102 protein-coding genes, 1 tRNA gene and 1 riboswitch (2 of these 104 running past the window's edge) are annotated in these 113578 nt (G+C 66.0%); of the genes, 26 read left to right on the top strand and 77 right to left on the bottom strand.

Features of this window, described 5'->3' with window-relative positions; genetic code table 11:
• From ACSQ25_RS08240 to ACSQ25_RS08220, 5 genes are all read right to left on the bottom strand, one after another.
• A protein-coding gene (locus tag ACSQ25_RS08240; protein ID WP_436105216.1) for a putative bifunctional diguanylate cyclase/phosphodiesterase crosses the window boundary here: on the bottom strand, positions 1-2069 show its 5' portion. 814 nt of this gene lie to the left of the window's left edge; only the first 2069 of its 2883 coding nucleotides appear in the window; its start codon is at positions 2067-2069; its stop codon lies beyond the left edge, outside the window.
• 164 nt (positions 2070-2233) lie between these two features.
• Entirely contained in the window at positions 2234-3061 is an 828-nt protein-coding gene (locus tag ACSQ25_RS08235) for an N-acyl amino acid synthase FeeM domain-containing protein (protein WP_436105215.1), read from the bottom strand.
• Positions 3062-3340: 279 nt separating this feature from the next.
• Positions 3341-4204, bottom strand: a complete 864-nt coding sequence (locus ACSQ25_RS08230; protein ID WP_436105214.1) for a PhzF family phenazine biosynthesis protein — start codon at positions 4202-4204, stop codon at positions 3341-3343.
• 38 nt (positions 4205-4242) lie between these two features.
• The gene (locus tag ACSQ25_RS08225; RefSeq protein WP_436105213.1) at positions 4243-4716 is read right to left on the bottom strand and encodes a VOC family protein; all 474 of its coding nucleotides are present in this window, start codon (positions 4714-4716) and stop codon (positions 4243-4245) included.
• Positions 4717-4803: 87 nt separating this feature from the next.
• Positions 4804-5700: a LysR family transcriptional regulator gene (locus tag ACSQ25_RS08220; protein WP_436105212.1), complete on the bottom strand. Its 897-nt coding sequence runs from the start codon at positions 5698-5700 to the stop codon at positions 4804-4806.
• 104 nt (positions 5701-5804) lie between these two features.
• On the opposite strand from ACSQ25_RS08220, the gene ACSQ25_RS08215 reads away from it, so the two are divergent.
• A complete protein-coding gene (locus tag ACSQ25_RS08215) occupies positions 5805-7007 on the top strand; it encodes an MFS transporter (RefSeq protein ID WP_436105211.1) in 1203 nt (400 codons plus the stop codon).
• 9 nt (positions 7008-7016) lie between these two features.
• Here the strand turns inward: ACSQ25_RS08215 and ACSQ25_RS08210 are convergent, their stop codons facing one another.
• Entirely contained in the window at positions 7017-7724 is a 708-nt protein-coding gene (locus ACSQ25_RS08210) for a glutathione S-transferase (protein ID WP_436105210.1), read from the bottom strand.
• Between the two features lie 358 nt (positions 7725-8082).
• On the opposite strand from ACSQ25_RS08210, the gene ACSQ25_RS08205 reads away from it, so the two are divergent.
• The 3 genes from ACSQ25_RS08205 (at position 8083) to ACSQ25_RS08195 (ending at position 13132) form a co-directional block, all read left to right on the top strand.
• Positions 8083-9054, top strand: a complete 972-nt coding sequence (locus ACSQ25_RS08205; protein WP_436105209.1) for a DUF535 family protein — start codon at positions 8083-8085, stop codon at positions 9052-9054.
• A 101-nt stretch (positions 9055-9155) separates the two neighbouring features.
• On the top strand, positions 9156-10739 hold the full coding sequence (locus tag ACSQ25_RS08200) for a CocE/NonD family hydrolase (protein ID WP_436105208.1): 1584 nt from the start codon (positions 9156-9158) through the stop codon (positions 10737-10739).
• A gap of 66 nt (positions 10740-10805) precedes the next feature.
• Positions 10806-10913: riboswitch (TPP riboswitch) on the top strand.
• Between the two features lie 89 nt (positions 10914-11002).
• Entirely contained in the window at positions 11003-13132 is a 2130-nt protein-coding gene (locus tag ACSQ25_RS08195) for a TonB-dependent siderophore receptor (RefSeq protein ID WP_436105207.1), read from the top strand.
• Positions 13133-13169: 37 nt separating this feature from the next.
• Here ACSQ25_RS08195 and ACSQ25_RS08190 read toward each other — a convergent pair whose 3' ends face one another.
• The 3 genes from ACSQ25_RS08190 to pnuC form a co-directional block, all read right to left on the bottom strand.
• On the bottom strand, positions 13170-14135 hold the full coding sequence (locus tag ACSQ25_RS08190) for an HDOD domain-containing protein (RefSeq protein WP_436105206.1): 966 nt from the start codon (positions 14133-14135) through the stop codon (positions 13170-13172).
• A 108-nt stretch (positions 14136-14243) separates the two neighbouring features.
• The gene (locus ACSQ25_RS08185) at positions 14244-14768 is read right to left on the bottom strand and encodes an AAA family ATPase (RefSeq protein ID WP_436105205.1); all 525 of its coding nucleotides are present in this window, start codon (positions 14766-14768) and stop codon (positions 14244-14246) included.
• Entirely contained in the window at positions 14765-15358 is a 594-nt protein-coding gene (gene pnuC / locus ACSQ25_RS08180; RefSeq protein ID WP_436105204.1) for a nicotinamide riboside transporter PnuC, read from the bottom strand. Before pnuC ends, ACSQ25_RS08185 begins: the two co-directional genes overlap by 4 nt.
• Positions 15359-15560: 202 nt before the next feature.
• Between pnuC and ACSQ25_RS08175 the strand changes: the two genes are divergently transcribed.
• From ACSQ25_RS08175 to ACSQ25_RS08150, 6 genes are read left to right on the top strand one after another with little or no spacing between them, the layout of a single operon-like run.
• Positions 15561-16808, top strand: a complete 1248-nt coding sequence (locus ACSQ25_RS08175) for an efflux RND transporter periplasmic adaptor subunit (RefSeq protein WP_436105203.1) — start codon at positions 15561-15563, stop codon at positions 16806-16808.
• Positions 16809-16824: 16 nt separating this feature from the next.
• Positions 16825-17487 (top strand): ABC transporter ATP-binding protein, encoded by a 663-nt coding sequence (locus tag ACSQ25_RS08170; RefSeq protein ID WP_436105202.1) that lies wholly within the window; start codon positions 16825-16827, stop codon positions 17485-17487.
• 10 nt (positions 17488-17497) lie between these two features.
• Positions 17498-18745, top strand: a complete 1248-nt coding sequence (locus ACSQ25_RS08165) for an ABC transporter permease (RefSeq protein ID WP_436105201.1) — start codon at positions 17498-17500, stop codon at positions 18743-18745.
• 50 nt (positions 18746-18795) lie between these two features.
• The gene (locus tag ACSQ25_RS08160) at positions 18796-19956 is read left to right on the top strand and encodes an ABC transporter permease (RefSeq protein WP_436105200.1); all 1161 of its coding nucleotides are present in this window, start codon (positions 18796-18798) and stop codon (positions 19954-19956) included.
• 18 nt (positions 19957-19974) lie between these two features.
• On the top strand, positions 19975-21369 hold the full coding sequence (locus tag ACSQ25_RS08155; protein ID WP_436105199.1) for a sigma-54-dependent transcriptional regulator: 1395 nt from the start codon (positions 19975-19977) through the stop codon (positions 21367-21369).
• Positions 21366-22727, top strand: a complete 1362-nt coding sequence (locus tag ACSQ25_RS08150) for a sensor histidine kinase (protein WP_436105198.1) — start codon at positions 21366-21368, stop codon at positions 22725-22727. Before ACSQ25_RS08155 ends, ACSQ25_RS08150 begins: the two co-directional genes overlap by 4 nt.
• A 103-nt stretch (positions 22728-22830) precedes the next feature.
• Here the strand turns inward: ACSQ25_RS08150 and ACSQ25_RS08145 are convergent, their stop codons facing one another.
• From ACSQ25_RS08145 to ACSQ25_RS08095, 11 genes are all read right to left on the bottom strand, one after another.
• Positions 22831-23397, bottom strand: a complete 567-nt coding sequence (locus tag ACSQ25_RS08145) for a proprotein convertase P-domain-containing protein (RefSeq protein WP_436105197.1) — start codon at positions 23395-23397, stop codon at positions 22831-22833.
• A 31-nt stretch (positions 23398-23428) separates the two neighbouring features.
• Positions 23429-25381, bottom strand: coding sequence for a rhamnogalacturonan lyase B N-terminal domain-containing protein (locus tag ACSQ25_RS08140; RefSeq protein WP_436105196.1), 1953 nt, complete (start codon positions 25379-25381; stop codon positions 23429-23431).
• A 171-nt stretch (positions 25382-25552) separates the two neighbouring features.
• Positions 25553-27691: a S46 family peptidase gene (locus ACSQ25_RS08135; protein WP_436105195.1), complete on the bottom strand. Its 2139-nt coding sequence runs from the start codon at positions 27689-27691 to the stop codon at positions 25553-25555.
• Positions 27692-27777: 86 nt separating this feature from the next.
• On the bottom strand, positions 27778-29172 hold the full coding sequence (locus ACSQ25_RS08130; protein ID WP_436105194.1) for an efflux transporter outer membrane subunit: 1395 nt from the start codon (positions 29170-29172) through the stop codon (positions 27778-27780).
• An 8-nt stretch (positions 29173-29180) separates the two neighbouring features.
• Positions 29181-32399 (bottom strand): efflux RND transporter permease subunit, encoded by a 3219-nt coding sequence (locus ACSQ25_RS08125; RefSeq protein ID WP_436105193.1) that lies wholly within the window; start codon positions 32397-32399, stop codon positions 29181-29183.
• Positions 32396-35494 carry an efflux RND transporter permease subunit gene (locus ACSQ25_RS08120; protein WP_436105192.1) on the bottom strand — a complete coding sequence of 1033 codons (3099 nt, stop codon included), beginning with the start codon at positions 35492-35494 and terminating at the stop codon, positions 32396-32398. The genes ACSQ25_RS08125 and ACSQ25_RS08120 overlap by 4 nt, the downstream gene beginning before the upstream one ends.
• A 130-nt stretch (positions 35495-35624) precedes the next feature.
• Positions 35625-36974 carry an efflux RND transporter periplasmic adaptor subunit gene (locus ACSQ25_RS08115; protein ID WP_436105191.1) on the bottom strand — a complete coding sequence of 450 codons (1350 nt, stop codon included), beginning with the start codon at positions 36972-36974 and terminating at the stop codon, positions 35625-35627.
• A 253-nt stretch (positions 36975-37227) separates the two neighbouring features.
• Positions 37228-39084 carry a signal peptide peptidase SppA gene (sppA, locus tag ACSQ25_RS08110; protein ID WP_436105190.1) on the bottom strand — a complete coding sequence of 619 codons (1857 nt, stop codon included), beginning with the start codon at positions 39082-39084 and terminating at the stop codon, positions 37228-37230.
• Between the two features lie 33 nt (positions 39085-39117).
• Positions 39118-40596, bottom strand: coding sequence for a sodium:solute symporter (locus ACSQ25_RS08105; RefSeq protein ID WP_436105189.1), 1479 nt, complete (start codon positions 40594-40596; stop codon positions 39118-39120).
• 117 nt (positions 40597-40713) lie between these two features.
• Complete coding sequence (locus ACSQ25_RS08100) at positions 40714-41142, bottom strand: hypothetical protein (protein WP_436105188.1); 429 nt, start codon at positions 41140-41142, stop codon at positions 40714-40716.
• A gap of 128 nt (positions 41143-41270) precedes the next feature.
• A complete protein-coding gene (locus ACSQ25_RS08095; RefSeq protein WP_436105187.1) occupies positions 41271-42701 on the bottom strand; it encodes an NYN domain-containing protein in 1431 nt (476 codons plus the stop codon).
• Positions 42702-42853: 152 nt separating this feature from the next.
• On the opposite strand from ACSQ25_RS08095, the gene ACSQ25_RS08090 reads away from it, so the two are divergent.
• Positions 42854-44797, top strand: coding sequence for a hybrid sensor histidine kinase/response regulator (locus ACSQ25_RS08090; RefSeq protein WP_436105186.1), 1944 nt, complete (start codon positions 42854-42856; stop codon positions 44795-44797).
• Here the strand turns inward: ACSQ25_RS08090 and ACSQ25_RS08085 are convergent.
• Positions 44794-46392 (bottom strand): PKD domain-containing protein, encoded by a 1599-nt coding sequence (locus tag ACSQ25_RS08085; RefSeq protein WP_436105185.1) that lies wholly within the window; start codon positions 46390-46392, stop codon positions 44794-44796. The genes ACSQ25_RS08090 and ACSQ25_RS08085 overlap by 4 nt on opposite strands.
• A 177-nt stretch (positions 46393-46569) precedes the next feature.
• Positions 46570-46989, bottom strand: coding sequence for a DUF1810 domain-containing protein (locus ACSQ25_RS08080; RefSeq protein WP_436105184.1), 420 nt, complete (start codon positions 46987-46989; stop codon positions 46570-46572).
• Between the two features lie 74 nt (positions 46990-47063).
• On the opposite strand from ACSQ25_RS08080, the gene ACSQ25_RS08075 reads away from it, so the two are divergent.
• The gene (locus tag ACSQ25_RS08075) at positions 47064-47276 is read left to right on the top strand and encodes a DUF3820 family protein (protein WP_436105183.1); all 213 of its coding nucleotides are present in this window, start codon (positions 47064-47066) and stop codon (positions 47274-47276) included.
• A gap of 12 nt (positions 47277-47288) precedes the next feature.
• On the opposite strand, the gene ACSQ25_RS08070 is transcribed toward ACSQ25_RS08075, so the two are convergent.
• Together ACSQ25_RS08070 and ACSQ25_RS08065 are read right to left on the bottom strand one after the other, a co-directional pair.
• Positions 47289-47717 carry a response regulator gene (locus ACSQ25_RS08070; protein WP_436105182.1) on the bottom strand — a complete coding sequence of 143 codons (429 nt, stop codon included), beginning with the start codon at positions 47715-47717 and terminating at the stop codon, positions 47289-47291.
• Positions 47704-48207 (bottom strand): GAF domain-containing protein, encoded by a 504-nt coding sequence (locus tag ACSQ25_RS08065; RefSeq protein WP_436105181.1) that lies wholly within the window; start codon positions 48205-48207, stop codon positions 47704-47706. Before ACSQ25_RS08065 ends, ACSQ25_RS08070 begins: the two co-directional genes overlap by 14 nt.
• A 171-nt stretch (positions 48208-48378) precedes the next feature.
• Here ACSQ25_RS08065 and ACSQ25_RS08060 point away from each other — a divergent pair, with 171 nt between their 5' ends.
• The 3 genes from ACSQ25_RS08060 to ACSQ25_RS08050 are packed head-to-tail and all read left to right on the top strand — an operon-like array spanning position 48379 to position 50029.
• Positions 48379-48765 (top strand): energy transducer TonB, encoded by a 387-nt coding sequence (locus ACSQ25_RS08060; protein WP_436105180.1) that lies wholly within the window; start codon positions 48379-48381, stop codon positions 48763-48765.
• Between the two features lie 9 nt (positions 48766-48774).
• Positions 48775-49515: a hypothetical protein gene (locus tag ACSQ25_RS08055; RefSeq protein ID WP_436105179.1), complete on the top strand. Its 741-nt coding sequence runs from the start codon at positions 48775-48777 to the stop codon at positions 49513-49515.
• Positions 49516-49540: 25 nt separating this feature from the next.
• Positions 49541-50029: a hypothetical protein gene (locus tag ACSQ25_RS08050; protein ID WP_436105178.1), complete on the top strand. Its 489-nt coding sequence runs from the start codon at positions 49541-49543 to the stop codon at positions 50027-50029.
• An 8-nt stretch (positions 50030-50037) separates the two neighbouring features.
• On the opposite strand, the gene ACSQ25_RS08045 is transcribed toward ACSQ25_RS08050, so the two are convergent.
• Positions 50038-51897: an ABC transporter ATP-binding protein/permease gene (locus tag ACSQ25_RS08045; protein ID WP_436105177.1), complete on the bottom strand. Its 1860-nt coding sequence runs from the start codon at positions 51895-51897 to the stop codon at positions 50038-50040.
• Between the two features lie 170 nt (positions 51898-52067).
• On the opposite strand from ACSQ25_RS08045, the gene ribA reads away from it, so the two are divergent.
• The 3 genes from ribA (at position 52068) to ACSQ25_RS08030 (ending at position 55183) form a co-directional block, all read left to right on the top strand.
• Entirely contained in the window at positions 52068-52718 is a 651-nt protein-coding gene (ribA, locus tag ACSQ25_RS08040; RefSeq protein ID WP_436105176.1) for a GTP cyclohydrolase II, read from the top strand.
• Positions 52719-52787: 69 nt separating this feature from the next.
• On the top strand, positions 52788-54230 hold the full coding sequence (locus tag ACSQ25_RS08035; RefSeq protein ID WP_436105175.1) for a S1 family peptidase: 1443 nt from the start codon (positions 52788-52790) through the stop codon (positions 54228-54230).
• Entirely contained in the window at positions 54227-55183 is a 957-nt protein-coding gene (locus ACSQ25_RS08030) for an FHA domain-containing protein (RefSeq protein ID WP_436105174.1), read from the top strand. Before ACSQ25_RS08035 ends, ACSQ25_RS08030 begins: the two co-directional genes overlap by 4 nt.
• Positions 55184-55276: 93 nt before the next feature.
• Here the strand turns inward: ACSQ25_RS08030 and ACSQ25_RS08025 are convergent, their stop codons facing one another.
• From ACSQ25_RS08025 to ACSQ25_RS08015, 3 genes are all read right to left on the bottom strand, one after another.
• The gene (locus tag ACSQ25_RS08025; protein ID WP_436105173.1) at positions 55277-55804 is read right to left on the bottom strand and encodes a phasin family protein; all 528 of its coding nucleotides are present in this window, start codon (positions 55802-55804) and stop codon (positions 55277-55279) included.
• A 143-nt stretch (positions 55805-55947) separates the two neighbouring features.
• Complete coding sequence (locus tag ACSQ25_RS08020) at positions 55948-56409, bottom strand: VOC family protein (RefSeq protein WP_436105172.1); 462 nt, start codon at positions 56407-56409, stop codon at positions 55948-55950.
• On the bottom strand, positions 56399-56953 hold the full coding sequence (locus ACSQ25_RS08015) for an NADPH-dependent FMN reductase (RefSeq protein WP_436105171.1): 555 nt from the start codon (positions 56951-56953) through the stop codon (positions 56399-56401). The genes ACSQ25_RS08020 and ACSQ25_RS08015 overlap by 11 nt, the downstream gene beginning before the upstream one ends.
• 222 nt (positions 56954-57175) lie before the next feature.
• Between ACSQ25_RS08015 and ACSQ25_RS08010 the strand changes: the two genes are divergently transcribed.
• A complete protein-coding gene (locus tag ACSQ25_RS08010; RefSeq protein WP_436105170.1) occupies positions 57176-57505 on the top strand; it encodes a hypothetical protein in 330 nt (109 codons plus the stop codon).
• Between the two features lie 15 nt (positions 57506-57520).
• On the opposite strand, the gene ACSQ25_RS08005 is transcribed toward ACSQ25_RS08010, so the two are convergent.
• The 29 genes from ACSQ25_RS08005 to ACSQ25_RS07865 all read right to left on the bottom strand — a co-directional run bounded on the left by ACSQ25_RS08005 (position 57521) and on the right by ACSQ25_RS07865 (position 84019).
• Complete coding sequence (locus ACSQ25_RS08005; protein WP_436105169.1) at positions 57521-57829, bottom strand: hypothetical protein; 309 nt, start codon at positions 57827-57829, stop codon at positions 57521-57523.
• 4 nt (positions 57830-57833) lie between these two features.
• Entirely contained in the window at positions 57834-59102 is a 1269-nt protein-coding gene (locus tag ACSQ25_RS08000; protein WP_436105168.1) for an MFS transporter, read from the bottom strand.
• A gap of 79 nt (positions 59103-59181) precedes the next feature.
• Positions 59182-59700: a 2-C-methyl-D-erythritol 2,4-cyclodiphosphate synthase gene (gene ispF, locus ACSQ25_RS07995; RefSeq protein WP_436105167.1), complete on the bottom strand. Its 519-nt coding sequence runs from the start codon at positions 59698-59700 to the stop codon at positions 59182-59184.
• 2 nt (positions 59701-59702) lie between these two features.
• Positions 59703-60422 (bottom strand): 2-C-methyl-D-erythritol 4-phosphate cytidylyltransferase, encoded by a 720-nt coding sequence (gene ispD / locus ACSQ25_RS07990; protein WP_436105166.1) that lies wholly within the window; start codon positions 60420-60422, stop codon positions 59703-59705.
• On the bottom strand, positions 60422-61117 hold the full coding sequence (locus tag ACSQ25_RS07985; RefSeq protein WP_436105165.1) for a hypothetical protein: 696 nt from the start codon (positions 61115-61117) through the stop codon (positions 60422-60424). Before ACSQ25_RS07985 ends, ispD begins: the two co-directional genes overlap by 1 nt.
• A gap of 3 nt (positions 61118-61120) precedes the next feature.
• Positions 61121-61675, bottom strand: a complete 555-nt coding sequence (locus ACSQ25_RS07980) for an NUDIX domain-containing protein (protein ID WP_436105164.1) — start codon at positions 61673-61675, stop codon at positions 61121-61123.
• Between the two features lie 45 nt (positions 61676-61720).
• Complete coding sequence (locus tag ACSQ25_RS07975) at positions 61721-62056, bottom strand: DUF2818 family protein (protein ID WP_436105163.1); 336 nt, start codon at positions 62054-62056, stop codon at positions 61721-61723.
• A 7-nt stretch (positions 62057-62063) separates the two neighbouring features.
• A complete protein-coding gene (gene nuoN, locus ACSQ25_RS07970; protein WP_436105162.1) occupies positions 62064-63578 on the bottom strand; it encodes an NADH-quinone oxidoreductase subunit NuoN in 1515 nt (504 codons plus the stop codon).
• A gap of 6 nt (positions 63579-63584) precedes the next feature.
• Positions 63585-65084, bottom strand: a complete 1500-nt coding sequence (locus tag ACSQ25_RS07965) for an NADH-quinone oxidoreductase subunit M (protein WP_436105161.1) — start codon at positions 65082-65084, stop codon at positions 63585-63587.
• Between the two features lie 25 nt (positions 65085-65109).
• The gene (gene nuoL / locus ACSQ25_RS07960; protein WP_436105160.1) at positions 65110-67173 is read right to left on the bottom strand and encodes an NADH-quinone oxidoreductase subunit L; all 2064 of its coding nucleotides are present in this window, start codon (positions 67171-67173) and stop codon (positions 65110-65112) included.
• 38 nt (positions 67174-67211) lie between these two features.
• Positions 67212-67520, bottom strand: a complete 309-nt coding sequence (nuoK, locus tag ACSQ25_RS07955; RefSeq protein WP_027863874.1) for an NADH-quinone oxidoreductase subunit NuoK — start codon at positions 67518-67520, stop codon at positions 67212-67214.
• Positions 67517-68185: an NADH-quinone oxidoreductase subunit J gene (locus ACSQ25_RS07950; RefSeq protein ID WP_436105159.1), complete on the bottom strand. Its 669-nt coding sequence runs from the start codon at positions 68183-68185 to the stop codon at positions 67517-67519. Before ACSQ25_RS07950 ends, nuoK begins: the two co-directional genes overlap by 4 nt.
• Positions 68186-68202: 17 nt before the next feature.
• Positions 68203-68691 (bottom strand): NADH-quinone oxidoreductase subunit NuoI, encoded by a 489-nt coding sequence (nuoI, locus tag ACSQ25_RS07945; protein ID WP_027863876.1) that lies wholly within the window; start codon positions 68689-68691, stop codon positions 68203-68205.
• A gap of 15 nt (positions 68692-68706) precedes the next feature.
• Positions 68707-69795: an NADH-quinone oxidoreductase subunit NuoH gene (gene nuoH / locus ACSQ25_RS07940; protein WP_436105158.1), complete on the bottom strand. Its 1089-nt coding sequence runs from the start codon at positions 69793-69795 to the stop codon at positions 68707-68709.
• On the bottom strand, positions 69795-72125 hold the full coding sequence (gene nuoG, locus ACSQ25_RS07935) for an NADH-quinone oxidoreductase subunit NuoG (protein ID WP_436105157.1): 2331 nt from the start codon (positions 72123-72125) through the stop codon (positions 69795-69797). Before nuoG ends, nuoH begins: the two co-directional genes overlap by 1 nt.
• Before the next feature lie 21 nt (positions 72126-72146).
• Positions 72147-73442: an NADH-quinone oxidoreductase subunit NuoF gene (nuoF, locus tag ACSQ25_RS07930; protein ID WP_436105156.1), complete on the bottom strand. Its 1296-nt coding sequence runs from the start codon at positions 73440-73442 to the stop codon at positions 72147-72149.
• Positions 73439-73915, bottom strand: coding sequence for an NADH-quinone oxidoreductase subunit NuoE (nuoE, locus tag ACSQ25_RS07925; RefSeq protein WP_436105155.1), 477 nt, complete (start codon positions 73913-73915; stop codon positions 73439-73441). The genes nuoF and nuoE overlap by 4 nt, the downstream gene beginning before the upstream one ends.
• Before the next feature lie 16 nt (positions 73916-73931).
• Positions 73932-75185, bottom strand: a complete 1254-nt coding sequence (locus tag ACSQ25_RS07920; RefSeq protein WP_436105154.1) for an NADH-quinone oxidoreductase subunit D — start codon at positions 75183-75185, stop codon at positions 73932-73934.
• Positions 75185-75781: an NADH-quinone oxidoreductase subunit C gene (locus tag ACSQ25_RS07915; protein WP_436105153.1), complete on the bottom strand. Its 597-nt coding sequence runs from the start codon at positions 75779-75781 to the stop codon at positions 75185-75187. Before ACSQ25_RS07915 ends, ACSQ25_RS07920 begins: the two co-directional genes overlap by 1 nt.
• A gap of 15 nt (positions 75782-75796) precedes the next feature.
• The gene (locus ACSQ25_RS07910; RefSeq protein WP_020654624.1) at positions 75797-76273 is read right to left on the bottom strand and encodes a NuoB/complex I 20 kDa subunit family protein; all 477 of its coding nucleotides are present in this window, start codon (positions 76271-76273) and stop codon (positions 75797-75799) included.
• A gap of 3 nt (positions 76274-76276) precedes the next feature.
• The gene (locus tag ACSQ25_RS07905; protein WP_436105152.1) at positions 76277-76636 is read right to left on the bottom strand and encodes an NADH-quinone oxidoreductase subunit A; all 360 of its coding nucleotides are present in this window, start codon (positions 76634-76636) and stop codon (positions 76277-76279) included.
• A gap of 167 nt (positions 76637-76803) precedes the next feature.
• A tRNA-Leu gene (locus ACSQ25_RS07900) sits at positions 76804-76888 on the bottom strand.
• A gap of 225 nt (positions 76889-77113) precedes the next feature.
• Positions 77114-77614: a preprotein translocase subunit SecG gene (gene secG, locus ACSQ25_RS07895; RefSeq protein WP_436105151.1), complete on the bottom strand. Its 501-nt coding sequence runs from the start codon at positions 77612-77614 to the stop codon at positions 77114-77116.
• Positions 77615-77663: 49 nt separating this feature from the next.
• The gene (tpiA, locus tag ACSQ25_RS07890; RefSeq protein WP_436105150.1) at positions 77664-78413 is read right to left on the bottom strand and encodes a triose-phosphate isomerase; all 750 of its coding nucleotides are present in this window, start codon (positions 78411-78413) and stop codon (positions 77664-77666) included.
• A gap of 93 nt (positions 78414-78506) precedes the next feature.
• On the bottom strand, positions 78507-79487 hold the full coding sequence (locus tag ACSQ25_RS07885) for an NAD(P)H-quinone oxidoreductase (protein ID WP_436105149.1): 981 nt from the start codon (positions 79485-79487) through the stop codon (positions 78507-78509).
• 63 nt (positions 79488-79550) lie between these two features.
• Entirely contained in the window at positions 79551-79769 is a 219-nt protein-coding gene (locus ACSQ25_RS07880) for a hypothetical protein (RefSeq protein WP_436105148.1), read from the bottom strand.
• 72 nt (positions 79770-79841) lie between these two features.
• Positions 79842-80831, bottom strand: coding sequence for an MYG1 family protein (locus tag ACSQ25_RS07875; RefSeq protein ID WP_436105147.1), 990 nt, complete (start codon positions 80829-80831; stop codon positions 79842-79844).
• 33 nt (positions 80832-80864) lie between these two features.
• Positions 80865-81719, bottom strand: a complete 855-nt coding sequence (gene fdhD, locus ACSQ25_RS07870) for a formate dehydrogenase accessory sulfurtransferase FdhD (RefSeq protein WP_436105146.1) — start codon at positions 81717-81719, stop codon at positions 80865-80867.
• Positions 81716-84019 carry an FdhF/YdeP family oxidoreductase gene (locus ACSQ25_RS07865; RefSeq protein ID WP_436105145.1) on the bottom strand — a complete coding sequence of 768 codons (2304 nt, stop codon included), beginning with the start codon at positions 84017-84019 and terminating at the stop codon, positions 81716-81718. Before ACSQ25_RS07865 ends, fdhD begins: the two co-directional genes overlap by 4 nt.
• A gap of 240 nt (positions 84020-84259) precedes the next feature.
• On the opposite strand from ACSQ25_RS07865, the gene ACSQ25_RS07860 reads away from it, so the two are divergent.
• Positions 84260-85627 carry an SGNH/GDSL hydrolase family protein gene (locus ACSQ25_RS07860; RefSeq protein ID WP_436105144.1) on the top strand — a complete coding sequence of 456 codons (1368 nt, stop codon included), beginning with the start codon at positions 84260-84262 and terminating at the stop codon, positions 85625-85627.
• Between the two features lie 15 nt (positions 85628-85642).
• Here the strand turns inward: ACSQ25_RS07860 and ACSQ25_RS07855 are convergent, their stop codons facing one another.
• Positions 85643-86254: a tetratricopeptide repeat protein gene (locus ACSQ25_RS07855; protein ID WP_436105143.1), complete on the bottom strand. Its 612-nt coding sequence runs from the start codon at positions 86252-86254 to the stop codon at positions 85643-85645.
• A gap of 111 nt (positions 86255-86365) precedes the next feature.
• Positions 86366-87148 (bottom strand): GIN domain-containing protein, encoded by a 783-nt coding sequence (locus tag ACSQ25_RS07850; RefSeq protein ID WP_436105142.1) that lies wholly within the window; start codon positions 87146-87148, stop codon positions 86366-86368.
• Positions 87149-87459: 311 nt separating this feature from the next.
• Between ACSQ25_RS07850 and ACSQ25_RS07845 the strand changes: the two genes are divergently transcribed.
• The 3 genes from ACSQ25_RS07845 to ACSQ25_RS07835 all read left to right on the top strand — a co-directional run bounded on the left by ACSQ25_RS07845 (position 87460) and on the right by ACSQ25_RS07835 (position 91744).
• On the top strand, positions 87460-88869 hold the full coding sequence (locus tag ACSQ25_RS07845; protein ID WP_436105141.1) for a M16 family metallopeptidase: 1410 nt from the start codon (positions 87460-87462) through the stop codon (positions 88867-88869).
• 11 nt (positions 88870-88880) lie between these two features.
• Positions 88881-90293, top strand: coding sequence for a M16 family metallopeptidase (locus tag ACSQ25_RS07840; RefSeq protein ID WP_436105140.1), 1413 nt, complete (start codon positions 88881-88883; stop codon positions 90291-90293).
• 122 nt (positions 90294-90415) lie between these two features.
• Positions 90416-91744, top strand: coding sequence for an IS4 family transposase (locus ACSQ25_RS07835; protein WP_436105139.1), 1329 nt, complete (start codon positions 90416-90418; stop codon positions 91742-91744).
• Positions 91745-91924: 180 nt separating this feature from the next.
• On the opposite strand, the gene ACSQ25_RS07830 is transcribed toward ACSQ25_RS07835, so the two are convergent.
• Genes ACSQ25_RS07830 through ACSQ25_RS07805 form a run of 6 tightly spaced genes read right to left on the bottom strand, consistent with a single transcriptional unit; the run spans position 91925 to position 97894 of the window.
• A complete protein-coding gene (locus tag ACSQ25_RS07830; RefSeq protein ID WP_436105138.1) occupies positions 91925-93823 on the bottom strand; it encodes an ATP-binding response regulator in 1899 nt (632 codons plus the stop codon).
• The gene (locus tag ACSQ25_RS07825; RefSeq protein ID WP_436105137.1) at positions 93823-95190 is read right to left on the bottom strand and encodes an ATP-binding protein; all 1368 of its coding nucleotides are present in this window, start codon (positions 95188-95190) and stop codon (positions 93823-93825) included. The genes ACSQ25_RS07830 and ACSQ25_RS07825 overlap by 1 nt, the downstream gene beginning before the upstream one ends.
• On the bottom strand, positions 95187-96215 hold the full coding sequence (locus tag ACSQ25_RS07820; RefSeq protein WP_436105136.1) for an ATP-binding SpoIIE family protein phosphatase: 1029 nt from the start codon (positions 96213-96215) through the stop codon (positions 95187-95189). Before ACSQ25_RS07820 ends, ACSQ25_RS07825 begins: the two co-directional genes overlap by 4 nt.
• Positions 96203-96670 (bottom strand): anti-sigma regulatory factor, encoded by a 468-nt coding sequence (locus ACSQ25_RS07815; protein ID WP_436105135.1) that lies wholly within the window; start codon positions 96668-96670, stop codon positions 96203-96205. Before ACSQ25_RS07815 ends, ACSQ25_RS07820 begins: the two co-directional genes overlap by 13 nt.
• A complete protein-coding gene (locus ACSQ25_RS07810; protein ID WP_436105134.1) occupies positions 96670-97026 on the bottom strand; it encodes an STAS domain-containing protein in 357 nt (118 codons plus the stop codon). Before ACSQ25_RS07810 ends, ACSQ25_RS07815 begins: the two co-directional genes overlap by 1 nt.
• A gap of 7 nt (positions 97027-97033) precedes the next feature.
• Positions 97034-97894 (bottom strand): STAS domain-containing protein, encoded by an 861-nt coding sequence (locus ACSQ25_RS07805; RefSeq protein WP_436105133.1) that lies wholly within the window; start codon positions 97892-97894, stop codon positions 97034-97036.
• 333 nt (positions 97895-98227) lie between these two features.
• Here ACSQ25_RS07805 and ACSQ25_RS07800 point away from each other — a divergent pair, with 333 nt between their 5' ends.
• A complete protein-coding gene (locus ACSQ25_RS07800) occupies positions 98228-99343 on the top strand; it encodes an acyltransferase family protein (protein ID WP_436105132.1) in 1116 nt (371 codons plus the stop codon).
• Here ACSQ25_RS07800 and ACSQ25_RS07795 read toward each other — a convergent pair.
• Positions 99285-99602, bottom strand: a complete 318-nt coding sequence (locus tag ACSQ25_RS07795; protein WP_436105131.1) for a hypothetical protein — start codon at positions 99600-99602, stop codon at positions 99285-99287. The two genes, ACSQ25_RS07800 and ACSQ25_RS07795, sit on opposite strands and share 59 nt — an antisense overlap.
• A 216-nt stretch (positions 99603-99818) precedes the next feature.
• Here ACSQ25_RS07795 and ACSQ25_RS07790 point away from each other — a divergent pair, with 216 nt between their 5' ends.
• Positions 99819-101021 carry an ammonium transporter gene (locus ACSQ25_RS07790; protein WP_436108040.1) on the top strand — a complete coding sequence of 401 codons (1203 nt, stop codon included), beginning with the start codon at positions 99819-99821 and terminating at the stop codon, positions 101019-101021.
• Positions 101022-101096: 75 nt separating this feature from the next.
• On the opposite strand, the gene pnp is transcribed toward ACSQ25_RS07790, so the two are convergent.
• Positions 101097-103199, bottom strand: coding sequence for a polyribonucleotide nucleotidyltransferase (gene pnp / locus ACSQ25_RS07785; RefSeq protein ID WP_436105130.1), 2103 nt, complete (start codon positions 103197-103199; stop codon positions 101097-101099).
• A 171-nt stretch (positions 103200-103370) separates the two neighbouring features.
• Positions 103371-103640 carry a 30S ribosomal protein S15 gene (gene rpsO, locus ACSQ25_RS07780; RefSeq protein ID WP_027867691.1) on the bottom strand — a complete coding sequence of 90 codons (270 nt, stop codon included), beginning with the start codon at positions 103638-103640 and terminating at the stop codon, positions 103371-103373.
• 172 nt (positions 103641-103812) lie between these two features.
• Here rpsO and ACSQ25_RS07775 point away from each other — a divergent pair, with 172 nt between their 5' ends.
• Positions 103813-104316, top strand: coding sequence for a hypothetical protein (locus ACSQ25_RS07775; protein WP_436105129.1), 504 nt, complete (start codon positions 103813-103815; stop codon positions 104314-104316).
• A 148-nt stretch (positions 104317-104464) separates the two neighbouring features.
• Here the strand turns inward: ACSQ25_RS07775 and ACSQ25_RS07770 are convergent, their stop codons facing one another.
• The 9 genes from ACSQ25_RS07770 to ACSQ25_RS07730 form a co-directional block, all read right to left on the bottom strand.
• Positions 104465-106012, bottom strand: coding sequence for a 2-isopropylmalate synthase (locus ACSQ25_RS07770; protein ID WP_436105128.1), 1548 nt, complete (start codon positions 106010-106012; stop codon positions 104465-104467).
• 57 nt (positions 106013-106069) lie between these two features.
• Complete coding sequence (gene pssA, locus ACSQ25_RS07765; protein ID WP_436105127.1) at positions 106070-106936, bottom strand: CDP-diacylglycerol--serine O-phosphatidyltransferase; 867 nt, start codon at positions 106934-106936, stop codon at positions 106070-106072.
• A gap of 73 nt (positions 106937-107009) precedes the next feature.
• The gene (locus tag ACSQ25_RS07760) at positions 107010-107780 is read right to left on the bottom strand and encodes an SIMPL domain-containing protein (RefSeq protein WP_436105126.1); all 771 of its coding nucleotides are present in this window, start codon (positions 107778-107780) and stop codon (positions 107010-107012) included.
• Between the two features lie 171 nt (positions 107781-107951).
• The gene (ilvC, locus tag ACSQ25_RS07755) at positions 107952-108968 is read right to left on the bottom strand and encodes a ketol-acid reductoisomerase (protein WP_436105125.1); all 1017 of its coding nucleotides are present in this window, start codon (positions 108966-108968) and stop codon (positions 107952-107954) included.
• A gap of 56 nt (positions 108969-109024) precedes the next feature.
• Positions 109025-109516 (bottom strand): acetolactate synthase small subunit, encoded by a 492-nt coding sequence (gene ilvN / locus ACSQ25_RS07750; protein ID WP_436105124.1) that lies wholly within the window; start codon positions 109514-109516, stop codon positions 109025-109027.
• Positions 109516-111243: an acetolactate synthase 3 catalytic subunit gene (locus ACSQ25_RS07745; RefSeq protein WP_436105123.1), complete on the bottom strand. Its 1728-nt coding sequence runs from the start codon at positions 111241-111243 to the stop codon at positions 109516-109518. Before ACSQ25_RS07745 ends, ilvN begins: the two co-directional genes overlap by 1 nt.
• Positions 111244-111637: 394 nt before the next feature.
• On the bottom strand, positions 111638-112492 hold the full coding sequence (locus ACSQ25_RS07740) for an ABC transporter permease (RefSeq protein ID WP_436105122.1): 855 nt from the start codon (positions 112490-112492) through the stop codon (positions 111638-111640).
• The gene (locus ACSQ25_RS07735) at positions 112485-113303 is read right to left on the bottom strand and encodes an ABC transporter ATP-binding protein (protein WP_436105121.1); all 819 of its coding nucleotides are present in this window, start codon (positions 113301-113303) and stop codon (positions 112485-112487) included. Before ACSQ25_RS07735 ends, ACSQ25_RS07740 begins: the two co-directional genes overlap by 8 nt.
• A 1-nt stretch (position 113304) precedes the next feature.
• A protein-coding gene (locus ACSQ25_RS07730; RefSeq protein WP_436105120.1) for an ABC transporter substrate-binding protein crosses the window boundary here: on the bottom strand, positions 113305-113578 show its end. Its footprint extends 719 nt past the window's final position; 274 of the gene's 993 nt are visible here — the last part of the coding sequence; the start codon falls outside the window, past its right edge; it ends in the stop codon at positions 113305-113307.

The following is a 113578-nucleotide window of genomic DNA, read 5'->3' as shown; positions in this document are numbered from 1 at the left end:
AGCAGGCCCTCGGTGGCCTGCGGGCCGGAGAGGCGCGCCACCATGTCCAGCTCGGCCGCGCGCTGGCGGAAGGCTTCGGCGCCGCGCTCGTACACCACCAGGCCTTCGCCCTGCCCTGTCTTGGCTTCGCGGCAGGCGCGGTCGGCGGTCGAGACCGCATCCTTCATGGCGATGCCCGGCGTGACCTCGATCAGGCCGACCGAGCCGCGCACGTGGAAGGCCTTGTCGCCCACCCGGTAAGGCGTGTTGCCGAGGCGGTCGACGATGCCGCGGCAGATGATCGAGGCGAGCGGGATGGCCGTTTCCGGCATCAGGATCACGAATTCGTCGCCGCCCACGCGGCCGATCTGCTGGCCGCCGGCGAGCATGGTCGCCATGCGTTCGCACACCTGCTTGAGCACCTCGTCGCCGGCCGCATGGCCGAACAGGTCGTTGATCAGCTTGAAGCGGTCGAGGTCGACGTAGGCCAGGGCCATCGGCTTGCCCGCGGCCAGGCCGTTCGCGGCCAGCGCGAACTCGCGCTCGATGCCGCGGCGGTTGAAGACCTTGGTCAGCGGGTCGTTGTTGGCCATGAACTGCAGCTGCTCGGTGGCTTTGTGCTTCTCGGTGGTGTCCTGCAACACGCCTTCGATGCGCGAGCGTGCCAGCGTGGCGCTGACCAGGAAGCGCTGGGTGCCGTCGCGGCTGGTCAGCTCCATCTCGGCCTCGGCCTTGGCATGGACCTGCTCGTGCAGCTCGGTCCAGGTGCTTTCGGTAAAGAACTGGCGCCAGGCGGTGCGGCCCGGCACGAAGCTGGCGATGCCGAGCATCTTCTGCAGGGCCGGATTGACGCTCAGGAAGTGACCGTACATGTCGAGCGTGAACAGGCCGACCGGCATCGCCTGGTAGGCGTGTTCCAGTTCCTGCTGGGCCGCTTCGCGCTGCTCGGTCTCGACCCGCATCTGCTCGGCCACGGCCAGCGCGGCCAGCAGGCTCGACGCGAGCGCGGCGGTGACGCTGTTGATGATGCCCAGCAGTTCGCGCATGCCGAGGGCGGCCGACGCGACTTCGGCGATGGTGGCCAGGAAGCTGACCGCGAACGAGGCCGCGAACCAGGAGGCGACCCGGTTGCGCGACTCCGCGATGATCTTGAACAGGCCGACCGTCATCACCGAGAAGCAGCACACCGTGATGCCCCACAGCAGCGGCAGGTACATGCCGTAAGGCAGGAACATGGCGGCGGCCAGCATCGGCATGCACAGCCACTGCATGATGCGGAAAGGCAGCACGTAGCGCAGCGCGGCGATGTTCTCGCGCAGCAGCGACTGGTACAGGGTGAGCGTGGCGATGCCGTACAGGGTGATGGTCACCGAACGGCTGCGCAGCAGCCAGTCGGACGGGATGGTCTGGCCCAGCCACTGGATGTCCCAGCCGGCCGACAGCGCGGCGACGCGCAGGTTCAGCACCAGCCAGCCGGCGAACAGCACGTAGAGCGGCTGGCGGTTGATCACGGCAGTGATCAGGATGAACAGGGCCAGCACCACCATGCCGCCGTCGAGCAGGCCGGACTTGCGGTGGTATTGCTCGACCGAGAGTGCATATTGATCGGCCGGCCATTGCAGCACCGACAGGCGCGCCGGGCCGGAGAAGCTGGCGCGACACAGGAGTTCAGGGGGCAGCGGGGCCAGCTTCAGGGCGAAGCCGGCCTTCGAGCCTTCGATGAAGCCGGTGCCGGCGCCGCGCGTGGCGCTGCCCAGGGGTGCCAGGCTGCCGGCATCCCAGCAGGCGACGTCGAGCGCATGGCGCGACGGGAACTCGACCACCTGCCGGCCCGCGCGCGGCATCGGCTCGAAGGCGAACCACACGGGGGCTTCCGACAAATGGGTGTCATGGCCGGTCGTCAGGCTCGACGCGCGGGCACGCGCCAGTGCGGCGCCCGGGGACAAGCTGGCTTCCTGCTGGACCGTGACGTGCATCGACAGCGGCACGTCGCCGACGGTGCGGTACTGGTCGTGCCAGAACACCAGGGCGATCAGGGAGACGAGGCCGATCCCGAGCGGGATCAGGTAGTACGAGAACAACTTCAACACCTGCTCCACCACCGCGTGCGCGGTGCCTGGAAGCGAAGAACGGTGTTGGGGTGTCGGGATGGGCATAAGCTGAATCAGTGCGGTCGAATACCGCCCCCGTTGCCGGCGGCGGCGTCAAAGCGCAAGGATACAGCTTTAAAGTGATGCCGTCATGCAATAAGTGCTCAGGCAAAGGCGAATTCGCGTGTCTGCAACGTCAGATCCGTCATTTTGCTCACTTGCATGCCCGCGGGCTTCACTTGCTCCCTCACTTGCGTCCTGGCCAGCGCCGGCGGCGTGGCGGGCCCGACATTGATGTCGGGATGGTGCGTGTTGAAGAAGAAGTTTAGCAGGGGATGGCGCTTCTCGCGGAAACGTTGTTCGAACGTTGCGATCTCGAAGGCCATCACGCGGTGCGGAATATTGCCGACATGGCGCAGCGGCACCGGTCCCTGCTCCGGGAACACGTCGGTGAACAGCAGCTGTTCATACTGGCGGTCGACCGGCGGACGGCCGGTCGCGACCGAGTAATCGATACCGTTGTCTTCGCAATACATGAAGCAGGCCTTAATCAGCGCGACCTTGACCACGCGGCCGATGCGCCCTTCATCGATGCCGAGGCGGGTCGCTTCGACCAGGCGACGGCCCTGCAGCCAGTCCGGCAGCACGATCGATTCCTCGACGCCGAGCGGGCGGACCAGGTTGGTACGGATCCGGGTGCTGCCGATCGGCGTGCCGTCGAGCTTCGACTCGGCCAGCAGCACGATGGTGTCGTCTTCATAGTCGGCCGCTTCCGGCTGCGCCAGCGAACGGGCGAAGTCAGGCACGTGGCGGGCATAGGCGGCGTGGCGGATCTTCACTGCCTGCAGCAGGTCCGCCTCGGTCTCGACCCGGCGGATGGTGAATGGCAGGCGCTCGACAGCGAGCCCGGCAGCGCGTGCCGCACGTGCATCCTGGACGGCGCGCGCATAAGCACCGGCGGAATGAGAAACGATAGGGTCGAACAGCGACATGAAGATACTCCCGGATTGAAGGTGTGAAACAGAACTTGCCTGAATCAAATTATCAATCCGTTCAGTATCTTTCTAAATGTCGAGGTGAGGCAGTTTTCCCCTTCTGTTTGTCCTACAAAACGCTAAGAGTACTCCGACAGATGTGTAATATTTATCCTACATGAACGCACGACCGTACTTAACATTGTGTTTACATTCTCCTGGGAGGATGTCACAAATACTGTCATTAAGGCATGCTGCCGGCACTGCATCCGGCAGGCTTCATGACGGTAAGCGCTCCTACATCATGCGCGCCGTCCCGGACACCCGGATCGAAGCGCCGGGCTCTGGCGGAATCTCCGCGCCCAGGCGCGAGCGCATGCCCATGTCCTCGCCCTGCACCACCTCGATGCGCCCGCCGTGCGGCCAGCCGATGTCGCGCAGGTAGCCCGCCAGCGCGGCCGTGCCGGCGCCGGTGGCCGGATCTTCCAGCACGCCGCCGGACGCGAAGGGGTTGCGGGTATGGAAGCGTTGCGGGGTTTCCGCCCAGGCCAGCACGACCGTTACCAGGCCGGCTTCGTTCATCAGGCGGCGTCCGGCGTCGAGCTCGTAGTCCATGCGGGCCAGCGCGGCGCGGCTGTTCAGGGCCAGCACCAGGTGGTCGGCGCCGCCGTGGGCCAGGGCCGGCGGGATGCGTTCGTCGAGGTCGGCGCGGGTATAGCCGAACAGGACCAGCGCGGCGTCGACCAGGGCCGCGGGCGCCGCTGCGCTGCGGGTCGGCGGCGATTGCAGGCTGGCCGCCACCCGCGTCCCGTCCAGCTTGCCCTCGACCGAGATCGCGGCCGCGTTCAGCTCCAGCGCGTAGCGGCCCTCGCCGAAGCGGCGCGCCAGCGCGGCCCCGAGCGCGATGGTGGCGTGGCCGCAGAACGGCACTTCGGACTCGGGCGAAAAATAACGGACGCGCCAGCCTCGGGTATCGTCAGCGGATTGCGGCGCGGCGAATGCGGTTTCCGAAAAGCCGATGGCATGCGCCAGCGCCTGCATCTGCGGCGCGGGCGGCAGTGCGTCGCCGATCCAGACGCCGGCGGGATTGCCGCCGGTGTCGCCATCGGAGAAGGCGGCGATGCGCAGGACCGCATCGGCATGCAGTGCGGATTCGTTCATGTCAGTCTCTCTGATAGTTGAGCGACTGACATGATAATTCAGGGACAGCCCTGCTGCATGGCCGCCGCCATCTCTTCGGGCGAGACGTCGCGGATATGGGTCGCCATCGACCAGCGGTGGCCGAACGGGTCTTCGACCACGCCGTAGCGGTCGCCCCAGAACATGTCGGCCGGCGCCATGCGCGCGATCGCGCCGGCCTCCACGGCGCGCTCGAAGGCGCGGTCGACGTCCGGCACCGACAGATGGATGGTGACCGGCGTACCGCCCAGCGCCCGGGGGCCGCTGGCATCCCAGTCGGGGAACTCGTCCATCAGCATGAGCATCGAATCGCCGATGCGTACCGCTGCGTGGGCCAGCTTGCCGCCCGGCCCCGGCAGCCGCATGACTTCGGCGGCGCCGAAGGCGCGCTCATAGAAGACGATGGCATCGGCCGCGCCGTCGCAGACCAGGTGCGGGGTGATGGTGTGCATGCCGTCTTCGACGGGCTTGACCTTGCTGTTCTCGGTATTCATGGACGGCTCCTGTGTTGGACTAGCGTACAGACACTAGCGCCGGGCGATGGTTCGGGCAATCCCCAAGAAGTTTGAGCCGGGCCGTCCCTAGCGGTCCAGCACGTCCTGCAGCCTCTGCGCCAGGAAATCCACCAGCGCCGCCACCCGCGGCGCCAGCGATCCCTGTTTATAGAACACCGCCCACACCGGCTGGGTCCAGGGCAGGGTCGCCTCTTCCAGCACCGGCACGAGGCGCCCGGCCGCGACGTCGGCGCGCGTCAGGAAATCCGACAGCGACGCCACCCCGGCCCCGGCCAGCGCCAGGTGGCGCACCGTCTCGCCGCTCGAGGCCGACACCGCCGGGGTGACGGTCCAGCCCTCCCCGCCCGCATGCCGCAGCGGCCAGGTATTCAGCGTCGCCGGCGCCGTGAAGCCGAGCGTGCGGTGGGCGTGGAGGGCGGCGGCGTCCGCCGGCACGCCGTGCTTGTCGAGGTAGGCGGGTGCGGCCAGCACCCGCAGCCGCGAGTTGCCGAGGCGGCGCGCATTCAGGGTCGAATCCGGCAGGTTCCCGATGCGGATCGCCAGGTCGGCCCTTTCCTCGATCAGGTCGACATAGGTTTCGCCGCTGACCAGCTCCAGCTGCACCAGCGGATAGGCATCCAGGAAGGCCGGCACCAGCGGCGCCAGCAGGTGGTCGAGCGCGGGCGTGGCCGCATTCACCCGCACCAGGCCCGAGGGCTGCGAGCGGCGCGCCGCCGCCTCCGCCTCGGTATTCGCCAGCTCGGCCAGCAGGCTGCGCGCCCGCCCCAGCAGCCAGCTCCCCTCCTCCGTCAGCTGCAGGCGCCGCGTCGTACGGTGCATCAGCGTCATGCCCAGCTGCGCTTCGAGCCGCGAGATCGTGCGCGACACGCCCGAGGGCGTCTGCCCGAGGCGCTCGGCGGCATGCGAGAACGAGCCCGTATCTATGACTGCAGTGAAGGCAATCAATGCCTCTACGTCGATCATTCGTGACTCCCAGTCAAAAGTAAATTGTACGCCAAGGCATTTTTCTATGTGCGCCCCGGCGCCACACTGCTGGCCTGGATCAACCGGCAGACAAGGAGAACACCATGCCACTCGCACTCTGGGCGCTGACCCTCAGCGCTTTCGCCATCGGCACGACCGAATTCGTGATCGTCGGCCTCATTCCCACCATCGCCGCCAGCCTGAAGGTGTCGGTGCCTTCCGCCGGCCTGCTGGTGAGCCTGTATGCGCTCGGCGTCGCCGTCGGCGCACCGGTCCTCACCGCCCTGACCGGCCGCGTGCCGCGCAAGCTGCTGCTGCTCGGCCTGATGATGCTGTTCACGGTCGGCAACCTGGTGGCCTGGATGGCGCCGGGTTATACCGCCCTGATGGCCGCACGCGTGCTCACCGGCCTCGCCCACGGCGTGTTCTTCTCGATCGGCTCGACCATCGCCACCAGCCTGGTGCCGAAGGAGAAAGCCGCGAGCGCGATCGCCCTGATGTTCACCGGCCTGACCGTGGCCCTGGTCACCGGCGTGCCGCTCGGGACCTTCATCGGCCAGCACTTCGGCTGGCAGGCGACCTTCCTCGCGGTGTCGCTGCTGGGCGTGGCCGCCATGATCGGCAGCTGGATCCTGGTGCCGGCCAGTATTGCAGGCAGCAAGCCGGCCAGCCTCCTGACCCAGCTCGCGGTGCTGAAGAAGCCGCGCCTGCTGCTGGTGTACGCCATGACCACGCTCGGCTACGGCGGCTCCTTCATCGCCTTCACCTACCTGGCGCCGATCCTGCAGGAGGTGTCCGGCTTTGCCGCGTCGAGCGTGAGCCTGGTGATGCTGGTCTACGGCGTCTCGGTCGCGGCCGGGAACATCTGGGGCGGCAAGCTGGCCGACCGCAAGGGGCCGCTGCCGGCGCTGCAGATCGTGTTCGCCCTGCTGGCCCTGGTGCTGCTGGTGCTGAGCTTCACGGCGCCGGACAAGTGGCTGGTGCTGGCCACCGTGCTGGCCTGGGGCGCGGTCGCCTTCGGCAACGTGCCCGGCCTGCAGGTCTACGTGGTGCAGCGCGCCGAATGCGATGCACCGCAGGCGGTGGACGTGGCGTCGGGCCTGAACATCGCCGCCTTCAACGTCGGCATCGCCCTCGGCGCCTGGGGCGGCGGCATCATCGTCGCCCGCTTCGGCCTGATGGCCACGCCCTGGATCGGCGCCCTGATCGTGCTTGGCGCCTTCCTGCTGACCACGCTGGCGCGCTGGCTCGACCGCCGTGACGGCTTGCCGGCCAAGGCCGCCCTCAGGGGGTTTGCATTGGAATGAGGCTGACGATTATTCGTCCAGTTCGGGATAGTGGCGGAAGATGCCGTTCTGGTTGAACGGGATCCGCCGCGGCGAGGCCAGGTAGGCGGCGATGTTGGGACGTGCGGCCACGCGGTCGCGCAGCGCGGCCAGGGCCGGATAGTCGCCTTCGAGCCGCTTCATCGCATTCGGGAAGGCATAGCGCAGGCCCTCGATCACCTGGAACAGCGACAGGTCGGCATAGGTCGGCTTGTCGCCCACCAGCCAGTCGCGCTGCTCGGGGTTGCTGAGGATGCGCGAGAAATAGCCGAAGAACTTGGGCAGGCGGGTCTCGATGAAGTCGGCGGCGCGCCGCTGCGCTTCCGGCTTCTGGTCTTCGTAGTACAGCGAGGTGGCGATCGGGTGGTGGGTGTCGTGGATCTCGGCGACCAGGTCGGCGATGGTCAGCTGCAGCTGGTGGGTCCACAGCCGTCCCGGATCGCTGCGCGGCGCCAGCGCATGCTGCTCGCCGAGAAACAGCAGGATGTTGGCGACCTGGCCGATGGTCAGCTCGCCCGCGCGCAGGAAAGGCGGCGCGAACGAGGGATGGGCTTCGGTGTCGAGCGCCGACAGCAGGAGGTCCATGCCGCCGGCGCGGCGCGCCACATCCACGTACTCCGCCCCGGCTTCCTCCAGGGCGAGCCGGACGAACTCCCCGCGTCCCTGGATTCCCGGCCAGTAAAAAAGTTCATACGCCATCTCGCACCTCCGGTCTGCTTCGGTTTGGCGCAATTATCGATGATGAATCAGAAGCGTGTCGCCGCACAAACATGGTAATCTTGTGTTGCCTGTCAGGCGAAAACAAAAAGTCGCAAGAAGACGCAAAAAGCCGATCAAGAGAGAGACACCATGAACGCAACCCTTTGCTGCGGTTCCCTTCACCTCACTACCCTCCCTCTGTCGTATCCAGGCACAAGTTAGCATCCACGGCTATTGCATGGCAGAATGTGATTTCTGTTGTGCAATCCCGCGCTTGGTTGTCCCCAAGCGGCGGGCAAGTTAAAGACGGAGGCGCCATCCCGGCGCCCGCAACTTTACTGCCGACTGGAGCTCTCACATGATCTTCGCTCATCTGTCCAAGAGCTGGCTCGCCCGCCGCAGCCAGTACACGCCCGCTTCGTGGATGCTGAGTATCGTGCGCAGCCTGCGCGTGCTGCGCTACTGGCGCGAGCACCAGGCCCTGTGCCGGCTCGACCTGGTGCGCCGCTTCGTCGCGGCCGCCCCCAACGACGACCTGTTCCACCACCTGAGCCACCGCAGCTACCTGTCGAAAGACCTGAGTGCGCGCGAGCGCGTGCAGTGCGTGCTGTCGCACTACCGTTTCGAGGACGGCGCCTTCGGCAACGCTTACCACCAGGCGGTCTACGGCGGCGGCGGGCTCACGCTGTGGCAGCATCAGTCGCAGCACGAAGGCGGCGAGCATGCTTTCCTCCTGCGCCTCGAGATGGCGCCGCGCCACGATGCCGAGGGCGACCTCACCATCTCGCTGGTCGCCGACGGCAAGTACCTGCACCGCCTCTCCTATACCTGGGTGGACGGGCAACTGGCGGGCGTCGACCTGCCGACCGTTCCCTTCGTCACCCGCAACCAGGGCCGCTGGACCGATTCCGGCGCCGCCTTCGACGCCTTCGAGGAAGCCTTCCCCAACAACTCGCCGAGCTTCTTCTGCTTCGCCGCGATGCAGGGCGTGGCCCAGGCGCTGGGCATCGACCAGGTGGCGGCCATCAAGTGCACCTCGCACGTCGCCTACAATCCCGTCGACGTCAAGCACTTCGAGAACGCCTATGACGGCTTCTGGAAGATCCTGGGCGGCGTCGAGATGCCGGGCCGCAGCTACCTGATCCGCCTGCCCTTCTACCTCAAGCCGTTGGCCGACATGCCGTCCAAGCACCGCAAGCGCGCCGCCCAGCGCCGCGAGTTCTGGCGCGCCATCGGCGACTCCACCCGCAGCACGATGCTGCGCCACATGGTGCCGGCAGCCAGCGCGCAGGCGCGCACGGCGACGGCGCCGGCCACGGCCGAAGCCTGATACCACGGTCCGGGAGCGGCGGATGCCGCGGTGAGAATTGGAGAGACATGGCGCCGGGGTCCCCTCCTATACTGGGCGCCCTGCCAACGCCTCCACACGCCATGACCCGCCTGCCGACTGCCTTTCTATCCGCGCTGTTGTCCGCCCTGCTGTTCTGCGCCCTGCCCGCCGCCCAGGCCACACCCCTGATACCCGAACCCGGCCCGCTTCCGGTCGGCCTCAAGGTGCTCAAGCAGTACGACCACGCGCGCGTCTACAAGACCCGTGTCTCGCTCACCACCGGCAAGCCGGCGAGCGGCGAACGGGCGCGTCCGATGCAGGTGCTGGTGTGGTACCCGGCCGTGCGCGCCGGACGGCCGCTCAGCTTCGGCGATTACCTCGCAACAAGTGTCACGGAATCCGGCTTCGACCTCTCCCCTGACGAGCTGAAGCGCCGCAGCGCACAGCAGCTCGCGCAGTTCGCCGGGGCGATCGGCAAGGAGGCCGTGCAGCGGGAGCTGGCGCAGCCGATGCTGGCAACGCTGGACGCGCCGGCACGGGGTGGCCGCTTCCCGGTGCTGATCTACGCGCCCAGCTTCAGCGCCAGCGCGGCCGAGAATGCCGACCTGTGCGAATACCTGGCCAGCCAGGGCTATATCGTGCTGTCCAGCGCCTCGCAGGGCGCACGTACGCGTGCGATGACGGACGATGTCGAAGGCCTGGAAACGCAGGCGGCCGACATCGCCTGGCTGATCGCCCAGGCCGCCGCGCTGCCGCAGGCGGACATGGAGCGCCTCGCGGTGGCGGGTTTCAGCTGGGGCGGCCTGGCCAATGTGCTGGCCGCCGCCCGCGACGACCGCATCAAGGCGCTGGTCAGCATCGACGGCTCGGTCCGCTATTTCCCCCAGTTCGTGGACGGCGGCAAGGCCGCGGTGCCCTACGTGACCCCGGCGCGCCTGCCGCTGCCGCTGCTCTACCTGGCCCAGCGCCCCCGCTCGATCGAGGCCCTGAACCGCAGCGAAAAGAGCACGGCCTTCAGCCTGCTGAACCGGATGAGCTACTCCGACGTGTTCGTGGCCACGATGCATCCGATGCTGCACCAGCACTTCGCGGCGGACGGGCTGCGCTTCGCCCGCGCCAGCGATTTCGCCGACTACGACCGGGACGAGGTCCGCGCCGCGCATGCTTGGATGGCGCGCTACGTGCATCGCTTCCTCGACGCCTACCTGAAAGGCGACAAGGCAGCGCAGGCCTTCCTGGCCAACCGGCCCGAGGCCAACGGCGCACCGAAGCGCATGATCACGATGGAAGCGAAACGCGGCAGCGGCCTGGCGCCGACCCACGAGAACTTCGCCGGCCAGCTGGCCGAACGCGGATTCGACCAGGCCTTCGAGCTCTACCAGGACATGCAGGCGCGCGGCGCCAGCTTCAAGCTCGGCCCGGACGCGATCAATTCCTGGGGCTACGAGCTGCTGCGCGACGGCATGCATGCCGAATCCATCGCCATCTTCAGCTTCGGCACCCGCCTCCTGCCCGAGGATGCGAACCTGTTCGACAGCCTGGGCGAAGCGCAGGAAGCGGCGGGCTACAAGGAAGATGCCGTGCGCAGCTACCGCCGTTCGCTGGAACTCAACCCGAAGAACAGCAACGCCGTGGCGCGCCTGAAGGTGCTGGACCTGAAAGTGTCCAGCCTGGCGCCCAAGTAAGCACAGGGCCGGCGGCCGCCGGCCCTTGCCACATTCACCACGCCCGCCCGGGTCCGTGGTACACTGCCGCCTCGCTAGGGGTCCTGGTGCGCGCAAGGTCGCGCTGCCGGGTGAGAGATACCCTTCGTACCTGATCTGGATAATGCCAGCGAAGGAAAGCGCAACGCAGTTCCCAATTTGTTTGCCCTTCCCCCACGTTGGCTCCGGCTTTTTCATCAAAAGCAGCGCGCCGCTTTGCCGTGGCGCGCGAAGACGAGCAAACCATGACTTTCAAGCTGAAGCACTCCGTTCTTGCCTGCGCCATCCTGCAGGCCTTCTCCCTTACCGCATCCGCACAGCAAACCGAAGGCGTCGCCTCGGTGGTGGTCACCGGCAGCCGCTGGGTCGCCAGCGACCGCGCCAGCATCGGTGGTTTCTCCGAGTCGCCGCTGCTCGACACCCCGGCCTCGATCACCGCCATCAACCGCACCCAGATGCTGGACCTGTCGATTCGCAACGTGAGCGACGCCGCGCGCTTCGACGCCTCGGTCGGCGATGCCTACAACGCGGTCGGCTATGCCGAGCAGTTCTCGATCCGCGGTTTCGCCCTCGACAACGCCAGCAGCTACCGCAAGGACGGCATCGCGATCCCCGCCGACACCCAGATCCCGCTGGAGAACAAGGAACGCATCGAAGTGCTGCGCGGCCTGGCCGGCCTGCAGGCCGGCGTCGCGGCGCCGGGCGGCATGGTCAACTTCGTCACCAAGCGCCCGACCAATGCGCCGCTGCGCTCGGCGCTGGTGGAAGTGAGCGAACGCGGCACCCTGCACGGCGCGATCGACCTGGGCGGCCGCTTCGACGACCGCCGTTTCGGCTACCGCATCAATGCCGCGGCCGAAGACATCAAATCCTATGTGCGCGGCGCCGACGGCGAGCGCCAGTTCGTGTCGGGCGCCTTCGACTGGCAGATCAGCCCGAACGCCCTACTGCAGCTGGACCTGGACCACCAGCACAAGTCGCAAATCACCGCGCCGGGCTACCAGCTGCTGCGCAACGAAGTCCTGCCGACCGGCATTTCGCCCAAGACCCTGCTGAACGACCAGCCCTGGACCAAGCCGGTCGAGACCGACAGCAGCAACCTGGGGCTGCGCTTCGAATACCGCCTCAATCCCGACTGGACCGCGACCGTCAACGCCAACAAGCACTGGTTCAAGCGCGACGACTACACCGCCTTCCCCTACGGCTGCAGCAACGAGGGCGACGGCTTCTATCCGGGCTACTGCTCGAACGGCGACTACGACGTCTACGATTACCAGAGCGTCGGCGAGCGCAAGACGCCGTGGGGCGCGCAGGCCATGCTGCAGGGCCGCTTCGCCACGGGCGCCGTGCGCCACCAGCTGACTGTCGGCGCGGCGATGTCGGAGCGCCACGACAGCTTCGGCACCTATGTCTACGACTACGCCGGCTACAGCAACATCTGGAACAAGCTGGTCGTCGATCCGGCGCCGGGCAATCCGCGCACCGGTCCGGTGATGGAGCGCCGCAACGACCGCGAAGGCGCGCTGTTCGTGCAGGACGTGGCCACGCTGTCGGAAGGCCTCACGCTGCACACCGGCCTGCGCTGGGTGAAGCTCAAGCGCGACGAACTGGCCGAGATCGAACAGGGCTGGGTGCACGCTGATGACAGCTTCGTGCTGCCGAGCGTGGCCCTGGTCTACAAGCCGGCGCGCGACTGGAGCGTCTACGGCTCGCTGAGCCACGGCCTGCAGCACGGCGGCATCGCCGAGATGGGCACCGCCAACGAAGACAGCGTGCTGCCGCCGAGCCGCTCGAAGCAGGTGGAGCTGGGCGTCAAGGGCATCGTCAACCAGGCCGTGATGCTGTCGGCCGCCGCCTTCGACATCCGCCAGGGCCTGGAGTACGTGAATGGCGCCAACCTGTTCGTGCGCGCCGGCCAGCAGCGCCACCGCGGCGTCGAACTGGCGGCCCAGGGCAAGCTCAATCCCGACCTGAACTACAGCCTGTCGGTGATGGCGCTCGACGCGGAGCAGACCGGCACCGGCGACGCCAGCGTGGAAGGCAAGCGCGTGACCAACGTGCCGGAATTGCGTTCGACCGCCTGGGTGGAGTATGCGGTGCCGGCAGTGGCCGGCCTGAAGCTCGACGCGACCTGGCAGTACTCGGGCAGCAAGGCCTTCGACCCGGCCAACCGCGCCATCGTCCCGGGCTACCACGTGGCCGCGCTGGGCGCCTCGTATGCACTGAAGGTGGGCGGCATGCACACCATCTTGCGCGCGCGCGTGGACAATGTGTTCGACAAGTTCTACTGGCGCGACGTGACGCAGTCGCTGGGCGGCTACCTGCTGCCGGGCGCACCGCGGACCTTCCGGGTGTCGGCGCAGTTCGACTTCTGACGCGCTTTGCCTGCCACGCTTGCCGTGGCAGGCGTCCTCAATCCGTCAGCTCGGCCAGCTTGCCCAGGCAGCGGCGCTGGAAGCCGTTCAATCCGTCGGTGACGAAGCTGTCGTCGTCTTCGATCACGCTGGCGTCGAGCAGCAGGCGCAGCTTGGCGATGCGGTCGCCCTGGGCCAGGGCCTGGGCCAGCTGCGGCCCGTCCGGGTCGCCCGCCCAGGCGATTGCCTCGACCACCTCGGCGGGGAAGTCCCAATGCCGGGCGATCACCGCCGACAGCTGGCGGCTGGCTGCGAACAGTTCGACCCCGAAGGTCCCCGAACCCGGCACCTTGCCGCCGCAGAGGCCCTCGGCCACCTGGAAGGCGACCTGCAGGCCCACGTTCTGCATCAGGCCGGCCAGGTAGGATTCGAACACGCCGGCGGACAGTCCCGGCGCCATCACGCTGGCGGCGAAGGCGCAGCGTTCGGAGTGGCGCCAGACCACCGGCGCCACCTGGCGCGCCACGCCCTGCACCTTCACCCGCACCAGGGGACGCATCGCGATTTTCGCCAGCAGCATGCGCAGGCCGTTCAGGCCCAGCATCGTGACCGCGCCGTCGATGGCTTCGATCGGCCTGGCCGGCCGGTAATAGGCGCTATTCGCCTCGCGGATCACTTCGGCGACCAGCACCAGGTCGCGTCCCACCTCGGCCGACAGCGCGGAGATCGAGATGTTCTCGTCCGACAGCGCGCCGAGCAGTTGCGTGATCAGCTCGGGTACCCGCGGCACCATCACCGAGGCCTTGTCGGGATCGTCCACCAGGGCGCGCACCGCATCGAGGATCTGCTGCTCCACTTCCGCGCTGGCGTTGGTGCCGCTCGATCTGACCAGCCAGCGGTAGAAGGCGGCATCCACCTCGGCCGTCATGTTGTCGGTTTGTACTTCCGCGGCCTCATCGGTGCCGGCAGCGGCAGCAGTCTCCTTCTCGTTGCCGCCCAGTAGGCGGCCTATCCAGTTTTTCACAGCGCACCGCCGTATTGTCAACGCAGAGAAAACTATTTTAATACCATACGGCAACAAAAAGACAAGCGTAAGAAGTTTTTCTTTGGATCTATATCAATAGCGCGACGCTTAGCGGGCCGGGCCCAGCAACAGCTCGACCTGCCGTAAGCGCTGCGGCAGGCTGCCTTCCAGCAGGACATAGGGGATGGCGCGCGCGTCCAGGGTCTCGAGCAGCATCCGGTGCACCTTCTGGCGCACCTCCTCCGATTCGCGCTGCAGGCCGTCCGGCTCCCACGGGCTGTCGGGCGCCGTCACCAGGGTCCAGGCGTAGTCGTGGCTGCTGTCGAGGCGCGCCAGCTGCGGGTCGACGCGGTTCCAGTACTGGCGGCTGTACAGCGCCGTCATCAGCGGCGAGGTGTCGCAGAACAGGAAGCGCTGCGCACGCCCGGCAGCCTCGTTCTCGCGTGCGCGCTGGGTGCAGGCGATCGGGTACTGGTCGCTCTCGAAGGGCACGCGGCCACGGGTGTCGACGAATTCGCGCAGGTATTCCGGCACCCACACGGTGCCGTAATGCCGCGCCAGGGCTTCGCACAGGGTCGATTTGCCCGAGGATTCGGCGCCCAGCACCGCGACGCGTGCGACCGCCCCGCTCATGCATCCCTCCGCGCGATGTTCGACCAGGCGCGCCAGCCGGTCCAGGCCAGCACCACGAACACGGCATACAGCAGCGCGGTCAGCATCAATCCCTTGTAGACGTACAGGCCGACGTAGAGCACGTCCACCACGATCCAGACCAGCCAGTTTTCCACCTTCTTGCGTCCCAGCAGGAGCTGGCCCACCAGGCTGCCCGCGGTGAGGAAGCCGTCCGCATGCGGCACGTCGGTGTCGGTGAGATGATCGAGGAACTGGGACAGCAGCACGAAGCCGATCGCCCAGGCGGCGATGGCCCAGCCCCGGCCCGCGCGCTGCAGGCGCGTCACCACCAGCTGCTGGTCGCCGGCGCCGTGCAGCCACTGGTACCAGCCCCAGACCGAGGCCCCGATGAATACGAACTGCAGGCCCATGTCGCCATACAGTTTAGCGTCGAAGAACACCAGCGCATAGGTCGCCGAGGAGACGATCGAGAACAGCCAGGCCCAGTGCTTCTGGCGGATGTTCAGCAGCACGGTGGTCGCCGCCAGCAGGAAGGAGATGAGTTCCAGCGGGGTGGTGCTGAAACCGAGGACGGCGAGCGGTTCGTTCATTCGGATGCGATGTGGTGGGCGACGGCGCCAGGTCAGCAGGCGATTATGGCTACTCGCCACCGTTTGCGCAAGCCGGACCGTCCGAATCCGGACACCATTGCCCGCGGGCGGGCAAGGCCACTGGCACAGGCAGGCCGTTGCAGGGGCACAGCGTGCTGGCACGGTGCTTGCAATAGCAAGGCAAACAACTATTCGCCGCCCTATGGACCGAGCCCTCGACCCCGCATTCACCCAGCGCCGCCTGCGCATCCGCATCGCCGCCGCGATCCTGCTGCTCGCCGGCCTGGTGCTGGCCTGCTGGTTCCTCAACCGCGCGCTGCGCCCCAGCGTGGCGGAATCCGACATCGTGCTGTCGACCGTGCGCCGCGGCGACGTCGCCAATACCATCAATGCCGCCGGCATCGTCATCCCCGTGCACGAGGAAGTCGTCGCCAGCCCCGTGGTCAGCCGCGTGGCCAAGGTCCACGCCAAGCCGGGCCAGCAGGTCAAGGCCGGCCAGCTGATCCTGGAGCTGGACGACCGCGAGATCCGCCTGGCGCTGGACGCGCTGCGCGAACAGCTGGCGCAGCAGGAAAACCGCATCGCCACCCTGAAGCTCGAGCTGGCGCAGAAGCACAAGCAGCTCCTGGCCGGCATCGAACTGCTCGAACTCGACCTGCTCTCGAGCCGCGCCCTCAACGAACGCAACCAGAAGCTGCGCCAGAGCGGCCTGGTCTCGGGCGAAAACCTGCTGGCCGGCGAGCTGGCCGTGAAGCGCGCCGAGATCCAGCTGCGCCAGCAGCGCGAGCTGATCGCCGACAGCCGCCACACCACCGCCGCCAGCATCGCCGCCGCCGGCCTGCAGAAGGACATCCTGCAGAAGCAGATCGCGCAGCAGGAGCGGATGCTGGCCCTGGCGCGCGTCAGCGCGCCCTTCTCCGGCATGCTGACCACGGTGCTGCAGGAAGAAGGCGCCAGCGTCGCCGCCGGTCAGTTGCTGGCGCGCGTGTCGGAGCTGAACAACTACCGGGTCGAAGCGACGGTGTCGGACTTCCATGCGCGCTCCCTGGCGCAAGGCCAGGCGGTGCGCGTGGAGCAGAACGGCGAACGGCTGGATGGCCGCGTGCACACCATCCTGCCCGAGATCCAGAACGGCACCGTCAAGCTGCTGGTGGACCTGGCGCAGCCGCAGCACCCGCTGCTGCGCAACAAGATGCGGGTCGACGTCAACATCGTCACCGCACGCAAGAACGACACCCTGGTGCTCGACAGCGGCGCCGCCTTCAACGGCAGCGGGCGCCAGGACGCCTTCGCGGTACGCGACGGCGTAGCGCAGCGCACCACCCTGCAGCTGGGCAGCAGCGACGGCAAGCTGGTCGAGGTGGTGAGCGGCGCCCGTCCAGGCGAGCGCTTCATCGTGTCCGATACCAAGGCGTTTGCGAACCTCGACAGCATCCGCATCACGAACTAATCATAAAGGGAATGTCATGATCAAACTGAACAAGGTCAGCAAGACCTACCGCACCGACAAGGTGGAGACGCTGGCGCTGAAGGAGGTCGACCTGCACGTCAGGAAGGGCGAGTTCGTCGCCATGATGGGCCCCAGCGGCTGCGGCAAGAGCACCTTGCTCAACCTCATCGGCCTGCTCGACCGGCCCGGCGAGGGCAGCGTCGAGGTCGAGGGCATTCCGGTCACGCGCTACCGCGACAAGCAGGTGGCGGCGCTGCGCAACCAGACCTTCGGCTTCATCTTCCAGAGCTTCCACCTGATCCCGGATCTGCGCGTGATCGACAACGTCGAACTGCCCCTGCTCTACCGCAGCATGGGGGCCGGCGAACGGCGCCGCCTGGCGCGCGAGGCGCTGGAAAAGGTGGGACTGGGCGCGCGCATGGACCACTACCCGAACCAGCTGTCGGGCGGGCAGCAGCAGCGCGTCGCGATCGCGCGCGCCATCGTCGGCCGTCCGCAGGTGCTGCTGGCGGACGAGCCGACCGGTAACCTGGACAGCAAGATGGGCGAGGAAGTGATGGACATCCTGCTCAAGCTGAACGAGGAAGGCACGACGGTGGTGATGGTGACCCACGACGAGCGCGAGGCGCGCCGCACCAACCGCATCGTGCGGGTGTTCGACGGCCAGCTGGTCGCCTGAGGAGAGTCCCATGCTACGCAACTACCTCCTGACCGCATGGAAGGTCTTCATGCGCCGCAAGCTGTTCACCCTGATCAACCTGCTGTGCATCGTGCTCACACTGGTGGTGCTGATGGTGATCGCCTCCCTGCTCGAGACGGCCTTCCGCCCGTCCGGCGTCGAAGGCCGCAGCGATCGCTTCCTGCAGATCTTCATGATGCGCATGGACAGCCCGAAAGGCGACAGCACCAGCACCTCGCCGCTCGGCTACAAGCTGATCGACAAGTATCTCAAGCCCATGCCCGGGGTCGAGCGCGTCGCCATGGTCACGATGCCGCAGGGTGTCTCGGTGTACCAGGGCGACAGCGTGAGCGAGCTGCAGATGCGCCGCGCCGATGCCGACTACTGGAAGGTACTCGACTTCCGCCTGCTGGCCGGGCGCCTGCCCACCGCCGCCGACGATGCCGCCGGCCGCCACATCGCGGTCCTGAACGAGAGCACGGCGCGCCGCCTGTTCCCGGGAACGCCGCAGGTCGCCATCGGCCAGCGCGTCGACATCGGCGGCCAGCTCTACGAGGTGGCCGGCGTGGTGGGCGACGCGATGCACCTGAACGCCTTCGCCGACATCTGGGCGCCGATCTCCACCTATGCGTCCTCTGACTACCGCACCCAGCTGACCGGGCCCTTCGTGGCGCTGATCCTCGCCAAGGAGTCGGCCGACCTGGCACGCATCCGGCGCCAGGTCGAGGCGATCGCGCAAGGCGTGGTGCACGACGATCCGAAGCAGTGGAAGACCATCCGCTTCTGGGCCGACAGCAAGCTGGACGTGTTCGCCCGCGCGACCGTCGGCAGGTCCGACCAGCCGGATTCCGGCGCCGGCATCCTGCTTGCCATCATCGGCACGGCGATGCTGGTCTTCATGCTGCTGCCGGCGCTGAACCTGGTCAACCTGAACACCGGCCGCATCCTCGAGCGGCGCGCCGAGATCGGCGTACGCAAGGCCTTCGGCGCCACCAGCGCCCAATTGGCGGTGCAGCTGGTGGTCGAGAACGTGCTGCTGTGCCTGGCCGGCGGCCTGCTGGCACTCGGCGCCACCGCGCTGGTGCTGGCCTGGCTCGAGAACGCCGCCCTGATCCCCTATCTCGAGGTCGGCCTGAACCTGGCCGTATTCGGCTGGGGCATGCTGATCGCCACCATCTTCGGCCTGGTCTCGGGCGTGCTGCCCGCCTGGAAGATGTCGCGCCTCGATCCCGTCCACGCCCTGAAGGGAGCCGCCTGATGTTCCGCCATTTGTTGAAACTGACCTGGAAACGCAAGTCCAGGAACCTGATGCTGAGTCTTGAAATCCTGATCGCCTTCGCCATCGTGTTCGGCGTCGCCGCCTTCGGGGTGCGCTATTCGCAGCTGTACCGCATGCCGCTCGGCTTCGACGGCGCCGACCTGTGGTCGGTGAGCCTGATGGTCGGCGACGAACAGCAGACCCGGATCGAGGGAAGCGTGTACGACAGCCTGCGCCGCGGCCTGGCCGAGCTGCCGGAAGTACGCGACGTCGCCATCGCCAGCTTCGAGCCCTATTCCAGTTCGACCATCTCGACCGACCTGCGGCGCCAGTCCCGGGACGGCGCCAAGGGCAAGTCGATGAAGACCGAAATGCTCGATGCCGACGACGGCTTTGCCCGCGTGCTGGGCCTGAAGATGGTCGAGGGACGCTGGTTCTCAGAACTGGACAACGGCAGCGCGGTCCGCGCCACCGTCATCAACCGGCGCCTGGCCGAGGCCATGTTCCCGGGCCAGCGTGCCGTCGGACAGATCATCGAGGCCAACGAAGGGCCGGACATCACGCACGGCTACCGCGTGGTCGGCGTGGTCGACGCCTACCGGCCCAAGGGCGAGCTGTCGTCCCCGGTGAACTTCGCCTTTACCCGCTTCGAGCCGGGCAAGAACGACCGCGACGCCCGCACCATCCTGCTGCGCGTGGCGCCCGGTACCGAGCGGGCCTTCGAAAAGCGCCTGAACACCCGCCTGAAGCTGATCCGCAACGACTGGTCGTACCAGATCACGCCACTCGCGGTCCAGCGCAGCAGCGCGCTGAAGAGCTATATGACACCGCTGATCGTGGTCGGCATCATCGCCGCTTTCATGCTGGTCATGGTCGCCTTCGGCCTGTTCGGCGCGCTGTGGCAAAACACCTCCCAGCGCATCCCCGAGATCGGCCTGCGCCGCGCGATCGGCGCCAGCGCCGGCCAGATCTACCGGCAGATCGTCGCCGAGCAATTCATGCTCAGCTCCGTCGCCATCGCACTGGGGCTGGCGCTGCTGGTGCAGCTGCCGCTCACCGGCGTGCTCGGCGACAGCCTGAACTGGCGCGTCTTCGCGGCGGCCGCCGGCCTGTCGATGGGGGCGATCTATCTGCTATCCTTGCTGTGCGCCCTGTATCCGGGCTGGCGCGCCAGCCGCCTGAGCCCGACCGAGGCCTTGCATCACGAATAGAAGAAGAAAGAATCTACGATGGAAGCACCACGCACCCCGCGCATCCTGGTCGTCGACGACGACGGCGCGGTCCGGGTCTCGCTGGCCCTGCTGCTCAAGCAGTCCGGTTTCGACGCGGCCTGCTGCGACGGGCCGGCCGCCGCGCTCGAGCTCCTGGCGCGCGAGCGCTTCGACCTGGTCTTGCAGGACATGAACTTCTCGCTCCAGACCAGCGGCGCCGAAGGCCTGGCGCTGCTGGCCGAGATCCGCGCGCGGCACCCTGTCCTGCCGGTGCTCCTGATGACGGCCTGGGGCTCGATCGGGCTGGCGGTCAGCGGCATCAAGGCCGGCGCCGCCAATTTCTTCACCAAGCCCTGGGACAATGCCCAGCTGGTCGACCTGATCAAGGCCACCCTGGAACTGGGCGGCCCGGGCGCCGCCGGACCGGGCCGCAAGGCGCTCGACGGCGACTTCGATTTCTCCGGCATCGTCGGCGAGCACCCCAAGCTGCTGCGGGTGCTGGCCACCATCGGCCAGGTCGCGCGCACCCGCGCCCCGGTGCTGATCCTGGGCGAGAGCGGCACCGGCAAGGAACTGGTGGCCGACGCCATCCACCGCAACAGCCCGCGCGCGGACCAGGCGCTCATCAAGATCAACATGGGCGCGATCACGCCGACCCTGTTCGAAAGCGAGATGTTCGGCCACGTGCGCGGCGCCTTCACCGATGCCAGGTCCGACCGCAAGGGCCACGTCGCCTGCGCCGATGGCGGCACCCTGTTCCTCGACGAGATCGGGGAGCTGAACCGCGGCGACCAGGTCAAGCTGCTGCGCGTGCTGCAGGACCAGCGCTACCAGCCGGTCGGCGCCAGCCGCAGCGAGCAGGCCGACATCCGCGTGGTCTCGGCCACCAACCGCGAGCTGGCCGAACTGGTGGCCGCCGGCGAATTCCGTGAAGACCTGTTCTACCGCCTGAACCTGATCACGATCCGCCTGCCGCCGCTGCGCGAGCGGCGCAGCGACATCCCCCTGCTGGCGCGCCACATCGCCGCGCGCGTCGCCGACAGCTATGGCCTGGGCGAGGTCACGCTCACGTCCGGCGCGCTCGACTGGCTGGGCGCCCAGCCCTGGCCCGGCAACATCCGCCAGCTCAAGCAGACGCTCGAACGCACCCTGCTCCTGGCCGGCAAGTCCCAGCTCAGCCAGCACGACTTTGCCGCCGCCGGCCAGCTCGACGAGGCCGGCGCCGCGCCACGCCTCGGCCTGGACGGCATGACGCTCGAACAGGTAGAAAGGCGCATGATCGAACAGGCGCTCGACCAGCACGGCGGCAACATCACGCGCGTGGCCAAGGCGCTGGGCCTGTCGCGCACCGCGCTGTACCGCCGCCTGGAACGGCACGGCCTGGCCGAACCTGGCGCCGGGGCCGGCGAATGAGCCTGCGCCGGCGGCTGGGCGCCTACCTGCTCGTCCTCCACCTTGTCATGTTCGCGGCTGCCGGCCTGCTGCTGCCCGAGCACCCATTGTTCTTCGTCGGCGCCGAAGCCCTGCTGCTGGCCAGCCTCGCCGCCGGCTTCGCGCTGATGCGGCGCGCGCTCGAACCGCTCGGCTACACGCGCCGCTTCCACGACCTGCTGCAGGACCAGAATTACGCCAACCGGCTGGCGGCACCCGCTTCGTCCGAACTCGATGAACTGGTCGGCATGTTCAATACCATGCTGGCGGCGCTGCACCGCGAGCGCCTGGCGCTGGGAGAGCAGCAGGGTTTCCTCGACCGCCTGCTGGAGGCGACGCCGAGCGCGGTGCTGGTCTTCGATTTCGACGGCGCGGTCAGCCTGGTCAATGCCAGCGCCCTGTCCATGCTGGGCCTCTACCGGCCCGAGGGCAGGCCGCTGGCGGGAGCGCAGTTCGCGCCGGGTCTCGATGCACGCGCGCGCGAACGCAGCCTGGACCTGGTCGCCCAGCTCGACGCCCTGCCCCTCGGCGACAGCCGCATGATCGCCGACACCGAAGGACGGCGCTACCGCGCCCAGCGCGGCCAGTTCTTCGACCGCGGCTTCGCCCGCCACTTCCTGATGCTCGAGGAACTGACGGCCGAACTGGAGGATTCCGAGCGCGCCACCTACGCCAAGCTGGTGCGGGTGCTGGCGCACGAGGTCAACAACACCGTCGCCGCCACCCGCTCGGTGCTCGATTCGCTGCTGTTCTACCGCAGCCAGCTGCGCGAGTCGGACGGCGTCGATTTCGCCACCGCGATCGACGCGGTCAAGCGCCGCAACGTCAGCCTGGGCGAGTTCATCGACCGCTTCACGCGGGTGGTCAAGATGCCGGCCCCGGAGCTGCGGCCGGCGGACCTGCGCGCCATCGTCGAGGACATCTTGTGGCTGAACCGGGAACAATGCGCGCGCGCCGGCATCCGGCTCGGCTGGCGCCGCTGCGAGCCGGTGCCGGCCCAGCCGATGGACTTGGGCCTGATGGAAGGGGCGCTGCTGAACGTCGTCAAGAATGCCATCGAAGCGGTGCTGGCGCGCCAGGTGGCAGGCCTGGCCGGCGGCCACGTCGAACTGTCGCTCGAACGCGATGGCGACGACACCGTGCTGGCGGTGCTCGACTCGGCCGACCTGCTGGGCGAGGTGCCGGCGCGCCAGCTGTTCACGCCCTTCTTCAGCACCAAGCAGGGCGGCCAGGGGATCGGCCTGATGTTCGTGCGCGAAGTGCTCACGCGGCACGGCTTCCCCTACTCGCTCGCGTCCACCGGCCAGGGCGAGACGCGTTTCGAGATCCGTTTTTCGTAGGGTGGGCGGGTTCCCCGCCCGCGCGTTCAACTAAACGGTGAGATGCCGCGCACTGGCCTTTCCACACTGTTTGAACGCGTGGGCGGGAGACCCGCCCACCCTACTAGCGACGGCGGCGCGCCGCGCCCAGGCCGAGCGCCGCCACGCCGAACAAGGCCAGCGAGGCCGGTTCCGGCACCTCGGCGCTGATGCCCCAGGCGTCGATCGTGCCGGCATCGCCCGCTTCGCTATCCACCACCGTCAGGGTCCAGTCGCCGAACACGTCGTGGCCGATGAAGGCCGCCAACGCCTCCTGGGGCCGGAACGAGCCGGTGTAAGGCGCATAGGCATAGCCGGCGTCGATGCCGGTGTAGGCCTGGTCGTCGAACACGGTGCCGGTATAGTTGGCGCCGCCCGAGCCGCCCTGGCGGTTCGAGAGCAGCACGGTGACGCCCTCATGGCTCAGGCTCAGCACCAGGTCGGCGTCCCAGCCGTGGGTGATGTCGACCAGCGCGTCGACGTCGAGGAGGCGGCCATGGCTGCCCACGTTCAGCGTCGAACTGACGCTGCAGGTGTCGCAGATCTCGACCGGAACATTGGCGAAGGTGGTGATGACGCCGGCTTGGGCGCCGGCGGAGGCGCCGACGGCGAATGCGGCGGCGAGGGTCAGGCAAAGAGTGTTGAATTGCACGGTGGGCTCGATTAAAAAGTGTTGGATGGTTTCAGTTAATCTTGATCAGGTCCATGGCATCGAAGGACACCGCCGGCGTCAGCCAGCTCGAGGAGCTGGTCGAACCGCTGACCACCCAGATCTTGAGCGTGTTCTGGCCGGCGATCAGGGCGCTGGCGGGAATCGTGTAGTCGTAGCTGATATTCCGCGCACGGTAGGTGCCGACCGTCATGGTGCGGGTCGACGGTTGGCTTGGCGGGAACACGTCGCCCGACTGCGAGCCGACGAAAGGCGAGGTCCAGCTGTTCACGTTGATCTGCGGCCGCCCGCCCGCCTGCGCGGCCGTGATGCCGATCCGGAAGCGGTAGGTCGAGGCGGCCGAGATCTGGCTTGCCTTCAGCGTGAAGTTGACCGTGACCGGGCCGTTCGGCGCGGTAGTCAGGCCCTTCCACTGGAAGGCCGGCATGTGCAGGCCGGGCGTCGACGTGCCGACGCGGTAGGGATTGGCGCTGCTTGCCGTCGCAAACCATGGACTCATGCGCACGTCGGACGGATGCATGATGGTGAGCTTGTCGCCATTGAGGAATTCCCTTGGCGTGCCGTCCCACTCGCCGATGCGGAACAGCGCCTGGGTCAGGCTCGGATCGCCCTTGGCGATGTGCCATTTGCCGCGCGGGTCTTCATTGTTCACCAGAGGATCGGCGCCGATCGTCACCGCCGGCACGATGTTGGTGGTGCCGGCCGTGACGTTCACCGTTGATGTGGCGACCGCCAGCTCGTTCTTGTACACCGTCATCGTGTAGCTGCCGGGGATCATGCCGTCGGCCCGCGTATTGCCGTCGTGGCTGGCGGCGTCGGCCCAGTACTGCGCCGTGGCGTTGGCGAAGCCTACCGTGTACGGGTAGGCCGCGTGGCGGCCATAAATCGCCGGCACGAACACGCCCCCGCGCGCGGCCGGCGCTACGTAGCCCAGCAGGTTCATCTTCGCGAACCAGGACGTATCGACCGGAGCAGGCGCCGTGCCGTTGTTGAAGACCATGGTGTAGGCGTTCAGGCGGTTGAAACGGAAGCCTTCGGTCTGGCCCTCGCCATAGTTGACGATGTAGGTGATCTCGTTGTTGGTGCTGGTGATCTGGTTGAGCAGGCTGCGGTAGAACGGACCGCCGGAACCGCCTTCGTTGTTGTCGCGCAGGATCCAGACGCCGGCATTCGGACCGGTGCCGCCGATATATGCCCAGTCCTTCAGGCGCGTGTTCGAATAGTGCTTGGAACGCGTCTCGCCGGCGTTCGCGCCGGTGTTGATGCCGAAGATGTCGCTCGCTTCGATGGCATGGGTGGTGCCGCGCAAATCGTCGGGCCAGGATGGCGGGCGGTTCGGATCGGCATTCACCACCAGGCCGCCCGGGGTCCCGGCTGGCGTGCCGCTGGGCAGTGCGGCGATCCGCAGGCGTGCGATGAAGCGCACCAGGGCCTGGCCGGTCGGCTCGGCGGTGAAGTGGGTGCCCATGTAGATCTTGGGATCGCCCTTCCTGACCAGGTAGTAATGGGTCAGGACCCCGGTCGTCCCGCCGAGCGTCTTGACCGTGATCTTGATGTAATCGCTGGCCGCGGTGACCGCGCTCTGGCCTGCCGCCGGCAGGGTGACGGGGACGGCGTTGCCGTTGGCGTCGACCGTTTCGGCCTTGACCTCGACCCCGGTCTGGTCCGTGTAGATGTAGTCGTAGCCGCTGTTGACCTGGGTGCCGCGGCCGGCGTCCTGGTACTCGACGCCGTTATAGACGATGCTGGACAGGTCGCCCGGCGAGGTGGTGCTGGTATCGTTCGGATGGCCGCGCACCTTGAATACCAGGCCGGCGTTGGTGTCGATGGTGTAGCTGATCACGCGATCGCTCGCGTCCTTGGTCGCGGTGACGCTGAATGCCGCCTGGGCCTGCATGGATCCGCCGGCCAGCATGGTGAACAGTGCGCAGCCTTGCAGCAGCGCTTTCAAGCTCGGTGTCTTCATCGTGTCTCCAATATGTTGTGTTGTTGTAATTGCATTTTTAGTATTGAATGTAAAGACGCGACGGGTCAATTGTCTCGGCAGGGCTTTCGGAAAAACTCAGGCGCGTGAGCGATAGGCGTAAAAAAACGCGGCCAGATCGCTCTGGCCGCGTTTTTCAGGGGTCGTTCCGTTTTACTTTTTCGGATACCTGATCGTCATTTCCTTCAGAAGATTATTGGCACGGTCGACCTCCTTCATCACCCACAGCATGTAGCGGATGTCGACGTGGATCGCGCGCGTGATCCCGCTGTCGAAGTACCAGTCCTTGGTGATCGATTCATAGGTCGAATCGAAGTTCAGGCCCACCAGTTCGCCGCGCCGGTTCATCACGGCCGACCCCGAGTTGCCGCCGGTGGTGTCGGCGCTCGACAGGAAGTTCACCGGCACGGTGCCCAGCGCCGCATCCTCGAACACGCCGTAGCGCTTGCCCTTGATCGCAGCACTCAGAGCAGCCGGCACGATGAAGGGATCCTTGTTGGTCGCCTTCTCGACGATGCCCTCGACCGTCGTGAACGGACCCTTGACCAGGCCGTCGCGCGGCGCGTACGGCGCCACGGTGCCGTAGGTGACGCGCAGCGTCGAGTTGGCGTCCGGGTAGACCGGCTTGCCCTGCGACTTCTTCCAGGCGATGACGGCCGCCATGTACTGCGGGATCACGCGTTCCAGGTTGCCGTCGATCTCGTTGCGGCGATTCTCCAGGGCCATGCCGGTGTCGTGCAGGCGCACTGCCAGCTGGATGAACGGGTCACCGGATTTACGGAAGGCCTCCGGATCCTTGCCGATCCAGGCCAGGCGCTTGCCGGTGTCCGCCAGTTCGGTCGACTTGTACATCGCGTTCAGCGCATTCGGTGCCGGCAGCAGCGCGTCCAGTCCCTGCGGGCGCAGTTTCGCGTCGATGCGGCCATAACGCAGCAGCGCCGCGCCCCAGCGGGCTTCGTCGACCTGGGGCACGAAGGACTGCTCGAGGCGGGTCAGGCGCGCCTTGATGAAGGACAGGTCGCGCTCCTGGTAGCCGGCTTCACGCTGGGCATCCGGCTTCTGGCGCTCCAGCGCCAGGCGGTACAGGGTGCGCGCGCTCTTGAGCAGGTCGCTGTGGGTGGCTTCAAGCCAGGCGCCTTCCTGGCGCGAGGCCGCCATGTCCTGCGCGATCACGCCATCCAGCTCGCCCAGCAGGTTCCTGGCGCCGTTGCCGTTCTGCTTGTGCCAGGCGCGGAACTGGGCATCCTGCACGTCCTTGATCGCGGCGATGTCCTTGCGCGCGAAGCCGTCCAGCAGGCCCTGGGTTTTCTTGAGCACGTTGTTCAGGCCCTTGGCCACGCTCGCATAGCGCACGTCCCAGGCCGGGTTGCCCATGGTGGCGGCCGAGATCACCGACAGGTCGGCGGTGATGCTCGCCACCTTGGCCGGGAAGTCGACGTCGCGCGCGTAGCGGATCTCGCTCGGCAGCTTGTAGCGGCTGGTGCGGCCCGGGTAGCCGGCCAGCAGGATCGGATCGCCGTTCTTCAGGCCTTCGGCGGAGACCACCAGGAAGTCCTTCGACTTGTAGGGCAGGTTGTTCGGCGACGGGTCGGCCGGGCGGCCGTCCGGGCCGACGTAGGCGCGCAGGAAGGCGTAGTCGCCGGTCTGGCGCGGCCATTCGTAGTTGTCGATGTCGCCGCCGAAGTTGCCGATGCGGTCGGACGGCGCGTACACCAGGCGCACGTCGCGGATCATCAGCTGCTTGATGCGGTAGTACTCGAGGCCGCGGTGGAAGGCCGGCACCGAGCAGCGGACCGATTTGTCGGTCTCGCATTCGGCGACCAGCGCCTTGATGCGCGACTCCACCAGCTCGTGGCGTTCGCGGCCCGACAGGTTCGCCCCCAGGCCCTTGAGCACCCGCGCGGTGACGTTCTCGACCTTCTCGGTCACGTAGACCAGGGTGTTCGGGCCGCCCGGCAGTTCCTCGGCGCGGGTCCTGGCCAGGAAGCCGTTGACGATGTAGTTCTTTTCCGGGGTCGAATTACGCTGGATCGCACCGTAGGCGCAGTGGTGGTTGGTGACCACCAGGCCTTCCGGCGACACGAAGGAGGCCGAGCAGCCGCCCAACGAGACGATGGCGCTCATCGGATGCTTGGCCAGGTCGGCCAGCTTCTCGGCCGGCATGGTGATGCCGATGCGTTTCAGTTCGGATTTGAGTTGCGGCAGCTGGTGCGGTTGCCATTGGCCTTCATCGGCGAGCGCGAAGCCCGCGGCGCCCATCAGGGCAACGGGCAGGACAAACGATTTGAACAAAGTAAAACCCCGGGTGAATGAAAATGCAGCCCGGAGTATAGCTTTCTTATATATGCATGCGGTCGTTTTTTGGCGTATTGACGGGCTTACCCTGCCCGCCAGCCCCCGCCCAGCGCCTGGATCAGGGCCACCGCCGCGGCCTGGCGGTCGGCCTGCACCTGCACCAGCGAACGGCGCGCATTCAGCGCCGTCGCCTGCGCCTGCACCACTTCCGAATAGCTCACCTGCCCCGCGCGGTAGCGGTTCATGATCTGCTGCTCGACCTTGTCGGCGGCTTCGGAGGCCACCCGGCGCAGCGCCTGCTGCTGCTCGAGCACGCGCACCGCGGTCAGCTGGTCTTCGACGTCGGCGAAGGCGCTGAGCACCGTCTGGCGGTAGCGCGCCACCGCCGCCTGGTGGCGCGCCTCGGCCCCGGCCACGCCGGCGCGGGTGGCGCCGGCATTGAAGATCGCCTGGGCCGCCGACAGGCCGAAGGACCAGGCCGCGCTCGAGGCCGAAAAAAGGTCCGAGACCCGGCTGCCGCCCGTCCCCAGCGAAGCGCTCAGGCCGATGTTCGGGAAGTAGGCGGAGCGCGCGATGCCGATTTCCGCGTTGGCGGCCGCCACGTCGCGCTCGGCGGCGGCGATGTCGGGACGGCGCTGCAGCAGCAGGGACGGCACGCCGACGGGCACCGCCGGCACCGTCACGCGCCACTCCGGCAGCGGCGCCAGCGCAAACTCGCTGGGCGCCTTGCCGACCAGGACCGCGATGGCATGCTCGAACTGGGCGCGCTGGCGCACCAGCGACAGTTCGTCGCCGCGGGCATTGGCCAGCTGGGTCTCGGCCTGCAGCACGTCGGTACGGGCGACGATGCCGACCTTGAAGCGGTTCTGGGTGATCTGCAGCTCGCGCTCGTAGCCGGTGATGGTGCGGGCCAGCAGCGTGCGCTGGGCGTCGAGGGCGCGCACGGCGAAGTAGTTAGCCGCCAGCTCGCCCTGGGCCGACAGGCGCGCGCTGGCCAGGTCGGCCGCCGAGGCCTCGGCACCGGCCCGGGCGCTGGTGACGCCGGCGCGCAGCCGGCCCCACACGTCCGGCTCCCAGCTGCCGCCGAGGTTCAGGCGGTAGGAATTATCGGCGCCCTGCCCGCGCACGCCGGCGCGCTCGGCGCCCAGGTTGAGGTTCAGGCTCGGGAACAGCGCGGCGCGCTGTTGCTGGACCAGGGCGCGCGCCTGGGCGTAGTTGGCCACCGCCACGGCCACGTTCTGGTTCGAGACCTCGACGCCGGCAGCCAGTTCGTTCAATACCGGATCCTCGAACAGCTGCCACCAGGGTCCGCGCTCGAGCGCATCCGCGGGCGCTGCCGGCACCCAGCCCTGGGCTTCCTTGAAAGCCACCGGCTCGGGCGTCGTCGGACGCTGGTAGGCGGGACCGACCGCGCAGCCGGCGGCGAGGCTGGCGGCAAAGGCGATCACGTGGACGCGGAAGATGGTGTGTTTTCGCATGGGCGTCATTATTTTGCAGGGACCGGTTGGTCGGCATCGAAGTGGCGGGTCAGCTCGTGCTCGTCCGCCTTTTTCGTGCGCAGCTTGTCGAGCAGGACGTAGACCACCGGGGTCGTGAGCAGGGTCAGGAGCTGGCTGGCGACCAGGCCGCCGATGATGGCGATGCCGAGCGGCCGGCGCAGCTCCGAGCCTTCGCCGAAGCCGATCGCCAGCGGCAGCGCGCCCAGGGCGGCGGCCAGGGTCGTCATCAGGATCGGGCGGAAGCGCAGGATGCAGGCTTCGCGCACCGCCTGGGTCGCGGTGAGCCCGCGCGCACGCTCGGCTTCCAGCGCGAAGTCGATGATCAGGATCGCGTTCTTCTTCACGATGCCGATCAGGAGGAAGACCCCGATCAGCGCGATGATCGAGAACTCCATCTTGAACAGCAGCAGCGCCAGCACCGCGCCGACGCCGGCCGAGGGCAAGGTGGACAGCACCGTCACCGGGTGCACCAGGCTTTCGTACAGGATGCCGAGCACGATGTAGATGACGACGATGGCGGCCAGGATCAGCATCGGCTGCTCCTTGCTCGACTCCTGGGCGGCGCGCGCGGTACCCTGGAAGCTGCCGCGCACATTGGCCGGCATCGCGATGTCGGCTTCGGCCTGCTTCACGGCGGCCTGGCCGTCCTCGAGCTTGAAGCCCTCGGCCAGGTTGAACGAGACCGTCGTCGCCAGTTCACCGTCCTGGTGGTTGACCGAGGTCGGGGTCGAGCTCTCGGCAAAGCTGGCGATCGCCATCAGCGGCACCATGGTGGTGGCACCGGACGACAGGGCCGAACCGCTGGCCGGGTCGCGCGCGGCGGTCAGGTTCGACGTTGTGGAGGCCGCCCCCGTGGCGGTTCCAGTGCCGCGTGCCGGGACATACACGTCGCGCAGGGCTTCCGGCGATTGGGCATAGCGCTGGGCCACACCCATGATGACGCGGTACTGGTTCAGCTCATCGTAGATATTCGCTACCTGGCGCTGGCCGAAGTTGTTGTACAGGGCATTGTTGATGTCGCGGGTGCTGATGCCCAGGCGCGCCGCCGTGTCCTTGTCGACCGTGACGAAGGTCTCGACGCCGTTCTCGGCCTGGTCGGTGTCGACGTCCACCAGGGCCGACTGGCGCTTCATCGACTCGGCCAGGCGCGTGGCCCACTGCTTCAGGTCGGCTGCATTGTCGCTCTTGAGGGTGTACTGGTAGGTCGAGTTGCTGGAGCGTCCGCCCATGCGCAGGTCCTGCACCGGGTTCAGGAAGATCGACACGCCGGTCACGCGCGCCAGCTTGGGACGCAGGCGGGCGATCACCGCCTCGCCGGTGTCGCCTTCGGCGCGCTCGTCGATCGGCTTCAGGTTGAGGAACATGAAGCCGCCGCCAGCCCGTCCGCCTCCGGTGAAGGCCACCACCGTATCGACGGCCGGGTCGCGCTTGATGATGCCCACCAACTGGCGCAGCTTGCCCTGCATGGCCTGGAAGGAGATGCTCTGGTCGGCACGGATGCCGCCGTTGAGCTGGCCGGTATCCTGGCGCGGGAAGAAGCCCTTCGGGGCCGCCGCGAACAGATAGACGTTGAGGACGACCACGAAGCCGAGGATGATCATCACCAGCAGCTTGCTGTCGAGCGCCCAGTCGAGTGAGTGCTCGTAGCCGCGCAGCACCTTGCCGAAGCCCCGCTCGGACCAGCGCGCCAGGCGCCCGGGCTTGCGCTCTTTATTCTCTTTGCGCAGCAGCCAGGCGCACATCATCGGCGTGGTGGTCAGCGAGATCACCAGCGAAATCAGCACCGCCGCCGACAGGGTGACGGCGAATTCGCGGAACAGCCGTCCGACCTGCCCGCCCATGAACAGCAGGGGGATGAACACCGCCACCAGCGACAGCGAGATCGACAGGACAGTAAATCCGACTTCGCGCGCGCCCAGCAGCGCCGCCTTCATGCGGTCCATGCCGGTCTCGAGGTGGCGCGCCGTATTCTCCAGCACCACGATGGCGTCGTCGACCACGAAGCCGGTGGCGACCGTGAGCGCCATCAGCGACAGGTTGTTCAGGCTGAAGCCCAGCAAGTACATGACGCCGAAGGTGCCCAGCAGCGACACGACGGTGGCCACCGCCGGAATGATGGTGGCGCGCACGCTGCGCAGGAAGACGCTGACCACCAGCACCACCAGCAGGATCGACAGCACCAGCGTGAATTCGATCTCGTGCAGCGAGGAGCGGATCGAATTGGTGCGGTCCGAGGCCACCTGCAGGGTGACGTCACCCGGCAGCTGGGCCTGCAGCGTCGGCAGCAGCGCGCGCACGCCATCGACGGTCTCGATGACGTTGGCGTCGGGCTGGCGCGTGACCAGCACGATCACCGCCGGCTGGCCGTTGAACAGGCCGAGGGTATTCACGTTCTCGACGCCGTCGATGACCTCGGCCACGTCGCGCAGGCGCACCGCGGCGCCGTCGCGCCAGGCCACGACCAGGTCGCGGTACTCGGCTGCGGTGCGTCCGCCCTGGCCGCCGGCCGGCTGCGAATAGATCTGGAAACGGTTGCCGCCGCCCTCGATCGCCCCCTTCGGACGGTTGGCATTGGTGGCCTGGATCGCGGCGCGCACGTCTTCGCTGGACAAGCCGACCTTGTTCAGCGCATACGGCAGCAGCTCGACGCGCACCGCCGGCAGCGAACCGCCGCCGATCTCGACCTCGCCCACGCCCTTCACCTGCGCCAGGCGCTGCTGCACGAGATTCGAGACGGATTCGTAGATCTGGCCCGGCGAACGGGTCTTGGAGGTGAGCGCCAGGATGATCACCGGCGCATCCGAGGGATTGGCCTTGCGGTAGGTCGGGTTGCTGCGCAGCGTGGCCGGCAGGTCGGCGCGCGCGGCGTTGATCGCGGCCTGCACCTCGCGCGCGGCCGAATCGATCTTGCGGTTCAGGTCGAACTGCAGGCTGACCCGGGTCGAGCCGTTGCCGCTGTTCGAGGTCATCTCGTTGACGCCGGCGATCACGCCCAGGCGCCGCTCCAGCGGCGTGGCCACGCTCGAGGCCATGGTTTCCGGGCTGGCGCCGGGCAGCGAGGCCGACACCGAGATGGTCGGGTAATCGACCTGGGGCAGCGGCGACACCGGCAACACGAAGAAGGCGGCGATGCCGGCCAGCGCCAGCCCGATCGTCAGCAGGACGGTCGCGATCGGACGCTCGACGAAGGGCCGCGACAAATTCATGCGCCGACCTCTTTCGGTTTGTTCGGCGCCTTCCCGGTCCTTCTACGTGCCAGGCGGTCGAAGGCCAGGTAGATCACCGGCGTGGTGAACAGGGTCAGCAACTGGCTGACGATCAGGCCGCCGAAGATGGCCAGGCCCAGCGGGCGGCGCAGCTCGGCGCCCTCGCCCCAGCCCAGCATCAGCGGGACGGCGGCGAACAGCGCCGCCAGGGTGGTCATCAGGATCGGGCGGAAGCGCAGCAATGCGGCCTGGCGGATCGCGTCGAGCGGGGCCTTGCCCTCGTCGCGCTCGGCCTCGATGGCGAAGTCGATCATCATGATCGCGTTCTTCTTGACGATGCCGATCAGCAGGATGATGCCGATGATCCCGATCACCCCCAGTCCCTGCCCCGTGACCCACAGCGCCAGCAGCGCACCGACGCCGGCCGAGGGCAGCGTCGACAGGATGGTGAGCGGGTGCACGTAGCTCTCGTACAGCACACCCAGCACGATGTAGACGCAGACCACCGCGGCCAAAATCAGCCACAGCTGGTTCGACAGCGAAGCCTGGTAGGCGCCTGAGGCGCCGAGGAAGCGCATGCTCACCGCGTTCGGCATCTTGATCTCCTCGGCCGCCGCGCGGATCGCATCCACCGCCGTGCCGAGCGAGACGCCGGGGGCAGTGTCGAAGCCGACCGTCGCCGCCGGGTACTGGGCCACGTGGGTGATCTGCAGCGGCGCCTCGGCCTCGCGGATGGTCGCCACCGCCGACAGCGGGGTCGGCTGGCCGGAACCGGTGCGCAGCTGCAGGCGGCTCAAGTTCGCCAGCGACATCGCCTCGTCCTGTTGGGCTTCGAGGATCACGCGGTACTGGTTGGTCTCGGTGAAGATGGTCGAGACGATGCGCTGGCCGTAGGCGCTGTAGAGCGCATCGTCGATCGAGGCGGCCGTGATCGACAGGCGCGAGGCAGTGTCGCGGTCGATGTCGATGTAGGCGGCGGCGCCGACGGCGCCGGCATCGGTGGTCGGGTTGCGTAATTCCTTCATGGTGGCCATCTGCGCCACCAGCTTGCGTGCCCACTCGTTCACGGTGGCGCTGTCGGCGCCCTCGATCGACAGGCGGTACTGGGTCGGGCCGCTCTCGGCGTCGATGGTCAGGTCCTGGGTCGGCTGCAGGTACATGGTGACGCCAGCCACGCCGGCGACGCGGTTGCGCAGGCGCGCCATGACCTCATCCTGGTCCTCGCGGTCTTCCCGCTTCAGGTTGATCAGCATGGTGCCGGCATTGAGCATGGTGTTGTTGGCCGCATCCACGCCCACGTAGGAGCTGAGCGAAGCCACCGCCGGGTCCTTCAGCACTTCGGCGGCGGCAAGCTGCTGCAGCCTGGCCATCTCGGCATAGGAAATCGACTGGCGCGCCTGCAGGCGTGCCTGCAGCTGGCCGGTGTCCTGGGTCGGGAACAGGCCTTTCGGAATGACCACCCACAGCAGCGCGGTCAGCACCAGGGTGGCAAGCGCCACCAGCAGGGTCAGGCCCTGGCGCGCCAGCACCCAGCCCAGCGCCACGTCGTAGCGCTGGATCACGCGATCGAAGAAGGCCTGGGACTTCCGGGCGAAGCGGCCCGGGCGTTCCTCTTCGTGGCTCTTGAGCCAGCGCGCCGACATCATCGGCACCAGGGTCAGCGACACCACCATCGAGATCAGGATCGTCACGGCGAGGGTCACCGCGAATTCGCGGAACAGGCGTCCGACCACGTCGCCCATGAACAGCAGCGGAATCAGGACGGCGATCAGGGACACGGTCAGCGAAATGATGGTGAAGCCGATCTGGCTCGCGCCCTTGAGCGCGGCCGCCATCGGCTTTTCGCCCTCTTCGATGTGGCGCGCGATATTCTCGATCATGACGATCGCATCGTCCACCACGAAGCCGGTGGCGATCGTCAGCGCCATCAGCGACAGGTTGTTCAGGCTGTAGCCCATCAGGTACATGATGCCGAAGGTCCCGACCAGGGAGATCGGCACCGCCAGGCTGGCGATCACGGTGGCGCGCAGGCTGTGCAGGAAGGCGAAGATCACCAGCACCACCAGCACCACGGCCAGCAGCAGTTCCATCTGCACGTGGTGGACCGAGGCGCGGATGCCGGCGGTACGGTCGCTCAACACGTCCATGCGCACCGCGGCCGGCAATCCGGCCTGCAGCTCGGGCAGGCGCTCCATGATGCCGTCCACGGTGGCGATCACGTTGGCGCCCGGCTGGCGCTGTACGTTGAGGATGATGGCCGGCTTCAGGTTGGCCCAGGCGCCGATGCGCACGTTCTCGGCGCTGTCGACCACGCGCGCCACGTTCTGCAGGCGCACCGGGGCGCCGTTGCGATACGCGACGATCAGGTTCTTGTAGTCCTCGACCGCCAGCAGCTGGTCGTTGGCGTTGATCGCATACGAGCGGGTCGGGCCGTCGAAATTGCCCTTGGCGCTATTGGCATTGGCCGCCGTGATGGCGCTGCGCAGGCTGTCCAGCCCCAGGCCATAGGAAGCCAGCGCCTCGGTGTCGGCCTGGATGCGCACCGCCGGGCGCTGGCCGCCGGACAGGGTCACCAGGCCCACGCCCGAGACCTGGCTGATCTTCAGGGCCAGGCGCGTGTTGACCAGGTTCTGGACTTCGGTGAGCGGCAGCGAATCGGAGGTAATCGCCAGGGTCAGCACCGGCGCGTCGGCCGGGTTGACCTTGGCGTAGACCGGCGGCGCCGGCAGGTCGCCGGGCAGCAGCGAGCCGCCCGCGTTGATCGCCGCCTGCACTTCCTGCTCGGCGACGTCGAGGGTCTGGCCTAGGCCGAACTGCAGCGTGATCACCGAGACCCCGGCCGCGCTGGTGGAACTCATGCGCGTCAGGCCCGACATCTGGCCGAACTGGCGCTCCAGCGGCGCCGTGACCGTGCGCGCCATGACTTCCGGGCTGGCGCCCGGATACAGGGTCTGCACCTGGATGGTCGGGAAGTCCACCTGGGGCAGCGCCGACAGCGGCAGGAAGCGGTAGCCGACCAGGCCGGCCAGCACGATCGCCAGCATCAGCAGCGCGGTGGCGACCGGGCGGCGGATGAATGGGGCTGATGGGCTCATGCTTTGTTCCCAAGCGGCGCATCAGTGCAGAGGTGATTTGAACGCGTGGGCGGGAGACCCGCCCACCCTACGATACCGCGATGACCGTAGGGTGGGCGGGTTCCCCGCCCACGCGTCCAACGCACGCTGATCATTGTTGCGCTCCCTGACGCTGACGGCGCCCCTCGCCCTGCCCTTGCTGTCCACCTGCGCGCGCACCCTGCGGCCGGTCTCCTGGCAAGGTCACCTTCGCGCCATCGCGCAGCCGGTCCGCACCTTCCGTGATCACCTGCTCGCCCACCTTGAGGCCCGACGTGATCTGCACCTTGTCCACGGTCGCCTGCCCGCGCGTCACCGCGCGCTGCGACACCGTCTTCTGCTGCGCATTCAGCACGTACACGAAGTCGCCCTTGGCGCCATGGCGCAGCGCCGTCACCGGCACCACCACGGCGTCCTCGATGGTGTTCAGCACCAGGCGCAGGTTGACGAACTGGCTCGGGAACAGCTTGTTGTCCGTGTTGGCGAAGCGCGCCTTGGCGCGCACCGTGCCGGTCTGCACGTCGACCTGGTTGTCGAGCGCGATGAAGCTGCCCGTGGCCAGCGCGTCGGTGCGGGTACGGTCGAGCGCCGTGGCAGGCAGCTTCGCTCCTTGCGCGATGCGTCCCTGCAGCGCCGGCACCTGGTCTTGCGGCAGGGTGAATTCGACGTCGATCGGCGACAGCTGGGTGATCACGGCGACGCCGTTGGCATCGCCGCTGCCGATCAGGTTACCGATGTCCACCGTGCGCAGGCCAACGCGGCCGGCGATCGGCGCCTTCACCTGGGTATAGCCGACATTGAGCCGGGCCACGCCCTCGGAGGCGCGGTCGGTCATGACCGTGCCTTCCAGCTGCTTGACCAGCGCGGCTTGCGTGTCGACTTCCTGGCGCGCGATCGAATCCTGTTCCAGCAGGGTGCGGTAGCGCGACAGGGTCAGGCGCGCGCTTTCCAGCTGGGCCTCGTCGCGCTGGCGCTGGCCGCGCGCCTGCAGCAGCGCCATCTCGAAGGGGCGCGGATCGATGGTCGCCAGCACCTGTCCCTGCTTGACCTGCTGGCCTTCGGTGAACAGGATCTTCTGGACCACGCCCGAGACCTGTGGCCGCACGGTGGCGGTCGCCGCCGGCACCACGGTGCCGAGGGCGTCGATGTTGACCGGAATGTCGGCCTGCTCGGCGGTCGCGACGCCGACCGTCGTTGCCGGTCCACCGCGTCCACCACGGCCTCCGCCTCCGCCAGGCCCGCCGGCACCGGCCCCGCCCTGGCCGCGCGCACCCGCCGCGCCCGGCGGCCCGCCTGCTGCGCCGCCCGCCGGCCGATGGGTCAGGTACCAGGCCAGCGCGGCCAGGCCGATCATCGCGAGCACCGCGATGAGGGCGCCGATCCGGCGCTTGCGGCGCCGCGCCTCGGGAGATGGTGGCGGAGGGCTCGTGAGGGCGGGTTTCTGGGACGCGTTCGGATCCATGCTCAACCTTGTTATTGTGGCCAGAGTGTTGTTCAGCTAACGATATGCCGAAAAGCTTAGCACCCCCTGGCAGGACTTTATGTTTCGTAACGTACATTGCGCGCCCCACCTTGTTACATGGCCGGGACGGTCTTAACGCCGATTTACACCGTTGGCGGCGAAATCCGCCCCGTAAACGGAAAACGGGTGAGGAATCGCTTCCGCACCCGTCTTTTTGACCTGGCAAGCAGTTACAAACTGGCTACAAATCTCTTCATGGCGTGCCGCACAGGCAGTGCGTGACGGCGGCAAACGGTTTGCGCCCATCGGCCACGTCCTTCAGCCAGGCCATGTCCTGCGCTACCTGGGCCACCGGACCGGCCGGCAAGGCTTCTTCCATCAGGCCAAGCTTCACCTGGATGTTGACGGCCTGGGCGGTCGAGGCGCCCATCATGTTCAGGAAGCGCTCGATGCGGCTGACCGGGCGCTCGACATAGGCCACGCGGTAGTCCTCGCCCAGCTCGGCGCGTTTGGCGGCGGAGGCCAGGGCATCGCGGTAGCCGCCCAGGCGGTCGACCAGGCCGCGTTCCTTGGCCTGGGCGCCGGTCCACACGCGGCCCTGCCCGACTTCGTCGATCTTGGCGGCGGTGGTCTTGCGCGCCGCGGCGGCCTTGGCGGTGAACTCGCTGTACACGTGGTTGATGCTGCTCTGGATCAGCTGCGAGAAGCGCGGGTCGATCGGCCGCAGCGGATTGTAGGCGTCGGCCAGCCAGGTGGTGGTGACGCCGCCGGTATGGATGCCCAGCTTGTCGCTCACCTTCTCGGCGGTCGGCAGGATGGTGAACACGCCGATCGAGCCGGTGATGGTGGCCGGGTCGGCGATTACTTCATCGGCCGCCATCGAGACCCAGTAGCCGCCCGAAGCTGCGACGCTGCCCATCGACACCACCACCGGCTTGCCGGCGGCGCGTGTCAGTTCCAGCTCGCGCCGGATCAGTTCCGAACCATAGGCGCTGCCGCCGGGCGAGTCGATGCGCAGCACGATGGCCTTGATCTGCTCGTCCTGGCGCGCCTGGCGGATCAGGTTGGCGGTGGTGATGCCGCCGACCACGCCCGGGCCGCTGCTGCCTTCGGTGATGTTGCCCGAAGCGACGATTACGCCGACCGCGTCGCCGAAGGCCCTGGGCTGGTGGCGCCCCAGATAGTCGTGGAAGCCGACCTGGCGGAAGGACTTGATGCGTTCGTCATAGACGCCGCGCTTGACCAGCATGGCGCGCAGTTCGTCCTGGGTCCTGATGCCATCGACCAGCTTCGCCTGCTGTGCGACCCTGGCCGCGCTGCCGCCCGCCGCTTCCATCTGCTGTGGCAGGGTCTCGATCCACTTGGCGATGGTGCCGCCCGGGAGCTTGCGGTTCTTCTCGACCTGGGCCGTGTAGTCCTGCCACAGGGCGTTGTACAGGAAGCTGTCGGCTTCCTGGGCCGCTTCCGAGGGGCCGTTGGCGATATACGGTTCGGCGAAGCTCTTGTAGGTGCCGACCTTGATCAGGTTGACGGTCACGCCCAGCTTGTCGAGGGCGTCGCGGTAGTAGTTGCGGCGTGCGCCGAAGCCTTCGATCAGCACCATGCCCATCGGATGCACGTAGACTTCGTCGGCGTGCGAGGCGACCAGGTAGCGCTTCTGGTCATACATGCCGCCCCAGGCCACCACCTTCTTGCCGGCAGCCTTGACGCGCCCGATCGCGGCGCCGATCTCGCGCAGCTGGGCCAGACCGCCGCCGTCCATCTGGTCCAGCAGCAGCACCACGGTGCCGAGGTTCTTGTCCTTGGCCGCCGCATCCAGCACGGTCAGCAGGTCGCGCAGGCGCACGCTGCGCTTGCTGTCGCCGCCGATCGAATCCAGCACGGTGTCCTGGAAGCTCGACTGGTACTGTTCGACCAGGTCGCCCTTCAGCTCCAGCACCAGCGCGGTCTTCTCGCCGATCGGCTTGACCCCGCCCGAGCTCATGATCATCACGACGATGATCACGAACAGCAGGAACAGCAGGTTCATGAAAGTGCGGCGCGACACGTCGACCGCACGCCACAGCATGCCGAATCCGCGGCGCAGCGCGCTCAGGGGTTTGAAAGCCATCGGAACTCCGTCTTCAATCAATATGGTGGGCGCTCATCCCGCTGATGCGGTGAGCGCGGCCGTCCCGGCCTTTTCCTTGTGGGAGATCGCGAACAGGCCGGCAAATACGAGTATGCCATTTACCATCAGCAATTCCAGCCCAAGGCGGTAGGAACCGAGCAGGTGTTCCTGATTGTACTCAAGGAGAGCGCAAAGAATCGGTGCGCCGATCGTAACGTACGGCACCAGGTGATCGGTCAGGCTGCGGCGGGTCAGCATGCCGAAGGCGAACAGGCCCAGCAGCGGACCGTAGGTATAGGCCGCCAGCTTGAGGATGACCACGATCATGCTCGGGTTGTCGGCCAGCTTGAAGCCCATCACCAGGAACAGGAACAGCCCGGCGAAGCCAAGGTGCACGCGGCGGCGCAGGCGCTCCTTGGCCGCTTCCGTCAGGTCGGTGCGGCGCTTGATGCCGAGGATGTCGATGCAGAACGAGGAGGTCAGCGCCGTGATGGCGCCATCCGCGCTCGGGAACAGCGCCGAGATCAGGGCGATCAGGAAGATGATCTGCACCGTGGCCGGCAGGTGGCCCATGACCACGGCCGGGAAGATCTTGTCGCCGGTGGCGGTCACGCCGGCAACCGGTGCATACAGGTAGAGCAGGCCGCCCAGGAACAGGAAGCTCATCAAGACCACCACCAGCACGGCGGTCAGGGTCAGCAGGTTCTTCTGCGAATCCTTGAGCGTCTTGACGGAAATGGTCTTCTGCATCATCTCCTGGTCCATGCCGGTCATGGTCAGCACGATGAAGGCGCCGGCCACGATCTGCTTGAGGAAGAAATTGGGGCTGTCGAAGTCGGTGGTGAAGATGCGTGACAGGCCCTGCGACTGCATCGCGTTCAGGCTGTCCGGGATCGACATGCCGAGTTCGCTCAGCAGGAACCAGACGCAGGCGAACAGGCCGAACAGCATGCAGGTGGTCTGCAGGGTGTCGGTCCAGACGATGGTCTTGACGCCGCCCTGGTAGGTGTACATCAGGATCATGCCGAGGATGACCAGGGTCGTCATCCAGAACGGCACGCCCAGGCTGTCGAGGATGATCGCCTGCAGGATGTTGACCACCAGGTAGAGCCGCGCGGTGGCACCGAGCAGGCGCGAGATGATGAAGAAGCCCGCCCCGCTCTGGTAGGAACGGCGCCCGAGGCGCACGTCGAGGTAGTGGTAGATCGAGGTCAGCTGCAGGCGGTAATACAGCGGCAGCAGGATGTAGGCCACGGCGATGTAGCCGAACACGTAGCCGATCAGGATCTGGGCATAGCCGAAGGCGTCCGCCCCGACCGCGCCCGGCACGCTGATGAAGGTCGCGCCGGACAGCGTGGTGCCGACCATGCCGAAGGCGACCAGCATCCAGTTGCTGCTCTTGTTACCGATAAAGAAGCTGTCGTTGTCGGCGTTGCGGGAGGTGACCCAGGCGACGCCGAGCAAGAGGAGAAAATAGCCGATGAGGATAGCGAAGAGTAGTGCCGGGGACATGGAATTCCAGTGCGGTTGTCGTTTCGCCCAGCAATATACACCTAAGCGTTGCGACAAGGAATGCAGCAAACTGGGCCGCCCATGCCCGCCGGTTATGCGCGGCGCGCTGGGGTCTTGCTAGGCTTCCTCGCCCTGCACCCGTTCGAAGGGTCCGATGCAGGTGTTCATGGTCTCGTCCGCGCACATCAGGAACAGGGCTCCCGACGGATGGAAGCGGATGAAATTGGTGACGGTGGTACCGGGCTTGATGATGGCGCCCGCGCAGTCCTTCTTGCCGTTGTCCTTGACGATGCGGTCTTCCAGCCGGTAGAAGCCCTTGGCGCTGGGCTTGGCGGGAATGCGGTATTCGCTTTCCGACACCTCTTCTGCGCTGGTGACCAGGGTGGTGCCGTCGGCGCGGAAGCGGTAGGTTTCGGAGCAGCCGAGGTCGGGCAGGCTCAGTTTCCAGATGCCGAGGATGGGGTGGGCGGCCGGCGGCGCGGCCTGCGCACCGGTGAAGCTGGAGATCAGCAAGGCCCCGGTGAACACTGCGGCTGGCACACGCATGGCAGGCTCCTTCGCACGTCGCGACAGCCGGGCGGATACCGCGGCAGGCCCGCGCAGGCGGACGATGCCATTATTGCAGGGGCGGCGCGCGCACGTCGCACGCGCCGCTTCCTACTCAAGCGCGAATCTCAGCTGTTCTCTGGCGGCGTCTTCGGCTTGGCTGGACGGCGGCCGCGGGCGGCCGGTTTGCGGGCCGGCGCCTTGTGGGCCGGACGGGCGGCCTTCTTGCGCGCCTTGGCCTCGGCGCCCTCTTCCTCTTCCGCTGCGGGCAGGTTCTCTACCTCAGCGGCCGGTGCATCGGCGGCGCTGTCGAGCGCCACGGTCGGTGCGGGCAGTGCGGCAGCTTCGGCGTCGGCAACTGCTTGGGCAGCGTCCGCCGCCTTCTTGGAAGCCGTCTTGCGCGGCGCGCGGCGGCGTTCCTTGACCGGGGCCGGGGTCGGCTCCACAGCGACTTCCTCCGCCGGCGCTTCTACCGGGACTTCAGCGGCAGGCACGGCTGCCGGTTCCTCGGTGACGGCCGGGGCGCCCAGATCTGCGTCCGGCGCGGTCAGCTCGGGCACGGACGGCGCTGCCTCACGCGCTCCGCCGCGGCGTCCGCCACGACCGCGGCGGCTGCGCTCCGGCTTGGCTTCCTGGACCGACGCTTCCGCGCCTTCCTCCACGGCTGCGCCTTCCTCGTTCTCCATGGCTTCCGGCACCACGACCAGCTCCGGCGCCGGCATCGACACCGGCGCACCGGCGCTGCGGTACACATAGGTACCGGATTTTTCGTCGCGGCCGAATTCGAACAGGCCGCGGGTCTGCGCTTCTTCCAGCAGGTTGCCGAAGGTGCGGAAGCCGTAATAGGTCTCCGAGAAGTCCGGACGGCGGCGCTTCAGGGTGTCCTTCAGCAGCGAGGCCCAGATCTTGCCGGTGTCGCCGCGCTCGGACACCAGCGCATCGAAGGTCTCGACCACCATCTCGAGGGCCTGCACCTTGCGCGCTTCCAGTTCTTCCTTGCGCTTGTCGTCGCTCGGGCGGCGTGCCGCGGGCTGGCCGCGGCGGGCGTCGAGTTCTTCCTTGCGCTTGGCGGCGGCGCGGTTCTTTTCACGCACCAGGTCGTCGTAGAAGATGAATTCGTCGCAGTTGGCCACCAGCAGGTCCGAGGTCGACTGCTTGACGCCCACGCCGATCACGCGCTTGGCGTTCTCGCGCAGCTTCGACACCAGCGGCGAGAAATCCGAATCGCCCGAAATGATGACGAAGGTGTCGACGTGCGACTTGGTGTAGCACAGGTCGAGGGCATCGACCACGAGGCGGATGTCGGCCGAGTTCTTGCCGGACTGGCGCACGTGCGGGATTTCGATCAGCTCGAAGTTCGCTTCGTGCATCGGCGCCTTGAAGGTCTTGTAGCGGTCCCAGTCGCAATAGGCTTTCTTGACCACGATGCTACCCTTGAGCAGCAGGCGCTCCAGCACCGGCTTGATGTCGAATTTTTCGTAGTTGGCGTCGCGGACGCCGAGCGCGACGTTTTCGAAGTCGCAGAACACCGCCATGCTGATGTTGTCGGAGGAAGCCATGTTATTGCTTTCAGATAATAAAAGGACAAACTGACCGCGATTATACGCAACCCGCCGCCACGTGGCGCCGCACGCACGCCTGGCCTGATTGTGTCATGGCGATGATTCGCTTTTATAATTGTCTATTCTCAACGGCCCGACAGGTTTGACCCATGCTCCCGCCATCCGTCTTCGAGTCGGCCTTCAACAGTTCGCCGATCGGCAAGTATCTGCTGTCCCCGACACCGGAGGCCGTCATCCTCGCCGTGAACGACGCCTTCCTGAACGCATCGTCGCGCCGGCGCGAGGACCTGGTGGGCGTCAGCCTGTTCGTGGCCTTCCCCTCGGACCCGGACGACCCGGCGCGCACCAACGAGATGGAGTTGCGGGCCTCGCTGGCGCGGGTGCGCGAGACCGGCCGGCCGGACACCCTGCCGGTGCAGCGCTACCCGATTCCGGTCACGGGTCCCGATGGCGCCATCAGCTTCGAGGAAAGGTTCTGGAGCGCCCACAGCGCGCCGGTGTTCGGCCCGGACGGCGCCCTGGCCTGCATCGCCCACACGACCAAGGACGTCACCGAGCAGATCCGCTCCGAGCGTGCCCTGCGCGACAGCGAGAGCCGCTTCCGGGCACTGACGACGGCCGGCCAGGTCGTGTACCGGATGAACGCCGACTGGAGCGAATTGCGCGAGCTGGACGGCCGCGGCTTCCTGAAGGACACCGGGCAGCCCCAGTCGTTCTGGCTCAAGGACTACATCCCGGACGACGAGCAGGGGCGCGTGCATGCGGCCGTGCTCGAGGCGATCCACGACGGCAGCGTCTTTGAACTGGAACACCGGGTGCGCCGCATCGACGGCAGCGTCGGCTGGACCCTGTCGCGCGCGGTACCGATGCGCAATGCGGAAGGCCGGGTAGTCGAGTGGATCGGGGCCGCCAGCGACATCACCGAACGCAAGGTGGCCGAAGAGAAGCTGCGCGAATCGGACCGCCGCAAGGACGAGTTCCTGGCGATGCTGGCGCACGAACTGCGCAATCCGATCGCACCGATCAGCGCCGCGGCCGCCCTGCTGCAACGCATGAAACCGGACGAAGCGCTGGTGCGCCGGACCAGCGAGATCATCGCGCGCCAGGTCGGCCACATGACGGCCCTGATCGACGACCTGTTGGACGTGTCACGCGTCACCCGCGGGCTGGCGGAGCTGGAGCGCGTGCCGGTCGACCTGCGCACGGTGCTGCAGGACGCGGTGGAACAGGTCATGCCGCAGGTGGAGGCGCGCCGTCACGCGCTGACGCTGGCGCCGCCACCCGGGCCGGTCATGGTCATGGGCGACAAGAAGCGGCTGGTGCAGGTGGTGGCCAACCTCCTCAACAACGCCGCCAAGTACACCCCGGAAGGCGGGCGCCTGGCCCTGCGTTCCCATGCCGCCGGCGGACAGGCCTGCATCGAGGTCAGCGACAACGGCATCGGCATGGCGCCCGAGCTGACCGGCCGGGTGTTCGAGCTGTTTGCCCAGGCCGAACGCAGCGCCGACCGTTCCATGGGCGGCCTCGGGCTGGGACTGGCGCTGGTCAAGAGCCTGGTCGAACTGCATGGCGGCTCGGTTGCCTGTACCAGCCCGGGACTGGGCCAGGGCAGCAGCTTCTCGGTCTGCCTGCCCTGCCAGGCCGCCCTCCCTGCCGACCCGGCGCCGGCAGCGGATGAGCGCGCCACGCATCCGAGCGCAGGCACCTCCCCCCTGCGCGTGCTGGTGGTGGACGACAACGTCGATGCCGCCGTCACCCTGGCGATGGTGCTGGAGGCTGCCGGACACCAGGCCCAGGTCGAGCATGACGCCCACGCCGCCCTCGCGCGCGCGGGCCGGACGGCGCCGCAGGTCTGCCTGCTCGACATCGGCCTGCCCGAGATGGACGGCAAGGAACTGGCGCGCCGCCTGCGCGCCGAGCCAGGCACGGCCGGCGCCGTCCTGGTGGCCGTCACCGGCTACGGCCAGGAAAGCGACCGCCAGCAGATCATGGCGGCCGGCTTCGACCATCACCTGGTCAAGCCGGTCGACATGGCGCGACTGCATGCGATCCTGGCCACAGCGGCTCAGCTCACCAAAGAAGCACTTCCCTAACGCAGCAGGCCCATCGTCTCGGGGCGCAGGCTGGCCGCCTGCGCGCGGGCTTTTGCTACGCCCGCTGGCTGGCCGCTCAGGGTCGGCGTACCGAGTTCGCGGATCGTGATGCGCTCGAACAGCTGCGTGGCCTTGCCGGTCGAGTCGCGCACGCGCACGACGATGTTGAAGTCGCCCTCGGACGTGTAGGTGTGGCTGGCACGCACCTCACCCTTGCCGCGGTATTCGCGCAGTGCCACCGATTGCGGGCCGCTGCCGTCGCCCCAGTCGACCGTCGCGGTATGGGTGTCGCCCGGATTACGGTCGCGGAAGGACAGCGTCAGGTCGAGCGGCTGGTTCAGGCGTGGCTGGGCATGCTGGATCGGTCCCAGCACCGGCGCATCGGTTCCGCCGTTTGGACGCAGCAGCACCACCCCGACGTTGGAATTGGCGAGGATGTCACCATTGTTCGAGATGGCGAGCCCGGACGTCAGCACCAGGCCGGACGGCGGGTTGTGCAGGCGCGTATTCAGGTCGACGGCACCGCCGCTGCGCGTCCAGCGATACGCGATGTTCAGGCCCAGGGTACGCTGCCCCAGGCCGACGACCGCGCCGCTGTCGTTGACGTCGTTGGCCTCGGACGCGACCAGTCCGCGCGGGTGAAGGTCGATTAGCCCGCGCGCGCGGGAGAACAGGAAGGCACGTGGTATATCGCCGCTGGCGCTGTAGTTGCGGCCGACCACTTGGCCGATCTCGTTGAGCCCGTGCGTGATGGTACGCGTGCCGACGCGTGCCACGCCTTTTCCCGGACTCCACAGGAAGGCGCTGATGGCCGGGCCCAGTGTGTCGAGCATCCCTGCAATATCACCGCGGTTGTTGGTGTACGAAGCGAAGGCGTAGCTGCTGCCGAAGGAGCCCAGGTTCGTTGGACGGCCGGCGGCATCCCAGACCAGCACGTTCCCTACCCCGCTCGCCAGGTCTCCGAAGCCGACCGTGACGTTGTTGTCGTTGATGTCGCTGGCGAAGCTCTGCCCGATACCAGCGGGAGCAGCCAGCGGAATCAGGCGGTTGGTCGCCGTCCAGCGCACGGCCCGGTAGGCGCCGTTCTCGTTCGCCAGGGCGGACCTTCCGACAATTTCCGAGCGGTTGTTGATGGCGGAGATGAAGGTCGGGCCGTCGCTGCTCAGGCTCGCCAGCGGCACCAGGCCGCGCGAGGCCGACCAGCGGAAGGGCCGGAACGGGGTGCTTCCCGCGGGTTCGACCAGGCTGGCGGCGAAGGCGACTTCGCCTTTGTCGTTCAGGTCGCCGAGAAGATCTGCACCGCTGTTCGGCGGCGACAGCTCGATCGTGCGCGTACCGTCGAAGTAGCCCACGTGCAGCAGGCCATCGATGCCGAAGTACTCGAACGCGGCCTGGCCCCGCGCATTGATGTCGGCGATGAAGCCGAAGTCCCCTCCTCCGAGGTTGACGATGCCATAGACATCCTTGCCGGCAGGGCTGCCGGCCTTGTGCTGCTCAGGTGCCTCCGGCGTGGCACTGGTCCCGGCGGCTGCCGCCGTCGCCAATGCCAGCAGGGCTGTTGCCGTGGAAATCCGCCCGATCGAAAAAGTCTGCATGTTTGCCTCCGCTAGTGTGCCCATGCGCCCGCATGAACAGGACCAATGTAGGTCGCCCGCACGGCAGGCAGGACGAACTGGCGCAAACGCGCGCGCCGACCACAGCGACGCGAACGGAGGCAGGTGGCAAAAGGGCTTGCGCGCCGAACATACCTTGCTGGAAGGCGATGCCCGGATTCAAAGCCGCGCCAGCGTAGCGTCGTCCGGCGCGCCGTCGAAGTACTTGTCGATGCAGGCCTGGAACACCGCCTCGTCGGGGGCGACGTCGGCGAACAGGGTCATCGATGAACGGAACTTGAGGTCGTCGGGATGGCCGAAGACCTCTTCGGCAGAATCGCTGGCGAGCGCCGCCACGATGCGCGCGCATTCGCGCAGGCGCGCTCCGAGCACGGGGTGGGCCAGGTAGGCTGCCGCTTCGTCGCTGGAAGCGAGCGCGTAGCGCTGCGCCATCTCGCTGCGGCCGAGCCCGGCGATCTGGGGAAAGATGAACCACATCCAGTGGCTGCGCTTGTGGCCTGCGCGCAGTTCGGCGAGCACCGTGGAATACACCGGGTCCTGCGCCCGGACGAAACGCTCCAGGTCGAATTCACTGTCCATGTTGGCCCCTCCTGATCGCATCGATGTTACAACTTTGAGATTGTTTGCTAAAGTGCGTTCCATAGGACGCGCCAATGGACACCCACCACCTCTCCCTGCTGCTCGTACGCGACATGCCGTACGGGAAATATAAAGGCCGCAAGATCGCCGACTTGCCCGGCCACTACCTCGGCTGGTTCGCCCGCGAAGGTTTTCCCCATGGCGAACTGGGCCAGTTGCTGGCCCTGATGTACGAACTCGACCATAACAACTTGCGCACCCTGCTGGATCCGCTGCGGACAGGCTGAAGCGGCGCTGCGTCAGGATGGGCCAGGCGCGCCGCGTGCACGCTCGCGCATGCCGTCGATCGTATCGACCACGTCGCGTACCCGGAAAGGCTTGATCAGGATACGGCTGATGCCGCAGGCGCGCAGTACCTGCAGCAATTCGGCGTTGCAGGATTCGACCAGCACCGCGATCGGGATCGAGGGCGCGCAGCGGCCCTGCCCCAGGCGAATCTGCTGGATCAGGGCCAATCCCGCGCTGGACTCGAGGGCTACGAGCGACTCGACCGCGATCACCGCCCCGTCGAAGCGGCGCAGCGCGCAGAACTGCTGCGCCGTCGGGTAGGCGGCGGCTTCCGTCACCTCCGCCGTGCCGAGGCTGCGCACGGTCAGGGCCACGGTCCGCCGCAGCAAATTCACAGGCTCGACCAGCAAGAGCTGGAAAGAAGCATCAGTCATCGTCATCGGGCCGCTTCGTGCTGAGCTCGATGACCGCCAGGTCGCGCAAGCTCTCCAGGATGGCCTGCTCGACCGGATCGAGCGTGCGCGGACGGGTATCGATCAGGCACAGGGTGCCGATCGCCAGCCCGTCCCCGCACAGCAGCGGGGCGCCGGCATAGAAGCGGATGTGCGGCGGACCGGTGACCAGCGGATTGTCGTGGAAACGTGGATCGAGGGAGGCGTCCGGCACCATCAGGATCGCGTCGCTGGCCAGCGCATGCCCGCAGAAGGAAACGTCGCGCGGCGTCTCGCAGGCGTCCAGGCCGACACGCGCCTTGAACCACTGGCGGTCGGAGTCGACCAGGCTGATCAGGCAGATAGGGACGGCGAATTCGGTGGAGGCGAAGTCGACGATCCGGTCCAGCCGGCGCTCGGGCGGCGTGTCGAGCAGCAGCAGCTCATGGAGCAGCGCGAGGCGCTCCTTCTCGTTGGCGGGTAGAGGGGGCTTGATCATGGAGGGCGTGGATGCGCACGGGTGTTTGCCGAAAGGCCCATTCTAGCCCATCGCCATCCCGACCAAAACCTGAGGCCGGCAAGGTATTTATTCACCATGAATAGACGAGCTTCCAGTACTACGGGACACTAGGGTGCACAGCGTCGGTATCGCACATTCAACAGAGGAACCATGAAAGACATCAGAGGACTGATAGCCGCCACTTCCGCCATCTTCTGTGGACTCGCGGGCCCGTCCCATGCCGCCGGCACCGACAAGATCACGCCGGTCAAGGCGGCCGCCGACGCACCAGGGATGATCAGGTTCGACAGTTGCGCCCGTCCGGTCTACCCCGAAGAGGCCTCCAGTCAGAAGCAAGAAGGGACGGTCACCCTGCGTTTCCTGATCGGCTCGGACGGCAAGGTCAAGCAGTCGCGGCTGGTCACGTCCTCCGGCTATCCGGCACTGGACGAGGCTGCCGCTGTCGGGCTCTCGAAATGCAGTTTCAATCCGGCTGTGAAGGATGGCAAGCCGGTCGACGCATGGACCGCCGTTCAGTACGTCTGGAAAGCGGAATAAGGCCAAACGATGAGGAATCCGGCTGACCGTTCCCGCCCGCTCACGCGCGCCACCGCGGTGCAGCGCATGCGGGCCCGCCTGCTGCGCGACAGCTTTCCCCGGGTGCAGATGTTCATCCTGGTGTCGCTGACCGGACTGGCAGGCTTCGGGGCATCGGCGGCGATGCTCCTCGTCGGGGTGGACGCGATGGCGCTGCGCTACCTGCTGGCCATGGGCGTCGCCTACATCGTCTTTCTGCTGCTTCTATGCTTATGGCTGCGCACGAGCGCGGCCGATTACATGGACATCGGCGCTTATGAAGGGCCCGCCGAGGGAAGAGTCACCGAGGATTTCCTTGGCGGTGGCGGCAGCTTCGATGGCGGCGGCGCCAGCGGCAATGTCGATTTCGCTACGCAGGACAGCGCCATCGACAGCCTCGTCGAAAAACCGCTCGAGGTCGTGACGAGTGCCGACGAAGGCACGATTCCCCTGGCCGTGATCCTGCTTGCCCTCGGCATTGCGCTGTCCTCCCTGTTCGTGGTCTGGTCGGCGCCGATCCTGTTTGCCGAGATCCTGGTGGACGCCCTGCTGGCTACGGGCCTGTACCGGCGCCTGCGGGTGCTGGAACCACGCCACTGGATGGTCGGCGCGGTGAAGCGCACGCTACTGCCCTTCGTCCTGACCACCCTGTTCGTCGCCGGCGCAGGTCTGGTAATGCAGGCCTATGTGCCGGGAGCCAGGTCGCTGGGCGAAGTGCTCGCCAGCCCTTGAATGCTTGAACCAACAAAGGCAAGAAATGAAGAATCCGTTGAACGCACTACGCCTGCCGGGCTGGCTCATGGTCTCGGCGCTCGGCACAGGCCCTGCGTGGGCAATGGGTGAAGACGCGCCGCCGGATGCGCGCAAAGCGCGCTACGACGCGACATGCGCGTTCATCGTCGACGAAGTCCGACGCCTCGACCGGCTCCTGGAGCAAGGAATGGGCAATGATGTGCTGGAAAAGGTCCTTCCGGAAAGCGGCGCAAGCCTGTTCCGGCGCGAAGCTGAGGATCTCCGCATCGACTACATCATCACGGCTGGCGGCAAGACCATCGTCGAGCGGGCGGAACTGGGACCGAAGCATATCGGCAAGCGGCTAACTGCAAGCTCGCTCCGGAACAAACTGGGCCTCACGCAAGACCTTCCTCCGACCTGGAAAACCGCATGCGACCGCCTTGCGCTGAGCGTCACGCGAAAAGGCAATGCCATCACCGCGATGACGATCGAGGCCGATATCGACTGGTAGCCCGGGCGCTAGCCCGCCACCGCCACCTTGCACACCTGCTGCGGCAGTGTCGCGGCAGCGCTGCTGCGCAAGCTCGTTGCCGCTCCCTCGAACTGGAAACCAGCCGCTTCATGCAGCTCCCAGGCGCCCTCGCCCAGCAGGCGCAACACATGGGTGTGGTGGCGCAGCACCGCGGCGCGGTGCGCGATGCTGACCAGGGTGGTGCCGCTCTCGCGCAGGCGCCCGTACAGCGAGGCTTCGTTGCCGCCGTCGAGCGCGCTGGTCGCCTCGTCTAGGATGACGATCTTGGGCCGGTGCACCAGCACGCGGCCGAAGGCCAGGCGCTGCTGCTCGCCGACCGACAGCAGCTTTTCCCAGTCCTGCACGGCGTCCAGGCCGCCCACGCGCTCGGCCAGGCGCGGCAGGTGGACCTGCTCGAGTATCTCCAGCAGGCGCCCGTCATCCAGGCTTGCATGCGCGCTGGGATAGATGAGCTGGCTGCGCAGGGTGCCCGGCTGCAGATAGGGTTGCTGGGGCAGGAAGAAGCAGTCTTCCACCGGCGGATGCTGGATCACGCCGCCGCCGCGGGTCCACAGACCGGCGATCGCGCGCAGCAGCGAACTCTTGCCGCAGCCGCTCTCGCCGGTGATGAGCAGGGCGTCGCCCGGATTCAGGGCCAGGCTCAGCTCCTTGATGAGCACGCGGTCGGATTGCGGCGGATATAAGGTCAGGGATTCCAGCGCCAGCTGTGTGCCCGCACGCCGCTGGATGCGCGCATCCTGCTTCCCGGCTTGCGCCGCCGGCGCCGCGCCCGGCAGGACGAGGGCGGACAAGGCCTGCAGGCGGCCGATGCCCGCGACGAAACGGCTCAGGCTTTCGAAGTTGTCGACGATCACGCCCACGGCGCCGAGCACGGCCGTAAAGGCCCCGGCCGCCTGGATCGCCCGTCCCACTTCCAGCTGGCCCGACAGGACGCCGTCGGCCAGGATCACGCCCGGCAGCACGAGGGTCAGCTGGCTGAAGCTGCGCTGGAACAGGTTGAGGGAACGCTGCTTCCTGATCAGCCGCGCGAAATTGTCGATCACCTGGCTAAACTTGCTGTCGATGTGGGCGCGCTCCTGTGCCTCGCCGCGGTAGAAGGCGATCGATTCGGCGTTTTCGCGCAGGCGCATCAGGCTGAAGCGGAAATCGGCCTCGCGCCGCAACTGCCAGAAGTTCAGGTGGATCAGGGGCGTACCGAAGACCCAGAGGGCGATCACGGTACCTGCCAGCGCATACACCGCCAGCACGCCCACCAGCAGGTGCGAGATCGACCACAGCACGGTGCTGAAGGCCACCAGCTGCATGAGCGAGCCCAGGAAGATCAGCAGGAAGTGGATCGACCTGCCGGTGAAGGTGTTGACGTCTTCGCTGATGCGCTGGTCGGGGTTGTCGATCTCGCTGCCCGACCCGAGCTCGTAGTACTTGCGCCCCTTCAGGTAGCCGTCCAGGAAGCGCCCGGTCAGCCAGCGCCGCCACTGGTTGGCGAAGACGTCGCGCATGTAGTAATAGAAGGCGTAGGTCGGCACCGCGAAGGCCAGCACGAACAGGCAGGCCCGCACCGAGGTCCAGAAGCGGTCGCCGTCCTTGCCGGCCAGCGCCGAGGTCATTTCGCCGGCCTGCTCGTTCAGCATGACCGCCAGCTTGGTCTCGACCAGCATCAGCACGATCAGGAGCAGCAGCAGGCTCCAGGCCCTGCGCTTTTCGTCGCCCAGCCAATAGGGTTTGGCGACGCCGACGAACTGCTTCCATGCGGCGAGCGACAAGGGGGGTGCCCGGCGTGCTTTCTCCGGCGCCGCCGCGTCCCGGTCGGGCGCGGCGGCGGTACTGGCGGGGGGCGGCGTGTTCATGGTGGGTCGTGGTTGCCTGATTAACGCTTCCAGCATACGCCCGGGAATGAAGCTGTTCAGTGCGGAAACGGACATAGCGCGGCTTCCAGGCCGGGGCCCCCGCACGGCAGTGTCGGATTTCCGGTAAACTACGCGCTTACTGCAATACGCTCCAGACCAGACAAAACGCCATGTCCACCCCATCCGCCGTCCCCGACCAGCTGCTCGATTACGTCACCTCGTGCGCCCTGCCGACCCCCTGGGCGCAGTTCACGCTGCACGCCTTCGTCGAGCATGGCAACGGCAAGGAGCACCTGGCGATGGTGCTGGGCGATATCGGCGACGGCGAGCCGGTGCTGGCGCGCGTGCATTCCGAATGCCTGACCGGCGACGTGCTGTTCTCGCAGCGCTGCGATTGCGGCGCCCAGCTCGAGGGCGCGCTGCAGCGCATCGCCGAGGAAGGCCGCGGTGTGTTGCTCTACCTGCGCCAGGAAGGGCGCGGCATCGGCCTGGTCAACAAGATCCGCGCCTACCGCCTGCAGGAAGCCGGCGCCGACACGGTCGAGGCCAACCTGCAGCTGGGCTTCCATGCCGATGCCCGCAACTACGAGCTGTGCAAGCCGATGCTGGCGCAGTTCGGCGTGCGCAACCTGCGCCTGATGACCAACAACCCGCGCAAGATCGACGCCCTGACCCGCCTGGGTATCCAGGTGACCGAGCGCGTGCCGCTGCTGGTCAACCGCAACGCCTTCAACAACAGCTACCTGAACACCAAGCAGGCCAAGCTGGGGCACATGATGGGCTCCGTCGAAGCGGCGGCGGCCGAACCCGGCACGAACTGACCTAACGCGCGCGCGGACGCTCTGTCCGGTGGCAAGATAGTGCTTCCTTCTTGCCAATGATCGGATTGAATGAAACGGACCGCCGCCGCCTTCCTGCTCTTCTGCCTGACGGCGGGCGCAGCCACGGCGCCGCCTGAGCGCAGCACCCGGCCGCCGCGCGCCGCCGCGGCCGTTCCCGCGCCGCCTCCGCACCTGCCCGAGTCGGCGCCGCCCGGCGCCATCCCGCCGGCACCCGCGCCGGGCGAGGTCGACGCCCAGGACGCCCTGCCGCCGCCCTCCTCGGCCGCCCAGGACCTGTACTCCTCGGCCAGGGGCGACCTGCTGCAGATCCGCATGCTGCTCAAGAACGGGCGCACCCAGTCCACCGTCGGTTCCGGCTTCTTCGTCGGCACCGGCAAGCTGGTCGTCACCAACTACCACGTGGTGTCGCAGATGGCCCTCGACCCCGATGTCTACACCGCCGAGTACGTCGATACCGACGGCAACAGCGGTCCGGTCGAACTGCTGGCCGTCGACGTCCTGCACGACCTGGCCGTGGTGCGCGTCAACCGCGCAGGGAGCGGCTTCTTCAAGGTCCCCGAGCGCCCGGTGCGCCTGACCCAGGGCCAGCGCCTGTACTCGCTCGGCAATCCTCTCGACCTCGGCTTTGCGATCTCGGAAGGCGCCTATAACGGCATCGTCACCCGCAGCTTCTACGACCAGCTCATGTTCGGCGGCCCGATCAATTCCGGCATGAGCGGCGGCCCCAGCGTCACCGGCAACGGCACCGTGGCCGGCGTCAACGTGTCCAAGCGGCGCGACGGCGAATCGGTCAGCTTCCTGGTGCCGGTGAAGTACGTGCAGGAGCTGCTGCGCAAGGTGGACAGCCAGCCGGCGCCACCGAAGGATTTCAATCCCCTGATCGCGGCCCAGCTGCTGGAGCACCAGCGCGCCATGGTCGACCGCCTGCTCGACGAGCCGCTGGCGATCAAGAGTATGGGGCCCTACCTGGTGCCGGTGCGCGAATCCGGCCAGTTGCGCTGCTGGGGGCGCTCGAACGTGAAGGCCGAGACCGCGTACACCCTCGATGCGATGAGCTGCGCGATGGAATCGGCCATCTACGTGTCCTCGTCGCAGCAGACCGGCCACGTGGCGATGACCCACCAGTACATCCGTTCCGACAACCTGGCCCGCCTGCCCTTCGCGGCCCTCGCGAGCCGGCTGTTCCGCACCGATACACTGGGCAGCGCATGGGACCAGCGCCTGACCAAGCCGGTGTGCAGCGAACGCTTCGTACACACCCGCACCCTGCCGCTGCGCGCGGTGACCTGCGTACGCGCCTATCGCAAGTTCGAGGGCCTGTACAACTTCACGCTGCTGACGGCCAGCACCAATGCCGCCGAATCGAGCCTGCAGAGCCGCCTGGACGTGTCCGGCGTCTCCTACGACAACGGCATGCGCGTCACGCGCGCCTTCCTCGGCTCCTTCGGCCGCAACCTCAGGCGCGCGCCGCCGCCCGAAGGCAAGCCATGAAGGGCCCGTGGACGGTCGAGATCCTGGCCCGCAACGGCGAAGTCCTGCACCGGCACCGCGCCGCCAGCCTGCCGATCCGCGTCGGCCGCGCCTACGACAACGACTTCATCCTCGACGACGAATACGCCGCCGCCCACCATGCCGTCATCGAGGAAGGGCCGGACGGCGCGCTCTCGATGCGCGACCTCGGCACGCGCAATGGCCTGAACCACGGCCGCAAGCGGGTGCAGCAGCTGACCCTGAGCGGCGACACCGTGGTGCGCATGGGCCACACCTCGCTGCGCGTGCGGCCGGCCGACTTCCCGGTGCCGGCCGAGCTGCGCGACCGCACCATGCACGGCTGGGAGGGCCTGCTGCCGGGGATCGTGGGCGTGCTGCTGGCAGGGCTGGTGGCCCTGCTGGTGACCTGGCTGTTCGACGCCCAGCCCTTCGAGCTGCTGAACTACGTGCTGGCCCCGGCGGCCGGCATCGGCGCGGCGCTGCTGTGGAGCAGCCTGTGGGCCTTCCTGAACCGCCTGTTCGGGCGCTATACCCGGCTGGGACGGCATCTGTTCATCTTCGGCTGCGGCATGGCGGCCCTGGTGGGTTTTCGCCTGCTGGCCGCCGTGATCGCCTATGCCTACTCGCTCGAGTGGCTGACGCGCTACGGCTCGCACGTCGCGGTGGCGACCGTTGCGGGGATCATCTACTTCCACCTGGCGACCATCAAGCCGCCGCTGCGGCGGCGCCTGCGCGCGGTCTGCGCGGTGGGCGCCGTGCTTGCTTCCTGCCTGGTCCTGATCGTGAACCAGCAGCGCCACGGCCGCGTCGCCGACGAGTTGTACATGGCGGTGCTGCTGCCGCCGGAGCTGCGCGCCAGCCCGGATGCGACGGTGGCGGACTACATGGCCGGGGTCGAGGACATGCGCGCGGAGCTGGACGCCGAACGCGGTGCCCAGACGGAAGACAACTGAGGGAACCCGGCGCCCCTCTGCGGCCACTGTCCGGACTGGCGCGGCAGCGCCCGGATGGGCGCTGCCGACCTTGGTTAAAGCTTCAGGGTGGGCTCAATGCGTCGGCGCGCCGGCCGGGCGGCCGCCCGGTTGCTGCCCTTCCTTTCCCGCACCCGGCTGCGGGCGCTGCGCATCAGCCTGAGCGCCCGGCGACGGGCGCCCCTCGCCGTTCGGACGCATGAAGGGATCGTCGATGTTGCGGATCGCTTCCTGCTGGCTGCGGATGCTGCGCTCGGTTTCCTCGGCACCCGTGCGCGCCACCTCGTCGACCAGGGCGCGCGCGGTGCGGGTGGTGTTCTGCACGTGCTGCTCGGTCACGCGCGCCAGTTCCACCTGGGCGTCGGCCGCCAGGCGCGCGGCGTGCTGCTGGTAGGAGCGCAGTTTCTCGGTGGTGGGCTGGGCCCGCGTCGAGGCCGCGCTGAGGATGCTGGACTGGCGGTCGGCGCTCAGCACCTGCTGGCCGGCCAGCGTGCCTTCCTCGACCAGGGTCTGGACCAGCTGGATGTTCAGGTCGCACATCTGCTGGAAGGAGTTGAACATCGATTTGGACATGTCGTTCAGGAAGGCGGTCTGTGCGTCCATATGGGAACGCACCGCCGGGGTCACGGATTGCGGAAAGAAAACCATGCTTAGCCCTCGTTGTCTGTTTGGATAGGAATAACAAGCGGACACGCCACGGCCCGGCAGTTGGGCCCCGGCGCGAAACTAGAAGGCTAAAGCCGCAGTCAGGCCAGCGATTGATGTGAACCAAACGTGCGCAGGTCCGACCCGTAGGGCGGTCCCTTGAGCTCGACCGTATTGCGCTCGGGGTCGAGCAGGTAGATCGACGGGCCCTCGCCTTCCGCGCCGTAGCGCGACTCGACCGGGCCCGCGGGCACGCCGTGCGCGTCCAGGTGGCGCCGGATCGCGGCTTCGTCGAAAGGCTCGACCCGCAGGCACAGGTGGTCGAGGTTGCGTCCGCCGATGCCGGGCGCGGCCCCGCCTTCACGGCCCAGCCTGCTGTTCACCGGCACCAGGTCGATCAGGGCATTGCCGGCGCGCAGCTGGATCAGCCCGAGATCGTCGAGGCGGCGCTCGACATGGCAGCCCAGCACCTCGCCATAGAAGGCGATCATGGCGTCGAGGTCGGCGACGCGCAGGACGATGTGGTCGAGCCCGCGTACAGCGATCGGGCTGCTACCTGGCATGGCGCTCGACCCAGGCGGCGAAGCTGTCGATGAAGGTCTGGAAAAAGGCACGGCTGGCATCGTCGACCAGGCGCTCGCCCTCGTACTTGCCCGCCACCATGCCGACATAGGCTTCCGGCGCCGGCATGCAGGGCATGTCGAGGAAGGGCAGCATCTGGCGCAGGTGGTGGTTGGCGCCGAAGCCGCCCAGGGACCCGGGCGAGACGCTGACGATGGCGCAGGGCTTCCCGGTCCAGGCCGCCTTGCCGTAGGGACGCGAGCCGACGTCGACCGCGTTCTTCAGGGCGCCCGGCACCGAGCGGTTGTATTCCGGCGTACAGAACAGGATGCCGTCGGCCTGGCGGATGCGCTCGCGGAAGGCCGTGAAGGCGGCGGGCGGATGCTCGGTCTCGTCGTCCTGGTTGTACAGGGGCAGGTCGCGGATCTCGACGATCTCGAGCTTCAGGCTGGCAGGCGCCAGTTCGATCATCGATTGCGCCACCTTGCGGGTAAACGAGTCCTTGCGCAGGCTGCCGACGATGACGGCGATATTCCTTATGGCCATGGTGCTCCTTTCGGGTTCGGTCGCAAAACCCGATGGTAACCATTTTTACATGGGCGTGCTGTGCAGACGATCCGGCCCGGATCCCGGGCCTGCGCCGCTTCATGCGCCTTGCCTGGAGGCCGTGACAAACCACGCATTTCCGGGGCACTTGCCCACGCTATAGTGGCCGCATGCCTTCCGTGAAGGCACAATTCACTGCCAGGAAGAAGAGCAAGCTCAGCCATGACGCCACGAAACAAACTCCGCACCGCCAACGCCCTGATGCTGGTCGGCATCCTGCCGCTGCTGGTCGGCATTTACTGGATGGTCGCCAATTTTCCCGAGCTTTCCTCCGACGGCTCCCAACGACGAAGCCAGATCGCCGATGCCCTGCTCCTGTTCGGCAAAGTGATTTTTGCCTACGTCTTCGCCGTGCTGGTCAGTGGCGGCGGGCTGGTATGGTCGGCCCTGGTCGCGGGGCGCGAGAACGGAACGCAGGTGTTCGCCGCCCGGACCATCCGGATCCTCGTCTGTGTGGTGCTGCTCGTGCCCGCGGTATTGCTGAGCCTCTGATCGGCTCATGAAGCTTCAGAGCCGCAGGCGCTTGCGCTCGCCGAGAAAGCGCGTCAGTGCGGCTTTGCTCATGACGACCACCGGATCGCCATGCCAGGCATACAGGAAAGGCGCGCCGCCCAGCCGGTCGGTCAGCTTGGCCGAGATCAGGAAGCGGGTGCCGACCGGATAACGCTCGGGATCGCTGAGCGCGCGCGAACACTGCACCCGCAGGGAAGTCGCATAGGCCTGGCCCGAGACCGGACGGATGCCTGCCCGCCCGGTCCTCGGATCGACAAAGGATTCGACCGCCACCTCGCGATAGGCCCAGGCTTCGCGCGCCATCGGTTCAGCCCTTCGCTGCCGCCAGCGCGGCCGGACGCGCGATCTTCGCTTCGCGGATCGGCAGGTTGACCAGCGCGGCCGCCAGGGCCAGCAGGATGTCCGCGTACCACATCCACGAATAGTCGCCGAAGCGCACGAAGGACAGGCCGCCCAGCCAGGCGCCGAAGAAACCGCCGATCTGGTGTGACAGCAGAGTGAAGCCGAACAGCGTGGCCAGGTAGCGCATGCCGAACAGCTTGCCGACCAGGCCGGCGGTCGGCGGCACCGTGGCCAGCCAGGTGAAGCCGAGCGCGCCGGCGAACAGGTAGAAGGTCAGCGCAGTCTTCGGCGCCAGCAGGTAGACCACGATCAGCACGGCGCGGCTGGCATAGATGATCGCCAGCAGCGACTTCATGCGGTAGCGGCTGGCCAGCGCGCCGGCGGCCAGGCTGCCGGCAATGTTGAACAGGCCGATCAGGGCCAGCGCGGTGGCCGAAACCCCGGCCGGCAGGCCGCACAGGGCGACTTCCTGCGGCAGGTGGGTGACCAGGAAGGCGATGTGGAAACCGCAGGTGAAGAAGCCCAGGTGCAGGCACAGGTAGCTGCGGTCGCGCATGGCCTGGCGCAGCTGTTCGGTGAGCGTGATGCCGGGCGGCACAGGCGCTGCGGCTGTTGCCGCGGCCGCCACGGGCGCGGGCTGGGCCGGCTTCTTGCGCATGCCGAGCGCCAGCGGAATCGTGAGCAGGGTCGTGGCCGCCATCGTCAGCATCGCCGCCACCCAGCCGGCGCCGGCGATGATCGCCTGCATCAAGGGGGCGAACACGAACTGGCCGAAGGAGCCGCCGGCATTGATGAAGCCGGAAGCGAAGGCGCGCCGCTCGGCGGGCAAACGCTGGGCGGTGGCGCCGATCAGGATCGAGAAGCTGCCCGCTCCCGCGCCGGCGGCGGACAGCAGGCCCATGGTCAGGATCAGGCCCCATTCGGTATCGACGAAGGGGGTGGCGGCGGTGCCCGCGGCCAGCATGATGCCGCCGATGACGATGACCTTGGCCGGACCGTACTTGTCGGCGATGGCGCCGAAGACCGGCTGCGATGCGCCCCACATGAGTTGGGCGACCGCCATCGCGAAGCTGATGCTGGCGATGCCGAGGCCGGTGGAGGTATTGATCGGCGACAGGAACAGGCCCGTGGTCAGGCGCGCGCCCATCGTGATCATCAGGATCGTGCTCGCGGCCAGGATCAGCATCCAGGCCGCGCGCGGCGACATCGTGTTGTGCTCGTTCGACTGCGTCATGTGCGGTTCCTCCCGGGATGGGCCGATTGCCCATTCGGGGGATTATAGTGCATATGCACGCACATGTCAGAGGATCAACTCAGCCCGCTTCCGCGGCACGGATCAGGATTGCCACCGACTCCGCGGCCATGCCCTCTTCGCGTCCGAGGAAGCCGAGTTTCTCGTTGGTCTTGGCCTTGATGTTGACCTGCTGCGGCGACACGCCCAGGTCTTCGGCGATGCGCGAGACCATCTGCGGGATGTGCGGCGCCATCTTGGGCTGCTGGGCGATGATGGTCGCGTCGATGTTGCCGATGGTGTAGCCGGTGGCGACCACGCGGTGCGCCACTTCGCGCAACAGGGTGCGCGAGTCGGCGCCCGCGAACATCGGGTCGGTGTCCGGGAAATGCTTGCCGATGTCACCCAGGGCGGCGGCGCCCAGCAGCGAATCGATGATCGCGTGCAGCAGGACGTCGGCGTCGGAGTGGCCGAGCAGGCCGAGGCGGTGCGGGATGGTCACGCCGCCGACGATGAGCTTGCGCCCTTCGACCAGTGCGTGGCAGTCATAGCCGGTCCCGATGCGGAACGGCGGAGTGGGATTCCAGGATGCTTGTGCCATAGTTATTCAGATGTCGGTTTCGGTTCGGTTCGGAAAGCTGCCAGGTAGATCTCGGCGATGCGGATGTCGGCCGGCAGCGTGACTTTGAGGTTGCGGGGATGCCCTTCCACCAACTTGGGGGCCAGTCCCAAGGCTTCAACCGCGCTGGCGTCATCGGTAATCGCGGCAGGATCGGTCGCGGCGTCGAGCGCGCGGCACAGCAGCTGGTAAGGGAACATCTGCGGGGTCTGGGCCAGCCACAGGCCATCCCTCGACACGGTCGCCACCTCACCCGCCACGCTGCGCTTGACGGTGTCGACTACCGGCAGCGCCAGCAGCCCGCCGGCCGGGTGCTCACCCGTTTCGACGATCAGGCGCTCGATCAGTTCCGCATCCAGTCCCGGACGGGCCGCATCGTGCACGAGGATCCAGTCCCCGGCCGCCACGCTGCCGTGCAGGGTGCGCAGGCCGTTGCGAATCGACTCCATGCGGGTGGCGCCGCCGCAGCGCAGCACCGTCACGCCCTCCGGCGGCACGAGCGCGTCGATGTAGGGGTCATCAGGACTGACCACCACATAGGTGTGGGCGATCAGGGGACTCGAGCGGAAGGCATCGATGGTATGGCGCAGCATCGGCTTGCCGGCGATGTGCAGGTATTGCTTGGGGCTGCCGGCGGCCATGCGGGCGCCGACCCCGGCTGCCGGTAGCAACGCGTAGTAGGACGATACTGCTGGCTTGGTCATTATTGCTTGCGTTTTTGTACAGGTCGAAGCAAGGACTGTACCTCACCTCCGCAAACCTTGCCGAGGCGGGCATATTCCTGCGGCGAATCGATGGCAGCCTGCAAGCCCTCGACCTTCGCCATTTCGCTTTTAATATAGGGCATCCAGCCGCGGTCGATTTCGCGCTGGAGCAGGCCTTGTGCCTGGCCGGCGCGCGCATACAGCGGTTTGTCCTCGAAACGCCGGGCGAGCGCGAGGCGTACCCGGGCCTCGGCCCTGGGCAGGTAGTCGAGGTAGGCGTTCAGGTGGCGCATCTCGTGGGCCAGCACTTCTTCGTAGGTACAGGAGCCGGGCCGGAATTCGCGGCTGACATAGACCACGATCGGCGGATAGTAGAGCTTGATCTCGATGTGGGGCGCGATGCACTCGTAGCCGCTGGCCGGGTCGCTCAGGAGGCGCCCGCCGACGTTGATGCTGACGACCGACTCGGTGCGCGTCAGGCCCAGGACGACCTGACCCGGGCGTGCCCTGCCCTTCATGAGGGTCAGGCCGCGATAGCCCACGGTGTTATCGATGCGAAAGCCGTTCTGGGTGCCGGTCAGCACCGACAGGGTCTCGCCGATGCTGTCCTCGCAGCGCGCCTGGAAGTCGGTACGCGGCGCCGCCGCGGCAGCCAGCGCCCAGACCCACAGAACGAGCGCCAGCCAGGGCTTCATGCCTCAGGAAGGATCCCAGGCGCCCGACAGGATCTTCTCGAGCCAGAAGCTGCCGATGATGGTTTTCACGTCGGTGATCTCGCCGCGCTTCACCATCCCGAGCAGCTCGGGCAGCGTGACGCTGAAGGTCTCGAGAAACTCGCCCTCGTCGAGCTTCTGCTCGCCGGCAGTCATGTCTTCGGCCAGGAACAGTTCAAGATGCTCGTCGGAATACGCGATGGCATTGTGGATGGTGCAGACGAAACGCCACTTCGCGGCCGTATAGCCGGTTTCTTCTTCGAGCTCGCGCTTGGCGCAGTCCAGGTGGTCTTCGCCCGGATCGATCTTCCCGGCCGGGAACTCGATGAAGACTTGCGAATTGGGATAGCGGAACTGGCGTTCCAGCAAAATGCGGCCGTCGGGCAGCAGCGGCAGGATCACGACGGCGCCGGGGTGGCGGATGAATTCGCGGTGGGTGACCGAACCGTCCGGCAGCTTGATCCGGTCGCGTTCTACTTTGAGGAAGGGGCCGTCATACACGACGCCCCCATCGATGCGGGTTTCACGCAAATCCGACATGCAGTCTCCAGTGTGGTCTGCCAGGAATGGCAGGGACGAAGGAAATCAGGCGCGGCGTTTGCGCAGGTAACGCAGGACGAAACCGGGGAACGCCAGCACCAGGAACAGGCAGCCGGTGATCGCATAGAACTCCCAGTTCTGCGCGAAGGCGGCGCCGATCCGGGATTCCAGCATGCGAGCCAGGAAGCCGACGACGAAGTATAAAACAATTAATTCGAGCAGGCGCAGCGGGAGGGACTTCGTGCGCTTGGAGGAGGTGCCGTCACCGGCCGTGCTGGTCTTCAGTGGAACAAGACCGAACACGCGCTCGGTGAGGAAAGGCAGGTTGGCGGCCGCGATGGAGATCGCGACCACCAGCCAGACAGCCAGGGAAGAATCCACTGAGCGCTTACTTGGCGAGGGTTGCCTGCATGGCGCTGTAGCACACCGCCAGCAGCCAGCCCGGGACGATACCCAGCACGACCACGGCCACGCCGTTGAGCGACATCACGACGCGCATGTCGGTCGGGGTGTGGATGGCGGCGGTATCGGCAGCCTCGTCGAACCAGATGGTCTTGACGATGCGCAGGTAGTAGAAGGCGCCGACCAGCGAGAACAGCACGGCCACGACCGACAGCCACACCATGCCCGCGTTCACGACCGCCTGCAGCACGGCCCACTTGGCCATGAAGCCGACCATCGGCGGCACGCCTGCCAGCGAGAACATCAGCACGGTCATGACGATCGCGAACCACGGCGAACGCTTGCCCAGGCCCTTGAAGTCGGCGATGGTTTCCGCCTCATGGCCGGCGCGCGCCAGCATCATGATCAGGCCGAAGCTGCCGACCGTGGTCAGGACGTAGGTGATGGTGTAGTACATCGCGGCGCTGTACGAAGCGGCGGCATCGCTGCTGTCGCCGTTGACCACGCCAGTCATCATGCCGAGCACCACGAAGCCCATCTGGGCGATGGTCGAGTAGGCCAGCATGCGCTTGATGTTGGTCTGGGCGATCGCGGTGATGTTACCCACGGCCAGCGACAGCACGGCCAGCACCAGCAGCATCTGCTGCCAGTCGAAGGCCATGGAGCCCAGGCCTTCCGGCAGCAGGCGGATCACCATGGCGAAGGTCGCCAGCTTCGGTGCGCCGCCCAGCAGCAGGGTGACGGCGGTCGGGGCGCCCTGCACCACGTCCGGGACCCACATGTGGAAGGGAACCACGCCCAACTTGAAGGCCAGGCCGGCGACCACGAACACCAGGCCGAACACCAGGATGTTGCGGTTGGCATCGGCGGTAGCGCTGACCTGGCTGATGACGGTCAGGTCGAGCGAACCGGTGGCGCCATAGATCATCGACATGCCGTACAGCAGGAAGCCCGAGGCCAGTGCGCCCAGGATGAAGTACTTCATCGCGGCTTCGGTCGACACCGCATGGTCGCGGCGCAGGGCCACCAGGGCGTACAGCGACAGCGACATCAGTTCCAGGCCCAGGTAGAGCGACAGCATGCTGTTACCCGAGATCATGATCATCTGGCCCAGCATCGAGAACAGCGCGAGCACGTAGAACTCGCCGCCCAGGTTACCGGACATCATGGCGCGGTCGTTTGCGTACTGGCGCGAATACACCAGGGTCATGGCAGTGGCCACGTAGGTGACCAGCTTGAGCAGGTTGGACATCGGGTCCGCCACGTACATGCCATTGAAGGTGTACACGGTGGCGCCGGCGTTCATGTCGGCGAAGGTGAGCACGCCGCAACCGGCGATGGCCAGCAGGCTCAGCACGTAGGTCAGGTTGCGCCTGCCCTCCTTCAGGAACATGTCGATCAGCAGGATCGCGGAAGCCGCGATCAGCAGGAAGATTTCGGCATAGACCGGCGCCAGGTTGGTGTCGGTCGCTGCTAACAAAGTGGAGTTCATTTCGTTCATGGCAGTTTATTGAGGCAATTTGCCGGCTGCGACGTGCTGCAGCAGGTCGGTGACCGACACCTGCAGCGTCTCGGCGATCGGCGCCGGGTACAGGCCCATCCACAGGGTGGCGATGGCCAGCACGCCCAGGATGGCGAATTCACGGCCGTTCAGGTCGGTCAGCTCGGCGACGTTCTGGTTGCCGATCGGGCCGAACACGACGCGCTTGACCATCCACAGCGAGTAGGCGGCGCCCAGGATCAGGGCGGTGCCCGACGCCAGGCCGGTCCAGAAGTTGAATTCGACGGCGCCCAGGATGACCATGAATTCACCGATGAAGCCCGAGGTGGCCGGCAGGCCGGCATTGGCCATCGAGAACAGCACCACGAAGGCGGCGAACTTCGGCATGGTGTTGACCACGCCGCCGTAGTCGGCGATTTCACGTGAGTGGACACGGTCGTACAGCACGCCGATGCACAGGAACATCGCGCCCGACACGAAGCCGTGCGAGATCGACTGCATCAGGCCGCCCTGCACGCCCAGGTCATTGAACATGAAGAAGCCCAGGGTGACGAAGCCCATGTGGGCGATCGACGAGTAAGCGACGAGTTTCTTCATGTCCTTCTGGACCAGGGCCACCAGGCCGATGTAGATCACGGCGACCAGCGACAGGCCGATGACGACCGGGGCCAGGTACTGCGAGGCGTCCGGGGTGATCGGCAGAGAGAACCGCAGGAAACCGTAGGCGCCCAGCTTCAGCATGATCGCGGCCAGCACCACGGAACCGCCGGTCGGCGCTTCCACGTGGGCATCCGGCAGCCAGGTGTGCACCGGCCACATCGGAACCTTCACGGCGAAGGCCATGAAGAAGGCGATGAAGATCAGGATCTGCTCGTTCATCGTCAAGGGCAGCTTGTGCCATTCGAGGATGTCGAAGGAACCCGAGGCGTTGTACAGGTAGATGATCGCGATCAGGGTCAGCAGCGAGCCGAAGAACGTGTACAGGAAGAACTTGAATGCCGCATACACGCGATTCGGGCCGCCGAACACGCCGATGATGATGTACATCGGGATCAGGGTGGCTTCGAAGAAGAAGTAGAACAGCAGGCCGTCCAGCGAGGCGAACACGCCGATCATCAGGCCCGACAGGATCAGGAAGGAACCCATGTACTGCGCCACGCGCTCTTCGATCACCTGCCATGCCGCCAGCACCACGATGATGGTGATGAAGGCGGTCAGCGGCACGAACCACAGCGACAGGCCGTCGACGCCCAGCTTGTAGAACACGTTGAAGCGGTCGATCCAGGCAGCCGCTTCATAGAACTGCATGCCGTGGGCGGCATTGTCGAAGTTCATGATCAGCGGCAGGGTCGGCAGGAAGCTGACGACGGCGCCGACCAGGGACAACAGGCGCACGAAACCGGCATTCTTGTCGCGGCCGACGGCCAGCACGATCAGGCCGAACAGGATCGGGAGCCAGATCGACAGGCTCAGGTAAGGAGGAAATGTAGAAATTGACTGCATCATTTTTCGCTTTTCTTATCGATCCCGATTAAGCCTGCCAGAACGGGAAGAACCACAGCAGGGTTGCCAGCACGCCGACGATCATCACGAACGCATAGTGATAGATGTAGCCCGTCTGGAAGGTACGGGTCACCGTCGAGAACCAGCCCACCAGCTTGGCCGAACCGTTGACCAGCAGGCCGTCGATCAGGCCGCGGTCGCCCACTTTCCACAGGCCGCCACCGACGGCGCGTGCGCCGCCGGCGAAGACCGCCTGGTTGAACTTGTCCATGTAGTACTTGTTGTCCAGCAGGGTGTGCAGGAACTTGAACTTGGCATAGAACCAGGCCGGAACGCGCGGGTTGACCATGTAGCAGTAGTAGGCGGTCACGACACCAGCCAGCGCCAGCCAGAACGGTGCGGTCTGCAGGCCGTGGATCGCCATCGCGGCGGCGCCGTGGAACTCTTCGCTCAGGGTGGCCATCGCCGGGTGGTTCGGATTCACCGTGATCACGCCCTTGAAGAAGTCGCCATGCAGCATCGGGCCGATCGCCAGGTAGCCGATGATGACCGACGGGATCGCCAGCAGGACCAGCGGCAGGGTCACGACCCAAGGCGACTCGTGCGGCTTGTCGCCCGGCTGCAGGCCGTGGTGGTGATGGTCGTCGTGGCCGTGTTCGTCTTCTTCGTGGTGCGCATCCGAATCGTGGCCTTCGCTGTGCTTGACCGGTTGGTTCCAGCGCGATTCGCCATGGAACACCATGAAGTACATGCGGAAGGAGTAGAAGGCGGTCACGAAGACGCCTGCCAGCACCGCGAAGTTGGCGAAGCCGGCGCCCGGGATATTGGTCGCGTGCACTGCCTCGATGATCGAATCCTTCGAGTAGAAGCCCGAGAAGAACGGGGTACCGATCAGGGCCAGCGAGCCCAGCAGCGAGGTGATCCAGGTGATCGGCATGTACTTGCGCAGGCCGCCCATGTTGCGCATGTCCTGGTCGTGGTGCATGCCGATGATGACCGAACCCGCGCCGAGGAACAGCAGCGCCTTGAAGAAGGCGTGGGTCATCAGGTGGAACACGGCCACCGAGTAGGCCGAGGCGCCCAGCGCGACGGTCATGTAGCCCAGCTGCGACAGGGTCGAGTAAGCGACGACGCGCTTGATGTCGTTCTGGATGATGCCCAGGAAGCCCATGAACAGCGCGGTGATCGAACCGATCACGATGACGAAGCTCAGCGCGCCGTCCGACAGTTCGAACAGCGGCGACATGCGCGCCACCATGAAGATGCCGGCGGTAACCATGGTCGCGGCGTGGATCAGTGCCGAGATCGGGGTCGGGCCTTCCATCGAGTCCGGCAGCCAGACGTGCAGCGGGAACTGCGCCGATTTACCCATCGCGCCGATGAACAGGCAGATGCAGGCGGCGGTCAGCAGCGGCCAGCCGATGCCCGGCACGGTCATGCCGACCAGCTTGTCGGCCTGGGCAAAGGTTTCGCCGTAGTGCATGGTGCCCGAGGCGGCCAGCAGCAGGCCGATGCCCAGGATGAAGCCGAAGTCGCCCACGCGGTTGACCAGGAAGGCCTTCATGTTGGCGAAGATCGCGGTCGGACGGGTGTACCAGAAACCGATCAGCAGATACGAGACCAGGCCCACCGCTTCCCAGCCGAAGAACAGCTGCAGGAAGTTGTTGGACATGACCAGCATCAGCATCGCGAAGGTGAACAGCGAGATGTACGAGAAGAAGCGGTTGTAGCCTTCGTCCTCGGCCATGTAGCCGATCGTGTAGATGTGCACCATCAGCGAGACCGAGGTGACCACGCACATCATCATCGCCGACAGGGTGTCGATCTGGAAGCCGACGGCCAGCTTGAGCGTGCCGACGTTCATCCAGGTGTAGATGTCTTCATTGAAGGTGGCGCCGTCGAGCACCGCCATCAGGGTCTGGACCGAAATGATCAGCGCGATCAGCACGCCCAGGATGGTCGCCGTATGCGATACCTTGCGACCGACCACATTACCGAAGAACTTGGTGCCGAGCAGGCCGGCAATCGCCGAGCCTGCGAGCGGCGCCAGCGGCACCGCCAGTAACATTGAGGAAGAGAGTTGCCCCGCCATGTTGAACCTTAATCGTTATTGTTAATCAACCGAGACCGTCAGCCCTTGAGGCTGTCGAGGTCTTCCACATTGATCGTGTCCAGGTTACGGAACAGGACCACCAGGATCGCAAGGCCGATCGCCGATTCGGCGGCCGCGACGGTCAGAATGAAGAACACGAAGATCTGCCCCGCCGCGTCTCCCAGGTAGTGCGAGAACGCGACGAAGTTCAGGTTCACCGCCAGCAGCATCAGTTCGACGGCCATCAGCAGGATGATGATGTTCTTCCGGTTCAGGAAGATACCGATCACCGAGATCGCGAACAGGATCGCGCCCAGGATCAGGTAGTGTGCGAGCGACAAAGTCATGGTGCCTCCTTCGGTGCGGCGGCTGCGGCTGCGGCGGCTGCTTTTTCAACATTCGCTGCATCGATCGCGCGCTGGTTGACCGCATCCATCTTGACGATGCGCAGGCGGTCGTTACGCTTGACGCGGACCGCGAGGGCCGGGTCGATTGCTTTGGTGTCCTTGCGCTTGCGCAGGGTCAGGGCGACGGCGGCAATGATCGCCACCAGCAGGATCACGGCCGCGATCTCGAAGCCGTAGATGTACTTGGTGTAGATCAAGAGGCCCAGTTCCTTGGTGCCGCCGATGTTCAGCGCGGCAGCCTCGGCCGACAGGTCGGTTGCGTTGAACGCGCGGTACAGCACGGCGGCCATCTCGAGCACGATCAGGGCGCCGATGCCCGATGCCACCGGCAGGTAGCCCCAGAAGCCTTCGCGCATGCGGTCGATATTAATGTCGAGCATCATGACGACGAAGAGGAACAGCACCATCACGGCGCCGACGTAGACCAGTACCAGCACGATGGCCAGGAACTCGGCCTTCAGCAGCAGCCAGATACCGGCTGCGTTGAAGAAGGCCAGCACCAGGAACAGCGCGGCGTGGACCGGGTTCTTGGTGGTGATGACGCGCAGCGAGGCCAGCACCATGATGGCCGCGAACGCGTAGAACAGGAAAGTGGTGAATTCCATGAATTGACAGCCTCTTCTTATCGGTACTTCGCGTCCGCTTCGCGGGCGGCGGCGATGTCATTTTCGTAGCGGTCACCGACAGCCAGCAGCATCTCTTTGGTGTAGTAGAGGTCGCCGCGCTTTTCGCCGTGGTATTCCAGCACATGGGTTTCGACGATCGAGTCGACCGGGCAGGACTCTTCGCAGAAGCCGCAGAAGATGCACTTGGTCAGGTCGATGTCGTAGCGCGTGGTGCGGCGGGTGCCGTCCTCGCGCTGCGCCGATTCGATCGTGATCGCCATGGCCGGGCAGACTGCCTCGCACAGCTTGCAGGCGATGCAGCGCTCTTCCCCGTTGGGGTAGCGACGCAGCGCGTGCAGGCCGCGGAAGCGGTTCGACATCGGCGTCTTCTCTTCCGGGTACTGGACCGTGATCTTGCGCGACAGCGCGTACTTGCCGGTCAGGGCCAGGCCCTTGAAGAGTTCGGACAGCATCAGGCTGCCGACAATTTCTTTAATCCGATTCATTTTGTGTTTGCTTCCTTACTTCACAGCAGTCCAGATGTTCCACGGCGTCTGCATCCAGGCGGCGACAAACACCAGCCAGATCAGGGTCAGCGGGATGAAGACTTTCCAGCCCAGGCGCATGATCTGGTCATAGCGGTAACGCGGGAAGGTGCCGCGGACCCAGATCATCAGGGAGACCAGGATGAACATCTTCAGGAACAGCCAGAAGAAGCCACCGATCGCGCCGAATTCCAGGAAGGCGAACGGAGCCGACCAGCCGCCCAGGAACATGATCGCCGCGAGGGTCGAAATCAGGATCATGTTGGCGTATTCGGCCAGCATGAACATCGCGTAGGACATGCCCGAGTACTCGACCATGTGGCCGGCGACGATCTCCGACTCCCCTTCCACCACGTCGAACGGGTGGCGGTTGCACTCTGCCAGGCCGGACACGAAGTAGATGACGAACAGCGGCAGCAGCGGCAGCCAGTTCCACGACAGGAAAGTCAGGCCCATGTCGGCCATGGTGCCCATTTGCTGGCTCAGGACGATGTCCGACATGTTCAGGCTGCCGGTCACCATCAGGACCACGACCAGCACGAAGCCGATCGGGATTTCATAGGAAATCATCTGGGCCGAGGCGCGCATCGCACCCATGAACGAGTACTTCGAGTTCGAAGCCCAGCCGGCGATGATGATGCCGTAGACTTCCATCGAGGTGATCGCCATCAGGAACAGCAGGCCGGCGTTGACGTTGGCCAGTGCCGCCTGCGGACCGAAGGGAACCACCGCCCATGCGGCCAGGGCCGGCATGATGGTCATGATCGGACCGATCACGAACAGGCTGCGGTTGGCCTTGGTCGGGATGACGATTTCCTTGAGCAGCAGCTTGAGCGCGTCGGCGATCGGCTGCAGCAGGCCGCCCGGACCCACGCGGTTCGGGCCCACGCGGATCTGGATCCAGCCGATCAGCTTGCGCTCCCACAGGGTCAGGTAGGCGACCAGACCCATCAGCGGCAGCAGCACCACGAGGATCTTCATGACGGTCCAGGCCAGCGGCCAGACCGGGCCAAGCAGGTCAGCCCCGCCGGCGTTCAGTGTATCGATGAAACCGGGCGTTGCCATTATTTGCCCTCTCCTGCTTTTTCAACATTGATTGAACCGAACATTGCGCCCAGGGTGGCGACGGCCGGGTGGCCGGCGGCCACGCGCACCGCGTTCGACGGCAGGCGTGCATCCACGTTGGCGACCAGCACGGCGCTGCCCGAACCCTGCGACACGCGCACCAGGTCGCCGGCCTTGACGCCGATCTGTTCGGCGACGGCCTTCGACAGGGTCACCAGCGGCGCATTCGCGTCGGCGGTGCGCTGCAGCGGTTCCGAACGGCGCGACAGCGCGTCGGTGAAGTAGATCGGCACGTCGGCGACGCGCTCGAGCTGGCCGGCCGGGGCGAACTGGCCCGCGGTCGGCGCCAGGCGCGCGACGTTGTTCAGCTTGGCCGACAGGTCGGTATTGCCCTTGCCGATGGCTTCGTCGCGGATCGATTCCGAGGTTTCGTAATCGAAGCCCGACAGACCCAGCAGGTTGCCCAGCACGCGCAGCACTTTCCAGGCCGGACGGGTTTCGCCGAGCGGCTTGACGGTGCCGTTGAAGCTCTGAGCACGGCCTTCGCAGTTGACGAAGGTGCCGGCGGTCTCGCTGAACGGCGCGATCGGCAGCAGCACGTCGGCGAAGTCCATGCCGTGCTTGAAGGCCGACATGGCAACGACCATTTCGGCGCCGTCGAGGGCGGCCCTAGCCTGCTGCGGGTTGGCCGCATCCAGTTCCGGTTCCGCGTTCAGCAGCACGTAGGCTTTCTTCGGTGCGGAGAACACCGCTTCGCCCTTGCCCGTCGCGCCGACGATATAGCCGCCGACCGTGTTGGCGGCGTCGACCAGGTAGCCGAAGGAGCAGCCGGTCTGCTCGGCGATCCACTGCGCGGCGGCGTGGATCTTCGATGCTTGCGGGTGGTACGAGGCAGCGTTACCCAGCAGGACGGCGCCCGGGGTGTCGACGCCGACCAGGGTCGCGGCGATGCCTTTGGCGGCCTCGCCTGCCTGGACGTTCTCGAAGCCCGACGGTGCGGCGACGCCCTTGGCGCCGGCCACGGCCGACACGACTTCCGACAGCGCGGCCAGCCAGTCGGTCGGTGCGGCGATCAGCTTGTTCGCGATCGGCATCAGGAGGTCGTCGTCGCTGGAGCCCAGCAGCGACAGCTTGGCGCCGCCCTTGGTGGCGACGCGCAGGCGGGTCGCCACCAGCGGGTGGTCCTTGCGCAGCGAGGAACCGATGACGAAGGCGCGCTTCAGTTGCGAGAAGTTCGCGATCGGCATGCCCAGCCACGGGGTGACCTGGCCGTCCAGCGCGAAGTCGGTCTGACGCAGGCGGAACTCGATGTTGTCCGAGCCAATGCCACGGGTCATCTTGTTCAGCAGGTAGAGCTCTTCCAGCGTCGAGTGCGGGGTGGCGACAGCAGCGATGCTGTCGGCGCCGTGCTCGTGGCGGATGTTACGCAGGCCATGGGCCACGTATTCCAGCGCGGTCTGCCAGTCGGTTTCCTGCCACACGCCGCCCTGCTTGATCATCGGGTTGACCAGGCGGTCGGCATTGTCCAGGGCTTCGTAGGAGAAGCGGTCCTTGTCCGACAGCCAGCATTCGTTGATGGCTTCGTTTTCCAGCGGCAGCACGCGCATGACCTTGCCGCCCTTGACCTGGACGATCAGGTTCGAGCCGAGCGAATCGTGCGGGGCGATCGACTTGCGTCGCGACAGTTCCCATGGACGTGCCGAGTAGCGGAAAGGCTTGCTGGTCAGCGCGCCGACCGGGCACAGGTCGATCATGTTGCCCGAGACTTCCGAATCCACGGTCTTGCCCACGAAGGTGGTGATTTCCGAGTGTTCGCCGCGGCCGACCATGCCGAATTCCATCACGCCGGCCACTTCCTGGCCGAAACGCACGCAACGGGTGCACTGGATGCAGCGCGACATCTCTTCCATCGAGATCAGCGGGCCGGCCTCTTTCGGGGCCACCACGCGCTTCTCTTCGTCGTAGCGCGAGTTGCTCTTGCCGTAGCCGACGGCCAGATCCTGCAGCTGGCATTCGCCGCCCTGGTCGCAGATCGGGCAATCCAGCGGGTGGTTAATCAGCAGGAACTCCATCACCGACTTCTGTGCCTGCACCGCCTTGTCGCTGTGGGTGCGCACGATCATGCCCGGCGACACCGGGGTGGCGCAGGCCGGCAGCGGCTTCGGCGCCTTCTCGACTTCGACCAGGCACATGCGGCAGTTCGCTGCGATCGACAATTTCTTGTGATAGCAGAAGTGCGGGATGTAAGTCCCGAGTTTGTTTGCGGCGTCCATCACCATGGAACCTGGTGCGACTTCGACTTTTTTGCCGTCTAATTCAATTTCAACCATTTGATCGTTACCTGACCTGGTTTAAAGGTATGCGGGCACGAGGCAGTGCTTGTGCTCGATGTGATATTCGAATTCCTCGCGGAAGTTCTTGATCATCGCTTCCACCGGCATCGCCGCTGCGTCACCCAGGGCGCAGATGGTGCGGCCCTTGATGTTGAAGGCGATGTTGTTCAGCAGGTCCATGTCTTCCGGACGGCCCTTGCCGTGTTCGATACGGTGGACCATGCGGTACATCCAGCCGGTGCCTTCACGGCACGGCGTGCACTGGCCGCAGGATTCTTCGTAGTAGAAGTAGGACAGGCGCAGCAGCGACTTGACCATGCAGCGGGTCTCGTCCATGACGATCACGGCGCCCGAACCCAGCATCGAACCGGCCTTGGCGATCGAATCGTAGTCGAGGTCGGTATCCATCATGACCTCGCCGCGGATCACCGGCGCCGACGAACCGCCCGGGATAACGGCCTTGATCTTCTTGCCGCCGCGCATACCGCCGGCCAGCTCCATCAGCTTGGCGAACGGGGTGCCCAGTGGGACTTCGTAGTTGCCCGGACGCTCGACGTCACCCGAGATCGAGAAGATCTTGGTGCCGCCGTTGTTCGGCTTGCCGAGGCCCATGTAGTTCTCAGGGCCGATGTTCAGCAGGAACGGGACAGCCGCGAAGGTCTCGGTGTTGTTGATCGTGGTCGGCTTGCCGTACAGGCCGAACGAGGCCGGGAAAGGCGGCTTGAAGCGCGGCTGACCCTTTTTACCCTCGAGCGATTCCAGCAGTGCGGTCTCTTCGCCGCAGATGTAGGCGCCGTAGCCGTGGTGGGCGTGCAGCTGGAAGCTGAACTCCGAACCCATGATCTTGTCGCCCAGGAAGCCGGCGGCACGCGCCTCTTCCAGCGCTTCTTCGAAGCGCAGGTATTCCTGGAAGATCTCGCCGTGGATGTAGTTGTAGCCCACGGTGATGCCCATCGCGTAGGCGCCGATGGCCATGCCTTCGATCAGCGCGTGCGGATTGTAGCGGATGATGTCGCGGTCCTTGAAGGTACCCGGCTCGCCTTCGTCGGTGTTGCAGACGAGGTATTTCTGGCCCGGGTACTGGCGCGGCATGAAGCTCCACTTCAGGCCGGTCGGGAAACCGGCGCCGCCGCGGCCGCGCAGGCCCGAGGCCTTCAGGTCGGCGATGATCTGTTCCGGCGAGATCTTCTCTTCGATGATGCGGCGCAGCGCCGAATAGCCGCCACGCTTGACGTAGTCGGCCAGGCGCCAGTTGTCGCCGTTCAGGTCCTTGAGGATCAGCGGATTGATGTGACGGTCGTGCAGGCTGGTCATTTCTTCAGTTCCTCTACCAGGGCGTCGATTTTTTGATCGTTCATGAACGAGCACATGCGGTGGTTGTTCACCAGCATCACCGGTGCGTCGCCGCAGGCGCCCATGCACTCGCCTTCCATCAACGTGAACTGGCCGTCGGCGGTGGTGTCGCGGTAGTCGATGCCCAGCTTGTCCTTCAGGTACTGGCCGGCGCGCTCGCCGCCCGACAGGGCGCAAGGCAGGTTGGTGCAGACCGTGATCTTGGCCTTGCCGACCGGCTTCAGGTTGTACATGTTGTAGAAGGTCGCGACTTCCTGCACGGCGATGGCCGGCATGCGGATGTAGTCGGCGATTTCCTGCATGGTTTCCGGCGACAGCCAGCCCAGTTCGACCTGGGCGTGGGCCAGCGAAGCCATCACGGCCGACTGGCGTTGATCGGCTGGGTACTTGGCCAGCTCGCGATCGATTTTTTTATAGCAATCCTGCGATAACATAATCTTTTCCTGCCTCTTAGCGGTCGATACTGCCGAACACGATATCCTGCGTGCCGATGATTGCGACTGCGTCGGCGATCATGTGGCCGCGCGACATTTCGTCGAGGCTCTGCAGGTGGACATAGTCCGGGGTGCGGATCTTCAGGCGGTAGGGCTTGTTGGCGCCGTCCGACACGATGTAGATGCCGAACTCGCCCTTCGGGTGCTCGACCGCTGCATAGGCCTCGCCTTCCGGCACGTGGAAGCCTTCGGTGAACAGCTTGAAGTGGTGAATCAGCGATTCCATGTTGGACTTCATGTCCATGCGGTTCGGCGGCACGATCTTGTGGTTGTCGATCATGACCGGACCCTGGTTCACGCGCAGCCAGGCGATGCACTGCTTGATGATGCGGTTCGACTGGCGCATTTCTTCGATACGCACCAGGTAGCGGTCGTAGGAGTCGCCATTGGTGCCGACCGGGATGTCGAAGTCGAGGTTCGCATACGCCGCGTAGGGCTGCATCTTGCGCAGGTCCCATTCGATGCCCGAGCCGCGCAGCATGGCGCCGGTGAAGCCCATGGCTTTCGCGTCTTCCGGCGAGACCACGCCGATGCCGACCGTACGCTGCTTCCAGATACGGTTATCGGTCAGCAGGGTTTCGTACTCGTCGACATAGCCGTCGAAGCGCTTGGTAAACGCATCCAGGAAGTCCAGCACCGAACCCTGGCGGTCGCGGTTCAGTTCGTCAATGGCCTTCTTCGAGCGGATCGGCGATTCCTTGTGCTGCGGCATGCGGTCCGGCAGGTCGCGGTAGACGCCGCCCGGGCGGTAGTAGGCCGCGTGCATGCGTGCGCCCGACACCGCCTCGTACACGTCGAACAGGTCTTCGCGGTCACGGAAGGCGTACAGGAAGGGGCCCATCGCACCGATGTCGAGCGCGTGCGCGCCCAGCCACATCAGGTGGTTCAGGATACGGGTGATCTCGTCGAACATGGTGCGGATGTACTGCGCACGGATCGGCGCTTCGACGCCCAGCAGCTTTTCGATCGCCAGCACGTAGCCGTGCTCATTGCACATCATCGACACGTAGTCGAGACGGTCCATGTACGGGACCGACTGCAGGTAGGTGCGGGTCTCGGCCAGCTTCTCGGTGCCGCGGTGCAGCAGGCCGATGTGCGGGTCGGCGCGCTGGATCACTTCGCCGTCCAGCTCCAGCACCAGACGCAGCACGCCGTGCGCTGCCGGGTGCTGCGGACCAAAGTTCAGGGTGTAATTCTTAAGCTCAGCCATTATTTCGATGTCCCGTAGGTTTCTTCACGGATCACGCGCGGGATGTTCTCGCGCGGCTCGATCGTCACCGGTTGGTAGATCACGCGTTTCTGTTCAGGGTCGTAGCGCATTTCGACATAGCCCGTGACCGGGAAGTCCTTGCGGAACGGGTGGCCGATGAAGCCGTAGTCGGTCAGGATGCGGCGCAGGTCGCCGTGGCCGTCGAACAGGATGCCGAACAGGTCGAAGGCTTCGCGCTCGAACCAGTTGGCGGCGCGCCAGATGCCGGTGATGGTCTCGACCATCGGCATCTCGTCGTCCGGGCAGAAGGTGCGCACGCGCACGCGCCAGTTGTTGGCGAGCGACAGCAGGTGCACGACCACCGCGAAGCGCGGGCCGTCCCAGGTGCCTTCGCCGTACTGCGAATAGTCGACGCCGCACAGGTCGATCATCTGTTCGAATGCCAGCGTCGGATCGTCGCGCAGGGTCTGCATCGCCTTGATGTAGTCGGCGGCCTTGACCACCACGGTCACTTCGCCCAGCGCCGAGCTGATGGTAGCGCCCTCGCCCAGTGCATTTTTCAGGGCGAGTTCAAGGGTTTCGAGTTTAGTCGTCATGGTGTTTCGCTGTTCTTAGCGCGCGATGGTGTTGGTGCGCTTGATCTTGTTCTGCAGCTGCATGATGCCGTACAGCAGTGCTTCCGCGGTCGGCGGGCAGCCCGGCACGTAGACGTCGACCGGGACGATGCGGTCGCAGCCGCGCACCACCGAGTACGAGTAGTGGTAGTAGCCGCCGCCGTTGGCGCAGGAACCCATCGAGATCACCCAGCGCGGCTCGGCCATCTGGTCGTACACCTTGCGCAGGGCGGGCGCCATCTTGTTGCACAGCGTGCCGGCGACGATCATCACGTCGGACTGGCGCGGCGATGGGCGGAACACAATGCCAAAACGGTCGAGATCGTAGCGGGCAGCGCCCACATGCATCATCTCGACCGCGCAGCATGCCAGGCCGAACGTCATCGGGAACATCGACCCGGTGCGCGCCCAGTTGATCAGCTTATCGGCTGTGGTGGTAATGAAACCTTCGTTTAATACGCCTTCAATTGCCATGGCTTATTCCCAATCAAGGGCACCTTTCTTCCAGATGTACCAGAACCCGACGATGAATTCGGCGATGAACACCATCATCGTGACGAAACCGGTCCAGCCCAGTTCGCGCATCGAGACGCCCCATGGGAAGAAGAATGCCGTTTCCAGATCAAACAAAATAAACAGGATCGCCACCAGGTAGTAGCGAACGTCGAACTTCATGCGCGCATCTTCGAAGGCTTCGAAGCCGCATTCATATGGGGACAGCTTGGCTGCGTCGGGACGGTGCGGACCAAGGATGCGGCCGAGCACCTGAGGAGCGACACCGACACCGATGCCAACCAGGATAAAGAGAAGAACGGGGAGATAATTTTCGAGGTTCACGGTGAAGCCTATTCTGAACGATCGGTTAATGAAACACTGCAGGGCTGCAGCGCCGACCCATCCGAACCTGGCTGAGGACCTTCCACCAGGACCGCACGAATCGTAAAAAAGCCAGCTCAGGCATGAGAGCGTTTGCTCATTGCGCCCTTGCTGGCTTCTTTGTATCTTGGTGCCGACGGCGAGACTCGAACTCGCACAGCTTGCGCCACTACCCCCTCAAGATAGCGTGTCTACCAATTTCACCACGTCGGCTGGAGACCAGTATTTTAACCTGCTTTAGCACTACTTTTCAATGCACAAATTGCGCTAACACAAGGAAATTACGCAATTACTCAACATTTCTTTTGAGCCTGGCCAATCTTTACAGCAGGCCTGGCCGCATCGAACGGGCTTGCGCCCTTTACTGCATGCAGCCCACCCGATGGCGAGCCGCATTCTACTCCACATCCGGAACGCGCGTGCAGCGCGCAAGCGGATTTACTTGGTCGGAGCCGGTGCAACCGGGGCCGGGGTAGCGGCGGCCGGCGCTGCCGGTGCTGCCGGTGCCGGAGCTGCCTCACCCGGGACCGCAGGCAGGGCGACGCCCGGGGTCTGCGGGATATCGTTGGCCGGAACCACGGTGGTCGGACCGGCGTTCGGACCGGCGCCCGGCACGTCGCTCGGGATGCCGGTGGCCGGCGCCTGCGAGGACGGCACGGTGACGCGGCCCATCACGCCGGCGTCTTCACCGCCGGTGCTGCGGCTGTTGCTCGACCAGGCCAGGGCCAGGGTCGAGGCAAAGAACACCGCGGCCGCGACGGCGGTCGACTTCGACAGGAAGTTCGACGAGCCCGAGGCGCCGAACAGGCTGCCCGACGCGCCCGAGCCGAAGGCCGCGCCCATGTCGGCGCCCTTGCCGTGCTGGACCAGCACCAGGCCGATGATGGCCAGGGCCGAAATAACCTGCACAACAATAATCAGATTGAACACGGTGTTCATTGCAATTCCATTTCCAAGTTAACGACGTTTGTTTAAATAGGTATTTCGTTTACTGCGCTGCGCGGATGATGGCGAGGAAATCCGCCGCCTTCAGTGCCGCACCGCCGATCAGGCCGCCGTCGATGTCCGGCTGCGCCATCAGGTCCGCCGCATTATCCGGCTTCATGCTGCCGCCGTACAGCACCAGCGTGTTTTGTGCGGCATCGGCGTTGCATGCGCGCAGTTTTTCGCGCAGGGCGGCGTGCACTTCCTGGGCCATGGCCGGGGTCGCGGTCTTGCCGGTGCCGATCGCCCATACCGGCTCATAGGCCAGCACGATCTTGTCCACGGCCTCGCGGCCGACGGCTTCCAGCACGGCGTCGAGCTGGGCGTCGACGACTTCCATGGTCTGCCCTGCTTCGCGCTGCTCGAGGGTTTCGCCGATGCAGACGATCGGGGTCAGGCCGGCGTCGAGCGCTGCCTTGGCCTTCTTCGCCACCAGTTCATTGCTTTCACCGTGGTAGGCGCGGCGCTCGGAGTGGCCGACGATCACGTAGCGGCAATCGAAATCCTGCAGCATCGACATGCACACTTCGCCGGTGTAGGCGCCGACCGGATGGCAGGACACATCCTGGGCACCCCAGGCCACCGGACTGCCTTGCAGCAGTTCCTGGCACTGGTACAGGTAAGGAGCGGGCACGCAGACCGCGACCTTGGCCCTGGCATTGTCCAGACCTTCCAGGATGCCGGTCAGGAGCGAGGCGTTGGCCGCGCGGCTGCCGTTCATCTTCCAGTTACCTACGACGAGTTTGGAACGCATAGATCCCCACGGTTAAATAACCCGCTATTCTAGCGGTCGAATATGTGGCGGTCAAACAATGCTGAGCTGCCACTTTCCTTTTGATTCAATCTGTTAGACCACTTCCAGCACGATTTTCCCGACGTGCGCGCTCGACTCCATCAGCGCATGCGCCTCGGCGGCCTGGGCCAGCGGGAAGCTGCGGTAGATGACCGGCTTGAGCTTGCCTTCCGCGAACAAGGGCCAGACGCGCTCACGCAGGCTGCGCGCGATCGCGGCCTTGAAGGCGACCGGACGCGGGCGCAGGGTCGAGCCGCTGATCGACAGGCGGCGGCGCAGCACCTGGCCCAGGTCGATCTCGGCCTTGGCGCCGCCGAGCAGCGCGATCAGGGCGATGCGGCCGTCGTCGGCCAGGCAATCGATCTCGCGCGGGATGTAGTCGCCGGCGACCATGTCGAGGATGACGTCGACGCCCTTCCCGCCCGTCAGTTCCTTGACCACGGCGGCGAAATCTTCGCTGCGGTAGTTGATGCCGCGTTCGGCACCGAGCTCCTCGCAGGCGCGGCACTTGTCGTCCGAGCCGGCGGTGGCGAACACGCGGTGGCCGAGCGCCGCGGCGAGCTGGATCGCGGTCACGCCGATGCCCGAGGTCCCGCCCTGGACCAGCAGCGATTCGCCGGGCGCCAGGCGGGCGCGGTCGAAGACATTTGACCAGACGGTAAAGTAAGTCTCGGGCAGCGAGGCGGCTTCCAACGGCGTCAAGCCTTGCGGGATCGGCAGGCACTGTTCGGCGGGCGCGCTGCAATATTCGGCATAGCCGCCGCCCTGCACCAGCGCGCAGACCATGTCGCCCTTGGCAAAACCGGCCGCTGCGTAATCACCGTCGACGATCTCGCCGGCCACTTCCAGGCCCGGCAAGTCCGAGGCGCCGGGCGGCACCGGATATTTGCCGAGGCGCTGCAGCACGTCGGGGCGGTTGATGCCGGCCGCGTGCACCTTGATCAGCAGCTCGCCGGCCTTCAGGACGGGCAGCGGACGTTCGCACAGTTGCAGGACTTCCGGCTTGCCCGGCTGCGTGATTTCGATGGCGCGCATGGATGCTCCCGTGTTGAAAAAACCACAATTGTAAGGGAGTCGGAAAAAACCTGCGCGCCCTCCTCAGGAAGGCAGATGGCGTTGCGGATCGTGAGCGACGCTGACGCCGACCAGGGTATCGCGGCGCAGCCTTACCCGGGTATGCGGGACGCGGATACCTGCCGACATACCCCAGGCAGCGGCCCAGCGCAGTGCCCGGTCCGTTTCCGGCCCGAAAGGCCGCGCGGCCGAGGCCCGGTTCAGCGCGGCCGACATACGCTGCATCGCGTAAAGCTTTCTCATTGAAACAATCTTGGCCATGGGACCAAGATAGGGTTTCCGGCCAAAAATGACCGTGCCTTACCTAACGCTGGATCAAATGGCTGTGCCGGTGTCGCGTGCGCTGAACAAAGGCGTCTGGCCGCTGTCGACCGCCTGCAGGGCCTGCAGCGCCATCGCATACGCGCCCTCATATGTTTTCGCCGCGGCAATGAAACGGCCGTTGTGGCAGAACTTTGCATCGGGCACGCCGGTTACCGCGGCCAGGTCCGCGTCGCGCAGGCCGGCCCAGCTTTCCGGCAAGTCGGCACGAGCGTCGAAGGTGTCCGTCGTCGCCGGCACCGTGTGCAGCATGTAGCGGTCTTCCGACAGGCTGTGGCTGAGCACGAACAGCACTTTCGGCATTTCCTTGCGCACCACCGAACTCCAGGGCAGCGCCGCGTTCTTCAGGAACAGCAGGCGGCCGTTTTCCAGTACCTCGGCCTGGCGCACCTGGGCCAGCGCGAGGATGGCGCCGATCCGGTACTTGACCGAATTGACGATCACGTCGGTGAGCAAGGCCATCGCTTTGCGGAACTGGGTCAGGCGGTAGGCTTCCGCCTCGAGCCCGTAGCCGAGGCGCTGCTCGTCCATCCAGTTCGGATTGAAGCCCGACACCACCGCCGACATCCCATAGCCGCCCGGTGCGTTCTTGGCCGCGCCGACGTCCGACAGGTCGAGGTATTGCACGATGTCGGCGTCGATGGCATAGGCCATCTGCTGCGCCGTGTCCTCGTCGAGCTGGTGGCCGGTGTGCTGGGCGGCCAGCTGGGCGACGCAGCGCGCGCCGTATTCGCGCCAGACCAGGCCCGCGCTGGCATAGGGCACGCCGCTGGCGCGGGCGCCTTCGAAGCCCTTCTGGTGGTGGTCGAAACGGCCCGTGGCCGGGTCCCAGATGCCGCCGACGTCGACCACGAAATCGGCGGCCTCGATGATCGCGGGCTCGCGCGTCCTGACGATCTCGGCGTCAGGGAAAAGAATATGCAGGACGGCCACCGCCCATGCGTCGTCCGCATGGAACTTGCCGTTGTGGGTCACGATGACCATAAATGCTCCAATATGCTCGAATCAAGGAGCGCATCATACTCGCCTTCCCTCCTCCCCTGGCGCGAGCCGCTGCGGATGGCTGTAGAGCACGTGTCGCCCGTCGCGTACGAAACCGGCCAAGGTCAGCCCCGCCCGGTCGGCCAGCTGCACCGCCAGCGCGGTGGGCGCGGAGATCGCGGCCAGCAGCGCATAGCCGGCGCGCGCCGCCTTCTGCACCATCTCGAAGCTGGCGCGGCTGGTCACGACGGCAAAGCCGGTCCCGGGGTCCAGCTTGCCTCGCAGCAGCGCGCCGACCAGCTTGTCGAGCGCATTGTGGCGGCCGATGTCTTCGCGCACGCACAGCAGCTCCCCGTCGCGATCCGCCCAGCCGGCGGCATGCACGGCGCCGGTCGCGTGGTGCAGGTCCTGGCGCACGGCCATCGCCGCCATCGCGCGGTGCAGGGCTTCCGGTGCGAAGCGCAGCGCGTCATCCTGGCGCGCATCCGTCGCAAAGGCATCGTCGTCGAACCAGTCCAGGCTTTCGACGCCGCACAGGCCGCAGCCAGTCTTGCCGGTGCGTGCGCGGCGCGTCTCCTTCAGGCGCATCGCCGCGCCGGAAGCGATGCGCATCTCGATCGCGATGCCGTGCGCCGCCGCCTCCACCTCGAGCTCGTAGATGTCGCGCGCATCGCGCACGATGCGCTCGCCCAGCGAGAAGCCGAGCGCGAAATCCTCCAGGTCACGGGGAGAAGCCAGCATCACCGCGTGGCTGATGCCGTTATAGACGAGCGCCACCGGCACCTCGTCCGCCACCAGCTCGGCCGCGTCTTCCAGCCGGCCGTCGCGCCAGCGCTGGGCCGGCAGGCGGCAGGCTCCCGGCGGCGCAAAGAAACCTTCGCCGGCGTTCATGAGGGTCTCCCGCCGCGCTCGAGGAGCACCTCGATCGCCTTCGCGGCCGGCACCTTGCTTTCCTTGGCGTGGTGCCACAGCGGAATCAGGGCATTCAGCTCGGGATAGTAGCCGGCGATGCAGCCTTCCGGCACGTCGTAGGGCACCACCGCCAGCCCGCCGACGCGGCGCTCGACGCCATCCTCGGCCGGGGTGCGCAGGGCCACCAGCTCGCCCTCGGCCAGCGCATACTTCGCCATGTCGGCGCGTGCCATGAACAGCACCATGCGGCTGCCCTGCACGCCGCGGAAATGGTCGTCGTAGTTGTAGATCGTGGTGTTGAACTGGCCGTCACTGCGCACCGTGAACAGGCGCAGCGTCGTGGGACCGCCCCGCATGTCCGGGTTGTTGTCGAGCGAACCGGGCGCCGTAAACAGGGCCTTGCCGGATTCGGTCTTCCAGACCCGGTGCGCCGCGCCGAGCGGACGGCGGAAACCGCCCGGTGTCCACATGCGCGCGTTGAAGTCATGGAAGATGTCCGGCCAGGTCGCGGCGATGGCTTCGCGGATGCGGCCGTAGTCCGCCACCCAGGCGTCCCAGTCGACGCGCGGATTAGGATCGAGCGTGGCCTTGGCGATGCCCGCCACGATGGCCGGTTCCGACAGCAGCGTGGACGCCACCGGTTCCGCCCTGCCGCGCGAACCGTGCATGCAGCCGGTGCTGTCCTCGACCGTCACGTCCTGCGGCCCGCCGCGCTGCCGGTCGATCTCGATGCGTCCCAGGCAGGGCAGCACGTAGGAGGCCTTGCCGTGGATGACGTGGTTGCGATTCAGCTTGGTCGCGATCTGCACCGTCAGCGGCAGTGCGCGCCAGGCCGCTTCCATCAGGCCGCGTTCGGGCACGGCACGCACGAAGTTGCCGCCCAGGCCGATGAAGGCCTGCAGCTTCCCGGCCAGGATGGCTTCGCAGGCCTCGACGGTATTCATGCCGGTCTTGCGCGGCGGCTCGAAACCGTACAGCGCCTTCAGCTTGTCGAGCGGCGCCAGTTCCGGCTTCTCCGTGATGCCGACGGTGCGCTGGCCCTGCACGTTCGAATGGCCACGCACCGGACAGACGCCGGCGCCCGGCTTGCCGATGTTCCCGCGCAGGAGCAGCAGATTGACGATCATCGTGACGTTCCTCACCCCTTCGCGGTGCTGGGTCAGGCCCATGCCGTAGATGCCCATGACGGCGTTCGAGGCGCAGTACACCGCGGCCGCGCTTTCCAGGTCGGCGCGCGCCAGCCCGGATTCACGCTCGATCGCGCTCCAATCGCAGGCGCGCACCGCGGCTTCGAAGTCCGCGATGCCCTGGGTGTGTTCCTGGATAAAGGCGAGGTCGAGCACGCGCTGCCCGCACGCGGCCAGGGCCGCGTCGTCGCGGGCGAAGATGGCCTTGGACAGGCCCATGATCGCGGCCGTGTCGCCGCCCGGTTTCACCTGCAGGTACTGGGTGCTGATCGGCGTCTCGTGCCCGGTCAGCATCTCGAGCGGCGACTGCGGGTTGGTGAAGCTGACCAGCCCGCGCTCGCGCAAGGGATTGAAGGTGATGATGGGCACGCCGCGCATCCGCGCTTCGCGCAGCTGGTGCAGCATGCGCGGGCTGTTGGTGCCGACGTTCTGGCCGAAGAAGAAGATGCAGTCGGTCTCCTCGAAATCGTGCAGGTCGACGGTGCCGACCGGGACGCCGATGGTCTTCTGCAGGCCGACCGAGGTGCTCTCGTGGCACATGTTCGAGCTGTCGGGCAGGTTGTTGTTGCCGTACATGCGCGCCAGCAGCTGGTACATGTAGGAGGTCTCCAGCGAGGCCCGTCCGGAGGCATAGAACACGACCTGCTCCCTGTCGAAAGCGCGCAAGGCGGCGCCGATCTCGGCGAAAGCCGTATCCCAGCTCACCTCGCGGTACTTGTCGGCGGCGCTGTCCCAGCGCAGCGGCACGGTCAGGCGGCCCTGGGCTTCCAGCGTGTGGTCGTCCCAGGCTTCCAGTTCGGTGACGGTGTGGCGCTCGAAGAAATCGGCGCCGATGGTCTTGCTGGTGGTTTCCCAGGCCGTGGCCTTGGCTCCGCTCTCGCAGAATTCGAAGGGATGCGGATTGGCCGGCTTGGCCCAGGCGCAGCTCACGCAGGCATAGCCGTCCGGTTTGTTCTGCTTCAGCAGCAGGCGGCTGTCCTTCAAGGGCACGCCCTGGTCCAGCAAAATCGTCGTCACCTTGGCCAGCGATCCCCAGCCCCCTGCCGGCATGTCCGCCTTGCCGATCCTCACATCTCCCGTGCGCTTGCTCATGGCTGCTCCCTCGTCCGTGGAACCGCCACCCTAGACCGGATTAGCTTCCGGCTCGGTGCGCCTGCCCACAGTCCTGCGTACAGCACGGGACAATCTTCGTACAAAGCACGGCAATAAATTCTTGCAGGAATATTAATTTTTGCAAGCTTCGATGCCGCGCAAGGAAGGGAGCGCCCCGCTGGCTAGAGTGGGCATACGAGCTCATGCTTATCGCATGGCAGCCGCTTTCTGGAGCCCACCATGACGAGGATGCTTCCTGCCTTGCTGCAGTACCTGAATGCGTATCTGAACCGTTTCGCCGAAGGCATCGCCCTGTCCACCCGCAGGATGAACCCGCCACGCCGGCGCCTGCTGCTGGGCAGTGCGATGCTGGCGGCCGCCATCGCGCTCACCAGCCATCCGGCGGGCGCGCAGGCCTGGACCACCGAACACTGGACCGCCACCTGGGGCACGGCGCCGGCCGGCCCGCCGCCGGAATCCGGTCTGCAGGTCTTCCGTGACCAGACCCTGCGCCTGATCGTCCACACCAGCATCGGCGGCAACCGGGTGCGCATCCGCGTCTCGAACGAGATCGGAACCGTCCCGCTGCGCATCGGCGCGGCCCGCATCGGCCTGCGTGCCGGCGGATCGGACGTGGCGCCCGGCACCGACCGTGCACTCAGTTTCGGCGGCCGGCACTCGGTGACGATCCCGCCGGGCGCGCCGGTGCTGTCGGATCCGGTGGAGCTGAACATCCCGCCCTTGTCCAGCCTCGCGGTGAGCCTCTACCTGCCCGGCACCGTGCCCGCCACCACGGTCCATGCCCTCGCGCACCAGACCAACTACGTGTCGCTGCCGGGAGACTTCACTGCCGCACCGGTGCTGCCGGTCCAGCGCACGATCGCGCTCTGGCCTTTCCTGACCGGGGTCGAGGTGGATGCGGCGGGACCGGCCATCGTCATCCTGGGCGACTCGATCACCGACGGTACCCGCAGCACGCCGGACACCAACAAGCGCTGGCCGGACTGGCTGGCGCGCCGCCTGCAGAACGTGCGCGATCCCGCCCAGGGCTTCAATGCGCGCCCGGCCGTGGTCAACCGCGGCATCGACGGCAACCGCCTGCTGTCCAGCGCCCCGAATCCCCTCTCAGGCCGCAGCGCGCTGGAACGTTTCGAGCGCGACGTGCTGGCGACGCCGGGAGTGCGCTACCTGACGGTGCTCATCGGGATCAATGACATCGGCAACAGTTCGGCCGCCAGTCCGGTGACCCTGGACGACCTGGTCGCCGGCTACCGCCAGCTGATCGCCCGCGCCCACACCAAGGGGATCAGCGTCATCGGCGCCACTCTGCTGCCCTTCGAAGGCGCGGGCAGCTACTCGCCTTCGAGGGAGCAGCTGCGCCAGGCCGTGAACGCGTGGATCCGCAACCACGACGAATTCGACGCCGTCATCGACTTCGACCGCGTCACCCGCGATCCGGCCCGGCCGTCGCGGCTGCTGCCCGCCTACGACAGCGGCGACCACCTGCATCCGAACGACCTGGGTTACGAGGCGATGGCGAACGAGGTGCCGCTGAGCTTGTTCCGGAGCGCCGCCAAGGCCCCGCAAAAAGCACAAGCGCCGGGCTAGCCGGCGCTTGTCTGGTCACAAATTGTTCCCGGTCCGGGAGGACGTCGGCAAGGGCCTGCCCGGCCGCCACGTCCGCGACAGCGCCTGCGCTTCCTCGATCTGCTCTTGCGTCATCTGGCGCGAGATCGCGGCGCGCTGCTCGACCGCGTTGTGGTTGCCGCCGGCCGCGGCCAGGTTCCACAGCATATAGGCCAGCACCATGTCCTGCGGCATGCCGGCCTGGTGGTAGCGGTACATCAGGCCGAGCGCATGCTGGGCCTCGGCATGGCCCTGCTCGGCCGCCTTGCGGAACCAGTTGACGGCGTGGCGCTGATCCTGGGGGACCGCGTTGCCGGTGTAGTACATCGCGCCGACCACATACTGGGCATCGGCCTTGCCCTGCTGGGCCGCCCGGTGGTGCCAGGCGAAGGCCTGCTTGTAGTCGCGCGTGACGCCGCGGCCCATGTAATACATCAGGCCCAGCAAATGCTGGGCGTCCGCATGGCCGGATTTGGCGAGCGGGACGATCTCTTTCAGTGCTGTCGCGTAGTTCCGCGCGTTATACGCGCTGGCCCCCTCCGCGAAGCCCGCATGCGCCAGGGCCGGCAGGCCGAGTGCGAATGCGATCGCTATCAATAGTTTTTTCATGTCTCGTGCATGGAATCAGGATCTCTGCGTATCCCTCGCCCCCGTAATGGGCTCACCTTGTTTTGTCCGACTGCTTGTCGTTATTCTTGTTCTGGCCGCGCCGATGCTCTTTTATTTCCAGTTCACCTTGCCGAGCCCGTCGACGCTGGTCTTGCGGTTGAGCGGCTTGCCGTGCACCGTCACCGAACCCAGGCCCGACAGGGTCAGGTTGGCGCTGTCCTTGGCCGTGACGGTCGCGTTGCCCAGGCCGGACAGCTCGAGGGTCACGTTCTCGGCGGTGAAGGCCTGCGCATCCAGTCCGCCCAGTCCGCCGAGTTCCGCCTTCAGCCTGCGGCTGCGGCCCGACAGGGTCACGTAGCCGGCGCCGCTCAGGTTCAGCTCGACGCTCTCGCTGTTGATCCCATGGATCTTCATGCTGCCGACGCCGCCCAGGTTCGCGGTCAGCAGCTTGTAATTACATGATACATTCATTGAGCCGGCCCCATCGAGGTTGAGCTCGAGCTCGTCACCCGAGAAGCCGCTGATGGTGGTGCCGCCCACGCTTTCGGAACTGACTTCGCGCAGGTTCGGCAGGGTCAGTTCGGCGTGCAGGCCCATGCTGCGGCCCAGGTTGATGCTGACGCCCTTGGTCTCGGTGCCGATGTTCAGGGTATCGCCGCTCTGCTGTGTGCTGGTCTTGCCGAGCAGGCGAGGATCGCCCGTGAGCACCAGCAGCGGCGTGCTGCCCTGGCGAATCTTCAAGTCCACCACGCCGTCGAGCTTGACGCGCACCACGCGTGCATCGATCTGGCGCGTTTCAGTGGCGACCTCGGCCGCGGTGGCGCTCCCCGTGGGGATGAACAGCGGGGCGCACAGTGCCGCAAAAGCGAGGCCGAGCTTGGAAAGGTGGTTCATTCATTTCTCCGAATCGTGTTCCTGGTTGTGCGTTGCCAGCTTGTGACTGATTTACCGCAACATTAGCATGTTGCAACTATATCCTCCCGGCCCGCCCATTCCCACCGGTCTGCGACGAACTGCATAAAACGCGGCCTGGAGCGGCGTATGCACGGATAGCGCGTGCCTTTACGCAGTGTGGATATAACGCAAATTTGCCCGTCAAAAAAGATTACTTATTGGCATGCCATTGCGCTAATATGCAGCGCATGACGGCCCAGGCCGTCAGTACAGGCTTCATCTTTTCCCGAGTTCATTACGAGGTCAAACCCATGCGCATGCGCCAATTACCTGTTTTGCTGGCCGGGCTCACGTTCTCGCTGTCGGCATTCGCCGCCTCCGCGGACCAGTGGACCCTGCCGGTCGCTGTCAAGAAGCTCGATAACGGCCTGACGGTCATCGTCACCGAAGACCGCAGTTCGCCGACCGTCGGCGTGTCGGTCGTCTACAAAGTGGGCATGCGCCTGGAGCCGAAGAACCGTACCGGCTTCGCCCACCTGTTCGAGCACCTGATGTTCCAGGGCACGCCGAACGCCAAGAAGGGCGTGTTCGACACCACCATCACCGGCGGCGGCGGCCGCAACAACGGTTCGACCCGTGCCGACTACACCAACTACATCGAGACCGCCCCCAGGTCGGCGCTGGAGCCGATCCTGTGGCTGGAAGCGGACCGCATGAAAACGCTCGACTTCAACCCGGCCACGCTGAAGAACCAGCAGGACGTCGTGAAGGAAGAGATCCGCGTCAACGTGAAGAACCAGCCTTATGGCGGCTTCATGTGGATCGACATCGGCCAGCAAGCCTTCCAGAAGTGGGAAAACAACCATGACGGCTACGGCAGCTTCGAGGATCTCGAGAACGCCAGCCTGGACGACGTGCGCGCCTTCCACCGCGACTACTACGGCCCGAACAATGCCGTGATCGCGATCGCCGGCGACATCACCCCGGCCCAGGGCTTCGCGCTGGCGGAAAAATACTTCGGCAAGATCCCGGCCCGCCCGACACCGAAACCGACCGACTTCAACGAAGGCCTGAACACGCAGGAAAAGCGCGTGGTGCAGAGCGACGCCCTGGCCCAGGTGCCGGCGATCGCCGCCGCCTGGAAGATGCCGCCGCGCGGCCACCGCGACCAGGCTGCCATGGCCGTGCTCGGCGAACTGCTGGCCGGCGGCGACGCTTCGCTGTTCTACCAGGGCCTGGTGAAGGGCCGCGAGATCGCCCTGAACGTCGACTCCCTGTTCGGCCTGACCGGCCCCTTCGAATACGACGGCCCGACCCTGCTGACGGTGTTCGCGCTGTACAAGCCGAACAGCAGCGCCGACGCCATGCTCAAGGCCATGGACGAAGAGCTGGCCAAGGTCGCCCAGAACGGCGTGGATGCCGCGAGCCTCAAGCGCGTCAAGACCCGCCTGCTGGCCAACTGGAACAACCAGCTGGAGAGCTTCATCAACCGCGCCGACATGATGGCGAAGATGCAAGTGATGTGGGGCGACGCCAACGTGGTCAACAAGATCCCGGGCCTGATCGAAGGCGTGAGCTCGGAAGACATCCAGCGCGCGGTGCGCACCTACCTGGTGCCGACCAACCGTACCGTCATCGACCGCAAGCCGGCCGCGATGCTCGCGGCGCCTGCCGCCACCCCAGCCGCCGCCGCTGCCCCGGCTGCCGCCACCACCAAATAAGGAGCGCATCGATGAAAAAACTGATGCTCGCAATCGCCGTTTCGGTCGCCTTCGCGCCGGCGGCCTACGCCGCCGCCCCCGCCGAGAAATCATTGCCGATGCCGGCCTACGGCAAGGACAGTGCGATCCCGGTGCCGAAGATCACCAAGAAGACCCTGGCCAACGGCCTGACCGTCTGGGTCGTGCCGCGCAAGGGCCTGCCGCGCGTGGACTACGTGCTGGCGGTCCGCGGCGCCGGCTTCGCGGCCGACGCCCCGCAGACCCCGGCCTTCGCCAACATGCTGGCCGGCCTGCTCAACGAAGGCAGCGCCAAGCGCGACTCGCGCGCGATCGCCGAAGCGGCCCAGGGCATGGGCGGTGAAGTCGGCGCCGGCGCCTCGTCGGACGGCATCGTCGTCTCGGCCAATGCGCTGGTGTCGCAGGCTGCCCCGATGATGCAGCTGCTGGCCGAAGTCGCGCGCACCCCGTCCTTCCCGGAAAGCGAAGTCAAGCTGGCCAAGGCGAATGCGCTGCAGTCGCTGCGCGTGTCCGAGACCCAGCCGGGCTTCCGCGCAGAGCGCGCCATCAACCGCGCGATCTACGGCGAGCACCCGTATGCCCGCACCACCCCGACGGTGGAAGCGATCAACGCCGTGACCCAGGACATGCTGCGCGCCGAACACGCCAGGCGCATGCGCCCGGACCGCGCCCTGCTGGTGATCACCGGCCCGGTCAAGGAAGCCGAGGCGCTGAAGATGGCCGAAGCGGCCTTCGGCGACTGGAAGGCCAGCGGCCCGGCCCTGCCGGAAACCGCCGCCGCACCAGCCGACGCCAAGCCGGCGCGCATCCTGCTGCAGCGTGACAAGAGCGTGCAGTCGGCCGTGCGCCTGGGCAGCCCTGGCATCGCCGCCAGCGCCGAAGACCAGATCCCGCTGCGCCTGGCCAGCACCATCCTCGGCGGCGGCTTCTCGAGCCGCGTGAACATCAATCTGCGCGAAGAAAAGGGCTACACCTACGGCGCTTCGGCCGGTGCACGCCTGAACCGCGTGGGCGGTGCGATCGTCGGCGGCGCCGACGTGCGCAACGAAGTGACCGGCGCGGCGCTGAACGAGTTCTTCGGCGAGTACAAGCGCATCGGCGCCGAGCTGGTGCCGGCCAAGGAAATGGAGATGAACAAGCGCTACGTCGCGGGCGGCTACATGATCAGCAACCAGCTGCAACGCTCGGTCGCGGCGACGCTGGCCAATAACTGGCTGATCGGCCTGCCGCCCGAGTTCCTGGGCGAGTACGTGCCGCGCATCATGAAGGTCACGCCGGAACAGGTGCGCGACGTCTCGAAGAAGTACTTCTCGCCGGAGAACCAGTCGATCGTGGTCGTGGGTGACCAGAAGGCGCTGGGGGAACAGCTGAAGGCGTTTGGCGAGTTCAGCGTGATGGAGAAGTAAGCCGGTCTGCTGGCTGAAGTGGAAAGCCCCGCGGTTGCGGTAATGCCGTTCAGTTAAGACTGAGCGGCATTTTTCTTTTGGGGTGTTGTAAACGGTAGCTAAGGCTGTTAACCTGCGTCACCATGTTTGATGACGCGCTCCATTTCCTCGTGCAGGCCCAGGAAGACCCAGACTGGGCCCGCCTAGGGCAGCACTTGCCTTACGAGTGGATCGAGCAAGCGGTTGCATATACTGGCAAAGCGAGCATTCGACAGCGCCGCTTACCGGCCGAGCAGGTAGTGTGGTTGGTGGTGGCCCTGGCGCTGTACCGTCACCAGTCCATCAGCGAAGTGGTCGACGACTTGGACTTGGCATTGCCGGATGCGCAGGTGCCTTTCGTCAGTAAAAGCGCAGTCGCCCAGGCACGGCAGCGTCTTGGCGCCGAACCGCTTCGGGCACTATTCGAAATCTCGGCAAAGGCTTGGTCTGAGCAGGATCGAAAGCAGTACTTGTTCAAGGGCCTGAGCCTGTTCGCGATGGACGGCACGACCTTGAAGACTGCCGACACGCCGGAGCTGCGTGAGCATTTTGGAGAGCAGGTCTATCCCAGCGGACGCATCTCCAGCTATCCGCAGGTACGCGGCGTGACCTTGACCGCGGTGCCGACCCACTTGATCCGTGATGCGAAATTTGGTCCTTATGGGATCAATGAGATGCTCTATGCAAAAGAGCTGCTTGCATCGATTCCAGACGACTCCCTTACCGCCTTCGACAAAGGGTTTCTGTCGGCTGAGATTCTGTGCGGCCTGACCATGGTTGGAGCAAACAGGCACTTCATCATCCCAGCCAAGGCCAACACCAAGTGGGAAGTCGTCGGCGGCACATCTGACGATGCCGTAATCGAAATGCGCGTATCGCCCCAGGCACGCAAGAAGTGCCCGGACTTGCCTGAAACCTGGCGCGTGCGCGCGATTACGATCATCGACCAGAGTGCACGCAAGCACGTATTGCTGACATCACTGTTCGACACCAAGCGCTACACAGCCAAGGACATCGCCGCTTGCTATACCCAGCGCTGGCGGATTGAAACGAGCTATCGCGAGCTTAAGCAAACAATGATGGGCATGGCGCTAACCCTGCGCAGCCGCACCGTCGACGGCGTGTATCAGGAAATTTGGGGAGCCCTGACCGCTTACAACCTGATCCGGCTGGAGATGTCCAAGGCGGCACTAGAGGTGAAATGCGAGCCGACCGAGATCAGTTTCATCCGCGCCTTCCACATCATCCAATACGAACTACATTGGGCAGCGGTGACCCGAGCATACGGCAAGTTGCCTGCGTTAATGCAGCGCCTTCGCCAACGCCTCGTCATGCTCCTGAATGAAGAACGGCCCGGCCGAAAAATCGACCGGGCCGTCAAGGCCTTACCTCATCGTTACACCGTTCGTGTCCTGAAGAAGGACCTTAACTGAACGGCATTACCGCGGTTGCGGGGCTTTTTTCATTTTGATTGGTACGCTACCGACTTGGGTCCCGGCCTGCGCCGGGACGACGGTCTAAAAGCTGGAGGTGCTAGTAGCGCATCCACTGGGCCACTACCCTGAAGACCGTCGTTCCGGCGAAGGCCGGAACCTAATTTTGCGTGCGTACCCTTAGCCTTTCAACGCCCGCTCCAGATCCGGCAACTCCGCCGGCTTGACCAGGTGCGCATCGAAGCCCGCATCCATCGCCCGCTTGCGGTCTTCCGGCGAGCCATAGCCCGTGTGGGCCACCAGCCGGACGTGCGCCAGCGCCGGATTCTTCTTGATGCGGCGCGCCACCTCGTAGCCGTCGATGCCCGGCAGGCCGATGTCGAGCACGATCACCTGCGGCCGGTGGCGCAGCGCCAGGTCCTCGATCTGCGCGGCATCCGAGGTGGTGCAGGTTTCGTAGCCCATCTCGGCCAGCAGGAAGCCCATCATTTCCATCGCATCGACGTTGTCGTCCACCAGCAGCACGCGCATGCCGCTGCCGCCGGTCTCGGGCGTCTCGCAGTGCGCAGGGGCGGCTTGCGGCGCGCTGGTGCGCAGCAGCGGCAGATCGACCGTGAAGGTGCTGCCCATGCCGATGCCGGGGCTGTCGGCGCTCAGGTGCCCGCCGTGCAGCTCGAGCAGGTGCGACACCAGCGACAGGCCGATTCCCAGGCCTTCCGGCGCACGGTCCGGCGGTACGTCCACCTGGGCGAACATGCCGAAGATGCGCGGCAGGTTGTCCTCGGCGATGCCGATGCCGTTGTCGCGTACGGCGATCCGCACCCGGTCCTTGTCGGCCAGGCGGACGGCGACATCGATCTGGCCGTTCTTCGGCGTGAACTTGGCCGCGTTGTGCAGCAGGTTGCCGACCGACTGCGCCAGGCGCACCGGATCGCCCATCACCCATACCTGCTGCTCGGGCAGATGCACGTCCAGCTGGTGGCCGCGCGCCGTGATCAGGGGGCCGGCGGTCTCGATGGCCTGCCGGATCACGGCGCCCAGGTCCACCTCTTCGGTGCGCAGCACGATCTTGCCCTCGGAGATGCGGGCCACGTCGAGCAGGTCGTCCACCAGGTGCGCCAGGTGGTCCACCTGGCGCGTGATGACTTCGCGCGCACGGGCCTGGCGCTCGGTGCCCTGGCTGTCGTCGCCGGTGGCGCCCAGCAGCGCGGCCGCGTTGCGGATCGGGCTGAGCGGATTGCGCAGCTCGTGGGCCAGCGTGGCCAGGAACTGGTTCTTGTTGCGGTCGGCCGCGCGCAGCAGCGCTTCCATTTCCTTGCGCGCGGTGATGTCGCTGGTCACGCGCGCCACGCGGTAGACCTCGCCGCGCTGGTCGCGCACCGCGAACAGGCGGTCGCGCACCCAGCGTACCTTGCCATCCGGGCCGATGAACCTGAATTCGTCGTCGTAGTGCGGCGTCTGCGCCAGCTGGCGCCAATGCTCCTCCATGCGCGCCCGGTCGTCCGGATGGACCGCCTCCAGCCAGCCGGCGGGCTGCTGGCGCAGCGACTCGACGCTGCGGCCCCACAGCGCGGGATAGGCCGGGCTGATATAGACCAGGTCGCGTTCGGGAACGCTGAACATCCAGAAGACATCGTCGATGTTGTCGGTCAGCTGGCGGAAGCGCTCTTCGCTGTCGCGCAGCTCGCCCTGGGTCTGGCGCATGCGCACCAGCGCGTTCACGTTGGCGATCAGCTCGTCGGCCTCGATCGGCGCCGCCAGGTAGTTGTCCGCGCCGCCTTCAAGCCCGCGGATCTTGTCGGCGCGGCCGGTCAGCGCGGCCGAGGTCTGGAGCACCAGCACCATGGCGCTGTCCGGATTGGACTTGATGCGGCGGCAGACTTCGATGCCGTTGATGTCCGGAAGCTTCACGTCGAGCAGCACGAGCGCGGGGTTCAGGCGCTTGACCATCTCCAGCGCGTCGGTGCCGTTGGTCGCCTCCACCACCTCGAAACCGGCCCCTTGCAGGATGCGGTTCTTGGCGTAGCGGGCGCCGTCGTTGTCGTCAACGTTGAGGATCAGGGTGGAATTGGCTTTCATCATTCGGTTCCGTCTTGGCTGGACTGCTGGAAGCGGCGCGGCAAGCTCAAGGTGAAGCTCGTGCCTTCACCCACTTTGCTTTCCACGTCGACCCGTCCCTGCAGAAGTGCGGCCAGCTTGCGGCACAGCGGCAGGCCGAGGCCCGTGCCTTTGCTGCGCCGCTGGAGCGGATGCTCGATCTGGCTGAACTCTTCAAAGATCAATTGCAGGTTTTCCGGGCTGATGCCGATCCCGGTGTCGGCGACCGCGAACGCGATCATATCAAGCCGTGCGTCGTAGGTGGCGGAAACACGCACGCTGCCACGCTCGGTGAACTTGAGCGCGTTGGAAATGAAGTTGCGCAGGATCTGGGAGATCTTGCCTTCGTCCGAATCGAAAGCCTCGGTGAAGTCGGAGGGTTCGAACACCAGTTCCACCCGGCCTTCGTCGACCAGCGGCCGCATCATGCCCTTGAGGGCGCGGAACAGGTTGTCGATCACCACCGGCGCCAGCTGCACGTCGACCTTGCCGGCCTCGATCTTGGCCAGGTCGAGCAGGTCGTTGACCAGCTCCGACAGGTCGTTGGCGGCCCTGGCGATGAACTGCACCTGGCGCTCCTGCTCGGTCGTCAGCTCGCCGTCCATGCGGTCCAGCAGCAGCTGGGCCAGGGCGCGGATCGAGGACAGCGGCGTGCGCAGCTCGTGGCTGGTATTCGACAGGAAGCGCGACTTCATCTCGTCGGCGCGGCGCAGGCGCTCGGCCTTGTCTTCGATCTCGGCGTACAGCGCGACGATGCCGCGGTTGGTGTCTTCCAGCTCGCGCGTGAGCGACAGCAGGTCTTCCTGGCGCTCGCGCAGCTCGGCCAGCGTGGCGAGCAGCTCGTGGTTCTGCAGCTGCAGCTCCTGCAGCGTGTTCGAGACCGGGCTGCCGGCCAGGCGGGTGCTGATGTCCGCCAGCCGGGCCGGGTCGACCATGGCTTGCGGCGACAGCGCCTTGCGCATCGTGACCGTGGTGACGACGCCCTGGGCCGGCTCGACCTCGCAGGAATCCATCAGGCGGTGCGCCGTGATCAGGGCCAGCTCCGGCAGCGAACTGCTGAGCACCTGGTCGAACACGCCGGGCGCCGTGGACATGCGCGCCCCGGTGCCGGGATGGATGGCGACTTCCAGGTACTGGCGCGCGCCATTCCGGCCCAGCAGGAAGGCCGCGCGGCCGCCCGAGCCCTGGTGGCAGGCCATCCGCGCCACTTCCGACACGGCTGTCGCCACGCGTACCTGGTCCTGTTGCGAAAAGCCGAGCAGTTCCGACACCTGGCGGGCGCGCTGGCGCACCACTACCACGTCCTGGTCGCTGTCGAGGGCGACGTTCAGTATGCGATGCAGGCTCACCGGTGACTCCCATGGCGGCGCACCACCAGTACCATCGCGTCGTCGCGCCCCCGGATGAAGTCGCGCATCAGCACGGCCGCGATCAGGATCGGGCTGCGGCCGACCAGGCCGGGGTACTTGTCCAGGTTCCACTGGGTCTGGATGCCGTCCGAATGCATGATGCACACGGCGCCCGGACCGAAGGGCAAGGGGAAGGACTGCACCTTGCGCATGTTGTGGCCGACGATGCCGTTGTGCGATACCAGTGCCCGGCGCGCGCCGTCGATCACGCAGCCGGCGATGTTGCCGACGCCGGCGAACTGCATTTCATCGTCCGCGAACTCGATGCGGGCGGTCGCGAGCGCCGCGCCGCGGGTCGGCCGCAAGGCATCGTGGGCCGCGAGCATCAGCTCGTCCGCCTGCACTCCCTTGCGTGCCTCGAGTGCGCCGATGGCGGCCGCTGCGGCACGCGCGGCCTCGGGTCCGTGACCCAGGCCGTCGGCGGCCAGCAAGGTCGCGCCGCGGCTGTCGCAGTGCACCGCCCAGCCGTCGCCGCACTCGTCCTCGCCTGCCACCGGCGCCCACAGCGCGCCGATCTCCACGCCACAGGGCTCGGGCGCCGTCAAGTCGCGCCAGAGCCGCATGAAGAAGACCGCGCCCTTGCCGGGCTGCGTGTACACGTCGAACTCGTCGGCCAGGCGGTTGATGGCGCCCAGGCCGGTGCCCGCCGTGCCCGCGGTGGACACGCCGTCGACCAGGCAGGCGGCCAGGTCGGCGATGCCGGGACCGTTATCGAAGGCGAGCACGTCGATGCCCACGCCGGCGGCCGACTGCGCCGGTCCGACGTGGATCTCGCCCTCGCCCGCGTGCTTGAGGATGTTGGTGGCGGCCTCGGTGATGATCAGCGCCAGCTGGCCGGCGCGGGTCTCGTTGAAGCCGAGCGCATCGGCCAGCTTCTGGCCGCTGCGCCGCACCGCCGCCACATCGCTCGCATGGTTAATCGCGTGCACTTCCTGCTGTGCGAGTGAACTGATCAGCGCTTCCATTTCACCACCAGCACGGCAGTGCCCTCTCCGCGGCGGCTGTCAATGTCGAATTCATCCGCAAGACGCTTCGAGCCACCGAGGCCGAGGCCGAGGCCCCCGCCGGTGGTGAAGCCGTCGCGCAGCGCATTGTCGATGTCGGCGATGCCGGGACCGGCATCGACGAACAACAGGCCGATGCCCTGGCGGACACCGTCGGACAGGCTGTCCAGGTGGACTTCGCCGCCGCCGCCGTACTTGATCGTATTACGCCCCAATTCGCTCGCGGCCGTGACCAGCTTGGTCTGGTCGACCAGGGACAAGGCGATGGCCACCGCCCGCTCGCGCACCTGCTTGCGCAGGCCTACAACGTCCTCGTCCGACTGCAGGCGCAGGGTCACGCGTGCGCTGCGGTGCTGGCGGTGGCGGTCCAGCAACGCGGTATCGAACAGGACTGCACCGGTATGCGCGCCGTTCATCAGTTAAAGTTCTTTCCCAGCAGGGCCATGCCCTTTTCAACGTTCAGTGCGGTCCTGACGCCGTGCAGCGTCAGGCCCAGCTCGACCAGGGTGATCGCCACCGCCGGCTGCATGCCGACCACCACGGTGCGGGCGTCGAGCACGCGCGCCATGGCGGCGGTATTGCTGATCATGCGGCCGATGAAGGAATCGACCAGGTCGAGCGCGGAGATGTCGATCAGGACACCCTTGGCGCCATCGCTGACGATGCGCTCGGTTAGATCGTCCTGCAGTTGCATGGCAAGGCGATCGTGCATGTCGACCTGGATCGTGACGAGCAGCAGGTCGCCCATGCGCAGGATAGGAATACGTTCCATGTTCTGCTTATGCCTTGGCGACGACGGCGGTGCCGGTGCGCTCGAGCGCGACCAGGAAGGCGTCGGCCAGGGTGGCCTTGGTGATCACGTCTTCCAGGTTGACCCCGAGATGCACGATGGTCTGGGCGATCTGCGGGCGGATGCCGCTGATGATGCAGTCGGCGCCCATCAGGCGCGCGGCGGCGATGGTCTTCATCAGGTGCTGGGCCACCAGGGTGTCGACGGTCGGCACGCCGGTGATGTCGATGATGGCGATGATGGCGCCGGTGTCGACGATCTTCTGCAGGATGTTTTCCATCACCACCTGGGTGCGGGCGGAATCCAGGGTGCCGATCAGCGGCAGCGCCAGGATGCCGTTCCACAGCTTGACGACCGGGGTCGACAGCTCGAGCAGTTCCTGCTGCTGGCGCACGATGATCTGGTCCTTGGTCTTCTGGAACACTTCGATGGTGTACAGGCCCAGCTTGTCCAGCAGGGCGCTGACGGTCCATGAGGCGGCGGCGATGGCTTCGCTGTCGCCCTCGAAGCCGGCGCGCAGCTGCGCGAACAGCGGCTGCTTCAGCGAGAAGACGAAGGTCGCGGTTTCGGCCGGGGTCGAACCGGACTTGGCGCGGGTCGAGGAGATCTCGGCCAGCAGGTCGCGCACTTCATCCCAGGAGCGGTGCTCGATGTTGTCCAGTTCGCCGCCGCGGGAGGCGGTGGCGAGCGCCGCGATGAATTGCTGGCAGTGGCTGCGCAGCTGCTCCTTCGAGCTGGAGCTGCCGCGCACGATCATTGCCTCGAGCTGCGTCGTCCACTCAGCGCCGATCTCGGCCTGGTGTTCCTGGATGAGCTGGCTGATGCGGGCGGCGTAATCCTTCGTGGTCATCTGTGCGATTCCTAGGTTTGGATGGTTGAAATCAGTGGGCGCTGCGCGGAACAAGGACGCGCGATCCCATCGTTTACGAAATGATCGACTATAACACTTCTTGCATTGTGGTTACGACACAGTTGTGTCGTGCGCGGCGGCTTTTGCTGGCGCGTCGAACCGACTCATTACTGCTGGATATCGCGTGGGCCCGTCCTTGCCTGCTCGGCTACAATGCCGCCGCCCGGCGGTATTACCGCACTCCTGCCTCATCCATGCCGGGCGCCGCATTGTTGGGAAGGTTGGTATTGCGTGGTGACGAACGTAGTAGGCACAAGCCAGAGGCCGCTTGTCTTGATCAACCTGCTGAAAGGACTCGCGGCACAGCTGATCGTCCTGCATCACCTGGCCTTCTACGGCCCCATGGCCGACCGAGCGCGCGACATCCTGCCCTCCCTCATCGACTGGCTCGGCGACCACGCGCGCATTGCCGTGCAGGTCTTCCTGGTCATTGGCGGCTTTCTCGCGGCGAAATCGCTGGCACCGGATGGCCTTCCCCGGATGGGCAATCCCTTGCACCTCATCTGGCGGCGCTATATCAAGCTGGCGCCGCCTTTTTTTGTCGCGATGCTGCTGGCCGTGATCGCCTCCGGCTGGGCTGCCGGCTTGATGACGCACGATTCGATCTCGCCTGCACCGACCGCGCTGCAGCTGGGCGCGCATGCGCTCATGCTGCACGGCGTGCTCGGCTTCGAGTCCCTGTCCGCGGGCGCCTGGTATGTGGCGATCGATTTCCAGTTGTATGCCCTGATGACGCTGCTCGCATGGTTGTCCGGGCAACGGGACGGAGCTCGCTCGCCCGGCTGGCTGCTGCCCGGCCTGGTTGCGGCCGGCGTCGCCGCCTCGCTGCTGCACTTCAACCTGGACGCGGACTGGGACGTGTGGGCGCCCTACTTCTTCGGCAGCTACGGACTGGGTGCGCTCGCATGGTGGGCGAGCGATCCGCAGCGCCGGCCCGGCGCCGTCGCGCCCTTGCTGGCCGCGCTGCTGCTGCTGCCCTTGCTGGCCCTGGTACTGGAATTCCGCAGCCGGATTGCCCTGGCCCTGGTGGTCGCCTGCGCCCTGTTCCTGTTTGGCCGCATCCGGCCGCTGTCCCGCGCTGGCTGGGCGCTGCCTGCCGTCGATTACGCGGGCAAGATCTCGTTTTCCGTCTTCCTCGTGCATTTCCCGGTCTGCCTGATGGTGAACGCAGCCTTTACACGTTTCGTCCCGGAGCACGCGTACGCGCAGGCATTCGGCATGCTCGTCGCGTGGATCGCCAGCCTGGTGGCCGGCGCGGCCTTCTTCAAACGGGTCGAGACGCCGCTGGGCAATGTGCTCGGCCAATCCCGCCAGAGCGTGGCGGGCCGCGCTAGCCTGGCGGGCGCAGAACGGCCTCGATCACCCGGCCGCTTAGCCGGTCGATCCTGAACACCAGCAGCTGTTCCCTGACCGCGCCACCGTTCGCCGCGGCTTGCGCGACCAGGTAGGCCGGGTCCTCGAAGTCGGCATAGGTGCTGGGCTCGCCCAGCCACAACTTCAGCTCGACGACCGACATGCCTGCCGCCGGGTGCTTGTCGAGGAAGGACGCCATCATGCAGCCACGCCCGACACGGTCCGCCTGTGCCCAGCGTTCGCGATCGAAATCGCAGGAGCCCCCACGCTGCTGGCGCTTATTGTGGTGCCTCAAGCTGCCTCGAATCTCGCAGTGTCCCGATATTGGTGCATCGCCCCGTGCATCCGATATCTCAAATTGGTGCATCTCCTGCATTCTTCTGGTGCGAAAAACGGCGGACCGCACGGATTAAGGGATGAAAGCGCCGTGCTAGATGATGCAGAGTCGGCCCGGATCTTGCATGGAGACATGCTCCTGTCCCAGTTTTGCACCTTTTTAGAAAGTTTTCGGATGGATGCACTCAAACACGGCGCCGACACCTTGTTCATTCTGCTCGGCGCAATCCTCATCCTGGCGATGCACGCCGGTTTTGCCTTCCTCGAACTCGGTACGGTCCGCAAGAAAAACCAGGTCAATGCCCTCGTCAAAATCCTGGTCGACTTCGCAGTCTCGACCATTGCGTACTTTTTCATCGGCTACAGCATCGCCTATGGCGTCAACTTCTTTTCTGATGCGGAAACGCTCAGCGCGCGCAATGGCTTCGAGCTGGTCAAGTTCTTTTTCCTCCTGACCTTCGCCGCGGCGATCCCCGCAATTATTTCCGGCGGCATCGCAGAACGCGCGCGATTCCATCCGCAGCTGGTGGCGACCGCCTTGCTGGTCGGCTTCGTCTACCCCTTCTTCGAGGGCATCGTCTGGAACCACAACTTCGGCATCCAGGCCTGGCTGAAGGGAACATTCGGCATGGAGTTTCATGATTTCGCCGGCTCCGTGGTCGTCCATGCGGTCGGCGGCTGGGTGGCGCTGCCGGCCGTGATGCTGCTCGGGGCGCGCCGGGGTCGTTATTCGAAGAACGGCGCCATGTCCGCCCACCCGCCGTCGAGCATCCCCTTCCTGGCACTGGGCGCCTGGGTGCTGGCGGTCGGCTGGTTCGGCTTCAATGTGATGAGTGCCCAAACGCTGGACAAGATCAACGGGCTGGTAGCGCTCAACTCGCTGATGGCGATGGTGGGCGGCACGCTGACCGCCGTCCTGGCTGGTAAAAACGACCCCGGTTTTGCCTATAATGGACCGCTGGCCGGCCTGGTTGCCATCTGTGCCGGCTCGGACCTGATGCATCCGCTGGGCGCGCTGGTCACCGGCGCCATCGCCGGCGGCGTCTTCGTCTGGATGTTCACGCTCACGCAAAACAAATGGAAGATCGACGACGTGCTGGGCGTGTGGCCCCTGCACGGCCTGTGCGGCGCCTGGGGAGGTGTCGCGGCCGGAGTCTTTGGCCAACAAGTGTTCGGCGGGCTGGGCAGCGTCTCCTTTTTCGCACAGCTGCTCGGTACGCTGCTGGGCATCGGGATTGCGTTCGTATCCGGCTTGATCATTTACGGCGTGCTGAAGAAAACCGTCGGCATCCGTCTCGATCCCGAAGAGGAGTTCAACGGCGCCGACCTGTCGATACACAAGATCAGCGCGACCGCCGAATCGGAGACCCGCTGGTAGCAGGGGTTTCACGAGACGTAAAAAAACCGCCAGGCTCACGCACTGGCGGTTCTTGTTGGCGCGAAGCCGCGGTGCTTACTGCGCCGCGCCTTCCACCGGATCAGCAGCCTTCATCGACAGCTTCAGGCGGCCGCGCTCGTCGGTCTCGAGGACCTTCACGCGCACTTGCTGGCCTTCCTTCAGGTAGTCGGCAACGGCGTTGACGCGCTCGTTGGCGATCTGCGAGATGTGCAGCAGGCCGTCCTTGCCCGGCATGACCTGCACGATCGCGCCGAAGTCCAGCAGCTTGAGCACGGTGCCGTCGTAGGTCTTGCCCACTTCGACCGATGCGGTCAGCTCTTCGATGCGGCGCTTGGCTTCCTGGCCGGCGGCGGCATCGACCGACGCGATGGTCACGACGCCTTCGTCGGTGATGTCGATCTGGGTGCCGGTTTCTTCGGTCAGCGCGCGGATGACGGCGCCGCCCTTGCCGATCACGTCACGGATCTTTTCCGGGTTGATGCGGATGGTGATCAGGCGCGGTGCGAAGTCCGACAGCTCGGTCTTCACGCTCGGCACGGCGCGCTGCATCTCGGCCAGGATGTGCTGGCGGGCTTCCTTGGCTTGCGCCAGTGCCACCTGCATGATTTCCTTGGTGATGCCCTGGATCTTGATGTCCATCTGCAGCGCGGTGATGCCTGCCGGGGTACCGGCGACCTTGAAGTCCATATCGCCCAGGTGGTCTTCGTCACCCAGGATGTCGGTCAGGACGGCGAACTTGCCGCCTTCCTTGATCAGGCCCATGGCGATGCCGGCGACGTGCGCCTTCATCGGCACGCCGGCGTCCATCAGTGCCAGGCAGCCGCCGCAGACCGACGCCATCGACGAGGAACCGTTCGACTCGGTGATTTCCGAGACCAGGCGCACCGAGTAGCTGAACTCGTCAGCCGACGGCAGCGCAGCGACCAGCGCGCGCTTGGCCAGGCGGCCGTGGCCGACTTCGCGGCGCTTCGGGGTGCCCACGCGGCCGGTTTCGCCGGTGGCGAACGGAGGCATGTTGTAGTGCATCATGAAGTCGTCGGTGTACTCGCCCATCAGCGCGTCGATCTTCTGGCTGTCGCGCGCGGTGCCGAGGGTGGCCACGACCAGCGCCTGGGTTTCACCGCGGGTGAACAGGGCCGAACCGTGGGTACGCGGCAGCACGCTGGTGCGGATCGCGATCGGACGCACGGTGCGGGTGTCGCGGCCATCGATACGCGGCTCGCCGTCCAGGATCTGCGTACGCACGACCTTGGCTTCCATGTCGAACAGGATGTTGCCGACTTCGGCCGCATCGGCCTGGACGCCCTGGGTTGCCAGGCCTGCCATCACTTCAGCCGAGATCGACTTCAGCTTCTGCTGGCGGGCCGACTTTTCGCGGGTCTGGTAAGCGTCACGCACTGCCGCGCCGGCCAGGTCGTTCACGCGGGCGATCAATTCTTCGTTCTTCGGTGCCGGGCTCCACTCGACTTCCGGCTTGCCGCCTTCGGCGACCAGGTCGTGGATCGCGTCGATGACGGCCTTCATCTGGTCGTGGCCGAAGACGACCGCGCCCAGCATGATTTCTTCCGACAGCTGCTGCGCTTCCGATTCCACCATCAGCACGGCGGTTTCGGTGCCTGCCACGACCAGGTCCATCTGCGAGGTCTTCAGCTCGGTGGTGGTCGGGTTCAGGATGTACTGGCCGTTCGCGTAGCCGACGCGCGCTGCGCCGATCGGGCCGTTGAACGGGATGCCGGCGATGCACAGCGCAGCCGAGGCGCCGATCATGGCCGGGATGTCCGGATCGATCTCAGGATTGACCGACAGGACGTGGATGATGACCTGGACTTCGTTCAGGTAACCTTCCGGGAACAGCGGGCGGATCGGACGGTCGATCAGGCGCGAGGTCAGGGTTTCCTTTTCCGAAGGACGGCCTTCGCGCTTGAAGAAACCACCCGGGATCTTACCGGCCGCGTAGGTCTTTTCCATGTAATCGACGGTCAGCGGGAAGAAGTCCTGGCCCGGCTTGGCGTCCTTCTTGGCGACCACGGTTGCCAGCACGACGGTATCTTCGACCGACACGACGACGGCGCCGCTTGCCTGGCGCGCGATTTCACCCGTCTCCAGGGTGACCGTGTGTTGACCGTACTGGAAGGTTTTCGTAACTTTATTAAACATGGGTAATCCCTTTCTATTTGCCGACAGATTTTCAGGAGCTGTCGTTCACCTCACCACGGACGGAGAGTCTCCGTCATTACTGCCACTACAACAACAAACGACAAAAACAAAAAATGCCCGCGACAGGTATCTGGCGCAGGCATTTCGTGACTAAATCGTCTTGACCAACGATTACTTACGCAGGCCGAGCTTGGCGATCAGGTCGCGGTAACGGTTTGCGTCTTTGCGCTTCAGGTAAGCCAGCAGGCTCTTACGGCGGTTGACCATCATGATCAGACCACGACGCGAGTGGTGATCCTTCTGGTGTGCCTTGAAGTGGCCGTTCAGCTCGTTGATGCGGGCGGTCAGCAGTGCGACCTGGACTTCCGGCGAACCGGTATCGTTCTGGCCACGTGCGTTGTCCGCGATGATCGCGGCTTTGTTGATGTTTTCTACGGTCATGATGTTACCTTTCACATGCGGTGCATGAGTCGAAACCCAGCGCACCGTGATTGACGAATTACCTGCCCAAAACGGACAGACCCGCCAGTATAGGGGAAAACCGGGCGTGCGGCCACTGTTTGCAGCGCCGGAAAGGTGGATCATGGGGGTTTTGCGGCATTTCGCGGGGTGAATGATGGCTAAATTAGTCAATATTGCAACAGTCCTGGCCCTGCTCGCCCTCGGCGGCTGCGCCGGAATGCTGCGCCAGGCGCCGTCCATCGGCGACTCGGCCGCGGTGGTCCAGCAGAAGATGGGCGCGCCGACCGCCATCTATGGGGCCGGGCAGGAAAGGATCTTCGAGTACGCGACCGGGCCGATGGGGCAGCAGACGTTCATGGCGCGGATCGGGGCGGACGAGCGGCTGCTGTCCTACGAGCAGGTGCTGACCGGCGAGAAGTTCGCGACCATCAAGGTCGACGCCGCCGACAAGGAAGAAGTGCTGCGCACCGTGGGCAGGCCGGCGGAAAAGTCCTTCGTGGCGATGCGGGACTGGGAAGTCTGGTCCTACCGCTACAAGGAGGCGGGGGTGTGGAACTCGATGATGCACGTGCACTTCGACCGCCAGGGGATCGTGCGGCAGATGCTGAATGGGCCGGATCCGATGTATGAGCCGAGGGACAGGATGGGGTGGTGAGCGCTTGAGCTGGTGGCTGCAGCGCGAAATTGGGCGAAATGATGCCAGTGGCATCATTTCGGCCTTCGCCGGTACGACGGCTCTAGTCTCGGCACGTCATCCCGGCGAAGGCCGGGATCCAATTCGGCCGAGCAGACGAACCGCCCGCTTACACGCCCTGCGGATTGACGCGTTCGACCTTGGAATGCAGCTTATTCAGGCCCGACAGATACGCCTTGGCCGAGGCCACGATGATGTCCGGGTCCGCCCCGACGCCGTTGACGATGCGCCCCGAGTGCGACAGGCGGATGGTCACTTCGCCCTGCGACTGCGGTCCGTTGCTGATCGCATTGATCGAAAACAGCACCTGCTCCGCGCCGCTCTTGACCACGCTCTCGATCGCGCTCACCACCGCGTCCACCGGCCCGTCGCCCGACGCCTCGGCCGACACTTCCCGGCCCTCTACCGCGAACACGACTTTCGCATGCGGCAGTTCGCCAGTCTCGGAGCGCTGCGCCAGCGACACCAGGCGGTAGGTCTCGCCGCCCTGCGCATGGTCCTCGTCCGACACCAGGGCCATGATGTCTTCGTCGAAGATCTCGGCCTTGCGGTCCGCCAGTTCCTTGAAGCGGGCAAAGGCCGCATTCACCTCGGCCTCCGACTCCAGCCCGATGCCCAGCTCCTGCAGGCGCGATTTGAACGCATTGCGGCCGGACAGTTTGCCCAGCACGATCTTGTTGGTGGTCCAGCCCACGTCTTCGGCGCGCATGATCTCGTAGGTCTCGCGCGCTTTCAGGATGCCGTCCTGGTGGATGCCCGAGGCGTGGGCGAAGGCATTGGCGCCCACCACCGCCTTGTTCGGCTGCACCGCGAAGCCGGTGATCTGCGAGACCATCTTGGACGCCGGCACGATCTGGGTGGTGTCCACGCCGACGCTCAGGTTGAAGTAGTCGGCGCGCGTGCGCAGGGCCATCACGACTTCTTCCAGCGAGGTATTCCCTGCCCGCTCGCCCAGGCCGTTGATGGTGCACTCGATCTGGCGCGCGCCGCCGATGGTGACGCCGGCCAGCGAATTGGCCACCGCCAGGCCCAGGTCGTTGTGGCAGTGCACGGACCAGACGGCCTTGTCGGAATTCGGCACACGCTCGCGCAGGCGCAGGATGCGCCGCCCGAATTCTTCCGGCACGGCGTAGCCGACCGTGTCGGGGAAGTTGATGGTGGTCGCGCCCTCGGCAATCACCGCCTCCAGCACGCGGCACAGGAAGTCCTCGTCCGAACGGCTGCCGTCTTCCGGCGAGAACTCGATGTCGTCGGTGTGATTGCGCGCGTAGCGAATCGCCAGTTTGGCCTGCTCCAGCACCTGCTCGGGCTCCATGCGCAGCTTCACCTGCATGTGCAGCGGAGAAGTCGCGATGAAGGTGTGGATGCGCTTGCGCGCGGCCGGCGCCAGGGCCTCGGCGGCGCGCGCGATGTCGCGGTCGTTGGCGCGCGACAGGGAGCAGATGGTGGACTCGCGTACCGCCGCCGAGATGGCGCGGATCGCTTCGAAGTCGCCCGGCGAAGCCGCCGCGAAACCGGCTTCGATGACGTCCACCCGCAGGCGCTCGAGCTGGCGCGCGATGCGCACCTTCTCGTCCCTGGTCATGGAGGCGCCCGGCGATTGCTCGCCGTCGCGCAGGGTGGTGTCGAAGATAATCAAACGGTTCGGATCGGACATTCTGGGCTCCATTAACTAATCAAAGTCAGCGGCGCCCTGCCCGGCCCGAAGGCCGCGCTAGCGGCGCACGCTGTCGTCCGGCTCGTCGTCGAGCGGGATGATGCTCACCGGCTTGCCCTTCGCTGCGCGCCAGGCGAACACGGCATACCCCGACAAGCCGTAAATCACAAAAATCGGCCACAGGACTTTCGGTGGGTCGATCGCCAGCAGCGCGAAGGCCAGGGCAATCAGGAACACCACGATGAACGGTACCGACTTGCGGAAGTTCACGTCCTTGAAGCTGTAAAACGGTACGTTCGACACCATCGTCAGGCCGGCGAACACCGCCAGGCCCCAGCTCACCCAGTCCACCTGGCGCGAGCTGACGTTGATGTCCGGGTCGGTCATCATCATGATGAAGCCGACGATCAGGGCCGCCGCCGCCGGGCTCGGCAAGCCCTGGAAGAAGCGCTTGTCCACCACCTCGATATTGGTGTTGAAGCGCGCCAGCCGCAGCGCCGCGCCGGCGCAGTAGATGAAGGCGGCGATCCAGCCCAGCTTGCCCAGCCCGCGCAGCGACCATTCATAGATCACCAGCGCCGGCGCGGCGCCGAAGGACACCATGTCCGACAGCGAGTCGTACTGCGCGCCGAACTCCGACTGGGTATTGGTCAGGCGCGCAATCCGACCATCAAGGCCATCGAGGATCATCGCGATGAACACCGCCCAGCAGGCATGCTCGAAGCGCTGGTTCATCGCCATGACGATGGCGTAGAAGCCGCAGAACAGCGCGCCCGTCGTGAACGCATTCGGCAGCAGGTAGATGCCGCGGCCACGCTCACCCGGAAGACGGTCTTCCGCCCGGCGCCCGAAGCGTTTCAAGCGGGAAAATCGTGGCGCCTTGGGCGCTGCTCCAGGTGGTCGGCGTCGTGGAAAGGTCGGCATAGGGCTCCATAGTCAAAATAATGCTGTTCCCAGCATTATAGAGGCGGGAACCCATGTTAGCGAATGGCTATGTTTACTTGAATCGCACCTTGCCTACCAGACGCATCTGGAGGGTCGTTTCTCCCGGTTCAAAGCTCGGCTCCGGCATCTGGTCCGCCATCTCCTGCTTGGCGCTCGCGCGCATCATCATCGGCGCCCCTGCCGCCTGTCCGTCGCCGGCGTAATTGCCCGAACCCTCGAAATCGACCGTGTCCAGCACCGCGTCAAGCGGCTTGCGTCCCATCGCGCTGGCGATCGAGACGATGCGCTCGTTCAGGTTGCGGTAGGTCGCGGCGATGCGCTGGTCGTCGAGGCGCTTTTCCAGTTCCGGGCTCAGGCCGAAGCTCACGTTATTGATTTGCAGAACTTTCTGGGCTGCAGCGGCCGTCTTCGGCAGGTCGGCGAGATTGGTGGTCTTCACCTCCAGGTACTGCCCGACGCGCCAGGCGATCGGCACCGGACGCACTGGCGTGCGCGTCATCGGCTGCGGCATCGGCGGCACTTCCGGGTAGACCGGATAGGTGTAATACCCCATGGTCTTCAGCTCGGCCTTCGGATCGGCGCGGCGCACGATCTCGGTCCCCTCCTTCATCTTGCGGTTCACGCGTGCCGCAGCGGCATTCTTGTCCTTGTCATGCTCTTCGACCGCGAAGGTGACGGTGGCCTGGTCGTTGGCGTGCTTCACTTCGCCGAAGGCCGGCACCACCACCAGCGTGCCGGTGGTCGACGGTGCAGTCACGGTTTGCGCCTGTGCCTGGAAAGCCAGCACCAGGGCCGCAGCCACGATCGATTTGGAAATCTTCATTTATTGTTCTCCAGAAAAGTTACGACGGATGTCCGCGTCACTTATACGATACCGCTCTCGCAACTTCCATCGTAACTTTGTAATGGATCGTTGCAACTGAGCAGCTGGAGTAACAGGTGTCTCGAATTGTCGCGGTGCCGGACCATCCGACCCGACACCGCGTGGTACAGCTTAGTTCTTCGACTGGTCGACCAGCTTGTTCTTCGCGATCCACGGCATCATCGCGCGCAGCTTGGCGCCGACTTCTTCGATCGGGTGCTCGGCGGTCAGGCGGCGGCGCGAGATCAGGGTCGGGGCGCCGGCCTTGTTCTCGAGGATGAAGCTCTTCGCGTATTCGCCGGTCTGGATGTCCTTCAGGCACTGGCGCATCGCATCCTTGGTCGCCGAGGTGACGACTTTCGGGCCGGTGACGTACTCGCCGTATTCCGCGTTGTTCGAGATCGAGTAGTTCATGTTGGCGATGCCGCCTTCATAGATCAGGTCGACGATCAGCTTGAGCTCGTGCAGGCACTCGAAGTAGGCCATTTCCGGCGCGTAGCCGGCTTCGGTCAGGGTTTCGAAACCTGCCTTGATCAGCTCGACCGCACCGCCGCACAGCACGGCCTGCTCGCCGAACAGGTCGGTTTCAGTCTCTTCGCGGAAGTTGGTCTCGATGATGCCGGCGCGGCCGCCGCCGTTGGCCATGGCGTAGGACAGCGCGATGTCGCGTGCCGAGCCCGACTTGTCCTGGTAGACGGCGACCAGGTGCGGCACGCCGCCACCCTGGCGGTAGGTGCCGCGCACGGTGTGGCCCGGGGCCTTCGGTGCGACCATGATCACGTCGAGGTCGGCGCGCGGCACGACCTGGCCGTAGTGGACGTTGAAGCCGTGGGCGAAGGCCAGCGCGGCGCCCTGCTTGGCGTTCGGCTCGACATTGTTCTTGTAGACTTCGGCGATGTTCTCGTCCGGCAGCAGGATCATGATGACGTCGGCGTTCTTGACCGCGTCATCGACCTCGGCGACCTTCAGGCCGGCCGCTTCGACCTTGTTCCAGGAAGCGCCGCCGCGGCGCAGGCCGACGGTGACGTTGACGCCCGATTCGCTCAGGTTCTGGGCGTGGGCGTGGCCTTGCGAGCCGTAGCCGATGATGGCGACGTTCTTGCCTTTGATGAGGGAGAGGTCGCAGTCTTTGTCGTAGAAAACTTTCATGGTCATTCCTTAATTTTGATGTATTGGATTGCGGGCGTTGAACGCGTCGCGAATTTTTAAACTTTGAGGATGCGTTCGCCGCGACCGATGCCCGAGCCGCCGGTACGGACGGTCTCGAGGATCGATGCACGGTCGATGGCGTCGATGAAGGCATCCAGCTTGCTCTTGGCGCCGGTCAGTTCGATCGTGTAGGTCTTCTCGGTCACGTCGATGATGCGGCCGCGGAAGATGTCGGCGGTGCGCTTCATCTCTTCGCGCTCCTTGCCGACCGCCCGCACCTTGATGAGCATGAGCTCGCGCTCGATGTGCTGGCCTTCGGTGAGATCGACCACCTTCACCACTTCGATCAGGCGGTTCAGGTGCTTGGTGATCTGCTCGATGATGTCGTCCGAACCGCTGGTGACGATGGTCATGCGTGACAGGCTCACGTCTTCGGTCGGCGCCACGGTCAGGGTTTCGATGTTGTAGCCGCGTGCCGAGAACAGCCCGACCACGCGCGACAGCGCACCGGCTTCGTTTTCGAGGAGGACGGAAATGATGTGTCGCATTACAGGTCCTCCGAGCCGAGCAGCATTTCATTCAGGCCCTTGCCGGCCTTGACCATCGGCCAGACGTTCTCGCTCTGGTCGGTGATGAAGTTCATGAACACCAGGCGGTCCTTCATGGCAAAGGCCTCAACCAGCGAGCCCTCGACGTCGGACGGCTTCTCGATGCGCATGCCGACGTGGCCATAGGCCTCGGCCAGCTTCTCGAAGTCCGGCAGCGAATCCATATAGGACTCGGAATAGCGCGAACCGTAGTCGATCTGCTGCCACTGGCGGACCATGCCGAGGAAGCGGTTGTTCAGCAGGATGATCTTCGGGGTCAGGTGGTATTGCTTGCAGGTCGCGAGCTCCTGGATGCACATCTGGATCGAGCCCTCGCCGGTGACGCAGGCGACCGTCGCATCCGGATTCGCCATCTGCACGCCCATCGCGTACGGCAGGCCGACGCCCATGGTGCCCAGGCCGCCCGAGTTGATCCAGCGGCGCGGCTTGTCGAAGCCGTAGTACTGCGCGGCCCACATCTGGTGCTGGCCGACGTCCGAGGTGATGAAGGCGTCGCCGTTGGTCACGCGGTGCAGCTGCTCGATGACCGACTGCGGCTTGATCAGCTCACTCGAGTTCGTATAGGCCAGGCAATCCTTGCCGCGCCATTCGGCGATCTGCTTCCACCAGGCCTGCAGGGCATTGGTATTGGTCGAGGCGGTGCTGGCGTCGAGCTGCGACAGCAGCTCGACCAGCACGTCCTTGACGTTGCCGACGATCGGGATGTCGACCTTGACGCGCTTCGAGATCGACGAAGGGTCGATGTCGATGTGGATGATCTTGCGCGGGTTGGAAGCGAAGTGCTTCGGGTTGCCGATCACGCGGTCGTCGAAACGGGCGCCGATGGCGATCAGGACGTCGCAGTGCTGCATCGCCATGTTCGCTTCATAGGTGCCGTGCATGCCGGGCATGCCGACGAAGTGCGGGCTGCTCGAGCGCGAGGCGCCCAGGCCCATCAGCGTGTTGGTCACCGGGAAGCCGAGCTTCTCGACCATGCGGTTCAGCTCATTCGAGGCATTCGCCAGGATGACGCCGCCGCCCGCATAGATCATCGGGCGCTCGGCCCCTTGCAGCAGCTGCACGGCCTTGCGGATCTGGCCGGCGTGGCCCTTGTCCACCGGCTTGTACGAGCGCATCTCGATCTCGCGAGGATACTCGAACGCGCACTTGTGCATGGTGATGTCCTTCGGGATATCGACCAGCACGGGACCGGGACGGCCGGTGCGGGCGATGAAGAAGGCTTTCTTGATGGTCGATGCCAGTTCGCGGACGTCCTTGACCAGGAAGTTGTGCTTGACCACCGGGCGGGTGATGCCGACGGTGTCGCATTCCTGGAAGGCATCCTGGCCGATCGCATGGCTCGGCACCTGGCCGGAAATGACGACCATCGGAATCGAATCCATGTAGGCCGTGGACAGGCCGGTGACGGCATTGGTCACGCCCGGACCGGAGGTCACGAGGGCAACGCCGACGGTGTTGGAGCTGCGCGAATAGGCGTCTGCGGCATGGACCGCGGCCTGTTCGTGGCGGACGAGGACGTGCTGGAACTTGTCCTGCTTGAAGATGGCGTCGTAGATGTAGAGGACTGCCCCGCCGGGATAACCGAAGACGTGCTTGACGCCCTCTTCCGCGAGACAACGCACCACTATCTCAGCACCCGTGATCGGGGCCGATGCATCGTTATTCATGTTCATTCCTTTCAAGACCCAATGGGAGTTTGATCGGATGCCCGTTCCTAACGAAATACGATATGCGCAACAACCCTCATGCGTCCCTTCTCTCTGCGGTCGCGGCTGTGTTTGGGGACACCGTAGGGTCCTGACGCACGGGCGCTGGGCGCAACTCGTTCGGCTTGAGTGTCTGTAGCGTTTATACGCATCTCTCGCGCTTTTGGCGCGGGTCGGAGCAAACTGCCTACAAATGAAAGCGCGTCAATCCGGAGATGGCTTGTGGGCCTTAACCGGGAGACTGGAGAGCTTCGGGGGTGCAAAGCATTCAAACACATTACTGCGTTGCACCATTTTGGTCAAGGCATAAACGATGATTTTTTTGCTGCGCCAGAATGGTGCGCCGCGGATGCGTTCAGCGTTGCATGCCCCAGCGGCGCACGGTAAGCCGTTCCAGGGTCTGGAACACGAGGTGTTCGATCGCCAGCCCGATGAGGATGACGGCGGCCAGGCCGGCGAAGACCTTGTCGGTAAACAGTTCGTTGCGGCTCTGGAAGATGTACCAGCCCAGCCCGCCCTGCCCCGAGGTGCTGCCAAAAACCAACTCAGCCGCGATCAGGGTGCGCCAGGCGAAGGCCCAGCCGATCTTCAGGCCGGACAGGATCGCCGGCAGCGCGGCCGGAATCAGGATCTGCAGCACCATGCGCAGCCCGCCCAGGCCATAGTTGCGCCCAGCCATGCGCAGGGTGTCCGGCACCGAACGGAAGCCCGCGGTGGCGTTCAGGGTCAGCGGCCACAGTACCGAGTGCACCAGCACCATCAGCAGGCTGCCCTTGCCCAGGCCGAACCACAGCAGCGCCAGCGGCAGCAGCGCGATCGCCGGCAGCGGGTTGAACATCGAGGCCAGGGTATCGATCAGCTCGCGCCCGACCTTGCCCGAGACGGCCAGCCAGGTCAGCAGGAAAGCCCCCAGCACGCCGAGCGTGAAGCCCTGGGTCAGCACCTGCAGCGATACGCTGACATAGCCCCACAGCTCGCCGGAAGCGAGACCGGCGGCGAAGGCCTTCCCGGTCTGGATGGCGCCGGGCAGGAGCAGGTCGTTGTCGAACCAGCGGGCCAGCAGTTCCCAGATGAGCACAATGGCGAGCAGCATGCCGATCTTGCGCAGCCAGCCGAGGTCCGGGAGCGTGAAGGCCGCAGCCGGAGCCGCCGGTGGACTCCCCGGCGCCGCGTCGAGGACGTATTCAGGACGTACGGGCGGATTAAGCATGGGCGACTCCCCTTGGGCGCTCAATCGCTGCCTGATCGCCAAACAGCAAGCCATGAATCCTTTGCGTCGCCGCCTGGAATTCGCTGCTTCCCGCACTGGCCAGGCTGAACTGATGACTATTCAACTCCGCCCTCACCCGCCCCGGATGCGGCGACAGCAACAGGATCCGGTTGCCTACCACCAGCGCTTCTTCAATGGAATGCGTCACGAACAGCATGGTGAACCCGATCTCTTCCCACAGCGCCTGCAATTCTTCCTGCATGCTGCGCCGCGTGAGCGCATCCAGCGCCGCGAAGGGCTCGTCCATCAGCAGGATCGCCGGCTGCATCGCCAGCGCCCGCGCGATCGCCACGCGCGCCTTCATCCCGCCCGACAGCGTGTGCGGATAGGCATCCGCAAAACGCGCCAGCCCCACCTTGCCGAGCCAGTGGCGCGCCCGCAGGTCCGCGTCCTTGCGCTTCACTCCGCCGGCCAGCAGCGGGAACATGACGTTCTCCCGCACCGTCTTCCAAGGCGGCAACTGGTCGAATTCCTGGAACACGACGATACGGTCCGGCCCCGGCCGCGTGATCGCCCGGCCCGCCAGCCTGAGGCTGCCCGCCTGCGGTGCAATGAAACCGCCGACCGCCTTCAGCAGGGTCGACTTGCCGCAACCCGAAGGCCCCAGCAGCACGAAACGGTCGCCCTGATAGACCTCGAAGCTGACATCCTCGGTGGCGCGCACGATGCCGCGCTCGCCCCGGTACTCCAGCGTGACGTGTTCGGCGCGCAGCAAGGCTTCGGGCGGCGGCACCAGATTCAGCGGGCTCATGTCAGCTTCCTTTATCGAGTGCCGGGTGGACAAAGAAGTAATCACGCCAGCTCGCCGGCCTGGTCTTGATCGCGCCCACCTCGTGCAGGAACTGGGCCAGGCCGAGCGTGTTCTGCGGCGCCACCTTGAACTGCACCTGCGGATTTTTGATCACCTTGACGAGCAGTGCCCGGTCGATATTGCCCTTGTTGACGCGCAGGTAGGCGTCGGCCGCCGCTTCCGGATTGGTGGACGCCAGCTGCGCCGCCTCGCTCAGGGCGTCGATGAAGGCGCGG

Origin of the sequence: Massilia sp. LjRoot122, from assembly GCF_964252725.1 — a bacterium.
In the GTDB taxonomy this organism is placed as follows: Bacteria; Pseudomonadota; Gammaproteobacteria; order Burkholderiales; family Burkholderiaceae_D; genus Telluria.
This window is presented reverse-complemented; position numbering and strand designations above follow the sequence as displayed.

Bases quoted from the DNA above. Each gene is read 5' to 3' on its own strand.
- ACSQ25_RS08235 (WP_436105215.1), bottom strand. From the start codon at position 3,061: ATGTCGCTGTTCGACCCTATCGTTTCTCATTCCGCCGGTGCTTATGCG.
- ACSQ25_RS08230 (WP_436105214.1), bottom strand. From the start codon at position 4,204: ATGAACGAATCCGCACTGCATGCCGATGCGGTCCTGCGCATCGCCGCC.
- ACSQ25_RS08225 (WP_436105213.1), bottom strand. From the start codon at position 4,716: ATGAATACCGAGAACAGCAAGGTCAAGCCCGTCGAAGACGGCATGCAC.
- ACSQ25_RS08220 (WP_436105212.1), bottom strand. From the start codon at position 5,700: ATGATCGACGTAGAGGCATTGATTGCCTTCACTGCAGTCATAGATACG.
- ACSQ25_RS08215 (WP_436105211.1), top strand. From the start codon at position 5,805: ATGCCACTCGCACTCTGGGCGCTGACCCTCAGCGCTTTCGCCATCGGC.
- ACSQ25_RS08210 (WP_436105210.1), bottom strand. From the start codon at position 7,724: ATGGCGTATGAACTTTTTTACTGGCCGGGAATCCAGGGACGCGGGGAG.
- ACSQ25_RS08205 (WP_436105209.1), top strand. From the start codon at position 8,083: ATGATCTTCGCTCATCTGTCCAAGAGCTGGCTCGCCCGCCGCAGCCAG.
- ACSQ25_RS08200 (WP_436105208.1), top strand. From the start codon at position 9,156: ATGACCCGCCTGCCGACTGCCTTTCTATCCGCGCTGTTGTCCGCCCTG.
- ACSQ25_RS08195 (WP_436105207.1), top strand. From the start codon at position 11,003: ATGACTTTCAAGCTGAAGCACTCCGTTCTTGCCTGCGCCATCCTGCAG.
- ACSQ25_RS08185 (WP_436105205.1), bottom strand. From the start codon at position 14,768: ATGAGCGGGGCGGTCGCACGCGTCGCGGTGCTGGGCGCCGAATCCTCG.
- pnuC (WP_436105204.1), bottom strand. From the start codon at position 15,358: ATGAACGAACCGCTCGCCGTCCTCGGTTTCAGCACCACCCCGCTGGAA.
- ACSQ25_RS08175 (WP_436105203.1), top strand. From the start codon at position 15,561: ATGGACCGAGCCCTCGACCCCGCATTCACCCAGCGCCGCCTGCGCATC.
- ACSQ25_RS08170 (WP_436105202.1), top strand. From the start codon at position 16,825: ATGATCAAACTGAACAAGGTCAGCAAGACCTACCGCACCGACAAGGTG.
- ACSQ25_RS08165 (WP_436105201.1), top strand. From the start codon at position 17,498: ATGCTACGCAACTACCTCCTGACCGCATGGAAGGTCTTCATGCGCCGC.
- ACSQ25_RS08160 (WP_436105200.1), top strand. From the start codon at position 18,796: ATGCTGAGTCTTGAAATCCTGATCGCCTTCGCCATCGTGTTCGGCGTC.
- ACSQ25_RS08155 (WP_436105199.1), top strand. From the start codon at position 19,975: ATGGAAGCACCACGCACCCCGCGCATCCTGGTCGTCGACGACGACGGC.
- ACSQ25_RS08150 (WP_436105198.1), top strand. From the start codon at position 21,366: ATGAGCCTGCGCCGGCGGCTGGGCGCCTACCTGCTCGTCCTCCACCTT.
- ACSQ25_RS08140 (WP_436105196.1), bottom strand. From the start codon at position 25,381: ATGAAGACACCGAGCTTGAAAGCGCTGCTGCAAGGCTGCGCACTGTTC.
- ACSQ25_RS08130 (WP_436105194.1), bottom strand. From the start codon at position 29,172: ATGCGAAAACACACCATCTTCCGCGTCCACGTGATCGCCTTTGCCGCC.
- ACSQ25_RS08125 (WP_436105193.1), bottom strand. From the start codon at position 32,399: ATGAATTTGTCGCGGCCCTTCGTCGAGCGTCCGATCGCGACCGTCCTG.
- ACSQ25_RS08120 (WP_436105192.1), bottom strand. From the start codon at position 35,494: ATGAGCCCATCAGCCCCATTCATCCGCCGCCCGGTCGCCACCGCGCTG.
- ACSQ25_RS08115 (WP_436105191.1), bottom strand. From the start codon at position 36,974: ATGGATCCGAACGCGTCCCAGAAACCCGCCCTCACGAGCCCTCCGCCA.
- sppA (WP_436105190.1), bottom strand. From the start codon at position 39,084: ATGGCTTTCAAACCCCTGAGCGCGCTGCGCCGCGGATTCGGCATGCTG.
- ACSQ25_RS08105 (WP_436105189.1), bottom strand. From the start codon at position 40,596: ATGTCCCCGGCACTACTCTTCGCTATCCTCATCGGCTATTTTCTCCTC.
- ACSQ25_RS08100 (WP_436105188.1), bottom strand. From the start codon at position 41,142: ATGCGTGTGCCAGCCGCAGTGTTCACCGGGGCCTTGCTGATCTCCAGC.
- ACSQ25_RS08095 (WP_436105187.1), bottom strand. From the start codon at position 42,701: ATGGCTTCCTCCGACAACATCAGCATGGCGGTGTTCTGCGACTTCGAA.
- ACSQ25_RS08090 (WP_436105186.1), top strand. From the start codon at position 42,854: ATGCTCCCGCCATCCGTCTTCGAGTCGGCCTTCAACAGTTCGCCGATC.
- ACSQ25_RS08085 (WP_436105185.1), bottom strand. From the start codon at position 46,392: ATGCAGACTTTTTCGATCGGGCGGATTTCCACGGCAACAGCCCTGCTG.
- ACSQ25_RS08080 (WP_436105184.1), bottom strand. From the start codon at position 46,989: ATGGACAGTGAATTCGACCTGGAGCGTTTCGTCCGGGCGCAGGACCCG.
- ACSQ25_RS08075 (WP_436105183.1), top strand. From the start codon at position 47,064: ATGGACACCCACCACCTCTCCCTGCTGCTCGTACGCGACATGCCGTAC.
- ACSQ25_RS08070 (WP_436105182.1), bottom strand. From the start codon at position 47,717: ATGACGATGACTGATGCTTCTTTCCAGCTCTTGCTGGTCGAGCCTGTG.
- ACSQ25_RS08065 (WP_436105181.1), bottom strand. From the start codon at position 48,207: ATGATCAAGCCCCCTCTACCCGCCAACGAGAAGGAGCGCCTCGCGCTG.
- ACSQ25_RS08060 (WP_436105180.1), top strand. From the start codon at position 48,379: ATGAAAGACATCAGAGGACTGATAGCCGCCACTTCCGCCATCTTCTGT.
- ACSQ25_RS08055 (WP_436105179.1), top strand. From the start codon at position 48,775: ATGAGGAATCCGGCTGACCGTTCCCGCCCGCTCACGCGCGCCACCGCG.
- ACSQ25_RS08050 (WP_436105178.1), top strand. From the start codon at position 49,541: ATGAAGAATCCGTTGAACGCACTACGCCTGCCGGGCTGGCTCATGGTC.
- ACSQ25_RS08045 (WP_436105177.1), bottom strand. From the start codon at position 51,897: ATGAACACGCCGCCCCCCGCCAGTACCGCCGCCGCGCCCGACCGGGAC.
- ribA (WP_436105176.1), top strand. From the start codon at position 52,068: ATGTCCACCCCATCCGCCGTCCCCGACCAGCTGCTCGATTACGTCACC.
- ACSQ25_RS08035 (WP_436105175.1), top strand. From the start codon at position 52,788: ATGAAACGGACCGCCGCCGCCTTCCTGCTCTTCTGCCTGACGGCGGGC.
- ACSQ25_RS08030 (WP_436105174.1), top strand. From the start codon at position 54,227: ATGAAGGGCCCGTGGACGGTCGAGATCCTGGCCCGCAACGGCGAAGTC.
- ACSQ25_RS08025 (WP_436105173.1), bottom strand. From the start codon at position 55,804: ATGGACGCACAGACCGCCTTCCTGAACGACATGTCCAAATCGATGTTC.
- ACSQ25_RS08020 (WP_436105172.1), bottom strand. From the start codon at position 56,409: ATGCCAGGTAGCAGCCCGATCGCTGTACGCGGGCTCGACCACATCGTC.
- ACSQ25_RS08015 (WP_436105171.1), bottom strand. From the start codon at position 56,953: ATGGCCATAAGGAATATCGCCGTCATCGTCGGCAGCCTGCGCAAGGAC.
- ACSQ25_RS08010 (WP_436105170.1), top strand. From the start codon at position 57,176: ATGACGCCACGAAACAAACTCCGCACCGCCAACGCCCTGATGCTGGTC.
- ACSQ25_RS08005 (WP_436105169.1), bottom strand. From the start codon at position 57,829: ATGGCGCGCGAAGCCTGGGCCTATCGCGAGGTGGCGGTCGAATCCTTT.
- ACSQ25_RS08000 (WP_436105168.1), bottom strand. From the start codon at position 59,102: ATGACGCAGTCGAACGAGCACAACACGATGTCGCCGCGCGCGGCCTGG.
- ispF (WP_436105167.1), bottom strand. From the start codon at position 59,700: ATGGCACAAGCATCCTGGAATCCCACTCCGCCGTTCCGCATCGGGACC.
- ispD (WP_436105166.1), bottom strand. From the start codon at position 60,422: ATGACCAAGCCAGCAGTATCGTCCTACTACGCGTTGCTACCGGCAGCC.
- ACSQ25_RS07985 (WP_436105165.1), bottom strand. From the start codon at position 61,117: ATGAAGCCCTGGCTGGCGCTCGTTCTGTGGGTCTGGGCGCTGGCTGCC.
- ACSQ25_RS07980 (WP_436105164.1), bottom strand. From the start codon at position 61,675: ATGTCGGATTTGCGTGAAACCCGCATCGATGGGGGCGTCGTGTATGAC.
- nuoN (WP_436105162.1), bottom strand. From the start codon at position 63,578: ATGAACGAAATGAACTCCACTTTGTTAGCAGCGACCGACACCAACCTG.
- ACSQ25_RS07965 (WP_436105161.1), bottom strand. From the start codon at position 65,084: ATGATGCAGTCAATTTCTACATTTCCTCCTTACCTGAGCCTGTCGATC.
- nuoL (WP_436105160.1), bottom strand. From the start codon at position 67,173: ATGGCGGGGCAACTCTCTTCCTCAATGTTACTGGCGGTGCCGCTGGCG.
- nuoK (WP_027863874.1), bottom strand. From the start codon at position 67,520: ATGACTTTGTCGCTCGCACACTACCTGATCCTGGGCGCGATCCTGTTC.
- ACSQ25_RS07950 (WP_436105159.1), bottom strand. From the start codon at position 68,185: ATGGAATTCACCACTTTCCTGTTCTACGCGTTCGCGGCCATCATGGTG.
- nuoI (WP_027863876.1), bottom strand. From the start codon at position 68,691: ATGAATCGGATTAAAGAAATTGTCGGCAGCCTGATGCTGTCCGAACTC.
- nuoH (WP_436105158.1), bottom strand. From the start codon at position 69,795: ATGGCAACGCCCGGTTTCATCGATACACTGAACGCCGGCGGGGCTGAC.
- nuoG (WP_436105157.1), bottom strand. From the start codon at position 72,125: ATGGTTGAAATTGAATTAGACGGCAAAAAAGTCGAAGTCGCACCAGGT.
- nuoF (WP_436105156.1), bottom strand. From the start codon at position 73,442: ATGACCAGCCTGCACGACCGTCACATCAATCCGCTGATCCTCAAGGAC.
- nuoE (WP_436105155.1), bottom strand. From the start codon at position 73,915: ATGTTATCGCAGGATTGCTATAAAAAAATCGATCGCGAGCTGGCCAAG.
- ACSQ25_RS07920 (WP_436105154.1), bottom strand. From the start codon at position 75,185: ATGGCTGAGCTTAAGAATTACACCCTGAACTTTGGTCCGCAGCACCCG.
- ACSQ25_RS07915 (WP_436105153.1), bottom strand. From the start codon at position 75,781: ATGACGACTAAACTCGAAACCCTTGAACTCGCCCTGAAAAATGCACTG.
- ACSQ25_RS07910 (WP_020654624.1), bottom strand. From the start codon at position 76,273: ATGGCAATTGAAGGCGTATTAAACGAAGGTTTCATTACCACCACAGCC.
- secG (WP_436105151.1), bottom strand. From the start codon at position 77,614: ATGAACACCGTGTTCAATCTGATTATTGTTGTGCAGGTTATTTCGGCC.
- tpiA (WP_436105150.1), bottom strand. From the start codon at position 78,413: ATGCGTTCCAAACTCGTCGTAGGTAACTGGAAGATGAACGGCAGCCGC.
- ACSQ25_RS07885 (WP_436105149.1), bottom strand. From the start codon at position 79,487: ATGCGCGCCATCGAAATCACGCAGCCGGGCAAGCCGGAAGTCCTGCAA.
- ACSQ25_RS07880 (WP_436105148.1), bottom strand. From the start codon at position 79,769: ATGAGAAAGCTTTACGCGATGCAGCGTATGTCGGCCGCGCTGAACCGG.
- ACSQ25_RS07875 (WP_436105147.1), bottom strand. From the start codon at position 80,831: ATGGTCATCGTGACCCACAACGGCAAGTTCCATGCGGACGACGCATGG.
- fdhD (WP_436105146.1), bottom strand. From the start codon at position 81,719: ATGAACGCCGGCGAAGGTTTCTTTGCGCCGCCGGGAGCCTGCCGCCTG.
- ACSQ25_RS07865 (WP_436105145.1), bottom strand. From the start codon at position 84,019: ATGAGCAAGCGCACGGGAGATGTGAGGATCGGCAAGGCGGACATGCCG.
- ACSQ25_RS07860 (WP_436105144.1), top strand. From the start codon at position 84,260: ATGACGAGGATGCTTCCTGCCTTGCTGCAGTACCTGAATGCGTATCTG.
- ACSQ25_RS07855 (WP_436105143.1), bottom strand. From the start codon at position 86,254: ATGAAAAAACTATTGATAGCGATCGCATTCGCACTCGGCCTGCCGGCC.
- ACSQ25_RS07850 (WP_436105142.1), bottom strand. From the start codon at position 87,148: ATGAACCACCTTTCCAAGCTCGGCCTCGCTTTTGCGGCACTGTGCGCC.
- ACSQ25_RS07845 (WP_436105141.1), top strand. From the start codon at position 87,460: ATGCGCATGCGCCAATTACCTGTTTTGCTGGCCGGGCTCACGTTCTCG.
- ACSQ25_RS07840 (WP_436105140.1), top strand. From the start codon at position 88,881: ATGAAAAAACTGATGCTCGCAATCGCCGTTTCGGTCGCCTTCGCGCCG.
- ACSQ25_RS07835 (WP_436105139.1), top strand. From the start codon at position 90,416: ATGTTTGATGACGCGCTCCATTTCCTCGTGCAGGCCCAGGAAGACCCA.
- ACSQ25_RS07830 (WP_436105138.1), bottom strand. From the start codon at position 93,823: ATGAAAGCCAATTCCACCCTGATCCTCAACGTTGACGACAACGACGGC.
- ACSQ25_RS07820 (WP_436105136.1), bottom strand. From the start codon at position 96,215: ATGGAAGCGCTGATCAGTTCACTCGCACAGCAGGAAGTGCACGCGATT.
- ACSQ25_RS07815 (WP_436105135.1), bottom strand. From the start codon at position 96,670: ATGAACGGCGCGCATACCGGTGCAGTCCTGTTCGATACCGCGTTGCTG.
- ACSQ25_RS07810 (WP_436105134.1), bottom strand. From the start codon at position 97,026: ATGGAACGTATTCCTATCCTGCGCATGGGCGACCTGCTGCTCGTCACG.
- ACSQ25_RS07805 (WP_436105133.1), bottom strand. From the start codon at position 97,894: ATGACCACGAAGGATTACGCCGCCCGCATCAGCCAGCTCATCCAGGAA.
- ACSQ25_RS07790 (WP_436108040.1), top strand. From the start codon at position 99,819: ATGGATGCACTCAAACACGGCGCCGACACCTTGTTCATTCTGCTCGGC.
- pnp (WP_436105130.1), bottom strand. From the start codon at position 103,199: ATGTTTAATAAAGTTACGAAAACCTTCCAGTACGGTCAACACACGGTC.
- rpsO (WP_027867691.1), bottom strand. From the start codon at position 103,640: ATGACCGTAGAAAACATCAACAAAGCCGCGATCATCGCGGACAACGCA.
- ACSQ25_RS07775 (WP_436105129.1), top strand. From the start codon at position 103,813: ATGATGGCTAAATTAGTCAATATTGCAACAGTCCTGGCCCTGCTCGCC.
- ACSQ25_RS07770 (WP_436105128.1), bottom strand. From the start codon at position 106,012: ATGTCCGATCCGAACCGTTTGATTATCTTCGACACCACCCTGCGCGAC.
- pssA (WP_436105127.1), bottom strand. From the start codon at position 106,936: ATGCCGACCTTTCCACGACGCCGACCACCTGGAGCAGCGCCCAAGGCG.
- ACSQ25_RS07760 (WP_436105126.1), bottom strand. From the start codon at position 107,780: ATGAAGATTTCCAAATCGATCGTGGCTGCGGCCCTGGTGCTGGCTTTC.
- ilvC (WP_436105125.1), bottom strand. From the start codon at position 108,968: ATGAAAGTTTTCTACGACAAAGACTGCGACCTCTCCCTCATCAAAGGC.
- ilvN (WP_436105124.1), bottom strand. From the start codon at position 109,516: ATGCGACACATCATTTCCGTCCTCCTCGAAAACGAAGCCGGTGCGCTG.
- ACSQ25_RS07745 (WP_436105123.1), bottom strand. From the start codon at position 111,243: ATGAATAACGATGCATCGGCCCCGATCACGGGTGCTGAGATAGTGGTG.
- ACSQ25_RS07740 (WP_436105122.1), bottom strand. From the start codon at position 112,492: ATGCTTAATCCGCCCGTACGTCCTGAATACGTCCTCGACGCGGCGCCG.
- ACSQ25_RS07735 (WP_436105121.1), bottom strand. From the start codon at position 113,303: ATGAGCCCGCTGAATCTGGTGCCGCCGCCCGAAGCCTTGCTGCGCGCC.